General features: G+C 72.2%; 99 protein-coding genes and 1 tRNA gene (1 of these 100 running past the window's edge). 68 read left to right on the top strand and 32 right to left on the bottom strand.

All coding sequences use genetic code 11. The features are described from left to right. Window positions 1-36: 36 nt before the first annotated feature. The 14 genes from ACGFT1_RS22680 to ACGFT1_RS22745 all read left to right on the top strand — a co-directional run bounded on the left by ACGFT1_RS22680 (window position 37) and on the right by ACGFT1_RS22745 (window position 16391). The gene (locus ACGFT1_RS22680) at window positions 37-2001 is read left to right on the top strand and encodes a peptidoglycan D,D-transpeptidase FtsI family protein (RefSeq protein ID WP_373911048.1); all 1965 of its coding nucleotides are present in this window, start codon (window positions 37-39) and stop codon (window positions 1999-2001) included. A 31-nt stretch (window positions 2002-2032) separates the two neighbouring features. Then, window positions 2033-3688: a UDP-N-acetylmuramoyl-L-alanyl-D-glutamate--2,6-diaminopimelate ligase gene (locus ACGFT1_RS22685; protein WP_373910769.1), complete on the top strand. Its 1656-nt coding sequence runs from the start codon at window positions 2033-2035 to the stop codon at window positions 3686-3688. A gap of 4 nt (window positions 3689-3692) precedes the next feature. Continuing rightward, window positions 3693-5099 (top strand): UDP-N-acetylmuramoyl-tripeptide--D-alanyl-D-alanine ligase, encoded by a 1407-nt coding sequence (gene murF, locus ACGFT1_RS22690; protein ID WP_373910770.1) that lies wholly within the window; start codon window positions 3693-3695, stop codon window positions 5097-5099. Beyond that, window positions 5099-6169, top strand: a complete 1071-nt coding sequence (gene mraY / locus ACGFT1_RS22695) for a phospho-N-acetylmuramoyl-pentapeptide-transferase (RefSeq protein ID WP_361985798.1) — start codon at window positions 5099-5101, stop codon at window positions 6167-6169. The genes murF and mraY overlap by 1 nt, the downstream gene beginning before the upstream one ends. Beyond that, on the top strand, window positions 6151-7593 hold the full coding sequence (gene murD / locus ACGFT1_RS22700) for a UDP-N-acetylmuramoyl-L-alanine--D-glutamate ligase (protein ID WP_373910771.1): 1443 nt from the start codon (window positions 6151-6153) through the stop codon (window positions 7591-7593). Before mraY ends, murD begins: the two co-directional genes overlap by 19 nt. 68 nt (window positions 7594-7661) lie before the next feature. Beyond that, a complete protein-coding gene (ftsW, locus tag ACGFT1_RS22705; protein ID WP_356820738.1) occupies window positions 7662-9041 on the top strand; it encodes a putative lipid II flippase FtsW in 1380 nt (459 codons plus the stop codon). A 6-nt stretch (window positions 9042-9047) separates the two neighbouring features. Continuing rightward, on the top strand, window positions 9048-10142 hold the full coding sequence (murG, locus tag ACGFT1_RS22710) for an undecaprenyldiphospho-muramoylpentapeptide beta-N-acetylglucosaminyltransferase (protein ID WP_356820740.1): 1095 nt from the start codon (window positions 9048-9050) through the stop codon (window positions 10140-10142). A gap of 79 nt (window positions 10143-10221) precedes the next feature. Next, the gene (locus ACGFT1_RS22715; protein WP_373910772.1) at window positions 10222-11016 is read left to right on the top strand and encodes a cell division protein FtsQ/DivIB; all 795 of its coding nucleotides are present in this window, start codon (window positions 10222-10224) and stop codon (window positions 11014-11016) included. 280 nt (window positions 11017-11296) lie between these two features. Continuing rightward, window positions 11297-12508 carry a cell division protein FtsZ gene (ftsZ, locus tag ACGFT1_RS22720; RefSeq protein ID WP_356945563.1) on the top strand — a complete coding sequence of 404 codons (1212 nt, stop codon included), beginning with the start codon at window positions 11297-11299 and terminating at the stop codon, window positions 12506-12508. Beyond that, window positions 12505-13233 carry a peptidoglycan editing factor PgeF gene (gene pgeF, locus ACGFT1_RS22725; protein WP_373910773.1) on the top strand — a complete coding sequence of 243 codons (729 nt, stop codon included), beginning with the start codon at window positions 12505-12507 and terminating at the stop codon, window positions 13231-13233. The genes ftsZ and pgeF overlap by 4 nt, the downstream gene beginning before the upstream one ends. Before the next feature lie 6 nt (window positions 13234-13239). Continuing rightward, window positions 13240-13959, top strand: coding sequence for a YggS family pyridoxal phosphate-dependent enzyme (locus ACGFT1_RS22730; protein ID WP_373910774.1), 720 nt, complete (start codon window positions 13240-13242; stop codon window positions 13957-13959). 128 nt (window positions 13960-14087) lie between these two features. Further along, on the top strand, window positions 14088-14729 hold the full coding sequence (locus ACGFT1_RS22735) for a cell division protein SepF (protein ID WP_030642042.1): 642 nt from the start codon (window positions 14088-14090) through the stop codon (window positions 14727-14729). 59 nt (window positions 14730-14788) lie between these two features. After that, window positions 14789-15079 (top strand): YggT family protein, encoded by a 291-nt coding sequence (locus ACGFT1_RS22740; RefSeq protein ID WP_121789244.1) that lies wholly within the window; start codon window positions 14789-14791, stop codon window positions 15077-15079. Window positions 15080-15131: 52 nt separating this feature from the next. Then, entirely contained in the window at window positions 15132-16391 is a 1260-nt protein-coding gene (locus tag ACGFT1_RS22745; protein WP_373910775.1) for a DivIVA domain-containing protein, read from the top strand. A 358-nt stretch (window positions 16392-16749) separates the two neighbouring features. Here the strand turns inward: ACGFT1_RS22745 and ileS are convergent, their stop codons facing one another. Continuing rightward, window positions 16750-19893, bottom strand: coding sequence for an isoleucine--tRNA ligase (gene ileS, locus ACGFT1_RS22750; RefSeq protein WP_373910777.1), 3144 nt, complete (start codon window positions 19891-19893; stop codon window positions 16750-16752). Window positions 19894-20508: 615 nt separating this feature from the next. Here ileS and ACGFT1_RS22755 point away from each other — a divergent pair. The 5 genes from ACGFT1_RS22755 (at window position 20509) to ACGFT1_RS22775 (ending at window position 25516) form a co-directional block, all read left to right on the top strand. Then, window positions 20509-21597 carry a TraR/DksA C4-type zinc finger protein gene (locus tag ACGFT1_RS22755; protein WP_373910778.1) on the top strand — a complete coding sequence of 363 codons (1089 nt, stop codon included), beginning with the start codon at window positions 20509-20511 and terminating at the stop codon, window positions 21595-21597. Between the two features lie 67 nt (window positions 21598-21664). Beyond that, the gene (lspA, locus tag ACGFT1_RS22760) at window positions 21665-22300 is read left to right on the top strand and encodes a signal peptidase II (protein ID WP_373910779.1); all 636 of its coding nucleotides are present in this window, start codon (window positions 21665-21667) and stop codon (window positions 22298-22300) included. Window positions 22301-22390: 90 nt separating this feature from the next. Next, a complete protein-coding gene (locus ACGFT1_RS22765; protein WP_373910780.1) occupies window positions 22391-23335 on the top strand; it encodes an RluA family pseudouridine synthase in 945 nt (314 codons plus the stop codon). Next, window positions 23332-23799 carry a GNAT family N-acetyltransferase gene (locus ACGFT1_RS22770; RefSeq protein WP_373910781.1) on the top strand — a complete coding sequence of 156 codons (468 nt, stop codon included), beginning with the start codon at window positions 23332-23334 and terminating at the stop codon, window positions 23797-23799. The genes ACGFT1_RS22765 and ACGFT1_RS22770 overlap by 4 nt, the downstream gene beginning before the upstream one ends. 127 nt (window positions 23800-23926) lie before the next feature. Further along, window positions 23927-25516 carry a Na+/H+ antiporter gene (locus ACGFT1_RS22775; RefSeq protein ID WP_373910782.1) on the top strand — a complete coding sequence of 530 codons (1590 nt, stop codon included), beginning with the start codon at window positions 23927-23929 and terminating at the stop codon, window positions 25514-25516. A 91-nt stretch (window positions 25517-25607) separates the two neighbouring features. Here ACGFT1_RS22775 and ACGFT1_RS22780 read toward each other — a convergent pair whose 3' ends face one another. Beyond that, entirely contained in the window at window positions 25608-26714 is a 1107-nt protein-coding gene (locus tag ACGFT1_RS22780) for a mechanosensitive ion channel family protein (RefSeq protein WP_373910783.1), read from the bottom strand. A gap of 108 nt (window positions 26715-26822) precedes the next feature. Between ACGFT1_RS22780 and ACGFT1_RS22785 the strand changes: the two genes are divergently transcribed. Next, window positions 26823-27395, top strand: coding sequence for a dienelactone hydrolase family protein (locus ACGFT1_RS22785; protein ID WP_373910784.1), 573 nt, complete (start codon window positions 26823-26825; stop codon window positions 27393-27395). A gap of 8 nt (window positions 27396-27403) precedes the next feature. On the opposite strand, the gene ACGFT1_RS22790 is transcribed toward ACGFT1_RS22785, so the two are convergent. The 4 genes from ACGFT1_RS22790 to ACGFT1_RS22805 form a co-directional block, all read right to left on the bottom strand. Beyond that, complete coding sequence (locus ACGFT1_RS22790) at window positions 27404-29074, bottom strand: alkaline phosphatase (RefSeq protein WP_373910785.1); 1671 nt, start codon at window positions 29072-29074, stop codon at window positions 27404-27406. Between the two features lie 80 nt (window positions 29075-29154). After that, entirely contained in the window at window positions 29155-29967 is an 813-nt protein-coding gene (locus ACGFT1_RS22795; RefSeq protein ID WP_373910786.1) for a thioredoxin domain-containing protein, read from the bottom strand. A 102-nt stretch (window positions 29968-30069) separates the two neighbouring features. Continuing rightward, window positions 30070-30753: a hypothetical protein gene (locus ACGFT1_RS22800; protein WP_373910787.1), complete on the bottom strand. Its 684-nt coding sequence runs from the start codon at window positions 30751-30753 to the stop codon at window positions 30070-30072. 67 nt (window positions 30754-30820) lie between these two features. After that, on the bottom strand, window positions 30821-32146 hold the full coding sequence (locus tag ACGFT1_RS22805; RefSeq protein WP_373910788.1) for a DUF2252 domain-containing protein: 1326 nt from the start codon (window positions 32144-32146) through the stop codon (window positions 30821-30823). Window positions 32147-32383: 237 nt separating this feature from the next. Here ACGFT1_RS22805 and dnaE point away from each other — a divergent pair, with 237 nt between their 5' ends. Further along, the gene (dnaE, locus tag ACGFT1_RS22810; RefSeq protein WP_373910789.1) at window positions 32384-35923 is read left to right on the top strand and encodes a DNA polymerase III subunit alpha; all 3540 of its coding nucleotides are present in this window, start codon (window positions 32384-32386) and stop codon (window positions 35921-35923) included. Between the two features lie 79 nt (window positions 35924-36002). Here the strand turns inward: dnaE and ACGFT1_RS22815 are convergent, their stop codons facing one another. Beyond that, on the bottom strand, window positions 36003-36182 hold the full coding sequence (locus ACGFT1_RS22815) for a hypothetical protein (RefSeq protein WP_361984704.1): 180 nt from the start codon (window positions 36180-36182) through the stop codon (window positions 36003-36005). A gap of 224 nt (window positions 36183-36406) precedes the next feature. Between ACGFT1_RS22815 and ACGFT1_RS22820 the strand changes: the two genes are divergently transcribed. The 4 genes from ACGFT1_RS22820 to ACGFT1_RS22835 all read left to right on the top strand — a co-directional run bounded on the left by ACGFT1_RS22820 (window position 36407) and on the right by ACGFT1_RS22835 (window position 40357). Then, window positions 36407-37630: an NYN domain-containing protein gene (locus tag ACGFT1_RS22820; RefSeq protein ID WP_373910790.1), complete on the top strand. Its 1224-nt coding sequence runs from the start codon at window positions 36407-36409 to the stop codon at window positions 37628-37630. 123 nt (window positions 37631-37753) lie between these two features. After that, window positions 37754-38767: an ABC transporter ATP-binding protein gene (locus ACGFT1_RS22825; protein WP_373910791.1), complete on the top strand. Its 1014-nt coding sequence runs from the start codon at window positions 37754-37756 to the stop codon at window positions 38765-38767. Between the two features lie 65 nt (window positions 38768-38832). After that, window positions 38833-39654 (top strand): ABC transporter permease, encoded by an 822-nt coding sequence (locus tag ACGFT1_RS22830; protein ID WP_373910792.1) that lies wholly within the window; start codon window positions 38833-38835, stop codon window positions 39652-39654. A 34-nt stretch (window positions 39655-39688) separates the two neighbouring features. After that, window positions 39689-40357: an AAA family ATPase gene (locus ACGFT1_RS22835; RefSeq protein ID WP_373910793.1), complete on the top strand. Its 669-nt coding sequence runs from the start codon at window positions 39689-39691 to the stop codon at window positions 40355-40357. 55 nt (window positions 40358-40412) lie between these two features. On the opposite strand, the gene ybaK is transcribed toward ACGFT1_RS22835, so the two are convergent. From ybaK to ACGFT1_RS22855, 4 genes are all read right to left on the bottom strand, one after another. Further along, entirely contained in the window at window positions 40413-40910 is a 498-nt protein-coding gene (ybaK, locus tag ACGFT1_RS22840) for a Cys-tRNA(Pro) deacylase (protein WP_373910794.1), read from the bottom strand. Window positions 40911-40928: 18 nt separating this feature from the next. After that, complete coding sequence (locus ACGFT1_RS22845) at window positions 40929-41669, bottom strand: LON peptidase substrate-binding domain-containing protein (RefSeq protein ID WP_373910795.1); 741 nt, start codon at window positions 41667-41669, stop codon at window positions 40929-40931. An 11-nt stretch (window positions 41670-41680) separates the two neighbouring features. Then, window positions 41681-42733, bottom strand: a complete 1053-nt coding sequence (locus tag ACGFT1_RS22850) for a hypothetical protein (RefSeq protein WP_373910796.1) — start codon at window positions 42731-42733, stop codon at window positions 41681-41683. Window positions 42734-42904: 171 nt separating this feature from the next. Then, the gene (locus tag ACGFT1_RS22855) at window positions 42905-44482 is read right to left on the bottom strand and encodes an oxidoreductase (RefSeq protein ID WP_373910797.1); all 1578 of its coding nucleotides are present in this window, start codon (window positions 44480-44482) and stop codon (window positions 42905-42907) included. Window positions 44483-44692: 210 nt separating this feature from the next. Between ACGFT1_RS22855 and hisD the strand changes: the two genes are divergently transcribed. From hisD to ACGFT1_RS22900, 9 genes are all read left to right on the top strand, one after another. Further along, the gene (gene hisD / locus ACGFT1_RS22860; protein ID WP_373910798.1) at window positions 44693-46018 is read left to right on the top strand and encodes a histidinol dehydrogenase; all 1326 of its coding nucleotides are present in this window, start codon (window positions 44693-44695) and stop codon (window positions 46016-46018) included. Beyond that, window positions 46015-47124 carry a histidinol-phosphate transaminase gene (locus tag ACGFT1_RS22865; RefSeq protein ID WP_373910799.1) on the top strand — a complete coding sequence of 370 codons (1110 nt, stop codon included), beginning with the start codon at window positions 46015-46017 and terminating at the stop codon, window positions 47122-47124. Before hisD ends, ACGFT1_RS22865 begins: the two co-directional genes overlap by 4 nt. Continuing rightward, on the top strand, window positions 47121-47714 hold the full coding sequence (gene hisB, locus ACGFT1_RS22870; protein WP_356820800.1) for an imidazoleglycerol-phosphate dehydratase HisB: 594 nt from the start codon (window positions 47121-47123) through the stop codon (window positions 47712-47714). Before ACGFT1_RS22865 ends, hisB begins: the two co-directional genes overlap by 4 nt. 3 nt (window positions 47715-47717) lie before the next feature. Then, entirely contained in the window at window positions 47718-47882 is a 165-nt protein-coding gene (locus ACGFT1_RS22875; protein ID WP_373910800.1) for a hypothetical protein, read from the top strand. After that, complete coding sequence (gene hisH, locus ACGFT1_RS22880) at window positions 47873-48517, top strand: imidazole glycerol phosphate synthase subunit HisH (RefSeq protein WP_373910801.1); 645 nt, start codon at window positions 47873-47875, stop codon at window positions 48515-48517. The genes ACGFT1_RS22875 and hisH overlap by 10 nt, the downstream gene beginning before the upstream one ends. 3 nt (window positions 48518-48520) lie before the next feature. Continuing rightward, window positions 48521-49246 carry a bifunctional 1-(5-phosphoribosyl)-5-((5-phosphoribosylamino)methylideneamino)imidazole-4-carboxamide isomerase/phosphoribosylanthranilate isomerase PriA gene (gene priA, locus ACGFT1_RS22885; RefSeq protein ID WP_373910802.1) on the top strand — a complete coding sequence of 242 codons (726 nt, stop codon included), beginning with the start codon at window positions 48521-48523 and terminating at the stop codon, window positions 49244-49246. Beyond that, complete coding sequence (locus ACGFT1_RS22890; RefSeq protein WP_373910803.1) at window positions 49243-49653, top strand: RidA family protein; 411 nt, start codon at window positions 49243-49245, stop codon at window positions 49651-49653. Before priA ends, ACGFT1_RS22890 begins: the two co-directional genes overlap by 4 nt. Next, window positions 49650-50405, top strand: a complete 756-nt coding sequence (hisF, locus tag ACGFT1_RS22895; protein ID WP_361984659.1) for an imidazole glycerol phosphate synthase subunit HisF — start codon at window positions 49650-49652, stop codon at window positions 50403-50405. Before ACGFT1_RS22890 ends, hisF begins: the two co-directional genes overlap by 4 nt. A 77-nt stretch (window positions 50406-50482) precedes the next feature. Beyond that, window positions 50483-51070 carry an ArsR/SmtB family transcription factor gene (locus ACGFT1_RS22900; protein WP_373910804.1) on the top strand — a complete coding sequence of 196 codons (588 nt, stop codon included), beginning with the start codon at window positions 50483-50485 and terminating at the stop codon, window positions 51068-51070. A gap of 18 nt (window positions 51071-51088) precedes the next feature. Here the strand turns inward: ACGFT1_RS22900 and ACGFT1_RS22905 are convergent, their stop codons facing one another. Together ACGFT1_RS22905 and ACGFT1_RS22910 are read right to left on the bottom strand one after the other, a co-directional pair. Continuing rightward, the gene (locus ACGFT1_RS22905; protein WP_373910805.1) at window positions 51089-51487 is read right to left on the bottom strand and encodes a VOC family protein; all 399 of its coding nucleotides are present in this window, start codon (window positions 51485-51487) and stop codon (window positions 51089-51091) included. Between the two features lie 13 nt (window positions 51488-51500). Then, window positions 51501-52136, bottom strand: coding sequence for a TIGR03085 family metal-binding protein (locus tag ACGFT1_RS22910; RefSeq protein WP_373910806.1), 636 nt, complete (start codon window positions 52134-52136; stop codon window positions 51501-51503). 138 nt (window positions 52137-52274) lie between these two features. Here ACGFT1_RS22910 and hisI point away from each other — a divergent pair, with 138 nt between their 5' ends. The 11 genes from hisI to lgt all read left to right on the top strand — a co-directional run bounded on the left by hisI (window position 52275) and on the right by lgt (window position 61958). Next, entirely contained in the window at window positions 52275-52676 is a 402-nt protein-coding gene (gene hisI / locus ACGFT1_RS22915) for a phosphoribosyl-AMP cyclohydrolase (protein WP_356820814.1), read from the top strand. An 11-nt stretch (window positions 52677-52687) separates the two neighbouring features. After that, window positions 52688-54166, top strand: coding sequence for an anthranilate synthase component I (locus ACGFT1_RS22920; RefSeq protein ID WP_373910807.1), 1479 nt, complete (start codon window positions 52688-52690; stop codon window positions 54164-54166). A 52-nt stretch (window positions 54167-54218) separates the two neighbouring features. Beyond that, window positions 54219-54857: a TIGR02234 family membrane protein gene (locus ACGFT1_RS22925; RefSeq protein ID WP_373910808.1), complete on the top strand. Its 639-nt coding sequence runs from the start codon at window positions 54219-54221 to the stop codon at window positions 54855-54857. Window positions 54858-55054: 197 nt separating this feature from the next. Beyond that, window positions 55055-55312, top strand: a complete 258-nt coding sequence (locus tag ACGFT1_RS22930) for an HGxxPAAW family protein (protein WP_373910809.1) — start codon at window positions 55055-55057, stop codon at window positions 55310-55312. Between the two features lie 903 nt (window positions 55313-56215). Next, entirely contained in the window at window positions 56216-56680 is a 465-nt protein-coding gene (locus ACGFT1_RS22935; protein WP_373910810.1) for a DUF2752 domain-containing protein, read from the top strand. A 135-nt stretch (window positions 56681-56815) separates the two neighbouring features. Then, window positions 56816-57625 (top strand): indole-3-glycerol phosphate synthase TrpC, encoded by an 810-nt coding sequence (trpC, locus tag ACGFT1_RS22940; RefSeq protein ID WP_373910811.1) that lies wholly within the window; start codon window positions 56816-56818, stop codon window positions 57623-57625. Window positions 57626-57647: 22 nt separating this feature from the next. Then, on the top strand, window positions 57648-57854 hold the full coding sequence (gene trpM, locus ACGFT1_RS22945; RefSeq protein ID WP_373910812.1) for a tryptophan biosynthesis modulator TrpM: 207 nt from the start codon (window positions 57648-57650) through the stop codon (window positions 57852-57854). 70 nt (window positions 57855-57924) lie between these two features. Further along, entirely contained in the window at window positions 57925-59208 is a 1284-nt protein-coding gene (trpB, locus tag ACGFT1_RS22950; protein ID WP_373910813.1) for a tryptophan synthase subunit beta, read from the top strand. Next, window positions 59205-60023 (top strand): tryptophan synthase subunit alpha, encoded by an 819-nt coding sequence (trpA, locus tag ACGFT1_RS22955; RefSeq protein ID WP_373910814.1) that lies wholly within the window; start codon window positions 59205-59207, stop codon window positions 60021-60023. The genes trpB and trpA overlap by 4 nt, the downstream gene beginning before the upstream one ends. A gap of 96 nt (window positions 60024-60119) precedes the next feature. Beyond that, window positions 60120-60893: a DsbA family protein gene (locus tag ACGFT1_RS22960; RefSeq protein WP_373910815.1), complete on the top strand. Its 774-nt coding sequence runs from the start codon at window positions 60120-60122 to the stop codon at window positions 60891-60893. Window positions 60894-60977: 84 nt separating this feature from the next. Continuing rightward, the gene (gene lgt, locus ACGFT1_RS22965) at window positions 60978-61958 is read left to right on the top strand and encodes a prolipoprotein diacylglyceryl transferase (RefSeq protein WP_373910816.1); all 981 of its coding nucleotides are present in this window, start codon (window positions 60978-60980) and stop codon (window positions 61956-61958) included. Window positions 61959-62039: 81 nt separating this feature from the next. On the opposite strand, the gene rbsK is transcribed toward lgt, so the two are convergent. Further along, window positions 62040-62933, bottom strand: coding sequence for a ribokinase (gene rbsK / locus ACGFT1_RS22970; RefSeq protein WP_373910817.1), 894 nt, complete (start codon window positions 62931-62933; stop codon window positions 62040-62042). Between the two features lie 231 nt (window positions 62934-63164). Here rbsK and ACGFT1_RS22975 point away from each other — a divergent pair, with 231 nt between their 5' ends. The 3 genes from ACGFT1_RS22975 to ACGFT1_RS22985 all read left to right on the top strand — a co-directional run bounded on the left by ACGFT1_RS22975 (window position 63165) and on the right by ACGFT1_RS22985 (window position 70413). Continuing rightward, a complete protein-coding gene (locus ACGFT1_RS22975; RefSeq protein ID WP_373910818.1) occupies window positions 63165-63896 on the top strand; it encodes a VIT1/CCC1 transporter family protein in 732 nt (243 codons plus the stop codon). 546 nt (window positions 63897-64442) lie between these two features. Next, window positions 64443-68957, top strand: a complete 4515-nt coding sequence (gltB, locus tag ACGFT1_RS22980) for a glutamate synthase large subunit (RefSeq protein ID WP_373911050.1) — start codon at window positions 64443-64445, stop codon at window positions 68955-68957. Further along, complete coding sequence (locus ACGFT1_RS22985) at window positions 68950-70413, top strand: glutamate synthase subunit beta (RefSeq protein WP_373910819.1); 1464 nt, start codon at window positions 68950-68952, stop codon at window positions 70411-70413. The genes gltB and ACGFT1_RS22985 overlap by 8 nt, the downstream gene beginning before the upstream one ends. A gap of 129 nt (window positions 70414-70542) precedes the next feature. Here the strand turns inward: ACGFT1_RS22985 and ACGFT1_RS22990 are convergent, their stop codons facing one another. Then, window positions 70543-71424, bottom strand: coding sequence for a hypothetical protein (locus tag ACGFT1_RS22990; RefSeq protein WP_373910820.1), 882 nt, complete (start codon window positions 71422-71424; stop codon window positions 70543-70545). Window positions 71425-71554: 130 nt separating this feature from the next. On the opposite strand from ACGFT1_RS22990, the gene ACGFT1_RS22995 reads away from it, so the two are divergent. The 5 genes from ACGFT1_RS22995 to ACGFT1_RS23015 all read left to right on the top strand — a co-directional run bounded on the left by ACGFT1_RS22995 (window position 71555) and on the right by ACGFT1_RS23015 (window position 78534). Continuing rightward, the gene (locus ACGFT1_RS22995) at window positions 71555-71905 is read left to right on the top strand and encodes a chorismate mutase (RefSeq protein ID WP_373910821.1); all 351 of its coding nucleotides are present in this window, start codon (window positions 71555-71557) and stop codon (window positions 71903-71905) included. A 107-nt stretch (window positions 71906-72012) separates the two neighbouring features. Further along, complete coding sequence (gene pepN, locus ACGFT1_RS23000; RefSeq protein ID WP_373910822.1) at window positions 72013-74601, top strand: aminopeptidase N; 2589 nt, start codon at window positions 72013-72015, stop codon at window positions 74599-74601. Window positions 74602-74735: 134 nt separating this feature from the next. Next, a complete protein-coding gene (locus ACGFT1_RS23005; protein WP_373910823.1) occupies window positions 74736-75560 on the top strand; it encodes an NAD(P)H-binding protein in 825 nt (274 codons plus the stop codon). 170 nt (window positions 75561-75730) lie between these two features. After that, window positions 75731-77125, top strand: a complete 1395-nt coding sequence (locus tag ACGFT1_RS23010) for an aspartate aminotransferase family protein (protein WP_373910824.1) — start codon at window positions 75731-75733, stop codon at window positions 77123-77125. Continuing rightward, a complete protein-coding gene (locus ACGFT1_RS23015; protein WP_373910825.1) occupies window positions 77122-78534 on the top strand; it encodes a lysine N(6)-hydroxylase/L-ornithine N(5)-oxygenase family protein in 1413 nt (470 codons plus the stop codon). Before ACGFT1_RS23010 ends, ACGFT1_RS23015 begins: the two co-directional genes overlap by 4 nt. Window positions 78535-78604: 70 nt before the next feature. Here the strand turns inward: ACGFT1_RS23015 and ACGFT1_RS23020 are convergent, their stop codons facing one another. After that, the gene (locus ACGFT1_RS23020) at window positions 78605-80410 is read right to left on the bottom strand and encodes a bifunctional UDP-sugar hydrolase/5'-nucleotidase (protein WP_373910826.1); all 1806 of its coding nucleotides are present in this window, start codon (window positions 80408-80410) and stop codon (window positions 78605-78607) included. 216 nt (window positions 80411-80626) lie between these two features. On the opposite strand from ACGFT1_RS23020, the gene pyk reads away from it, so the two are divergent. After that, window positions 80627-82072 (top strand): pyruvate kinase, encoded by a 1446-nt coding sequence (gene pyk / locus ACGFT1_RS23025; protein WP_373910827.1) that lies wholly within the window; start codon window positions 80627-80629, stop codon window positions 82070-82072. 92 nt (window positions 82073-82164) lie between these two features. Here pyk and ACGFT1_RS23030 read toward each other — a convergent pair. Beyond that, window positions 82165-82239 (bottom strand) — tRNA-Leu (locus tag ACGFT1_RS23030). Window positions 82240-82339: 100 nt separating this feature from the next. Here ACGFT1_RS23030 and ACGFT1_RS23035 point away from each other — a divergent pair. Then, the gene (locus ACGFT1_RS23035; RefSeq protein ID WP_373910828.1) at window positions 82340-82996 is read left to right on the top strand and encodes an ANTAR domain-containing response regulator; all 657 of its coding nucleotides are present in this window, start codon (window positions 82340-82342) and stop codon (window positions 82994-82996) included. Window positions 82997-83202: 206 nt separating this feature from the next. Here ACGFT1_RS23035 and ACGFT1_RS23040 read toward each other — a convergent pair whose 3' ends face one another. The 9 genes from ACGFT1_RS23040 to ACGFT1_RS23080 form a co-directional block, all read right to left on the bottom strand. Then, a complete protein-coding gene (locus ACGFT1_RS23040; protein WP_373910829.1) occupies window positions 83203-83919 on the bottom strand; it encodes an ABC transporter ATP-binding protein in 717 nt (238 codons plus the stop codon). Next, the gene (locus ACGFT1_RS23045) at window positions 83916-84827 is read right to left on the bottom strand and encodes an ABC transporter ATP-binding protein (protein ID WP_373910830.1); all 912 of its coding nucleotides are present in this window, start codon (window positions 84825-84827) and stop codon (window positions 83916-83918) included. Before ACGFT1_RS23045 ends, ACGFT1_RS23040 begins: the two co-directional genes overlap by 4 nt. Before the next feature lie 5 nt (window positions 84828-84832). Beyond that, window positions 84833-86659: a branched-chain amino acid ABC transporter permease gene (locus ACGFT1_RS23050; RefSeq protein ID WP_373910831.1), complete on the bottom strand. Its 1827-nt coding sequence runs from the start codon at window positions 86657-86659 to the stop codon at window positions 84833-84835. Window positions 86660-86664: 5 nt separating this feature from the next. Next, on the bottom strand, window positions 86665-87594 hold the full coding sequence (locus ACGFT1_RS23055) for a branched-chain amino acid ABC transporter permease (protein ID WP_356820861.1): 930 nt from the start codon (window positions 87592-87594) through the stop codon (window positions 86665-86667). A gap of 113 nt (window positions 87595-87707) precedes the next feature. Beyond that, window positions 87708-88946 carry a branched-chain amino acid ABC transporter substrate-binding protein gene (locus tag ACGFT1_RS23060; protein WP_373910832.1) on the bottom strand — a complete coding sequence of 413 codons (1239 nt, stop codon included), beginning with the start codon at window positions 88944-88946 and terminating at the stop codon, window positions 87708-87710. A gap of 289 nt (window positions 88947-89235) precedes the next feature. Next, window positions 89236-89871 (bottom strand): Tat pathway signal sequence domain protein, encoded by a 636-nt coding sequence (locus ACGFT1_RS23065; protein WP_373910833.1) that lies wholly within the window; start codon window positions 89869-89871, stop codon window positions 89236-89238. Next, entirely contained in the window at window positions 89868-90338 is a 471-nt protein-coding gene (locus ACGFT1_RS23070; protein WP_373910834.1) for a hypothetical protein, read from the bottom strand. The genes ACGFT1_RS23065 and ACGFT1_RS23070 overlap by 4 nt, the downstream gene beginning before the upstream one ends. 98 nt (window positions 90339-90436) lie before the next feature. Next, on the bottom strand, window positions 90437-90928 hold the full coding sequence (locus tag ACGFT1_RS23075; protein ID WP_373910835.1) for a PaaI family thioesterase: 492 nt from the start codon (window positions 90926-90928) through the stop codon (window positions 90437-90439). 43 nt (window positions 90929-90971) lie between these two features. Continuing rightward, complete coding sequence (locus ACGFT1_RS23080) at window positions 90972-93284, bottom strand: FdhF/YdeP family oxidoreductase (protein WP_373910836.1); 2313 nt, start codon at window positions 93282-93284, stop codon at window positions 90972-90974. Window positions 93285-93428: 144 nt separating this feature from the next. Between ACGFT1_RS23080 and polA the strand changes: the two genes are divergently transcribed. Beyond that, entirely contained in the window at window positions 93429-96155 is a 2727-nt protein-coding gene (gene polA, locus ACGFT1_RS23085) for a DNA polymerase I (protein ID WP_373910837.1), read from the top strand. A 210-nt stretch (window positions 96156-96365) separates the two neighbouring features. Then, window positions 96366-96746, top strand: coding sequence for a hypothetical protein (locus tag ACGFT1_RS23090; RefSeq protein WP_373910838.1), 381 nt, complete (start codon window positions 96366-96368; stop codon window positions 96744-96746). Here the strand turns inward: ACGFT1_RS23090 and ACGFT1_RS23095 are convergent. After that, window positions 96685-97545 (bottom strand): DUF4184 family protein, encoded by an 861-nt coding sequence (locus tag ACGFT1_RS23095; protein ID WP_373910839.1) that lies wholly within the window; start codon window positions 97543-97545, stop codon window positions 96685-96687. The genes ACGFT1_RS23090 and ACGFT1_RS23095 overlap by 62 nt on opposite strands. 317 nt (window positions 97546-97862) lie before the next feature. Between ACGFT1_RS23095 and ACGFT1_RS23100 the strand changes: the two genes are divergently transcribed. Next, complete coding sequence (locus ACGFT1_RS23100) at window positions 97863-99692, top strand: lytic transglycosylase domain-containing protein (RefSeq protein WP_373910840.1); 1830 nt, start codon at window positions 97863-97865, stop codon at window positions 99690-99692. A 161-nt stretch (window positions 99693-99853) separates the two neighbouring features. Here ACGFT1_RS23100 and hrpB read toward each other — a convergent pair whose 3' ends face one another. Beyond that, complete coding sequence (hrpB, locus tag ACGFT1_RS23105; RefSeq protein WP_373910841.1) at window positions 99854-102382, bottom strand: ATP-dependent helicase HrpB; 2529 nt, start codon at window positions 102380-102382, stop codon at window positions 99854-99856. Window positions 102383-102450: 68 nt separating this feature from the next. Beyond that, a complete protein-coding gene (locus ACGFT1_RS23110) occupies window positions 102451-103332 on the bottom strand; it encodes a class I SAM-dependent methyltransferase (protein ID WP_373910842.1) in 882 nt (293 codons plus the stop codon). 333 nt (window positions 103333-103665) lie between these two features. Here ACGFT1_RS23110 and rpsA point away from each other — a divergent pair, with 333 nt between their 5' ends. Further along, window positions 103666-105171 carry a 30S ribosomal protein S1 gene (rpsA, locus tag ACGFT1_RS23115; protein WP_373910843.1) on the top strand — a complete coding sequence of 502 codons (1506 nt, stop codon included), beginning with the start codon at window positions 103666-103668 and terminating at the stop codon, window positions 105169-105171. A 115-nt stretch (window positions 105172-105286) separates the two neighbouring features. Here rpsA and ACGFT1_RS23120 read toward each other — a convergent pair whose 3' ends face one another. Continuing rightward, window positions 105287-106246, bottom strand: coding sequence for a right-handed parallel beta-helix repeat-containing protein (locus ACGFT1_RS23120; protein ID WP_373910844.1), 960 nt, complete (start codon window positions 106244-106246; stop codon window positions 105287-105289). 192 nt (window positions 106247-106438) lie between these two features. On the opposite strand from ACGFT1_RS23120, the gene ACGFT1_RS23125 reads away from it, so the two are divergent. From ACGFT1_RS23125 to ACGFT1_RS23135, 3 genes are all read left to right on the top strand, one after another. Then, the gene (locus ACGFT1_RS23125) at window positions 106439-107377 is read left to right on the top strand and encodes a PAC2 family protein (protein ID WP_373910845.1); all 939 of its coding nucleotides are present in this window, start codon (window positions 106439-106441) and stop codon (window positions 107375-107377) included. 63 nt (window positions 107378-107440) lie between these two features. Next, window positions 107441-108082 carry a dephospho-CoA kinase gene (gene coaE / locus ACGFT1_RS23130; RefSeq protein WP_373910846.1) on the top strand — a complete coding sequence of 214 codons (642 nt, stop codon included), beginning with the start codon at window positions 107441-107443 and terminating at the stop codon, window positions 108080-108082. A 49-nt stretch (window positions 108083-108131) separates the two neighbouring features. Next, on the top strand, window positions 108132-108512 hold the full coding sequence (locus tag ACGFT1_RS23135) for a tetratricopeptide repeat protein (protein WP_373910847.1): 381 nt from the start codon (window positions 108132-108134) through the stop codon (window positions 108510-108512). Between the two features lie 52 nt (window positions 108513-108564). On the opposite strand, the gene ACGFT1_RS23140 is transcribed toward ACGFT1_RS23135, so the two are convergent. Next, window positions 108565-108891 carry a DUF6343 family protein gene (locus tag ACGFT1_RS23140; RefSeq protein ID WP_373910848.1) on the bottom strand — a complete coding sequence of 109 codons (327 nt, stop codon included), beginning with the start codon at window positions 108889-108891 and terminating at the stop codon, window positions 108565-108567. Window positions 108892-109201: 310 nt separating this feature from the next. Between ACGFT1_RS23140 and ACGFT1_RS23145 the strand changes: the two genes are divergently transcribed. The 4 genes from ACGFT1_RS23145 to ACGFT1_RS23160 all read left to right on the top strand — a co-directional run bounded on the left by ACGFT1_RS23145 (window position 109202) and on the right by ACGFT1_RS23160 (window position 112375). Next, a complete protein-coding gene (locus ACGFT1_RS23145) occupies window positions 109202-110113 on the top strand; it encodes an acyltransferase domain-containing protein (RefSeq protein WP_373910849.1) in 912 nt (303 codons plus the stop codon). A 74-nt stretch (window positions 110114-110187) separates the two neighbouring features. Beyond that, window positions 110188-110868, top strand: coding sequence for a class I SAM-dependent methyltransferase (locus ACGFT1_RS23150; protein ID WP_373910850.1), 681 nt, complete (start codon window positions 110188-110190; stop codon window positions 110866-110868). A 97-nt stretch (window positions 110869-110965) separates the two neighbouring features. Beyond that, window positions 110966-111418 carry a DoxX family protein gene (locus ACGFT1_RS23155; protein WP_373910851.1) on the top strand — a complete coding sequence of 151 codons (453 nt, stop codon included), beginning with the start codon at window positions 110966-110968 and terminating at the stop codon, window positions 111416-111418. 261 nt (window positions 111419-111679) lie between these two features. Continuing rightward, window positions 111680-112375 (top strand): uracil-DNA glycosylase, encoded by a 696-nt coding sequence (locus ACGFT1_RS23160; RefSeq protein ID WP_356820898.1) that lies wholly within the window; start codon window positions 111680-111682, stop codon window positions 112373-112375. A gap of 20 nt (window positions 112376-112395) precedes the next feature. Here ACGFT1_RS23160 and ACGFT1_RS23165 read toward each other — a convergent pair whose 3' ends face one another. Beyond that, window positions 112396-112812 carry a RidA family protein gene (locus ACGFT1_RS23165; protein WP_373910852.1) on the bottom strand — a complete coding sequence of 139 codons (417 nt, stop codon included), beginning with the start codon at window positions 112810-112812 and terminating at the stop codon, window positions 112396-112398. A 285-nt stretch (window positions 112813-113097) separates the two neighbouring features. Here ACGFT1_RS23165 and ACGFT1_RS23170 point away from each other — a divergent pair, with 285 nt between their 5' ends. Both ACGFT1_RS23170 and ACGFT1_RS23175 read left to right on the top strand, forming a co-directional pair. Next, the gene (locus ACGFT1_RS23170) at window positions 113098-114936 is read left to right on the top strand and encodes an FUSC family protein (protein ID WP_373910854.1); all 1839 of its coding nucleotides are present in this window, start codon (window positions 113098-113100) and stop codon (window positions 114934-114936) included. Window positions 114937-115074: 138 nt separating this feature from the next. Beyond that, window positions 115075-115343, top strand: partial view of a DUF899 domain-containing protein gene (locus ACGFT1_RS23175; protein WP_373910856.1) — the 5' end (the start) only. The gene runs 394 nt beyond the window's last position; the window shows 269 of its 663 coding nt (coding positions 1-269); it begins with the start codon at window positions 115075-115077; its stop codon lies off the right edge, out of view.

The raw sequence follows: 115343 nt of genomic DNA on the forward strand, positions 1-115343 counted from the left end.
GCCCGCCCCCACCCCGACCCCCGGCAGGTGACGGAAGTGTCCGACAGGCAACCGCCCCGCCGCCGCGTGCCCGGACCCGCCAAGCCGCCCCGGCCACGGGGCGCCGTCCGGCGGCAGCCCGGGCCCGGCGCCCGCCCGCCCCGCCGCCCCGGCGGAGCCCGGCCCATGCCCCCGCGACCCCTCCGGCTGGGCAGCCCCCGGCCCCGGCTGCGCCTGGTCAGCCTCGGCCTGACCCTGGTCCTGCTCGCCTTCGCCGTACGGCTGCTCCAGGTCCAGGCCGTCGACGCGAGCGCCTACGCGGCCCGGGCCGAGCAGAACCGCTACGTGGTGCACACCCTGGCCGCCGCGCGCGGCGGGATCACCGACCGCAACGGAGTGGCCCTCGCCATCAGCGAGGACGCGTACGACATCACGGCCGACCCGACGATGTTCAGCGCCAAGCAGCTGAAGACGGGCGACGGCCCCGAGCAGGCGGCCGCGCTCCTCGCGCCGATCCTCGGCCAGGACCGGGCGGCGCTCGTCAGGAAGCTGCGGCCCGCCAACAGGAACTCCCGCTACACCCGGCTCGCCGCGCGGCAGACGCCGCAGGTCTGGAAGCAGATCAAGGACCTCAAGGCCGCGCTCGCCAAGAAGGCGGGGACGGACCGGCACGCCGCCAACGTGCTGGCCGGCGTCTTCGCGGACCCCAGCAGCCAGCGCGTGTACCCCAACGGAGACCTGGCCGCCGGGATACTGGGCTGGGTCAACGCCGACGGCCGGGGCGGCGGCGGTATCGAACAGGAACTGGACAAGCAGCTCACCGGCAAGGACGGCAAGGTCCGGTACGCCCAGTCGGGCGGGCGCCAGGTGCCGACCGTGGGGTCGACGCAGACACCGGCCGTGCCCGGGGCCGACGTCGAGCTGACCATCGACCGGGACATCCAGTGGGCCGCGCAGAACGCCATCACCGAGCAGGTGAAGAAGTCCCGGGCGGACCGCGGGTACGTCATCGTCCAGGACACCCGTACCGGCCAGATCCTCGCCATGGCGAACTCGCCCGGCTTCGATCCGAACGACCTGTCGAAGGCCGACGGCGACGCCATGGGCAACGCGGCCCTCCAGGACGCCTACGAGCCCGGTTCCACCGCCAAGGTGATGTCCATGGCGGCCGTGCTGGAGCGGAACGTGGCGACCCCGCTCACCCACGTCGTCGTACCCAACCGGCTGCACCGCGGCGACCGCCTCTTCCAGGACGACATCGACCACGCCACCTGGTACCTCACGCTCAACGGCGTGCTCGCCAAGTCCAGCAACATCGGCACCATCCTGGCCACCGGCGAACTCGGCAGATCGCAGCCCGAGGCCAACCGGATCCTCCACTCCTACCTGCACCGGTTCGGCATCGGCGACCCCACCGGGCTGGACTTCCCCGGCGAGACCCGCGGCATCCTCGCGCCGCCGCAGAAGTGGTCCACCTCGCAGCAGTACACGATCCCTTTCGGCCAGGGCTTCTCCATCAACGCGATGCAGGCCGCCTCCGTGTACTCGACCATCGCCAACGGCGGAGTCCGCGTCGAGCCGAGCCTCGTGCGCGGCACGAAGGGTGCCGACGGGCGCTTCACACCCGCCCGCAAGCCCGCGACGACCCGGGTGGTCAGCGCGAAGACCGCCAAGGCGGTCGCCCAGATGCTGGAGTCGGTCGTGGACGACGAGCAGGGCACCGGCATCAAGGCCCGTATCCCCGGGTACCGGGTCGCGGGCAAGACCGGCACGGCCAACCGCGTGGATCCGGCCACCGGCCGCTACCGCGGCTACACCTCGTCGTTCGCCGGTTTCGCGCCCGCGGACAACCCGCGCGTCACCGTGTACTGCGCCATCCAGAACGCCACCGCCGGCAGCTACTTCGGCGGTCAGATCTGCGGTCCCATCTACAAGCAGGTGATGGAGTTCGCCCTCAAGACCCTCCAGATCCCGCCGACCGGAGCCAGGGCCGCCAACCTGCCCGTCGACTACAAGCCCTGATCGGCACCCCGGAACCACCAGGAACCAGCTCGTGACAACGATCACCCCCGACGACGGGAACCACGGGGCCGAGAACCCCTCACTTCGCTCCGGAGCGGGTGCGCCCGGTACGCTCACCGCCGTGCCACACGCTGATCAGTCCCAAACCACCCAGAAGGGCGCTTCCGTGACATATCCGGGACCGCCGCGACCGGTCGAGGTCTCCGCCACACCCCTCGCGGAACTCGCCGGCCAGCTGGGTGCAGCCGCTCCGGCCGGCTCCGCCGAGGTCACGGGCATCACCCACGACTCCCGTGCCGTCCGCCCCGGCGACCTGTACGCCGCGCTGCCGGGTGCCCGGCTGCACGGCGCCGACTTCGCCGCCCAGGCCGCCGGCCTGGGCGCGGTCGCCGTGCTCACCGACCCGACGGGCGCCGAACGCGCCTCCGCCACCGGACTGCCCGTGCTGGTCGTGGACGACCCGCGCGCGCGGATGGGCGAACTCGCGGCCACCATCTACGGCCGGCCGGGCCGGGACCTGCTCCAGATCGGCATCACCGGCACCTCCGGCAAGACCACCACGGCCTACCTGGTCGAGGGCGGCCTGAAGACCGCGCGCAGCACCGGACTCATCGGCACCGTCGAGATGCGCATCGGCCAGGAGCGCATCAAGTCCGAGCGCACCACCCCCGAGGCCACCGACCTCCAGGCCCTGTTCGCCGTCATGCGCGAACGCGGTGTCGAGGCGGTCGCCATGGAGGTCTCCAGCCACGCCCTGGTCCTCGGCCGGGTCGACGGCTGCGTCTTCGACATCGCCGTCTTCACCAACCTCAGTCCGGAGCACATGGAGTTCCACTCCGGCATGGAGGACTACTTCCAGGCCAAGGCCCAGCTGTTCACGCCGCGGCGCAGCAGGCTCGGTGTCGTCAACACCGACGACGAGTACGGCCGCCGGCTCGCCGCCGAGGCGGGCGTACCGGTCGTCACCTTCTCCGCCGAGGGCCACCCCGACGCCGACTGGCGCGCCCAGGACGTCCAGGTCGGTCCCATGGACTCCACGTTCACCGTCCTCGGCCCGAACGGCGAGCGGGTCCAGGCCAGGTCGCCGCTGCCGGGCCCGTTCAACGTGGCGAACACCCTCGCCGCCGTCGTCGCCCTCGCCGCGGCCGGGCTCGACCCGCAGACGGCCGCCGACGGCATCGCGGCCGTGCCGGGCGTCCCGGGCCGCCTGGAGCGCGTCGACGCCGGGCAGCCGTACCTCGCGGTCGTCGACTACGCCCACAAGACCGACGCGGTCGAGTCCGTGCTCAAGGCGCTGCGCAAGGTCACCAAGGGCCGGCTGCACGTCGTCCTCGGCTGTGGCGGCGACCGCGACCGGACCAAGCGCGCCCCGATGGGCGCCGCCGTGGCCCGGCTCGCCGACACGGCCGTACTGACCTCCGACAACCCCCGCTCCGAGGATCCCCTCGCGATCCTCGCGACCATGCTCCAGGGCGCGGCCTCCGTGCCCGCGCACGAGCGCGGCGAGGTGCTCCTGTTCGAGGACCGGGCCGCCGCCGTCGCCGCCGCCGTGGGCCGCGCCCAGGCCGGCGACACGGTACTGGTCGCGGGCAAGGGCCACGAGCAGGGCCAGGACATCGCCGGCGTGATCCGTCCCTTCGACGACCGCCAGGTGCTTCGCGAAGCTATCCAGCAGACCCAGGGATGAACTTGTGATCGCCCTCTCCCTCGCCGAGATCGCAGCAGTCGTCGGCGGGCAGACGCACGACATACCGGATCCGTCCGCGCAGGTCACGGGACCGGTCGTCCGGGACTCCCGTGAGGTGGTGCCCGGCAGCCTGTTCGCCGCCTTCGTCGGCGAGCGCGTGGACGGCCACGACTACGCGGCACGGGTCGTCCAGGCCGGCGCGGTCGCCGTGCTGGCGTCCCGGCCGGTCGGCGTCCCCGCGATCGTCGTCGACGACGTCCAGACGGCCCTCGGCGCCCTCGCCCGGCACGTAGTACAGCGGCTCGGCGCGACCCTCGTCGCCCTGACCGGCTCGGCCGGCAAGACCAGCACCAAGGACCTCATCGCTCAGGTCCTGCGGCGCAAGGCGCCGACGGTGTTCACCCCCGGCTCGCTCAACAACGAGATCGGGTTGCCGCTGACCGCCCTGACCGCCACCGAGGAGACCCGGTTCCTCGTGCTGGAGATGGGTGCCCGCGGCATCGGGCACATCCGTTACCTCGCGGATCTGACTCCCCCCAGGATCGGCCTGGTGCTCAACGTCGGCACCGCCCACATCGGCGAGTTCGGCGGGCGCGAGCAGATCGCCCAGGCCAAGGGCGAACTCGTGGAGGCCCTTCCCGAGGACGGCGCGGCGATCCTCAACGCCGACGACCCGCTGGTACGGGCCATGGCCTCCCGTACCAAGGCGAAGGTGGTCCTTTTCGGAGAGTCGGCCGAAGCGGACGTACGCGCCGAGAACGTACGACTCACGGACAGCGGACAGCCCGCCTTCAGGCTTCACACACCCTCCGGTGCAAGCGATGTGACGATGCGCCTGTACGGTGAGCATCACGTGTCGAACGCGCTCGCCGCGGCCGCCGTCGCCCATGAGCTGGGCATGTCCGCAGCTGAGATCGCCACCGCGCTCTCCGAGGCGGGCTCCCTCTCCCGCTGGCGCATGGAGGTCACCGAGCGCCCGGACGGCGTGACCATCGTCAACGACGCCTACAACGCCAACCCCGAGTCCATGCGGGCCGCCCTCAGGGCGCTCGCGGCCATGGGCAAGGGGCGCCGCACGTGGGCGGTGCTCGGCAAGATGGCCGAGCTGGGGGACGAGGCGCTCGCCGAGCACGACGCCGTCGGACGGCTCGCCGTCCGGCTCAACGTCAGCAAGCTCGTCGCCGTCGGGGGGATTGAGGCCTCCTGGCTGCAACTGGGCGCATATAACGAGGGTTCGTGGGGTGAGGAGTCGGTGCACGTGTCCGACGCACAGGCGGCGATCGACCTGTTGCGCAGCGAGTTGCGCCCGGGGGACGTCGTACTCGTGAAGGCGTCCCGGTCGGTGGGGCTGGAGAGCGTGGCCCAGGCGCTCACCGAGGCCGGTGCCGAGGGCGGGGTCGATGCCCGATGATGAAGCAGATCCTGTTCTCGGGAGTCATCGGCCTGTTCCTGACCCTGGTCGGCACCCCGCTGCTGATCAAGCTCCTCGCCCGCAAGGGCTACGGCCAGTACATCCGTGACGACGGCCCGCGCGAGCACGCCAGCAAGCGCGGTACGCCGACCATGGGCGGTATCGCCTTCATCCTGGCGACGATCGCCGCGTACTTCCTGAGCAAGCTCATCACCGGCTACCCCCCCACCTACTCCGGTCTGCTGGTCCTCGGCCTGATGGCCGGCATGGGCCTGGTCGGCTTCCTCGACGACTACATCAAGATCGTCAAGCGGCGCTCGCTGGGCCTGCGGGCCAAGGCCAAGATGGCCGGCCAGCTGACCGTCGGCATCGCCTTCGCCGTGCTGTCGCTCCAGTTCTCCGACGCGCGCGGCAACACCCCGGCCTCCACCAAGCTGTCGTTCATCACCGACTTCGGCTGGACGCTCGGCCCGGTGCTGTTCGTCGTCTGGGCGCTGTTCATGATCCTCGCGATGTCGAACGGCGTGAACCTGACCGACGGTCTGGACGGCCTCGCCACCGGCGCCTCCGTCCTCGTCTTCGGCGCCTACACCTTCATCGGCGTCTGGCAGTTCCAGGAGTCCTGCGCCAACGCGGGCACCCTGACCAACCCGGGCGCCTGCTACGAGGTGCGCGACCCGCTCGACCTCGCCGTGATCGCCTCCGCGCTGATGGGTGCCTGCCTGGGCTTCCTGTGGTGGAACACCTCGCCGGCGAAGATCTTCATGGGCGACACCGGTTCGCTCGCGCTCGGCGGCGTCCTCACCGGCCTGGCCATCCTCTCCCGCACGGAGCTGCTGGTGGCCATCATGGGCGGCCTGTTCGTCCTCATCACCATGTCGGTCGTCATCCAGGTCGGCTCCTTCCGGCTCACCGGCAAGCGCGTCTTCCGGATGGCGCCACTCCAGCACCACTTCGAACTCAAGGGCTGGTCCGAGGTACTTGTGGTGGTCCGCTTCTGGATCATCCAGGGCATCTGTGTGATCGTCGGACTGGGCCTCTTCTACGCGGGATGGGCAGCGGACAAGTGACCTCCTCGGCGCCTTCAGAGTCCTTCGAATTCCAGGGCAGGCACGTCACCGTCGCCGGGCTCGGCGTCTCCGGGATCCCGGCGGCGAAGGCGCTGCACGCGCGCGAGGCGGTCGTCACGGTCGTCAACGACGGCGACGACGCGCGCGCGCGTGAACAGGCCGCCCAGCTGGAGGCGCTCGGCATCACCGTGCGCCTCGGCGACGGGGCCACCCTGCCCGAGGGCACCGAGCTGATCGTCACCGCGCCCGGCTGGAAGCCGGACAAGCCGCTGTTCCTCGCGGCCGGTGAGGCGGGTGTGCCCGTCTGGGGCGACGTGGAGCTGGCCTGGCGCCTGCGCGGCCCCGACGCGGCCCCCTGGCTGGCCGTGACGGGCACCAACGGCAAGACCACGACCGTCCAGATGCTCGCCTGCATCCTGACGGCGGCGGGCCTGCGCACGGCCGCCGTCGGCAACATCGGCGTCTCCCTGCTGGACGCGGTCCTCGGCGAGGAGCATTACGACGTCCTCGCCGTGGAGCTCTCCAGCTACCAGCTGCACTGGGCGCCCTCCCTGCGCGCCCACTCGGCGGCCGTCCTCAACCTCGCGCCGGACCACCTGGACTGGCACGGCTCCATGGAGGCGTACGCGCGCGACAAGGGCCGCATCTACGAGGGGAACCGGGTCGCCTGCGTCTACAACGTCGCCGACCGGGCCACCGAGGACCTCGTGCGCGAGGCCGACGTCGAAGAGGGCTGCCGGGCCGTGGGGTTCACCCTGGGCACGCCCGGACCCTCCCAACTCGGCGTGGTGGAAGGCCTCCTGGTCGACCGGGCCTTCGTCGAGAACCGGCAGAAGAACGCGCAGGAGCTGGCCCAGGTCTCCGACGTGAACCCGCCGGCCCCGCACAACATCGCCAACGCCCTTGCCGCGGCGGCCCTCGCGCGTGCCTTCGGCGTGCCCGCCACGGCCGTACGCGACGGCCTGCGGGCCTTCCGGCCCGACGCCCACCGCATCGCGCACGTGGCCGACATCGACGGGGTGGCGTACGTCGACGACTCCAAGGCGACCAATACCCACGCCGCGGAAGCCTCGTTGGCGGCATATGAACCGATCGTATGGATTGCGGGCGGTCTGGCGAAGGGCGCGACGTTCGACGACCTGGTCGCCAAGTCGGCGAAGCGACTGCGCGGAGCCGTCCTGATCGGCGCCGACCGGGCACTGATCCGTGAGGCCCTCGCGCGACACGCCCCGGAAGTACCCGTCGTCGACCTCGACCGGACCGACACTGGGGCGATGCTCGAGGCGGTGACTCAGGCGAAGCGGCTGGCTCGGCCCGGCGACACGGTGCTGCTGGCCCCGGCCTGCGCCTCCATGGACATGTTCACCAACTACAACCAGCGCGGCGACGCGTTCGCGGCGGCGGTCCGCGAACTCGGCGCCTGACCCCGGCCGCCTGCCGGGCGGATCTTGGGAGGGACGCGTGGGACGGTCGACGTTCAGTGGAGGCGCCGATGCCCAGTAGCCGAACCGGCCGGCCGCCCGTGCAGCGGGCCCCCCGGCGCCCGCGTCCCGCCGTTCCCCGGCCCCCGCGCGAGAACCCCGTCCAGCGGTTCTGCACCCGCGCGCGCAGGGCCTGGGACCGGCCGCTGACCGCCTACTACCTGATCGCCGGCGGCAGCGTGCTGATCACCGTGCTCGGTCTGGTGATGGTCTACTCGGCCTCCCAGATCACCGCGTTGCAGCTGTCGCTGCCGGGGTCGTACTTCTTCCGCAAGCAGTTCCTCGCCGCGCTCATCGGCGGCGCACTGCTGTTCGCCGCCTCCCGCATGCCGGTGAAACTGCACCGGGCGCTCGCCTACCCGATCCTCGCCGGCGCCGTCTTCCTGATGGCCCTGGTGCAGGTGCCCGGGATAGGGATGGCGGTCAACGGCAACCAGAACTGGATCTCGCTCGGCGGCTCCTTCCAGATCCAGCCCAGCGAGTTCGGCAAGCTGGCCCTGGTGCTGTGGGGCGCGGACCTGATCGCCCGCAAGCAGGAGCGCAGGCTGCTGACCCAGTGGAAGCACATGCTGGTGCCACTGGTCCCGGTCACGTTCCTGCTGCTCGGGCTGATCATGCTGGGCGGCGACATGGGCACCGCGATCATTCTCACGGCGATCCTGTTCGGCCTGCTGTGGCTCGCGGGTGCGCCGACCCGGCTGTTCGCCGGCGTGCTGTCGGTCGCCGCGCTGATCGGCGTGGTCCTCATCAAGACCAGCCCCAACCGGATGGCCCGCCTCGCCTGCATCGGCGCCACCGAGCCGAAGACCGGGGTCGCCGACTGCTGGCAGGCCGTGCACGGCATCTACGCCCTCGCCTCCGGCGGCTTCTTCGGCTCCGGACTCGGCGCGAGTGTGGAAAAATGGGGCCAACTCCCGGAAGCCCACACGGACTTCATCTTCGCCGTCACCGGCGAGGAACTGGGTCTGGCGGGGACACTGTCGGTGCTCGCCCTGTTCGCGGCTCTAGGCTATGCGGGTATCCGCGTGGCCGGACGCACGGAGGACCCCTTCGTCAGGTATGCCGCGGGAGGTGTGACCACCTGGATCACCGCCCAAGCGGTGATCAACATCGGTGCGGTGCTCGGTCTGCTGCCGATCGCCGGTGTCCCGCTCCCGCTGTTCTCCTACGGAGGGTCCGCCCTGCTGCCGACCATGTTCGCCATCGGGCTGCTGATCGCCTTCGCGCGCGACGAGCCCGCTGCGCGGGCGGCGCTCGCGACGCGGCAACCTCGCTTTGGTAGAAAGCGGGCGGGAGGCTCCGGTGCCGGGCGGGTATCCGGCCGGGGACCACGGAGATGGAACACGATGCGACGGCGTGCCTCGGCGGCGCGTACGTCCGGAGAGCGGTGAATTTCGGTGCATGTCGTACTCGCCGGTGGGGGGACCGCCGGCCACATCGAGCCCGCGCTCGCCCTCGCGGACGCCCTGCGCAGGCAGGACCCGACCGTGGGGATCACGGCCCTGGGCACGGAGCGCGGTCTGGAGACCCGGCTCGTTCCGGAGCGCGGCTACGAGCTGGCGCTGATCCCGGCGGTGCCGCTGCCGCGCAAGCCCACGCCGGAGTTGATCACCGTCCCGGGCCGGCTGCGCGGCACGATCAAGGCGGCCGAGCAGATCCTGGAGCGCACCAAGGCGGACGCCGTGGTGGGTTTCGGCGGCTACGTCGCCCTGCCCGCCTACCTGGCCGCCAAGCGCCTGGGTGTGCCCATCGTGATCCACGAGGCCAATGCCCGCCCGGGCCTGGCCAACAAGATCGGTTCGCGGTACGCGGCCCGGGTCGCCGTCTCGACCCCGGACAGCAAGCTGCGTGACGCCCATTACATCGGCATCCCGCTGCGCCGCTCCATCGCCACCCTGGACCGCGCCGCCGTCCGCCCGGAGGCGCGCGCCCGCTTCGGGCTCGACCCGAACCTGCCCACGCTGCTCGTCTCCGGCGGGTCCCAGGGCGCCCGGCGCCTCAATGAGGTGGTCCAGCAGGTCGCTCCCTGGCTCCAGCAGGCCGGCATCCAGATCCTGCACGCGGTCGGCCCGAAGAACGAACTGCCGCAAGTACACCAGATGCCGGGGATGCCCCCCTACATCCCGGTAAGTTACCTGGACCGGATGGACCTCGCGTACGCGGCGGCCGACATGATGCTCTGCCGTGCGGGCGCGATGACCGTCGCCGAACTCTCCGCCGTCGGACTGCCGGCCGCCTACGTCCCGCTGCCCATCGGCAACGGCGAACAGCGGCTGAACGCCCAGCCGGTGGTCAAGGCCGGTGGCGGCCTCCTCGTCGACGACGCGGAACTGACGCCGGAGTGGGTGCAGCACAACGTCCTGCCCGTGCTCGCCGACCCCCACCGGCTGTACGAGATGTCCCGCTCGGCAAGCGAGTTCGGCCGCCGGGACGCCGACGACCTGCTCGTCGGCCTGGTGTACGAGGCGATCGCCTCGCGCCGTCCGCAGTAAGGCATGGGCGGGTGAGCCGAAGGGGCGCGCACCGGACGGGGTGCCCCGGAGGCGAACCGGGCCAGGAAAGGGAGTGAGCGTGGCCGGACCGACGACCGCCGAGCGCGGTGGACGCCAGCAGGAGTCGTCCGGCCCGCCGTCCGCTTCCCGGATCAGGAGGCGGCGCCTTCTGGTGCTCATCGCCGTCGCGGCCCTCCTGGTGCTTCTCGGGGCCGGTGCCGTCTGGGTGTTGTACGGCTCCGCCTGGCTGCGGGTGGACCACGTCTCGGTGTCCGGGACGCGGGTGCTCACCCCCGCCCAGGTGCGCGAGGCGGCGGCCGTGCCCGTCGGGGAGCCGATGATTTCCGCCGACACGGATGCCGTCGAAGCCCGGCTTCGCCAGAAATTGCCCCGAATTGACACCGTAGATGTGGTTCGTTCCTGGCCGCATGGAATCGGCGTGAAAGTGATCGAGCGCACTCCGGTTCTGCTGGTCCGAAAGGGCGGGGACTTCATCGAAGTCGATGACGAAGGTGTCCGGTTCGCCACGGTTTCGCAGGCCCCGAAAGGCGTTCCCGCGCTGGAGGTGTCCGCCTCCCGCAAGGGGCCCGGCGCCGCGAGCCTCCGGCGCTTCGGCCTGGACCGGCTGGTGCGGGAGGCCGTCCGGGTCGCCGGCGACCTGCCGGAACCCATGCTGAGGGTCACCCGTGCCGTCCAGGTCCGTTCCTACGACGCGATCTCGCTGGAGTGGGGCGACGGACGCACGGTGGCATGGGGCAGCGGCGAGAACGGCAGCGCCAAGGCGCGGGCCCTCACGGCTCTCATGAAAGCAGTTCCCGGCGCACGGCACTTTGATGTCACCGTTCCCACCGCCCCTGCGTCATCGGGGAGTTGACGCACATCAGCGCAGGCCAGCACCCTGGTTGGGCACTGCTATGCCTGATCACATAGGGTGAAAAGAAAAACGGGAGGTTCGGCGTGTTCGTTGAACGGGCGCCACTTGTCGACTTAGTGTCCTGTTCAGAAGACTCCAGGGAACAGACACACTGGTAACCCTAAACTTCAAGGTTAGGGTTCGGGTCGGCGCTACGGACCGTCCCATTCGGCATCCGTCGTCCCGGCGCGGGGCAACCGCACGGCGGCGACAACGTAATTCGAGGCGAGAGGCCTTCGACGTGGCAGCACCGCAGAACTACCTCGCAGTCATCAAGGTCATCGGTGTCGGCGGCGGTGGTGTCAATGCCATCAACCGGATGATCGAGGTCGGTCTCAAGGGCGTCGAGTTCATCGCCATCAACACCGACGCACAGGCGCTGTTGATGAGCGACGCCGACGTCAAGCTCGACGTCGGCCGCGAACTCACCCGCGGACTCGGCGCCGGAGCCAACCCGGCCGTCGGCCGCAAGGCCGCCGAGGACCACCGCGAGGAGATCGAGGAGGTCCTCAAGGGGGCCGACATGGTCTTCGTCACGGCCGGCGAGGGCGGCGGCACCGGCACCGGCGGCGCGCCCGTCGTGGCCAACATCGCGCGCAATCTGGGCGCCCTGACCATCGGCGTGGTCACGCGCCCGTTCACCTTCGAGGGACGGCGCCGCGCGAACCAGGCCGAGGACGGCATCGCGGAACTCCGCGAAGAGGTCGACACCCTCATCGTCATCCCCAACGACCGGTTGCTGTCCATCTCCGACCGCCAGGTCTCGGTCCTGGACGCCTTCAAGTCCGCGGACCAGGTCCTGCTCTCCGGTGTGCAGGGCATCACCGACCTCATCACCACCCCCGGCCTGATCAACCTGGACTTCGCCGACGTCAAGTCGGTCATGTCCGAGGCCGGTTCGGCCCTCATGGGCATCGGCTCGGCCCGCGGCGACGACCGCGCGGTGGCCGCGGCCGAGATGGCGATCTCCTCCCCGCTGCTGGAGGCGTCCATCGACGGCGCCCGCGGCGTGCTGCTCTCCATCTCCGGTGGCTCCGACCTCGGCCTGTTCGAGATCAACGAGGCCGCCCAGCTGGTCAGCGAGGCCGCGCACCCCGAGGCCAACATCATCTTCGGCGCGGTCATCGACGACGCCCTGGGTGACGAGGTCCGGGTCACCGTCATCGCGGCCGGCTTCGACGGCGGCCAGCCGCCGGCCCGCCGGGACAACGTGCTCGGCTCGACCTCCGGGTCGGCGCCCGCCCGCCGCGAGGAGCCCGCGCCCGCGCGGTCGAGCGAGCCCAGCCGCCCCTCCTTCGGTTCGCTGGGCAGCGTGAAGCCGAAGGAGGAGCCGGAGCCGGCGCCCGAGCCGGTGGCCGACATCCCGGTCCCGCCGCCGGTCACGCCGGCGCCGCGACCGGCCTACGTGGACAGCACCGCCGAGGAGCTGGACGTCCCGGACTTCCTCAAGTGATAGGACGGCGCGAGAGCGTGAGCGGCGCGCACTTCGCCTTCACCGACCGGTGGGGCGGGGTGAGCGCCGCTCCGTACGAGGAGCTGAACCTCGGCGGCGCGGTCGGCGACGCCCCGGAGGCCGTGGGGACCAACCGGGAGCTGGCGGCCAAGTCGCTCGGCCTGGATCCCGTTTCGGTGGTCTGGATGCGCCAGGTGCACGGCGCCGACGTCGTCGTGGTGGACGCGCCGTGGGGCGACCGTCCGGTGCCCGAGGCCGACGCGGTCGTCACCGCCCGGCGCGGACTCGCCCTCGCCGTCCTCACCGCCGACTGCGTGCCGGTTCTGCTGGCCGACCCCGTCGCCGGGGTCGCCGCCGCGGCCCACGCGGGCCGGCCAGGCATGGTCCGCGGGGTCGTCCCGGCCGCCGTACGGGCCATGGTCGAACTCGGCGCCGTACCGGACCGGATCGTCGCCCGCACCGGACCGGCCGTCTGCGGCCGGTGCTACGAGGTGCCGGAGGAGATGCGCGCCGAGGTGGCCGCCGCCGAACCGGCGGCGCGCGCCGAGACGAGCTGGGGCACGCCCGCGGTCGACGTGGGCGCCGGCGTGCACGCGCAGCTCGACCGGCTCGGGGTGCGCGACCGGGCGCATTCGCCGGTGTGCACACTGGAGTCGGCGGACCACTTCTCGTACCGCCGCGACCGCACCACGGGGCGGCTCGCCGGCTATGTGTGGCTGGACTGATGGGGCATGACGGACCGTAAGACGGAACTCGCCGCGAACCTGGCGAAGGTGGAGGAGCGCATCGCGACCGCGTGTGCGGCGGCCGGGCGCGGGCGGGAGGAGGTGACCCTCATCGTGGTCACCAAGACCTACCCGGCGAGCGATGTGCGGATCCTGTCCGGGCTCGGCGTGCGCCAAGTCGCCGAGAACCGCGACCAGGACGCGGCCCCGAAGGCCGCCGCGTGCGCGGATCTGCCCCTGACATGGCACTTCGTCGGTCAGTTGCAGACCAACAAAGTCCGTTCCGTGGTCGGTTATGCCGATGTCGTGCAGTCCGTCGACCGTTCCCGGCTCGTCGCCGCGCTGTCGAAGGAAGCGGTACGGGTGGAGCGCGAGGTGGGCTGCCTCCTCCAGGTCGCGCTCGACGCGGGGGCGAGCGGCCGGGGCGAACGAGGTGGCGTGGCGCCGGAGGGAATCGAAGAGTTGGCCGGCCTCGTGGCCGCGGCGCCCGGGCTGCGGCTCGACGGCCTGATGACCGTCGCTCCGCTCACCGGGGAATACGCGGGTCGCGAACAGGCGGCGTTCGGACGGCTCATGGATTTGTCGACCGACCTGCGCCGGACCCATCCGGCTGCAACCATGGTGTCGGCAGGGATGAGTGCGGACCTCGAACAGGCCGTGGCCGCCGGGGCGACACATGTACGCGTCGGCAGTGCGGTACTCGGAGTCCGCCCCAGGCTCGGGTAACGTCGCCAGGAAGTCGGACCACAGCAGAAAATATGGTCAGTACCCGTCAAGGCGGGCACAACGACCACGTGGATCGCGGGCATTTGGCAGTCGTCAGTCGATCCACCACAGAGCGGAGGACTCAGAGCATGGCCGGCGCGATGCGCAAGATGGCGGTCTACCTCGGCCTCGTGGAGGACGATGGGTACGACGGCCGCGGATTCGACCCCGACGACGACTTCGAGCCCGAGCTGGACCCGGAGCCCGAGCGGGACCACCGACGGCACGAACCGTCACATCAGTCGCATGGTGCACACCAGTCCCAAAGGGACGAAGAGGTGCGAATCGTGCAACCGCCCGCGCCGCGCGAGCCGGTGGCCCGTTCGACTTCGCTCGCCGCGGAATCGGGACGCCCGGCGCGGATCGCGCCCGTGGCATCCATCACACAAGAACGTCAGTCCCTGGAGAAGAACGCACCGGTGATCATGCCCAAGGTCGTGTCGGAACGAGAGCCTTACCGGATCACCACGCTTCACCCGCGGACCTACAACGAGGCCCGTACCATCGGGGAACACTTCCGTGAGGGCACCCCGGTGATCATGAATCTGACTGAGATGGATGACACAGACGCCAAGCGACTTGTCGACTTTGCGGCCGGTTTGGTGTTTGGTCTTCACGGCAGCATCGAGCGGGTGACGCAGAAGGTGTTCCTGTTGTCTCCTGCTAACGTCGATGTCACGGCGGAGGACAAGGCCCGCATCGCAGAGGGCGGGTTCTTCAACCAGAGCTGAGACGCACGACCGGACCGCAGTACGGAAAGCACGGAGCAGGGGAGAGGGAACCGCAGGCCATGAGCGTGTTCGCGCAGGTGATCTACATCGCGCTGATGGTGTTCCTCGTCGTGCTCATCTTCCGGCTGGTCATGGATTACGTGTTCCAGTTCGCCCGCTCGTGGCAACCCGGCAAGGCGATGGTGGTCGTACTGGAGGCCACCTACACTGTCACCGATCCACCGTTGAAGCTTCTGCGGCGGTTCATCCCGCCGCTGCGTCTCGGGGGCGTGGCGCTCGACCTGTCCTTCTTCGTACTGATGATCATCGTTTACGTCCTCATCTCCATTGCGCAGCACTTCGTGAGATGAGGGTGGACGATACGGTCTTGCCGACTGCCGATGACTACGTTGAGGTGAAGAGATGCCGTTGACCCCCGAGGACGTGCGGAACAAGCAGTTCACGACCGTCCGCCTCCGAGAAGGCTATGACGAGGACGAGGTCGATGCCTTCCTCGACGAGGTCGAAGCCGAACTGACCCGGCTGCTCCGCGAGAACGAGGACCTGCGCGCCAAACTGGCCGCGGCCACGCGCGCGGCCGCCCAGAACCAGCAGAACATGCGCAAGCCCCCGGAGCAGGACCAGCAGCAGGGGATGCCCCAGCAGGGAATGCCTCAGCAGGGCATGCCCCAGCAGGGGATGCGAGGTCCCGGCGCACCGGTGCCCGCCGGCATATCGGGCCCGCCGCAGCAGCAGATGGGTGGCCCCATGGGTGGTCCGCCCCAGCTGCCGAGCGGTGCCCCGCAGCTGCCCGCCGGCCCCGGCGGTCAGGGTGGCCCGCAGGGTCCCGGCCCGATGGGCCAGGGTCAGATGGGCCAGGGCCAGATGGGGCAGGGCTCCATGGGCCAGGGCCAGATGGGCCAGGGTCAGATGGGGCAGGGTCAGATGGGGCAGGGCTCCATGGGCCAGGGTCAGATGGGCCAGGGTCAGATGGGGCAGGGCCACATGGGCGGTCAGCCGCCCATGCAGCAGCAGATGGGCGGCCCGATGGGCGGTCCCATGGGCGGCCACGGCCAGGGCCCCGGTGGCGACAGCGCCGCCCGTGTCCTCTCGCTGGCCCAGCAGACCGCCGACCAGGCGATCGCCGAGGCCCGTTCCGAGGCCAACAAGATCGTCGGCGAGGCCCGCAGCCGTGCCGAGGGTCTGGAGCGTGACGCCCGTGCCAAGGCCGACGCCCTGGAGCGGGACGCGCAGGAGAAGCACCGCGTCGCCATGGGCTCCCTGGAGTCCGCGCGCGCCACGCTGGAGCGCAAGGTCGAGGACCTGCGCGGCTTCGAACGCGAGTACCGCACGCGGCTGAAGTCGTACCTGGAGTCGCAGCTGCGTCAGCTGGAGACCCAGGCCGACGACTCCCTGGCCCCGCCGCGCACTCCGGCCACCGCGTCCCTGCCGCCGTCGCCGGCGCCCTCCATGGCCCCGGCCGGTGCGAGCGCCCCGTCCTACGGCGGCAACCAGGGGATGGGCGGCAACCCCGGCAACGCCGGCCCGTCCTACGGCGGCCAGCAGCAGATGACCCCGGCCATGACCCAGCCCATGGCCCCGGTCCGCCCGCAGGGTCCGTCCCCGATGGGCCAGGCGCCCTCGCCGATGCGCGGGTTCCTGATCGACGAGGACGACAACTGAGCACCGGGTACTAGTACGACAACGGCGTCGGCAGCGCCCAAGGGGCGGGCCCTTCGGACTTCGGTCCGGGGGCCCGCCCCTTTTACGCGGGTTGCGCGCGCCCGCCGTCGGGGTGCGGGACACGCACGACCGTGACGGTATCCGGGCGGTAGGGCTGATCCGATGTCCCGGCGGACCCACGGCCAGGCGTCCGGGCGGAACCCACCGGCCGGCACCCGGCGTGAACTCCCGACCGGCGTCCGGGCGGTAACCCCTGGTCCGGCGTTCACGGGTGAGGACCCGGTCCGCTGGTCCGGCGTCCACGCGCGAGGGCCCGGTCTCCTCGCCGGAGACCGGGCCCTCGCGCACGCCTGGGCGGTTACGCCCGGCGCAGCCGGAACGTCAGGGACAGGCCCTCGTCGGTGAAGGCGTCGCCGTAGGTGCCGTCCGCCTCGCCCTGGGCGAAGTCCGTCGCGAGGACCTCCTCGGCGATCAGGGCGCTGTGCTCGGACAGCGCGGCGATGACCCGGGGATCGGTCGAGGTCCACCGCAGGGCGATCCGGTCGGCCACGTCCAGGCCGCTGTTCTTGCGGGCCTCCTGGATCATCCGGATCCCGTCACGCGCCAGACCGGCCTGCCGCAGCTCCTCGGTGATCTCCAGGTCGAGGGCGACCGTGGCGCCGGAGTCGGCGGCCACCGACCAGCCTTCGCGCGGGGTCTCCGTGATGATGACCTCGTCGGGGGCCAGGGTGACCGTCTCGCCGTCGACCTCCACGGACGCGGTGCCCTCCCGCAGCGCGAGGGACAGCGCGGCGGCGTCGGCAGCGGCGACCGCCCGGGCCACGTCCTGCACCCGCTTGCCGAACCGCTTGCCCAGCGCCCGGAAGTTGGCCTTGGCGGTCGTGTCGACCAGGCTGCCGCCGACCTCGCTGAGCGATGCCAGCGCCTCGACGTTCAGTTCCTCCGTGATCTGCGCGTGCAGCTCCGGGTCGAGGGACTCGAAGCCGGTGGCCGCGATCAGCGCACGGGACAGCGGCTGGCGCGTCTTGACGCCCGACTCCGCGCGCGTGGCGCGGCCCAGCTCCACCAGCCGGCGGACCAGGACCATCTGCCGCGACAGCGCCGGGTCGATCGCGGACAGGTCCGCCTCGGGCCACGGGGCCAGGTGCACGGACTCGGGCGCGCCCGGCGTGACCGGCGCGACCAGGTCCTGCCACACCCGTTCGGTGATGAACGGCGTGATCGGCGCCATCAGCTTCGTGACCGTCTCCAGGACCTCGTGCAGGGTGCGCAGTGCGGCCTTGTCGCCCTGCCAGAAGCGGCGGCGCGACCGGCGGACGTACCAGTTGGACAGGTCGTCCACGAACGCGGACAGCAGCTTGCCGGCGCGCTGGGTGTCGTACGCCTCCAGCGCCTGGGTCACCTGGTCGGTCAGGGCGTGGAGTTCGGAGAGCAGCCAGCGGTCCAGCACCGGGCGCCCGGCCGGCGCCGGGTCCGCCGCGGAGGGCGCCCAGCCGGACGTGCGGGCGTACAGCGCCTGGAAGGCGACCGTGTTCCAGTACGTCAGCAGGGTCTTGCGGACGACTTCCTGGATGGTGGTGTGGCCGACCCGGCGGGCCGCCCACGGGGAACCGCCGGCCGCCATGAACCAGCGCACCGCGTCCGCGCCGTGCTGGTCCATGAGCGGGATCGGCTGGAGGATGTTGCCCAGGTGCTTGGACATCTTGCGGCCGTCCTCGGCGAGGATGTGGCCCAGGCAGACGACGTTCTCGTACGACGACCTGTCGAAGACGAGGGTGCCGACGGCCATCAGCGTGTAGAACCAGCCGCGGGTCTGGTCGATCGCCTCGGAGATGAACTGGGCCGGGTACCGGCTCTCGAACAGCTCCTTGTTCTTGTACGGATAGCCCCACTGCGCGAACGGCATGGAACCCGAGTCGTACCAGGCGTCGATGACCTCCGGCACGCGCGTGGCCGTCTTCCCGCAGCCGTCGTGGCCGCAGGCGAAGGTGACGTCGTCGATGTACGGCCGGTGCGGGTCCAGGCCCGACTGGTCGGTGCCGGTCAGCTCGGTCAGCTCCGCGCGCGAGCCGACGCAGGTGAGGTGGTCGTCCTCGCAGCGCCAGATCGGCAGCGGCGTGCCCCAGTAGCGGTTGCGGGACAGCGCCCAGTCGATGTTGTTGTTCAGCCAGTCGCCGAAGCGGCCGTGCTTGACCGTGTCCGGGAACCAGTTGGTCTTCTCGTTCTCCTGGATGAGGCGGTCCTTGATCGCCGTCGTGCGGATGTACCAGGAGGGCTGCGCGTAGTACAGGAGCGCGGTGTGGCAGCGCCAGCAGTGCGGGTAGCTGTGCTCGTACGGCAGGTGCCGGAAGAGGAGCCCGCGCTGCGCCAGGTCCTCGGTGAGCTTCTCGTCCGCCTTCTTGAAGAAGACGCCGCCGACGAGCGGGACGTCCTCCTCGAAGGTGCCGTCCGGGCGGACGGGGTTCACGACCGGCAGGCCGTAGGCGCGGCAGACCTTGAGGTCGTCCTCACCGAAGGCGGGGGACTGGTGGACCAGGCCCGTACCGTCCTCGGTCGTCACGTACTCGGCGTTGACCACGTAGTGCGCCGGCTCGGGGAACTCCACCAGCTCGAACGGACGCTGGTAGGTCCAGCGTTCCATCTCGGCACCGGTGAAGGTCTGTCCGGTGGTCTCCCAGCCCTCGCCGAGCGCCTTGGCGAGCAGCGGCTCGGCGACGACGAGCTTCTCCTCGCCGTCCGTCGCGACGACGTAGGTGACCTCCGGGTGCGCGGCGACCGCCGTGTTGGACACCAGGGTCCAGGGGGTCGTCGTCCACACCAGCAGGGCGGCCTCGCCGGCGAGGGGGCCGGAGGTGAGCGGGAAGCGGACGTACACGGAGGGGTCGACGACCGTCTCGTAGCCCTGCGCCAGCTCGTGGTCGGACAGGCCGGTGCCGCAGCGCGGGCACCAGGGGGCGACACGGTGGTCCTGGACCAGCAGCCCCTTGCCGAAGATCTCCTTCAGCGACCACCACACGGATTCCACGTACTCGGGGTCCATGGTCCGGTAGGCGTCGTCCAGGTCGACCCAGTAGCCCATGCGGGTCGTCAGCTCGGCGAAGGCGTCGGTGTGCCGGGTCACCGACTCGCGGCACCTGGCGTTGAACTCGGCGATGCCGTACGCCTCGATGTCCTGCTTGCCGGCGAAGCCCAGCTCCTTCTCGACGGCCAGCTCGACCGGCAGGCCGTGGCAGTCCCAGCCGGCCTTGCGGCCCACGTGGTAGCCGCGCATGGTGCGGAAGCGGGGGAAGACGTCCTTGAAGACGCGGGCCTCGATGTGGTGGGCGCCCGGCATGCCGTTGGCGGTGGGCGGGCCCTCGTAGAACACCCATTCGGGGCGGCCCTCGGACTGCTCCAGGCTCTTGGCGAAGATCTTCTGCTCGTGCCAGAAGTCGAGCACGGCGTGCTCAAGAGCGGGCAGGTCGACCTGTGCGGGCACCTGGCGGTACGTCGGCGCTGTCATCTGCGAGCATCCTCCAACGGACTTGCTGCCTTCCGTCGGAGGGACGAGAGCCTCAGATCCTGATCCACGCCGTGTGCGGCGCGCTCCCGCGGTACCACCCTCCTTGGCCCTCCGCCGCGCCGTACACGCCGGTGAGCCCCCTCATTGGGGTCGCGAAGCCGGGTCTACTCGCCGCCGCCCTGCGGCTGCGGCTTTCTTCCGGCGGCTCCGGGGTGATCTTCGCGTCGCGCTCACCCCCGGGCTCACACCGTCCCCGGGTCGCTCTGGGCTGCGTACGCCGCTACTCGTCCCCATCCACGCTTTTCGCTCCGCCCAGTGTACGGCGCCCCACGGACAACGGCGGACCGGTTTTCGCGCGGTGCGGAGGCAGGTGCGGAGGCAGGCCCGGAGCGGGGCCGCGTAACCCGAATGGCGAGGGGGCGGGGTACGTGTCCGCGCGGGCCGGACCGGGCGGATTACCCGGCGGGGAGCTGGGCACAACGGATGCAGGCCCGTGACTCGGGGGGCGCGGGCGGGCGAATCGGGCGGTGTGCCCCGTTGCCGCGGGACTCGAGTCGATTTATCGTCCCAGCACGATTCGCGAGCAAGATCACAATATGTGAAGGGGCCGCGGCCATGGTGGCGAAGAAGACCGCCGTACAGCAGCCGGCGACCGGGAAGACGGGTGCGGGACCGGCCACCGGCAGGACGGCCGCGGGGAAGCCGGCAGCCGGCCACGCGGCCGTGGGTCAGGAGCGGGAAGAGGGGGCGAAGGCCGAGGAACGGGTGGCGAGGAGTGCGGCCGTGCGGAAGGCGGTCACGAAGAAGGCGGCCGTGCGCAAGACGCCCGTGAGGCAGGCGGCCGCGAAGGAGGCGGCCGTCGAGGACGCGGCCCCGACGGAGCGGGCGGCGCATACGACGGCGGAGCGGGCGGCGGTGAAGCGGGCGCCGGCGCGGAAGACTGCGGCCGGGAAGGCGGCGCACGGCCACGCGGGGGCCGACGGCTCGGTGCGGGACGCGGCGACCGGGAAGCCCGCGGTGACGAAGAAACCGGCGACGCGGACGGCCACCGGCAAGGCGGTTACGGACAAGGCGGCTACGGACACGGCGGCCCCCACGGAGCCGACGGCGAGGAAGGCCGGCGGCGGGCGGGCGGTCCACGAGGCCGTCTCCACGGAGACGGCCCACAAGAGCACGGCCAAGAAGGCGGGTGCGGCGCGGGCCGCGAAGCAGACGGGAGCCACGACAGTGGTTGCGAAGAAGACCCCAGGAACGGTCACGGCGGAACAGGCCCCCCTTCCCAAGGCGCGGGCCGCCGCGGCGGAGCCCGGCGAGCTGGCGGTGCGTACCGGGGAGGACCCCTGGACCCCGGAAGAGGTCACGCAGGCCCGCGCGGAGCTGGACTCCGAGGCGGGACGGCTGCGGGCGGAGATCAGCTCGTCGGAGGCGTCCGTCGCCGGTCTGATGCGGGACTCCGGGGACGGCGCGGGCGACGACGAGGCCGACACCGGCACCAAGAACATCACCCGCGAGCACGAGATGGCGCTGGCCGCCAACGCGCGCGAGATGCTGGACCAGACCGAGCGCGCCCTGGAACGGCTCGACGCGGGCACCTACGGCCTGTGCGAGAACTGCGGCAATCCCATCGGCAAGGCACGCATGCAGGCCTTCCCGCGGGCCACGCTGTGCGTGGAGTGCAAGCAGAAGCAGGAACGCCGCTCCTGAGCGCCAGGGGCCCTGGGGGCGTGCCGTAGTCTCGTCCTCAGTCAGGCACCTAGGTTGAGGGACTCACGTGGCAGAGGCGGAGCGCATCATCGGTACGCCGGACACCCCGGACGACGGCGGCGAGCGGACTGCGGCGGCCGGAGCGCCCGCCGGCCCGGGAGCGTCCGGCCCGGCCGGTGCCGGCGAGGGGTCCGCCCCGGTGGGGCGGCGGACCGGCCGCGGGCGCCGGATCGCCGTGCTGTTCGCGGTGGCCGCGTTCGCGTACGCCCTCGACCTGATCAGCAAGATGCTCGTCGTCGCCCGTCTGGAGGGCCACGCGCCGATCCAGGTCGTCGGGGACTGGCTGGAGCTGCACGCCATCCGTAACCCGGGCGCGGCCTTCGGGTTCGGCGCGGCCTTCACGATCATCTTCACCCTCATCGCCGCCGCCGTGATCCTGGTGATCATCCGTCTCGCCCGCAAGCTCTACAGCTTCCCCTGGGCCATCGCGCTCGGCCTGCTGCTGGGCGGCGCGCTCGGCAACCTCACCGACCGGATCTTCCGGGCGCCGGGGATCTTCGAGGGCGAGGTCGTGGACTTCATCGCGCCCCAGGGCTTCGCGGTGTTCAACCTGGCCGACTCGGCGATCGTGTGCGGCGGCATCCTGATCGTGCTGCTGTCCTTCCGCGGCCTGGACCCGGACGGCACGGTCCACAAGGACTGAGGCCGGCCCCGCCCGCCCGCGGGGCCCGCGGACGGACGGTTTTCCACAGGCCCGTTCGGTGGCCGGGCACCCGTCCGGCATACTCGACGGGTGAGCACCGTTCCCGAGATTCGTACCCTGCCCGTGCCAGACGGCCTGGAGGGCGAGCGCGTCGACGCCGCCATCTCCCGCATGTTCGGCTTCTCCCGCACGAAGGCGGCGGAGCTGGCCGCGGCCGGCAAGGTCCAGGTCGACGGGGCGGTGGTCGGCAAGTCCGAGCGGGTGCACGGCGGCGCCTGGCTCGAAGTCGAGATGCCGCAGGCCGCGGCACCGGTGCGGGTGGTCGCCGAGCCGGTCGAGGGCATGGAGATCGTGCACGACGACGATGACGTGGTCGTGATCGTCAAGCCGGTCGGCGTGGCCGCGCACCCGTCGCCGGGCTGGTCCGGGCCGACCGTCATCGGCGGTCTCGCCGCCGCCGGATACCGGATCTCCACCTCCGGCGCCGCCGAGCGCCAGGGCATCGTGCACCGCCTGGACGTCGGCACCTCCGGCCTGATGGTGGTCGCGAAGTCGGAGCGCGCCTACACGTCGCTCAAGCGCCAGTTCAAGGAGCGCACGGTCGACAAGCGCTACCACACCCTCGTGCAGGGCCACCCGGACCCCACGAGCGGCACGATCGACGCCCCGATCGGCCGTCACCCCAACCACGACTACAAGTGGGCGGTCACCGCGGACGGCAAGCCGTCGGTGACCCACTACGACCTCGTCGAGGCCTTCCGCGCCGCCTCCCTGCTCGACGTGAAGCTGGAGACCGGCCGTACCCACCAGATCCGCGTCCACATGGCCGCGCACCGCCACCCGTGCGTCGGGGACCTCACCTACGGTGCCGACCCGACCCTCGCCAAGCGGCTGGGCCTGACCCGCCAGTGGCTGCACGCGGTCCGGCTCGGCTTCGAGCACCCCGGCGACGGACAGTGGGTGGAGTTCGGGAGCGACTACCCCGAGGACCTGCGACAGGCCCTCGACCAGGTCCGCGAGGAGACGTGGGCGTGAGCCCGCGCCACACCGTCCGGGTCGCGACGGACCTCACCGATCGCGAGGCCTGCTTCGCGGTCCGCAAAGAGGTCTTCGTCGCCGAGCAGGGCGTCGCCGAGGACATCGAGTACGACGCCTGGGACGCCGTGGCCGTGCATGTCCTGGCGGTCCGCGAGGACGGTGTGCCGCTGGGCACCGGGCGGCTGCTGCACGGCGAGGCGGCGGCGGCGAAGACCGGCGGCGACCCGGCGGTCGGCTCCCTGGGGCGGCTCGCCGTCTCCCGGGAGGCACGCGGGCTCGGCGTCGGCGCGGCCCTGGTGCACGCCATCGAGGACATCGCCCGCGCGGCGGGCCTCACCGCGCTCGACCTGCACGCGCAGACCCACGCCCAGGGCTTCTACGAGCGGCTCGGCTACGTGGCGTACGGCCCGGAGTTCCCGAACGCCGGCATACCGCACCGGGCGATGCGCCGCGCCCTCTAGCTCCCGCTCGCCGCGCCCGGTGGCTCCCACCCGCAGCTCCGTCCAGGAGACGTCGGTACGGCCGGTGCGCGGGCGTCGTGGCAGGCTAGAGGTCTGCCGTGTGATCGTCGAGCCCGGAGCGCCGTCCGTGGATCAGTTGGCCCTGTTGTTCGCCCTGCTGCTCGGGGCCCTGGTGAGCGTCCCGCTAGGGGACCGGTCCGGGGTGCCGGCGCCCGTGCTGATGACCCTGTTCGGCGGGGTCCTGGCGGTGGCCGACTTCGTGCCCGACGTGAACATCCCGCCCGATCTGATCCTGCCCGCGCTGCTCCCGCCACTGCTCTACGCCGCCGTGCGCCGGACCTCCTGGCGGCAGTTCGCGGCCAACGTCCGTCCGATCTTCCTGCTGGCCGTCGCCCTGGTGTTCGTGACCACGGTGTGCGTGGCCCTGGTCGCCAGCGCGATCGTGCCCGGGCTGCCGATCGCCGCCGCCGTCGCGCTGGGCGCATTGATCGCACCGCCCGACCCGGTCGCCGCGACCAGTGTCGCCGGACAGCTGGGGCTGCCGCGGCGCCTGGTGTCCATCCTGGAGGGCGAGGGACTCTTCAACGACGTCACGGCCATCGTGCTGTACCACGTGGCGATCGCCGCCGCCCTGAGCGGCTCCTTCTCGCCCTGGCGGGCCGGGCTCGACCTGGTGCTGTCCGCCGTCGTCGCGGTGGCGGTGGGACTGGTGCTGGGCTGGGGCGCGAACAGGCTGATGGACCTGCTGGACGAGCCGACCCTCCAGATCGGCATGACCCTGCTGGTGCCGTACGCCTCCTACGTGCTCGCGGAGAAGCTGCACGGTTCCGGGGTGCTCGCCGTGCTCACCACGGCACTGTTCCTCGCCGAGTACGCCACCGACGCCGACGACGTGATGACCCGGCTGGCCGGGCACACCTTCTGGGACATCATCGACACCCTCGTCACGGGGGTCGCCTTCGGGCTGATCGGCCTGGAGCTGCACAACGCCATCCACACGGGCCGCGGACGCTGGGGCGAGCTGCTGGGCTGGTCGGCCGCCGTGGTGGGCGTGGTGGTCGTCGTACGGCTGCTGTGGCTGCTGCCGGCCACCTGGCTGACCAAGCGGCTGCACGCCCGCCGCCGGGACTACGAGGAGGAGATCCCGGTCAGCTGGCGGGAGACCGTCGTCATGTGGTGGTCCGGGATGCGCGGGGTGGCCTCCGTGGCGCTGGTCCTCGCGATCCCGCTGAAGACCGACGACGGCTCGCCCTTCCCGCAGCGGGACGTGCTCGTGTTCATCGCCTTCGGGGTGATCATCGCGACGCTGGTGGTGCAGGGGATGACGCTGCCGTGGCTGGTGCGGCTGCTGGGCGTGCGGGCCGACTCCGAGCGGGAGGCGGAGTTCGAGAAGGAGCTCGCGGTGCGGGCCGCGAAGGCGGCGAAGCGCAGGCTGCGGGAGATCGAGCAGGTGGAGGACCTGCCCGACGAACTCTCCGAGCAGATGCTGCGCAGGGCTTTCGAGATCGGCATCCGGATCAGTCCGGACATGGGGGAGGACGAGCGCCGGGAGGCGCAGCACCAGCGGGTCAGGCGGCTCAAGCGGGTGCGGCGCATCCAGGGCGAGATGCTCAGTGCGGCGCGGCACGAGGTGCTGGCGGCGCGCAGCGAGCCCGGGTCGGATCCGGAGATCGTGGACCGGGTACTGCGCCACCTCGACGTGCGCAGCCTGCGGTGACCTGTTCCCGTGGCCGCGCCGCCCTAGCCGCCGGAGGACCGGCGCCGGAGGACCGGCGCCCGTAGCCGCCCGCCCGGCCAGCCCCGCCCGGTCAGCCCCGGCCGGTGCGCGGGAACTCGTAGGCCTTGCGCAGCGACGCGCGGTCGGGGGACGGGACGCGGTAGGGCGGGAGCACGGCGTCGGACGTGTTCACCCGGGGCAGCGCGTAGGGATGCTCCTCGGACAGCCAGGAGATCATCTGCTCGCGGACCGCGACCCGCACCGTCCAGATGTCGTCCGCGTCCTTCGCCGTCACCAGCGCCCGCACCTCGACGGTGTTGGGGGTGGTGTCGGTCACCTGGAGGCTCGCGGCGCGGCCGTCCCAGGCCGGGCACGTGCGCAGGATGTCCCGCAGCTTCTCGCGCATCGCCCCGACCGGCGCGCTGTGGTCGAGGTACCAGTAGACGGTCCCGGTCATCTGCGGGGTGCCCCGGGACCAGTTCTCGAAGGGCTTGGAGGTGAAGTACGACACCGGCATGGTGATCCGGCGCTCGTCCCAGGTCCGTACGGTCAGGAAGGTCAGGGTGATCTCGTCGACCATGCCCCACTCGCCGTCCACGACGACCGTGTCGCCGATGCGGACCATGTCGCCGAAGGCGATCTGGAGCCCGGCGAACAGGTTGGACAGGGTGGACTGGGCGGCGACACCGGCGACGATGCCGAGGATGCCGGCGGAGGCCAGCAGCGAGGCGCCGGCCGCGCGCATCGCGGGGAACGTCAGCAGCATCGAGGCGATCGCCATCACGATGACGATCGCGGACACCACCCGCATGATCAGCTCCACCTGGGTGCGGACCCGGCGCACCCGGGCCGCGTCCCGGTGGACGCGCGCGTAGCGGCTGTAGGAGGTCTCGACGACGGCCGCGGCTATCCGGATCACCAGCCAGGCGGCGGATCCGATCAGCACCAGCGTCAGCGCGCGGCCGATGCCGGTGTGGTGCTGCGCGGTCAGTTGCGCCTGGCCGTAGGAGCCTCTGAGCAGTGCGGCGCACAGCACGAGCTGGTAGGGGATGCGGCCGCGCCGCAGCAGTTCCCACAGCGGCGAGTCCGAATTGCGTTCGTCGGCCTTGCGCAGCAGCCGGTCGGTGGCCCAGCCGAGGGCAAGGGTGAGCAGCACCGAGCTGCCCACCACGATCAGGGGGCGGAGCACGTTCTCCATGCCTCCGAACGTAACCGGGGTCGGCGGGTGATGAACATGTGTGTTCCGAGCGTGTGTGGGTATGGCCGCCGATACGGCCGCGAGGGCGGCGGCTGGCACCATGGCCTCATGAACATCATGCTCTTTCACTCGGCCTACGGACTCCGGCCCGCGGTGCGCGAGGCCGCGGACCGGCTGCGCGCGGCGGGACACGAGGTGTGGACGCCGGACCTCTTCGAGGGACACACGTTCGATACCGTCGAGGACGGCATGGAGTTCCAGGAGCGCACCGGCAAGGAGGAACTGCTGAAGCGGGCCGTGCTGGCGGCGGCGCCGTACTCGGACCGGGGGCTGGTGTACGCCGGGTTCTCGCTGGGCGCGTCCATCGCGCAGACCCTCGCCCTCGGCGACGGCAAGGCGCGCGGGCTGCTGCTCCTGCACGGCACCTCCGACATCGCGCCGAACGCGCAGGCGGACGAGTTGCCGGTGCAGCTGCACGTGGCGGAGCCGGACCCGTTCGAGACGGACGACTGGCTGAGCGCCTGGTATCTCCAGCTGGGCCGGGCCGGTGCCGACGTGGAGGTGTACCGGTACGCCGGAGCCGGGCACCTCTACACCGACCCCGGCCTGCCGGACCACGACGCGGAGGCCGCCGAGGCCACCTGGCGGGTGGCACTCGGCTTCCTGGAGTCGCTTCGCTGAGCGAGGGGTCACACCGGGTCGTAGGTCCGCTCGATCTTCTGCGTGCCGCTGCGGGTCCGGTAGGAGCGCGCCCAGGCGGACGTGGCACGCGCGTCGGTGCGGTCGGACAGGACGTAGTAGTCCATCTGCGCGCGGTCGGCGGTGATGTCCAGCACACCGTAGCCGTGGCGGTCGGTGTCCACCCAGTGGACGTGCCGGTTGGCGGCCTTGATGACCGGTGAGGCGACCGCGGAGACCGTGCCCTCGGGCACCTTCACGATGTCGTCCAGGTTGTCGGAGGTGACCGAGGTCACCACGAACTCGGTGGCCGCCGACGCCGACAGCGGGTAGGTGCCCGCGTCCACCGGCACGTCGTTGGCCCAGGCCATGTGGATGTCACCGGTCAGGAAGACGGTGTTGCCGATGGCGTTGGAGCGCAGGTGGGCCAGGAGTTCGCGGCGGTCGTCGGTGTAGCCGTCCCACTGGTCGGTGTTGGTGGCGATGCCCTCCTGCGGCAGCCCGAGCAGCTTGGCGAGCGGCTTGAGCAGGTCGGCGGTGAGGGAGCCGAAGGAGAACGGCGAGATCATCACCGAGTTGCCGACCAGCCGCCACCGGGTGTCGGAGGCCTTCAGCCCGGCCTTCAGCCAGTCGAGTTGGGCGCGTCCGGTGAGCGTGCGGTCCGGGTCGTCCACCGAGCCGCTGGCCGTGGACGCCTGCTGGGAGCGGAAGGAGCGCAGGTCCAGCAGGGACAGGTCGGCGAGCCTGCCGAAGCGCAGCCGCCGGTAGGTGGTGCCGGCGACGGCCGGGCGGACCGGCATCCACTCGAAGTAGGCCTGCTTGGCGGCGGCCTGACGGGCCACCCAGGTGCCCTCGGTGCCCTCGGTGTGGTTGACCGCGCCGCCCGACCAGGCGTTGTCGGCGAACTCGTGGTCGTCCCAGATCGCGATGACGGGCGCCTTCAGGTGCAGGGCCTGGAGGTCGGGGTCGGTCTTGTACTCGGCGTGCCGGATGCGGTAGTCGGCGAGGGTGAGGATCTCGTTGGCCGGGGCGTGCGGGCGGACGACTTTGCCGCGGGCGGCGTACTCACCGGACTTGTACTCGTAGATGTAGTCGCCGAGGTGCAGCCAGGCGTCCAGGTCGTTGCGGGCGGCGAGATGGCGGTAGGCGGCGAAGTAGCCCGCCTCCCAGTTGGCGCAGGAGACCACGCCGAAGCGCAGCCCGGGCACGTCGGCGTCGGCCGCCGGCGCGGTACGGGTGCGCGCCACCGGGGAGTCGGTGCCGCCGGCCGAGAACCGGAACCAGTAGTCGGTGGCCGGTACCAGGCCGCGGATGTCGGCCTTCACGGTGTGGTCGGAGCCGGCGGTCGCGGTGACGGAGCCCTTGGCGACGATGTCCGTCAGCGCCCTGTCCTTGGCGACGACCCAGCTGACCTCGGTGTCCGGGCCGGTCCCGGAGCCCGGTATCGCCTCCGGGACCGGGGTGACGCGGGTCCACAGCAGTACGCCGTCGGGCAGCGGGTCACCGGAGGCGACGCCGTGCAGGAAGGCGGGGGCGTCCGTGGCGGCGCGGGCCGGGAGGGCGGCGGCGAGCGGGCCGGCCAGGACAGCGGTCGCCGCCGCGGCCTTGACGACCGTACGGCGGCGGGGGAACGGTGTGCCGAGGCGCTGAGCGTCCTCGGATGATCTGTATCGACTGGTCACGGACGATCAGGCTACTGATCAGTACGCGCGAGAGTGGGCGAACTCGCGAAAGTTCGCCCACTCTTCGGCCGGGCGTCGGCTCAGCCCTTGAGGGCCGCTCCGAGCGCGGTGTCGAAGTCGGCGACGGTCATGGGGGCGCTCTTGCCGTCGGGACCCGTCAGGGTCTTGCCGTTCATCTTCAGGGTCGGGGTGCCGGAGACGCCGTCCTTGTCGAAGACCTTGGACTCCTCCAGCGCCCACCGGTCGTAGGTGCCGTCCTTCACGTCCTTGCGGAACGCCGCGTTGCCCTTCAGCGCGGGGACGGTGTCGGCGACCTTGATCAGGTAGGCGTCGTCCTTGAACTTGTCCGTGGTCTCCTCGGGGTGCCACTTCTTGGAGTACAACGCGGACTTGTACTCGAGGAAGGCCTCGGGGCTGACGTTCAGCGCCGCGCCCAGGGCGCTGAGCGCGTTCTTGGAGCCTTCGCCGGGCAGGCTCCGGTCGATGAAGGTGGCGCCGACGAACTTGAGCTTGAACTTGCCGGCGTCGAGGTCCTTCTTCACGGTCGGGCCGACCGTCTGCTCGAACGCCGCGCAGACCGGGCAGCGCGGGTCCTCGTACATCACGAGGGTCTTCCCGGCGCTCGCCTTGCCGACGACGACGGTCGTGCCGTCGGCACCCGTGGTGTGGGCCGGCTTGACGAGCTTGTCGTCCTTCGCGGCCTCCCAGTACCCGGGCTTGTTGTTCTGCACGACGGCGTAGCCGATGCCGCCGGCCGCGGCCAGGACGGCCACGACCGAGGCGGCCACGATGGTCTGCCGCCTGGCCTTGTCGCGCTTGGCCTGCCGCTCGCGCTCCTGGCGCAGCCGCTCCCGGGCCGCCGTCTTCGCCGTCTGGCTGTTCCGCTTGCTCATGCTGGTGATCTCCATGGGGGACGCGCACCCGTCGTACGCGGGACGCGGGTGGGGGACCGGTCGTTGTCCGGACGCCGTCGGCCGCGCGGGAGCCGGGGTGGCTCAGGCGAGGGCCGCGGCGGGGGAGCGCGGCGGTCCACGCCGTCCCAGGGAGTGCGTGAGGAGCCGGTCACGGGCCGCGCTGCGGGTCGGCGCCGGGCGGGGCGCCCGGCGGGCCGGCAGCGCCCGTACGGTGACCGCGGCCACCGCCAGCAGCAGCGGCCGGAACGTGGTGCCGGCCACCGCGTACAGCAGCTGGGCCAGGGCCCGCTCGCCCCGGCGCAGCCAGGCGGCGGCCAGCAGGCCCACGCCGATGTGCGCGGCGAGCAGCAGCCAGGCGGCGGCCGGGCCGGCGTGGGCGAGCAGGGCGCCGGCACGGTCGCCGCCGGTCACCCGGACCAGCGGGGTGCCCATCCGGCCCCCGCACAGCACGTCCAGGCCGACCGCGCGCAGCGGGCCCGCGACCGGGCCGCCCGCCCGGCCGTAGCAGGCGTGCTGGCCGGTGGTGAACACCGTGTCGGCGGCCAGCTCCAGCGGGACCAGCAGGGCCGCGATCCGGCCGAAGCCGCGCTCACGGCCCGCCAGCGCGTAGGCGGTGCCGAACACCCCCGCGGCGACCGCGGCCACGCCGGCCGACGGCAGCGGGGCACGGGACAGCAGCACGTGCGACGCGGTGCCGAGCGTCACGACGAAGGCCGTGAACAGCGCCGCGCGCACGGCTCTGAGCTGGGTCCCGGATGTGTCCATAGCGAGAGCAGAGTCTGTCACGTACGCGGGTAAGAGACCCTTAAAGGATGCCTGTGAATCCGCGGCGTCACAGCCCCGGGATCCGGCCGTTGCGGAACAGGTCCACGAAGATCTGGTGATCGGCACGCGCGCGTGCGCCGTAGCTGTGCGCGAAGTCCACCAGCAGGGGCGCGAAGCCCTCCTCGTCGGCCGCGAGCGCCGCGTCGATGGCCCGCTCGGTGGAGAACGGCACCAGGGACTCGCCGGACTGGTCGTCCGCCGCCGCGTGCATGGTGGCGGTGGCCCGGCCCAGGTCGGCGACGACGGCCGCGATCTCCTCGAAGTCGTCGATGTCGCCCCAGTCCAGGTCCACCGCGTACGGCGAGACCTCGGCGACCAGCTGACCCGCGCCGTCCAGCTCGGTCCAGCCCAGCCAGGGGTCGGCGTGTGCCTGGAGGGCGCGCTGGGAGATCACCGTGCGGTGGCCCTCGTGCTGGAAGTACTCCGCGATGGCCGGATCCGTGATGTGCCGGGAGACGGCCGGGGTCTGCGCCTGCTTGATGTAGATCACCACATCGTTCTCCAGGGCGTCGCTGTGGCCCTCCAGGAGGATGTTGTACGACGGCAGCCCCGCCGAGCCGATGCCGATGCCGCGCCGGCCCACGACGTCCTTCACCCGGTAGGAGTCCGGGCGCGCGAGGGAGGAGTCCGGCAGCGTCTCCAGATAGCCGTCGAAGGCCGCCAGGACCTTGTAGCGGGTGGCCGCGTCCAGCTCGATGGAGCCGCCGCCGGGGGCGAAGCGGCGCTCGAAGTCCCGGATCTCGGTCATCGAGTCCAGCAGGCCGAACCGGGTCAGCGAGCGGGCGACACGCAGCGCGTCGAGGAGCGGGCCCTGCGCGGTGTCCAGCGTGAACGGCGGCACCTCGTCCCGCTTCGCCCCCGTGGCCAGGGCGTGGACGCGCTCGCGGTAGGCGTCGGCGTAGACCGTCACCAGCTCGGTGATCTGCTGGTCGCCGAGCGCCTTCGCGTACCCGATGAGCGCGATGGAGGCCGAGAAGCGCTTCAGGTCCCAGGTGAAGGGGCCGACGTAGGCCTCGTCGAAGTCGTTGACGTTGAAGACCAGGCGGCCGTTGGAGTCCATGTACGTGCCGAAGTTCTCCGCGTGCAGGTCGCCGTGGATCCACACGCGCGAGGTGCGGTCGTCCAGGTACGGACCGCCGCGCTTCTCGGCGTCGAGATCATGGTAGAAGAGGGCCGCCGTGCCGCGGTAGAAGGCGAAGGCCGAGGCCGCCATCTTGCGGAACTTCACCCGGAACGCGGCCGGGTCGGCGGCCAGGAGCCGGCCGAAGGCGGTGTCGAAGACGGCGAGGATCTCCTCGCCGCGCTGCTCGTCGTTGAGCTGGGGGACCGACATCGCGGGGTGCCTCCTGGTGCGGGACGGGTGGTGCGTGTAGGGCGGGAACGCGTACGACGGCGCTTCCGCCGTCTCCAACGGGCGACGCCACGCGGGAGTGCCCGGTTCCCCGCACGAAGGTACGCGGACGGGGCCCGCGCGTGTCAGTGCGGGGGCATAGACTTCGACGCTGTCCCCCTGACCGTCCACAGCCCGTGGGACACCCGTCGACGCACGTTTGCCCTGGAGGCTCGAACCGTGTCAAAGCCGCCCTTCACGCACCTGCACGTCCACACCCAGTACTCGCTGCTGGACGGTGCCGCGCGGCTCAAGGACATGTTCCAGGCCTGCAACGAGATGGGCATGACCCATATCGCCATGTCGGACCACGGCAACCTGCACGGGGCGTACGACTTCTTCCATTCCGCGAAGAAGGCCGGAATCACCCCGATCATCGGGATCGAGGCGTATGTCGCCCCCGAGTCCCGGCGCAACAAGCGCAAGATCCAGTGGGGCCAGCCGCACCAGAAGCGCGACGACGTCTCCGGCTCCGGCGGGTACACCCACAAGACGATGTGGGCGGTGAACCGGACCGGTCTGCACAACCTCTTCCGCCTGTCCTCCGACGCGTACGCCGAGGGCTGGCTGACGAAGTGGCCCCGGATGGACAAGGAGACCATCGCCCGGTGGTCCGAGGGCATCGTCGCCTCCACCGGCTGCCCCTCCGGCGAGGTGCAGACCCGGCTGCGCCTCGGCCACTTCGACGAGGCGCTCAAGGCCGCCGCCGACTACCAGGACATCTTCGGCAAGGACCGGTACTTCCTGGAGCTGATGGACCACGGCATCGAGATCGAGCGCCGGGTCCGCGACGGCCTGCTGGAGATCGGCCGGAAGCTCGGCATCCCGCCGCTGGTGACGAACGACTCGCACTACACGTACGCGCACGAGGCCGGCGCCCACGACGCCCTGCTGTGCATCCAGACCGGCAAGAACCTCTCCGACCCCGACCGCTTCAAGTTCGACGGCACCGGCTACTACCTGAAGTCCACGGACGAGATGTACGCCATCGACTCCTCGGACGCCTGGCAGGAGGGCTGCGCCAACACGCTCCTCGTCGCCGAGATGGTCGACACCGCCGGCATGTTCGAGAAGCGCGACCTGATGCCGAAGTTCGACATCCCCGAGGGCTACACCGAGGTCACCTGGTTCAAGGAGGAGGTCCGCCGCGGCATGGAGCGCCGCTTCCCCGGCGGCATCCCCGAGGACCGCCAGAAGCAGGTCGAGTACGAGATGGACGTCATCATCCAGATGGGGTTCCCGGGCTACTTCCTCGTCGTCGCCGACTTCATCATGTGGGCCAAGAACAACGGCATCGCGGTCGGCCCCGGCCGAGGCTCCGCGGCCGGCTCGATCGTCGCGTACGCCATGGGCATCACCGACCTCGACCCGATCCCGCACGGCCTGATCTTCGAGCGGTTCCTCAACCCCGAGCGCGTCTCCATGCCCGACGTCGACATCGACTTCGACGAGCGCAGGCGCGTCGAGGTGATCAGGTACGTGACGGAGAAGTACGGCGCCGACAAGGTCGCCATGATCGGCACGTACGGCAAGATCAAGGCCAAGAACGCGATCAAGGACTCCGCGCGCGTGCTGGGCTACCCGTACGCGATGGGTGACCGGATCACCAAGGCCATGCCCGCCGACGTGCTCGGCAAGGGCATCGACCTCAACGGCATCACCGACCCCGGCCACCCCCGGTACTCGGAGGCCGGCGAGGTCCGCGCGATGTACGAGAACGAGCCGGACGTGAAGAAGGTCATCGACACCGCCAAGGGCGTCGAGGGCCTGGTCCGGCAGATGGGCGTGCACGCCGCCGGCGTGATCATGTCCAGCGAGACCATCACCGAGCACGTGCCCGTCTGGGTGCGGCACACCGACGGCGTGACCATCACGCAGTGGGACTACCCGAGCTGCGAGTCGCTCGGCCTGCTGAAGATGGACTTCCTCGGCCTGCGCAACCTGACGATCATGGACGACGCCGTCAAGATGGTGAAGTCCAACAAGGGCGTCGACATCGATCTGCTGAGCCTCCCGCTCGACGATCCGACGACCTTCGAACTGCTCCAGCGGGGCGACACCCTCGGCGTCTTCCAGTTCGACGGCGGCCCCATGCGCTCGCTGCTGCGCCTGATGAAGCCCGACAACTTCGAAGACATCTCCGCCGTCTCGGCTCTCTACCGTCCCGGCCCGATGGGCATGGACTCGCACACCAACTACGCGCTGCGCAAGAACAAGCTCCAGGAGATCACCCCGATCCACAAGGAGCTGGAGGAGCCCCTCGAAGAGGTCCTGGCCGTCACCTACGGCCTGATCGTCTACCAGGAGCAGGTCCAGAAGGCCGCCCAGATCATCGCCGGCTACTCGCTCGGCGAGGCCGACATCCTGCGCCGCGTGATGGGCAAGAAGAAGCCCGACGAGCTGGCGAAGAACTTCACCATCTTCCAGGCCGGCGCCAAGCGGAACGGCTACAGCGACGAGGCCATCCAGGCCCTGTGGGACGTGCTGGTCCCCTTCGCCGGCTACGCGTTCAACAAGGCGCACTCCGCCGCGTACGGCCTGGTCTCGTACTGGACCGCCTACCTCAAGGCCAACTACCCCGCCGAGTACATGGCCGCCCTGCTGACCTCCGTCAAGGACGACAAGGACAAGTCGGCGGTCTACCTCAACGAGTGCCGCCGCATGGGCATCAAGGTGCTCCCGCCGAACGTCAACGAGTCCGAGTCCAACTTCGCCGCCCAGGGCGACGACGTGATCCTGTTCGGCCTCTCCGCCGTCCGCAACGTCGGCACCAACGTCGTCGAGTCGATCATCAAGTGCCGCAAGGCGAAGGGGAAGTACTCCTCCTTCCCGGACTACCTGGACAAGGTGGACGCGGTGGTCTGCAACAAGCGGACCACGGAGTCGCTGATCAAGGCCGGCGCCTTCGACTCCATGGGGCACACCCGCAAGGGCCTCACGGCGCAGTACGAACCGATGATCGACAACGTGGTCGCGGTCAAGCGCAAGGAGGCCGAGGGGCAGTTCGACCTCTTCGGCGGCATGGGCGAGGAGAGCAGCAGCGAACCCGGCTTCGGGCTGGACGTGGAGTTCTCCGCCGACGAGTGGGACAAGACCTATCTGCTCGCCCAGGAGCGGGAGATGCTCGGCCTCTACGTCTCCGACCACCCGCTGTTCGGCCTGGAGCACGTGCTGGCCGACAAGGCCGACGCGGGGATCGCCCAGCTCACCGGCGGTGAGCACGCGGACGGCGCGGTCGTGACCATCGGCGGGATCATCTCCGGCCTCCAGCGCAAGATGACCAAGCAGGGCAACGCCTGGGCCATCGCCACCGTGGAGGACCTCGCCGGCTCCATCGAGTGCATGTTCTTCCCCGCCTCCTACCAGCTGGTGTCGACGCAACTCGTCGAGGACGCGGTGGTGTTCGTCAAGGGCCGGCTCGACAAGCGCGAGGACGTGCCCCGCCTCGTCGCCATGGAGCTGATGGTCCCGGACCTGTCCAACGCCGGCACCAACGCGCCGGTGATCCTCACCATCCCCTCGGTGAAGGTGACCCCGCCGATGGTCAGCCGGCTCGGCGAGATCCTCAGCCACCACAAGGGCGACAGCGAGGTCCGCATCAAGCTCCAGGGCCCGCGCAAGACCACCGTCCTGCGGCTGGACCGCCACCGGGTCAAGCCCGACCCGGCGCTCTTCGGCGACCTGAAGGTGCTCCTCGGCCCGTCCTGCCTGGCCGGCTGAGGTCCCCCGGCGTCAAGGGGCGCACCCGCGACGGGTGCGCCCCTTTCGTGTACCCGGGCTTCAACTGCCCTTTCGCCCTTTAGTTGTGGCCGAAGCGCTTCTGCTGCTTGCGGGCGACGTCCGCCGGGCTGCCCGGTATGCCCGCCATCGAGGACTCGGGCTCCTCCGCCGGCGGACGGTGCGTGCGCTCGTGGGTCTGCTCGGCCTGCGGGCCACGGTTCTGCGGGCCGGCCTGCTTGCGGTTCTTGTTCTTGGCCATGCTGATCTGCCTCCTGCGAGGGGTCTGGGGCCAGGGACGGGTTCAGACTCACATACGCTGACATCAGGCGCATGTCGGATAATTACCGTGTGTGACAGGGCGGATGGGCGCCCGGGATCCGCAAACGCCACGCCGAAGATCGAGTTCCGGCCGTTAACCCCCGCGCGGTCGGGCAGACTCGAGGGAAGTCCGGAGCAAAGCCTCCCGGGAAGAGGGTGAGTCGCGTGGACCGCTGCATCGTCCTGGTGGACGCCGGGTATCTGCTGGGCGCCGCCGCCAGCCTCCTCGCCGGTGAGCCCTCACGGTCCCGGATCACCGTCGACCACGCCGCCCTGATCCAGGCGCTGCGCGACCGCGCGGAGTTCGACACCGAACGTCCGCTGCTGCGCATCTACTGGTTCGACGGCGCCCCCGACCGCGTCCCCCAGCCGGAGCACCGCCGGCTGCGCGTGATGCCCCGGGTCACCGTCCGGCTCGGCGCCCTCACCCGCAGCGACGGGCGCTGGGCCCAGAAGGGCGTCGACGCGGCCATGCACGCCGAGCTGACCGAGCTGGCCCGCAACCGCGCCTGCTCCGACGTCGTCCTCGTCACCGGCGACGGCGACCTGCTGCCCGGCATGATGGCCGCCAAGGAGCACGGCGTCGCCGTCCACCTCTGGGCCGTCCAGGCCGCCGACGGCGACTACAACCAGTCCGAGGACCTGGTGGCCGAGGCCGACGAGCGGCGCGTGCTGGACCGCGCCTGGATCACCCAGGCCGTCCGCGCCAAGGAGCTGACCGGCGTCTGCGCGCCGCCGCCCGTGCCCCGGCCGGAGATCGCCGCGATCCTCTCCGCGCCGCTGCCCGAGTCGGCGCCGTCCGCGGCCACCGAGCGCTCGGCCGAGCGGAGCGACCGCCCGCCGGCCACCGGCGGGACGGAGAACGGCGCACAGGAGCGGATGTCCGCCGCCAGGACCGTACCGACCCCCAAGGACCTCGCCGCGCTGCGCGCGCCCGGCGCCCAGCCCGCGCAGCAACCGCCGACCGCGACCCTGCGCTGGTCCTCCGACAAGGGGTGGGTCGACCGGCCCGGCGCGGTCACGGAGCCGCCCGAGGTCGCCTCCATGCCGACGCTCGCCCAGCTCACCACGGCCGAGCAGCGCTGGGCCGACCGGGAGGAGGACATCACCACCGTCGGGGGCGACCCGTACGAGGTGGGGCAGGTCTTCGCCCGCCGCTGGATGTCCCGGCTCGGCGGCGAGCAGAGCCATCTTCAGCGGCTGTCGCAGATGTACCCGCGGATCCCGCACCGGATCGACGGGGAGCTGCTGCGCTACGCGGCGCGGTTCGGGCTGCTGGCCCACAAGGACGACCAGATCGACGAGCACGACCGCTACGCCATCCGGGCGGGTTTCTGGCGGGAGGCCGGTGTTCCGGCGGCCACGGAGAGCACGCCCGCGGCCGACTGACGCGACGCGTCCCCGCCGGGGACCGCGGCCGTCCCGCCGACGGCGGCGCGGTCGTGCCGCGGTGACCGGGAGAAGCGGCCCCAAAGGCGAGTAAAGGCCCCCGACCCCGTACCCTCGTCCCTTGTGAGTACGCGCGCGGCACAGGCACTTCGGTACGACGAGGTCGTACGCGTGCGCGGGCTCGGCAAGACCTACCCGGCCGTGAAGGGGCGGCGGGGCGCCCCCGCCACCCCCGAGCTGCGCGCCACCGACGGGGTCGAGCTGGACGTGCGGGGCGGGGAGATCTTCGGGCTGCTCGGACCGAACGGTGCCGGCAAGTCCACGCTCGTACGGCAGCTGACCGGGCTGCTGCGGCCGGACACCGGAAGCGTGGAGATCCTCGGGCACGACATCGTGCGCCATCCCGAGCGGGCCGCGCGGCTCCTCGCGTACCTGGGCCAGGAATCCTCCGCCCTGGACGAGCTGACCGTCTCCCTCGCCGCCGAGACCACCGGGCGCCTGCGCGGCCTGGACGTCCGGCGGGCGCGGGCCGAGCGGGACGCGGTACTGGACGAACTGGGGCTCGCCCCGATCGCCGGGCGGGCGCTGAAGAAGCTGTCCGGCGGCCAGCGGCGGCTCGCCTGCCTCGCCGCCGCCCTCGTCGGGGAACGGCCGCTGCTCGTGCTGGACGAGCCGACCACCGGCATGGACCCGGTGGCCCGGCGCGCGGTGTGGGCGGCCGTGGACCGGCGCCGGGCCGAGCGCGGCACGACCGTGCTGCTGGTCACCCACAACGTCATCGAGGCCGAGACCGTGCTCGACCGGGTCGCCGTGCTCGACCGGGGACGGGTCATCGCCTGCGACAGCCCCGCCGGACTCAAGGCGCGGGTCGCCGGCGAGGTCCGGGTCGAGCTGGTGTGGCGGGAGCGGGCGCCGCTGGAGGTGCCCGAGGTCGCCGTCCTGCGCGAGCGGGCCGTGGAGTCCGGCCGGCGCTGGACGCTCCGGCTCGTGCCCGAGGAGGCCCGCGCCGTCGTCGCCACGGTGACCGGCGGAGCCGCCTTCGCCGCCCTGGACGACTTCACGCTCGCCACGCCCAGCCTGGAGGACGTCTACCTGGCGCTGGGCGGCGCGGCCCGGCAGGGACTGGTGAGGGCATGAGCGGCGCAGGCCGGGCTGTGCGTACGGGTCCGCACGACCGCCGTGGGGAAGGGGAGCAGCTCGCCGTGAGTGTCGTACCCGCCGAGGTGGTGCCGGGCGGCGCCCGGGTTGGACCCGGGACGGCGCCCGGCCCGGCCGAGCTGGGGCCGCCCGCGCGGCTGTGGCCGTCGCTGGCGGCCGTCTACCGGGCGCAGCTGTCCCGGGCCCGGGTGGCGCGGATGCCTCTGCTGTTCGTGGCCACCTTCCAGTCCGTCGGGATCACCGTGATGATGCGGGGGGTCGTCGACAGCGGCGGCGAGGCCCAGTCCGTGGTGGCCGGGTCGTCGGTGCTGGTCGTCGCGTTCGTCGCGCTGAACCTGCTGTCCCAGTACTTCGGGCAGCTGCGGGCCAGCGGCGGACTAGACCACTACGCCACGCTGCCGGTGCCGCCGGCCGCCGTGGTGCTCGGCGCCGCGGCGGCGTACGCCTCCTTCACCGTGCCGGGCACGCTGGTGACCGCCGTCTTCGGGTGCGTGCTGTTCGGACTGCCGCTGTCCAACCTGTGGATCCTGCTGGCCGTCATCCCGCTCGCCGGGGCCGCGCTGGCCGGGCTCGGCGCCGCCTGCGGCCTCCTCGCACCCCGGCCGGAACTGGCCACACTGCTGGGCCAGCTGGGTATGTCGGCGGCGCTGCTGCTGGGCGTGCTGCCGGCCGACCGGATGCCCCAGATCGTACGGCTGGCCCGTGATCTGCTGCCCTCGACCTACGGCGTGGAGGCGTACGCCCGGACGTTCGGGGCGCACCCGGACTGGGCGGTCGTCCTCGTTGACCTGGGCGTGTGCGCGGGTGTCGGAGTGGTCTCGCTGGCCGTGGCGGCCCGGGCGTACCGCAGGGCCGCCGTCCGGTGACGCGCCGCGCGGCGCGACCTGGCACGATGTCAGGGTGACCGCACCGCTGACTCCGCCTCCGCCCCCGCACGACGACTCCCCGCACCAGGTACGGCAGGCCCCGCCGTCCGCCGGGGCGCCGGGCGCGGGTCCGTACGAACAGGACGGCCCCGGGATGAAGACGGAAGTACGGGAGGCCGCCGTGATCACGGTGGCGGTGGCGCTCGGCGGGGTGCTGCTGGGTCTGCTGTGGTGGTGGCTGGCGCCGCACGTGCCGCTGGTCGGGGACGCGATCGGCAAGAGCTGGGTCGTCTACCTCAAGGACACCGAGGGCGAGCAGGCCATCGGAGTGGACGGCACGTTCGCGCTGCTGGGACTCGCCTTCGGGCTGGTCGGCGCGGTGGTCGTCTTCCTGCTGCGGCGGCGCGGAGGCGTGCCGGTCGTGGTGGCACTGGGTGTGGGCGGGCTGCTCGGCTCGCTGCTGGCCTGGCGGCTGGGCGTGTGGCTGGGCCCCGGGTCCGACGTGCTCGCACGCGCGCAGGCCGCGGGCAAGGGGGTGACGTTCCCGGCGCCGCTGAAGCTCGGGGCGAAGGGCGCGCTGCTGGCCTGGCCCCTGGGCGGCGCGCTGGTGCATCTCGCGCTCACGGCGCTCTTCGGCCCGCGGGATCCCGAGCCGGAACTCTTCGGCCCGCAGGACCCCGAGCCGCCGCACCCGCACGCCTGACCGCGACGCTCCGCCCGGTACGCCCCCGGCCCCGGGGCGCGGGGGCCCGTTCCCCTCAGCCCCTGCCGATGGGGGCCAGGACCGCCTCCGTCAGGTCGGCCAGGTCCTGCGGGGCCAGCTCCACCTCCAGGCCGCGGCGGCCCGCCGAGACGCAGATCGTGGGATGGGACCCGGCCGAGTCGTCGAGGACCGTCCGGAGCCTCTTGCGCTGGCCGAGGGGGGAGATGCCGCCGCGGACGTAGCCGGTGGTGCGTTCGGCGAGGGCGGGGTCGGCCATCGTGGCGCGTTTGCCGCCGACCGCCGCCGCGAGGGCCTTCAGGTCCAGGGAGCCCGCCACCGGGACCACGCCGACCACCAGGGAGCCGTCCACGTCGGCGACCAGGGTCTTGAAGACCCGGTCGGGGGAGACGCCCATCGCCTCGGCCGCCTCCTGGCCGTAGGAGGGGTGGGACGCATCGTGCGCGTAGGCGTGGACCGTGAAGTCCACGCCCGCAGCCGTCAGGGCCACCGTCGCGGGTGTGCCCCCGGCCTGCTGCTTCTGCTTCTTCGCCATCGAAAGTGCCGGTCCTCCTCAGTTCAGACTGGTCGGCGCCCGCGTCAGCTCGAACGCCGGCAACGACGGCAGGCTACGGATGATGGACGTCTCCGCGCGAAGGAGTTTCAGCTCGTCCCGGAGCCGGGACGCGGTGTCCGGCGCCTGGAGCAGGCGCTGCTTGGTCGGCGTGTCGTGCACCATCGCCGCCGCCACGAGGTACGACACCACGCTCGGGTCGTCCGGCAGCTCCGCCCCCGAGGACAGGGAGCGCTCGCGGGCGCCCGCCAGGCGCTTCTGGTACTGGCGGAAGGACCGCAGGACGCCCTCCGCCAGCGCCCCGGCCTCGTCGCCGGGCTCCTCCGGCAGCTCCTGGAGTTCCGCGGTGAGGAACGGGCCCGAGGCGTCCACGGACAGCAGGCGGACGCGGGTCGTGCCCGTCGCCAGCACCTCGAACGTGCCGTCGGACCGCTCCCGGACGGTCGCCGCGTCCGCGATACAGCCGACGCTGTGGAAGGCGCGGACGAGGTCGGGGCCGAAACCGGCGGACGGGCCGCGTTCGGGCTCGGCCGTGGGATCCGGCATGCCGGGGGCGCTGGGCGCGACCTCGTGGCCGTCGCGGACGGCCACGACGGCGAACCGGCGCGCTTCGTCCTCGGGGGTCTTCAGCAGCTCGCGCATCATGGCGCGATACCGCTCCTCGAAGACGTTCAGCGGCAGCACGAGCCCGGGGAACAGCACCGAGTTCAGCGGAAAGAGCGGGAGACGGACGGTGGTCACGGCGCCCCAGCCTAGTGGTCGTCGGCGCGGACGTGTCCGCCGTGCTCGCCGAGGGGGTCCCCGGGTGCGGTGATCAGCCCGGCGGGGAGGGGCCGCGGCCCCTGCGTCAGCAGGTGCTCGCGCAGCCGCAGGAAGTGGCCGAGCGGGTCGTCGGAGAACCGCTCCCAGGGGAAGGAGGTGGCGTACGGGCCGATCAGCCGCAGCTGGGTGCGGGCGTCCTCCCGGCGGTCCAGGCGCAGCAGGACGTACAGCAGTTTGTTGCGGACCTCGGCGGGCCACGGATCGGCCTCGGGGAAGTGCCCGGAGAGCCCGATCGCCCGGTCGGCCGCCGCGTCCAGCCGGGCGCGTGGTACCTCGGGGCCGCAGCCGTCGGTCAGGTAGCCGAAGGCCGCGCGGGCGGGCAGGGCCTGCACGAGCGAGTCGGCGGGGGCGTCCTGCGCGGCCCGGTCGGCGAAGTCGAAGCACGCGTGGTGCGAGCCGTGCCAGGAGGCGGCGAGGTAGCGCAGGGCGGCCACGTGACAGCCGTAGTGGTGCGGGGCGCGGCGGACCGCGGCCTCCCACAGCTCCTCGAAGTAGCGGTGACCGGCCCGTGAGCCTCGCGCGTGGTCCAGCGCGATCCGCCAGGGCACCGGGTCGCGGTCGTCGGCGCGGGCGGCGGCGGTGATGTGCGGGCTGACCTCGCGCAGCAGTTCGGCGCGGGCCGGCGAGGGCCAGGCGCGGTCCACCGCCAGCTGGGCGCCGACCAGGAGCGCGCCGGGGTCCTCGGGGGCGGCGGCGCGCCACTCCTCGTACCACTCGGGGCGTGAGCGGGCGAAGGCGGCGAGGCGGCGCGTGTACCGGTCCCGGTTCTCCCACTCGGCGGCGGCGCGGGTGGCGGCCAGCAGGCCGGCCGCGACGGCGTACTCGCCCCGCCCTGCGGCGACCAGCGCGGGCGAGAGACGGTCGTCGGGCGCGTCGAGCACCGTCTCGTCCCCGGCCGGCGGCCGGCCGGACGGGCGCGCGGGGCGTTTGGCCATCCGGGTGGGGCGGATGAACGAGGGCAGCAGAGCCATGGTGCCGACCATTGAAAGTCCGCAGGTCCCGGCGGCGCCAGAGGGTCCGGGCAAGTCGGCGAAAGTTGTACGTCGGCGGGTCAAGGGCCCGTAAAGGATGAATGTTCAAGTTGTGTGCGTCCGGGTCCGGAGGTGAAGGACGGGTGTCGATGCCCCGGGTGCCCGGCGTGTCGCGTCGCGGCCTCAGCTGCGCCGCAGCAGCCGGGTCGCGCCCGCCGCCACCGTCGTCGCCAGGATCCAGCCGAGCAGGATCATCACCGCCGCCAGCCACTGCCAGCCGCCGTGCAGCTGCCACTGGCCGACCTGCCCGAGGTCGATCACCGGCAGCAGCAGGTCCAGCGTGAACAGCGCCGGGCTCCACGCCGGATGGCCGCCGGGGTTCACCGGCGGATGGGCCGCGTGCGCGAACGCCAGTGTGCCCGCCGCCCACAGCACCGTCATCCACACCGCCGCCCGGCCGGGCCGGTAGCCGTAGGCGACCGCCCAGTCCTGGACGTGGCCCCACAGCTTGCCCGCCAGCGGCAGCGTCTCGCGCCGCCGGCGCTGCTTGGCGAGCAGCACCTCGCGCGCGTCCTCGTCCTCCCCGGCCGCGCGCAGCACCGCGGCCAGCCGCTCGTACGGCTCCGGGGCGTACTCGGCGGTGGCCGCCGACACCCAGTCCAGGCGCCGGGTCAGCGGGAACGGGCCCTGCGGCACCAAATTCTCGTAGACGAACCCGCCCATGTGCAGGTTCCCCTCGTCCGGCCAGCTGCTCGCGCGGTCCACCAGGTTCACGATCCGCGCCCCGGACAGCACCACCTTGCCGCGCTCGGGCCGGTCCCCGAGGAAGCGCAGCTCCGGCGTCTGCACCCGGCGCAGCGACAGCTCCTGGTCGTCGGTGAAGGTGAAGCGGGCCCGCTCCAGGTCGACAGCGTCCCCGAACCGCCCGTCGTCCAGCCGCACCCCGCCCCGGCACTCGAAGCGCTGGATGCGCGTCCCGCGCGCGGGTGTCGTGCCGCTCAGCAGCGGGCTGCCGACGCCGGCCGGGGTCAGGTACAGGGTGCGCTCGACCGTCAGCTGGGGGGCGTTCAGGGCCAGCCTGGCGTACGGATTGGCCAGTTTCGCGCCGCGCAGGCTGAGCGACACGCCGACCTTGGCGCCGCGCAGGCTCAGCTCGCCGTGCGACTCCAGCAGCTCGGCCTGGAGGTCCTGGCCGACGGTCATGCCGTCCGCCGCGATCGAGCGGCCGCTGCGGTCCCGGTACACGATCGCCTGGTTGAGCAGCAGGTCGGTGCCGATGTGGGCGTCGGTCAGCCGGACCCCGTTCTGGAAGCGGCAGCGTGGCAGGTGCAGGTCGCCCTCGGTGTGCACCCGGGCCGCCTCCAGGCGCGGCACCGAGCAGTCCACCAGGCGCACGGTCGTGAACCGGGCCTCCGGCAGCCGGACCTCCTCGTCGAACCGGCAGCCGGTCAGTTCCAGGTACGGCGTGACCTGGCCGCCCGCCAGGTCCAGCGTCCCGGTGATCCGTACGCCGGCGAGCTTCAGCGCGGACACCCGGCCGGCGAGCGCCGGCGGGCCGTCCAGCAGCAGCCAGCACACGATGCGGGCCCGCACGGTGCGCTCGGGGCCCCACGGATGACCGCCGTGCGGGTCGTCCACGATGGCGTCTGCGCTGCTCAGGTCGTAGACGCTGCCGTTGCGGAAGGCCTGCCACATGCCGGCCTCGGCCGCCGTCAGGTCGTCCGGCAGGTCCCCGGCGCGGATGCCGGTTTCCTCGGTCACCGTTGTCCTCTCGCGGTCCGGTCCGGGTCCAGTGGTTTCGTACAGCCGTTCATGCCCGGTGAGTGACCCTCGGAACACAGCAGGTGAACGGGATCTTCCGGGTTCCGGCCAGCCTATGTACCAGCCATTGGCCCGCCATTGGCCCGTGTTCTGTATCAGCCATTGATACGCGCGGACGACTCCCGACGCCGGTCTGAGAGAATTGGGACTGTGATCTCCCGAATCGATCTGCGCGGCGACGCCCTTCCCGAGGGCCCCGCCCTGCGCGACCTGCTGCCCCGAGCCGACTTCGACGTCGCGGCCGCCCTGGAGAAGGTGCGTCCCATCTGCGAGGCCGTGCATCATCGTGGCGACGCGGCGCTGATCGACTTCGCCGAGAAGTTCGACGGAGTACGGCTGGAATCCGTCCGTGTCCCGGCCCGGGCGCTCACCGAGGCGCTCGACGGCCTCGACCCGGCCGTGCGCGCCGCTCTGGAGGAGTCCGTCCGCCGCGCCCGCCTGGTCCACCGCGCGCAGCGCCGGACCACGCACACCACCCAGGTGGTGCCCGGTGGCTCGGTGACCGAGAAGTGGGTGCCGGTCGAACGCGTCGGGCTGTACGCGCCCGGCGGCCGGTCCGTCTACCCCTCCTCCGTGATCATGAACGCCGTACCCGCCCAGGAGGCCGGCGTCGGGTCCATCGCGCTCGCCTCCCCGCCGCAGGCGGAGTTCGGCGGCCTCCCGCACCCGACGATCCTCGCCGCCTGCGCCCTGCTCGGCGTGGACGAGGTGTACGCCGCGGGCGGCGCCACCGCCGTCGCGATGTTCGCGTACGGCACCGAGTCCTGCCCGCCCGCCAACATGGTCACCGGCCCCGGCAACATCTGGGTCGCCGCCGCCAAGCGCTACTTCACCGGCAGGATCGGCATCGACGCCGAGGCCGGCCCGACGGAGATCGCGATCCTCGCGGACTCCACCGCCGACCCCGTGCACGTCGCCTCGGACCTGATCAGCCAGGCCGAGCACGACCCGCTCGCGGCGGCCGTCCTCGTCACCGACTCCGCCGAGCTGGCGGACGCGGTGGAGAAGGAGCTGGAGCCGCAGGTCGCGGCCACCAAGCACATCGAGGACCGGATCGTGCCCGCGCTGAAGGGCCGGCAGTCCGCGATCGTCCTCGTCGACGGCGTCGAGGAGGGCCTGCGGGTGGTCGACGCGTACGGCGCCGAGCACCTGGAGATTCAGACGGCCCGGGCCGCCGAGGTGGCCGACCGCGTGAAGAACGCGGGCGCGGTCTTCATCGGCCCCTGGGCCCCCGTCTCGCTCGGCGACTACGCCGCCGGGTCCAACCACGTCCTGCCCACCGGCGGCTGCGCCTGCCACTCCTCGGGCCTGTCCGTCCAGTCGTTCCTGCGCGGCATCCACATCGTGGACTACACCAGGGAGGCGCTCGCCGAGGTCGCCCACCACGTGGTGACGCTGGCGGAGGCGGAGGACCTGCCGGCGCACGGCGCGGCGGTCAAGGCGCGGTTCGGATGGAAGGTTCCGGCGGACAAGTGAGCTTCGGCATCGACGACCTCCCGGTACGGGACGAGCTGCGCGGCAAGTCCCCCTACGGCGCGCCCCAGCTGGACGTGCCGGTACGGCTGAACACCAACGAGAGCCCCTACCCGCTGCCCGGCCCGCTGGTCGAGCGGATCGCGGAACGGGTGCGGGAGGCGGCCCGCGACCTGAACCGCTACCCCGACCGGGACGCGGTCGAGCTGCGCACCGAGCTGGCGAGGTACCTGACGAGGACCGGCGGGCACCCGCTCGGCACCGAGAACGTCTGGGCGGCCAACGGCTCCAACGAGGTCATCCAGCAGCTGCTCCAGGCCTTCGGCGGACCGGGCCGTGCGGCTCTCGGCTTCGAGCCGTCGTACTCGATGCACGCCCTCATCGCGCGCGGCACCAACACCGGCTGGATCCCCGGCCCGCGCAACGAGGACTTCACCCTCGACCCGGCCGCCGCGGAGCGGGCGATCGCCACGCACCGGCCGGACGTCGTCTTCATCACCACCCCCAACAACCCCACCGGCAACGCCGTGCCGGCGTCGACCGTCGTCGCGCTGTACGAGGCGGCCCAGCGGGCGAAGCCGTCGATGGTCGTCGTGGACGAGGCCTACGTCGAGTTCAGCCACGGCGAGTCGCTGCTGCCGCTGCTGGCGGACCGCCCCCACCTGGTCGTCTCCCGCACCATGTCGAAGGCGTTCGGCGCCGCCGGGCTGCGCCTCGGCTACCTCGCCGCGCACCCCGCGGTCGTCGACGCCGTCCAGCTCGTACGCCTGCCCTACCACCTGTCGGCGATCACCCAGGCGACCGCCCTGGCCGCCCTGGAGCACACCGACACGCTGCTGGGCTACGTCGAGCAGCTGAAGGCGGAACGGGACCGGCTGGTCACCGAACTGCGCGCGATGGGCTACGAGGTCACCGAGTCCGACGCGAACTTCGTGCAGTTCGGCCGCTTCGAGAACGCCCACGACGCCTGGCGGCGGATCCTCGACCGGGGTGTCCTGGTCCGGGACAACGGCGTACCGGGACGGCTGCGGGTGTCCGCCGGCACTCCGCGGGAGAACGACGCGTTCCTCGACGCGGTACGGGACTTGAAGAAGGAGTTTGAGGCATGAGCCGCATAGGACGCGTGGAGCGCACCACCAAGGAGACCGCGGTCCTGGTCGAGATCGACCTCGACGGCACGGGACGGACCGACATCGCCACCGGTGTCGGCTTCTACGACCACATGCTCGACCAGCTCGGCCGGCACGGCCTGTTCGACCTGACCGTGAAGACCGACGGCGACCTGCACATCGACTCCCACCACACCATCGAGGACACCGCCCTCGCGCTGGGCGCCGCCTTCAAGCAGGCGCTCGGCGACAAGGTGGGCATCTACCGCTTCGGCAACTGCACGGTCCCGCTGGACGAGTCCCTCGCCCAGGTCACCGTCGACCTGTCCGGCCGCCCGTACCTCGTGCACACCGAGCCCGAGAACATGGCGCCCATGATCGGCGCGTACGACACGACGATGACCCGGCACATCCTGGAGTCGTTCGTCGCCCAGGCGCAGATCGCGCTGCACGTGCACGTGCCGTACGGACGCAACGCGCACCACATCGTGGAGTGCCAGTTCAAGGCGCTCGCCAGGGCGCTCCGCTACGCCAGCGAGCGCGACCCGCGCGCGGCCGGCATCCTCCCCTCCACGAAGGGCGCCCTCTAACCCATGACCGGTCTGTCGACCCTCCTGATCGTCGTCGGCCTCTTCCTGGCCGGCGGGATCATCTCCTTCGTCAAGCAGAAGATGCCCATGAGCCTCATCGTGCTGCTCTCCATCGGGGCGGCCCTGTGCCTCGTCGCGGGCGTCGTGCGGCTGGAGGTGTGGAATTGAGCCCCAAGAAGGTCGTCGTCTTCGACTACGGCTTCGGCAACGTCCGGTCCGCCGAGCGCGCCCTCGCGCGCGTGGGAGCCGACGTCGAGATCACGCGTGACTTCGACCGGGCGATGAACGCCGACGGGCTGCTGGTGCCGGGCGTCGGCGCGTTCGCGGCCTGCATGGAAGGCCTGCGCGCCGCCCGCGGCGACTGGATCGTGGACCGCCGGCTGTCCGGCGGACGCCCCGTCATGGGCATCTGCGTCGGCATGCAGATCCTCTTCGCGCGCGGCATCGAGAACGGGGTCCGGGCCGAGGGCCTGGACGAGTGGCCCGGCACCGTCGAGCCCCTCCAGGCCGACGTGGTGCCCCACATGGGCTGGAACACCGTCGACGCGCCCGCCGGCTCCGAGCTGTTCGCGGGCCTGGACGCCGGTGCCCGCTTCTACTTCGTGCACTCCTACGCCGTCCACGAGTGGACCCTGGAGAGCCACAACCCGGTGATCGAGGCACCCAGGGTCACCTGGTCGACACACGGCAAGCCGTTCGTGGCCGCCGTGGAGAACGGCGCCCTGCGGGCGACCCAGTTCCACCCCGAGAAGTCCGGCGACGCCGGTGCCCAGCTCCTCACCAACTGGATCGGAACCCTGTAGACCATGGCCAAGCTCGAACTCCTCCCCGCCGTCGACGTGCGCGACGGCCAGGCCGTACGCCTCGTCCACGGCGAGTCCGGGACCGAGACGTCCTACGGCTCCCCGCTGGAGGCCGCCCTCGCCTGGCAGCGCTCCGGCGCCGAGTGGCTGCACCTGGTCGACCTGGACGCCGCGTTCGGCACCGGCGACAACCGCGCCCTGGTCGCCGAGGTCACCGGCGCGATGGACGTCAAGGTGGAGCTGTCCGGCGGCATCCGCGACGACGACACCCTCGCCGCCGCCCTCGCCACCGGCTGCACCCGGGTGAACCTCGGCACGGCCGCCCTGGAGACCCCCGAATGGGTCGCCCGGGTCATCGCCGAGCACGGCGACCGGATCGCCGTCGGCCTGGACGTGCGGGGCACGACCCTGCGGGGCCGCGGCTGGACCCGCGACGGCGGCGACCTGTTCGAGACGCTGGAGCGCCTCGACAAGGAGGGCTGCTCCCGTTACGTCGTCACCGACATCGCCAAGGACGGCACCCTCCAGGGCCCCAACCTGGAGCTGCTGAAGGACGTGTGCGCCGCCACCGACCGCCCGGTCGTCGCCTCCGGCGGCGTGTCGTCCCTGGACGACCTGCGTGCCATCGCGGGGCTGGTGCCCCTCGGCGTCGAGGGCGCCATCGTCGGCAAGGCGCTGTACGCGAAGGCGTTCACCCTGGAAGAGGCGCTGGAGGCGGTGGCCCGGTGAGTGACGTACGGCGTGTGACGACGGGCGCGCCCTGGGAGGAGCAGTTCGGCTACGCACGCGCGGTGGCCCTGCCCAACGGCCTGGTTCTGGTCTCGGGCTGCACCTCCATCGTGGACGGCCAGATCGCCGGGGGCGGCCCGTACGAGCAGGCGGTCAACGCCTTCAACGTGGCGCTGACCGCACTGGAGAAGGTAGGGCTCGGCCGGGAAGACGTGGTGCGCACCCGCATGTACCTCACGCACGCCCGGGACGTGGACGAGGTCGGCCGTGCCCACAAGGAGCTGTTCGACAGCGTCCGGCCCGCCGCGTCCATGCTCATCGTCTCGGGCTTCGTCGACCCCAGTCTGGTCGTCGAGGTCGAGGTGGAGGCGTTCCGCTCCGGCGGAGAACCCGGAGTGCCCGCATGACCCTGGCCGTACGAGTCATCCCCTGCCTGGACGTGGACAACGGCCGGGTCGTCAAGGGCGTCAACTTCCAGAACCTGCGCGACGCGGGCGACCCCGTCGAGATGGCCAAGGTGTACGACACCGAGGGCGCCGACGAGCTGACCTTCCTGGACATCACCGCCTCCTCCGGCAACCGGGAGACGACCTACGACGTGGTGCGCCGCACCGCCGAGCAGGTGTTCATCCCGCTGACGGTCGGCGGCGGGGTCCGCACGGCGGAGGACGTGGACAAGCTGCTGCGGGCGGGCGCCGACAAGGTGGGCGTCAACACCGCGGCGATCGCGCGTCCGGAACTGATCCGCGAGATCGCCGAACGGTTCGGGCGCCAGGTGCTGGTCCTCTCGGTGGACGCGCGGCGCACCCCCGGGGGCACCTTCGAGGTGACCACCCACGGCGGCCGGCGCGGCACGGGCATCGACGCCGTGGAGTGGGCGCACCGGGCGGCCGAGCTGGGCGCGGGGGAGATCCTGCTCAACTCCATGGACGCGGACGGCACGAAGGACGGCTACGACCTGGAGATGATCGCGGCGGTCCGCAAGCACGTGACCGTCCCGGTGATCGCGTCCGGCGGCGCCGGCGCCCTGGCCGACTTCCCGCCGGCCGTCGAGGCGGGCGCGGACGCGGTGCTGGCGGCGTCGGTGTTCCACTTCGGCGACCTGCGGATCGGCGAGGTGAAGCAGACCCTCCGGGAGGCGGGGCACCCGGTGCGGTGACATCCCTGCGGTGAACGCGGAAGAGAAGTTGCGCAACATCAATGGTGCAACTTCTCTTTCGTATTCAGGGTGAGGGCATGCCGAGCGAAGAGAACCGCCGCATCACGGACGTGGGCACGCCGAAGGCCCTCGCGCACCCCCTGCGGGCGAACCTGTACCGGCTGCTGTGCGTCGAGCGGGTCGCCACGGCCTCCCAGCTCGCCGAGCAGGTGGACGAGGCCGTCTCCCTGGTCAGCTACCACCTGCGCAAGCTCGCCGGCCACGGGCTGATCGAGGAGGCCGAGCCGCAGACCGGCGACGGCCGGGAACGCTGGTGGCGGCCCGCCTCGGACGGGGTGAGCATCCGGGACGAGGACTTCCGGGACGAGCCCGGCAGGGCCGCGGCGCAGCTGGCGGCCACGCGCCTCTTCCACGACCAGCGCGCCGACCACTACCGCCGGTACCTGGACGAGCGGCCCACCTGGACCCCCGAGTGGAACACCGCGTCCGTCGACGACGAGTCCTGGCTGCGGCTGACCCCGGCGGAGCTCGCCGCGCTGAAGCAGGAGCTGGAGGCGCTGCTACGCCGGTACGACGGGCAGGCCCGCGCCGCCGAGGCCGCGGGCGACACCGAGGGGCGCGAACACGTCGCGCTGTACGCGTACGGCTTCCCGTTCCGCGTCTGATCCCGTCCCGCCGACGCCTCACTCCTTCGGCTGAACCAGCTGCACCAGATTGCCGACGGTGTCGTCGAACACCGCCGCCAGCACCGGCCCCTGGTCCCGCGGCGGATGCGTGAACCGGACCCCGAGCCCGCGCAGCCGCTCGTACTCGGCCCGGAGGTCGTCCACGGAGAAGACGATGCACGGCAGACCCATCTCGTGCAGCGCCCTGCGGTACGGCTCCGCGACCGGCCCCTCGCCGGGCTCCAGCAGCAGCTGGAGGTCCGGCTGGGCCCCCTGGGGCGCTCCGACGGTGACGAACGGCGTGCCGCCGCCGAGGTCCATGTGGAGCCGGGTCTCGAAGCCGAGGACCTCCGTGTAGAAGGCGTGAGCCCGCGCCACGTCGTCCACGTAGACGCCGGTCATCGCCACCTTGATCACGGGGGCGCCCCTCTCAGATGCCCAGCTGCCGGGACTCGTGCAGCGTGGTGATCGCGTCGGCGTCACCCTCCAGGTCCACCCGGGCCGCGCTCTGCCGGCCGAAGGCGAACATCAGCAGCTCCGACGGCTCACCGGTCACCGTCACCACCGGAGTGCCCCGGTGCGCCACCACCGTCTGCCCGTCCGGGCGCCGCAGCACCAGCCCCGTCGGCACGCCGCGCCCCATCAGCCGCGCGGCCCGCTCCAGACGGGACCACAGCGCGTCCTGGAAGACCGCGTCCAGCTCCCGGGGACTCCAGCCCGGCTGGGCACGGCGGACGTCCTCGGTGTGGACGTAGAACTCGATGATGTTGGCGGCCTCGTCGACCTGTTTGAGCTGGAAGGGGGAGAAGCGGGGCGGACCGGTCCGGATCAGCCGGATCAGCTCCTCGTACGGCTTGGCGGCGTACTCGGCCATCACCTTCTCGAGACGCGGGGCGAGCTGCTTGACCAGCGCGCCCCCCGCCGCGTCGGGGCGGCGCTCGCGCACGACCACGTGCGCGGCAAGGTCCCGGGTCCGCCAGCCCTCGCAGAGTGTCTCCGCGGCCGGACCGACGGTTTCCAAGAGGTCGGCGAGCAGAAGCCGTTCACGCTTGGCGAAGGTCGACATACGGCCAGCCTACGGCCCAGCCGGCGGTCCTCCCAGCCGCCACCCGCCACCACCCTCCCCGGAGGACGCCGGCCGGCGCCGTGACCATTCCCCGGACGCCCGGCCGCCCGCCCGGCCCCGCGCGGCACAATGGCACCCATGACCAGTACGACCGGTACGCCCCGGCCCAGCAGCCTCGACCCGGAGATCGCCGCGCGGCTCAAGCGCAGCACCGACGGGCTCGTCCCCGCCATCGCCCAGCAGTACGACACCGGTGAGGTGCTCATGCTCGGCTGGATGGACGACGAGGCACTGCACCGGACGCTGACCACCGGCCGCTGCACCTACTGGTCCCGCAGCCGCGGGGAGTACTGGGTCAAGGGCGACACCTCGGGCCACTTCCAGTGGGTGAGGTCGGTCGCGCTGGACTGCGACGCCGACACGCTGCTGGTCAAGGTGGACCAGGTGGGCGCCGCCTGCCACACCGGCGCGCGCACCTGCTTCGACGCGGACGTCCTCCTCGAAGCCGCCGATTCCGGCCCGACCGCCTCCGCTCAGTAAGGTCAGCGGCCATGGACCTCGAGACCTTCCGCAAGCTGGCCACCGACCGGCGTGTCATCCCGGTCACGCGCAAGCTCCTCGCCGACGGCGACACCCCGGTCGCGCTCTATCGCAAGCTCGCCGCCGAGCGCCCCGGCACCTTCCTGCTGGAGTCGGCGGAGAACGGCCGATCCTGGTCCCGCTACTCCTTCGTCGGGGTCCGCAGCGCCGCCACGCTCACCGCACGCGACGGCCGGGCCCACTGGCTCGGCACCCCGCCGGTCGGCGTCCCCGTCGACGGCGACCCCCTCGCGGCCCTGCGGGCCACCCTGGAGACCCTGCACACCCCGCACCAGGAGGGCATGCCGCCCTTCACCGGCGGCATGGTCGGCTACCTGGGCTACGACATCGTCCGCCGCCTGGAGAAGATCGGGCCCGGCGAACGCGACGACCTGCGGCTGCCCGAGCTGACCATGCTGCTGACCAGCGACCTCGCCGTGATGGACCACTGGGAGGGCTCGGTCCTGCTGATCGCCAACGCGATCAACCACAACGACCTCGACACCGGCGTGGACGAGGCGTACGCGGACGCCGTGGCCCGTCTCGACGCCATGGAGGCCGACCTCACGCGCGCGGTCGCCCAGCCCCCCGCGGTCCTGCCCCCCTCCGAGCTGCCCGACCACACCGCCCTGTGGGGCGGCCCCGACTTCCGGCGGGCCGTCGAGGACATCAAGGAGCGCATCCGCGCGGGCGAGGCCTTCCAGGTCGTGCCCTCCCAGCGCTTCGAGACGCCGTGCACGGCGAGCGCCCTGGACGTCTACCGGGTCCTGCGGGCCACCAACCCCTCGCCGTACATGTACCTCTTCCGCCTCGACGGGTTCGACGTGGTCGGCTCGTCGCCGGAGGCCCTGGTGAAGGTGGAGGACGGACGTGCGATGGTGCACCCCATCGCCGGCACCCGGCACCGCGGGGCCACCCCGCAGGAGGACCAGGCCCTCGCCGAGGAGCTGCTCGCCGACCCCAAGGAGCGCGCCGAGCACCTGATGCTCGTCGACCTCGGCCGCAACGACCTCGGCCGGGTCTGCGAGCCCGGCTCGGTCGAGGTGGTCGACTTCATGTCCGTCGAGCGCTACTCGCACGTGATGCACATCGTCTCGACCGTCACCGGCAAGGTGGCCCCGGGACGCACCGCCTTCGACGTGCTCACCGCCTGCTTCCCGGCGGGCACCCTCTCCGGCGCCCCCAAGCCGCGGGCGATGCAGATCATCGACGAGGTGGAGCCGTCCCGGCGCGGACTGTACGGCGGCTGCGTCGGCTACCTCGACTTCGCCGGCGACTCCGACACCGCGATCGCCATCCGTACGGCCCTGCTCCGCGACGGCACCGCCTACGTCCAGGCCGGCGCCGGGATCGTCGCCGACTCCGACCCGGCCGCCGAGGACCTGGAGTGCCGCAACAAGGCCGCGGCGGTGCTGCGGGCGGTCCACACGGCGAACCGGCTGAGCCGGTAGAACGCCCGTCACAGGAGCCCCGGGTGACGGTTCGCCCGGGGTTCAGGCGATAGTGGAGTACGTGACTGCCGTTCCTCACCCCCGTTCCGAAGCCGCCGCACCCGCCCGGGCCGGCCGGCGCAGCCTCGCCGTGGCCCTCCTGTGCGGTGCGCTCGGCGCGGCCGTGACGCTGCTCGCGACCCGGCAGCGCTGGGCGGAGGGCACCGCGACGGTGGCCGGGGGCGCGTTCCCGCTGACCGCCAGGGGCAGCGACGTCACGGGCGTCCCCGCGGCCCTCGCCATAGTGGGCCTCGCCGCGCTCGTCGCCGTCTTCGCCGTCCGCCGGGCCGGCCGCCTCGCCGTCTCCGGGCTGCTCGCGCTGTCCGGTGCCGGGATCGCCGTCGCCGCCCTCGTGGCCGCCTCCGACAGCTCCGCCCTGGACGAGAAGGCCGCCAGGGCCAGCGGCGACACCTCCGCCACGGTCGGGGCGCTCACCCACACCGCCTGGCCCTACGTCGCCGTCGCCGGCGGCCTGCTGATCCTGCTCGCCGGGCTGCTCGCCCTGCGCTACGGCCGGCTGTGGCCCGCGATGTCCGGCCGCTACGAGCGCGGCACGCCCCGCCCCCGTCGCACGGCCCGGCCCGCCGACCCGGAGCGGCCGGAGGAGATCTGGAAGGCCCTGGACCGGGGTGAGGACCCGACCGGCGCCTGAACCGGAGCCGCGGGGGCGGGCGGACGCGGCCCGGTGTGGTGAAACAGACGCCACCCCCGCGTCCGGCGGCCACACGCGTACGGGACAATGGGCGGTGAGCGTCCGGCTCGGACAGTGACGGGCGGGCTCGGAACCGTACGGACACGACGTACGACGCGTACCACGACGCACACGTACACAGCAACGAGGAGCAAGTCATGGCGGGCAGCAGCCACGGTCACACCCCGGCCGCCTGGACCGGTGTCATCATCGCCTTCATCGGTTTCTGCGTCTCGGGCGCCTTCATGGTGATGGCCCGGCCGGTCGGCTTCTGGGCCGGCATGGTGATCGTGGTGCTCGGTGGCGTCGTCGGCGCCATCATGCGGGCCATGGGTCTCGGCCAGCCGAAGGAGTCGCGCCCCGCCCCGCACACCGCCCCGGCCGCGACCCGCGAGCCGGCCGGCGCCGAGAGCTGACGAGCGCGCGCGACGCTTCCCCGAGGGGCGGCCCGGCACCCGAACAGGGACCCGGGCCGCCCTTCGCCGTCCCCGGCCCCTCCGAGGCCGTCCGGTAGATCCGGCCCCACGGGGCCCGGCCCCGACCCGAGCCTCCCGGGTCCGGCGCTCACCCGTCCCGTGGGAGGGTACGGCCCTCACTGGGGCCTCTCGGGGTCCCGCGCTGCCCGCCCCCTCACGGTTCGGCTTCGCGTGCCCGGGCTTTCCGGGGCCGGCGCCCACCCGCCCTCCGGGGGCCGGTCCGTGTGCGGCCCCTTTGCGGTCGGGCCCCGCGCGCCTCTTCGGGGTTCGGTCCGCGCACCGTCCCTCGGCGGCCGGCTCAGCACGCCGGACCTCCGGGAACCCGTCCGCACGCCGGCCGTCGGGAGGCGGCCCCTGCCGGACGCGCCCGCTGACGGGTCCACCCGCCTGCCCGCGCTGACCTGACCCGGGCGCCTCCACGTATGCCTATCGGGCCACGTCACCCCGCCGGAGTCCGGGCCTCCAGGGACCGGTCCGTATCCGCGCCCACCGGGGTGCGGTCCGCCCGCCGACTCCTCGAGACCGGTCCGCACCGGCCCTCCGGGGGAGCCGTCCCCTCCGGACGCGCCCGCTGACGGGTCGCTCGCGGACCGGTCCCGGACCCCTCCGGGTACGTCCGCCGGTCCGGCGAGGCCAACGGCGCCCCGCCCCGCCTTGTCGGGCGGGCACGCCGGCGCCTGCCGCCACCCCCGCCGGACGGGCACGCGCGCGTGCTGACAGGTCCGCCGCGCGCGAGCTGGCCGGACCGGGCCCGCTCCCGCCCGCACCGTGTGCCGGATGTGCGGCCCCCGGACGGACGCGCTCCGCGCGCGCGTGCCCCCGGCCGCGGGGGAGACTGCCCGGGTGAACGCCGACAGCCGACCGGCCCCGCCGTGGGCGCCGCGGAGCCTTCCGCGCGCCGCCCCGCCCGTGCCACCGCGGCGGCGGCTCGCCGTCGCGGTGGGGCTGCACGCCGCCGTCGGCGGGGCCTTGGCCTACGTGGCCGCCGTCGACCCGAACGAGCCCGGCCACTACCCCGCCTGCCCGCTGTACCGGTTCACCGGTCTGTACTGCCCCGGCTGCGGCGGGCTGCGCGGTGTGCACGCCCTCGTCCACGGCGAGCTGCTCACCGCCCTGCGCGACAACGCGCTGGGGGTGGCCGCCTGCCTGGGTCTCGCCGTGCTGTGGGCCGTCTGGGTGGTCCGCGCGGCGCGCGGCCGGCCGCTCCGGATCGACCCCGGACCGGTACGGCTGTGGGCGCTCGGCGCGTTGCTGCTGGTGTTCACCGTCGTCCGGAACATGCCGTTCGGTGGCTGGCTACACCCTTGATCGAACGGGGAACGTCCAGGTAGTGGGACCGCCCACAACTGGATGCGAAGCCTCGGCCCTCCTGCGGATACCATCGCAGTGACCACGGGTCTACAGAACTCGAAGGAACCACCGTCCTGGAAGGGGGCCGCTCGCGTGAGTGTGCTCGACGAGATCATCGACGGAGTCCGTGCCGACCTCGCGGAGCGGCAGGCACGCGTCAGCCTCGACGAGCTCAAGGAGCGTGCGGCGAAGGCCCCGGCCGCCAAGGACGGGGTGGCCGCGCTCAAGGGCGACGGCGTCAAGGTGATCTGCGAGGTCAAGCGCTCCAGCCCGTCCAAGGGCGCGCTGGCCGCGATCGCCGACCCGGCCGCACTCGCGGCGGACTACGAGGCCGGCGGCGCCGCCGTGATCTCCGTGCTCACCGAACAGCGCCGCTTCGGCGGTTCCCTCGCCGACCTGGAGACCGTCCGCGCGCGCGTGGACATCCCGGTGCTGCGCAAGGACTTCATCGTCACGTCGTACCAGCTGTGGGAGGCCCGCGCGTACGGCGCCGACCTCGCGCTGCTGATCGTGGCCGCGCTGGACCAGCCGGCCCTGGAGTCGCTCATCGAGCGGGCGGTGTCCATCGGCCTGACGCCCATCGTCGAGGTGCACGACGAGGACGAGGTCGAGCGGGCGGTGGACGCGGGCGCCCGGGTCATCGGCGTCAACGCGCGCGACCTGAAGACGCTGGAGATCGACCGCGGCACCTTCGAGCGGATCGCCCCGGAGATCCCGGACAGCGTGGTCAAGGTGGCCGAGTCCGGCGTGCGCGGGCCGCACGACCTGATCGCCTACGCCAACGCCGGCGCCGACGCGGTCCTGGTCGGTGAGTCCCTGGTGACCGGCCGCGACCCGAAGGCGGCGGTGGCCGACCTGGTGGCGGCGGGCGAGCATCCGGCACTGCGGCACGGGCGCGGCTGACCTCCCGCTAGGCTTGGTCTCGATGACTCCCACCGTGACGACCGTGGACCGGTACGCCCGCCTGGCGCGCGGCTGCCGCCCGCGGGGCTGTCGTGCCCCGGCCCGGCGCGTCCACGGCCGCCGCGTGCGGTACGTCATCGGCGACGAACCCGGGCAGGTGAACGGGCGTCGATGGCACCGCGCCCCTCAGGGGCGCGGGGAACTGCGCGACACGCCACAGACCAGCTGAGGCCGACCGACGAGCCCCGCACCCCACGGCGATCAGTGTCTTCTCATCACACTCACCGTGAGGTATCCGCATGCCCAGCCAGTTCTTCATCCCTGACCCCGAGGGGCAGGTCCCCAGCGCGCAAGGCTACTTCGGCGCGTTCGGCGGTACGTTCATCCCGGAGGCCCTCGTCGCCGCCGTGGACGAGGTCGCCGTCGAGTACGACAAGGCGAAGGCGGACCCCGAGTTCGCCCGCGAACTCGACGACCTGCTCGCGCACTACACCGGCCGCCCCAGCGCCCTCACCGAGGTCCCCCGGTTCGCCGGGCACGCCGGCGGAGCCCGGGTGTTCCTCAAACGCGAGGACCTCAACCACACCGGCTCCCACAAGATCAACAACGTGCTCGGCCAGGCCCTGCTGACCCGGCGCATGGGCAAGACCCGGGTCATCGCCGAGACCGGCGCCGGCCAGCACGGTGTCGCGACCGCCACCGCCTGCGCCCTCTTCGGCCTCGACTGCACGATCTACATGGGCGAGATCGACACCGAGCGCCAAGCCCTCAATGTGGCCCGGATGCGCATGCTCGGCGCCGAGGTCGTCGCCGTGAAGTCCGGCAGCCGCACCCTCAAGGACGCCATCAACGAGGCGTTCCGGGACTGGGTGGCCAACGTCGACCACACCCACTACCTGTTCGGCACCGTCGCCGGCCCCCACCCCTTCCCGGCCATGGTGCGCGACTTCCACCGGGTGATCGGTGTGGAGGCCCGCCGCCAGCTGCTGGAGCGTGCCGGGCGCCTCCCGGACGCGGCCGTCGCCTGCGTCGGTGGCGGCTCGAACGCGATCGGCCTCTTCCACGCCTTCATCCCCGACGCGGGCGTCCGCCTGATCGGCTGCGAGCCCGCGGGCCACGGCATCGAGAGCGGCGAGCACGCGGCCACGCTCACCGCCGGCGAGCCCGGCATCCTGCACGGCTCCCGCTCCTACGTCCTCCAGGACGAGGAGGGACAGATCACCGAGCCGTACTCGATCTCGGCCGGCCTGGACTACCCGGGCGTCGGCCCCGAGCACGCCTATCTCAAGAACTCCGGCCGCGGCGAGTACCGCGCGGTCACCGACGACGCCGCCATGCAGGCCCTGCGCCTGCTGTCGCGGACCGAGGGCATCATCCCGGCCATCGAGAGCGCCCACGCCCTCGCCGGCGCCCTGGAGGTCGGCAGGGAGCTGGGTCCCGACGGCCTGATCGTCGTCAACCTCTCCGGCCGCGGCGACAAGGACATGGACACCGCCGCCCGCTACTTCGGGCTGTACGACACCGACGCCGAGGTGGCCGCCGACGAGGCCGACACCGCCGAGATCGAGGGGGACGCCAAGTGAGCGGCACCATCCAGCTGCTGTCGGACACCCTCGCCGCCGCGAAGGCCGAGGGCCGCGCCGCGCTCATCGCCTACCTCCCGGCCGGCTTCCCGACCGTGGACGGCGGCATCGAGGCGGTCAAGGCCGTCCTCGACGGCGGTGCCGACATCGTCGAGGTCGGCCTGCCGCACAGCGATCCGGTCCTGGACGGCCCGGTCATCCAGACCGCCGACGACATCGCCCTGCGCGGCGGGGTGAGGATCGCGGACGTCATGCGCACGGTCGGGGAGGCCCACGCGGCCACCGGCAAGCCCGTGCTGGTCATGACGTACTGGAACCCGATCGACCGGTACGGCGTCGAGCGCTTCACCGCCGAGCTGGCCGAGGCGGGCGGCGCGGGGTGCATCCTGCCCGACCTGCCCGTGCAGGAGTCCGCGCTGTGGCGCGAGCACGCCGAGAAGCACGGCCTGGCCACGGTCTTCGTCGTGGCGCCGAGCAGCAGGGACGAGCGGCTCGCCCGGATCACCGCGGCGGGCAGCGGTTTCGTCTACGCCGCCTCCCTCATGGGGGTCACCGGCACCCGCGCGTCCGTCGGCGCGCAGGCCCACGAGCTGGTCGAGCGCACCCGCGCCACCGGCACCGGCCTGCCCGTCTGCGTGGGGCTCGGAGTCTCCGACGCGGCCCAGGCCGCCGAGGTCGCCGGCTTCGCCGACGGGGTCATCGTCGGCTCCGCGTTCGTGAAGCGGATGCTGGACGCCCCGGACCACGCCGCCGGTCTCGCGGCGGTCCGCGAGCTGGCCGGCGACCTGGCGAAGGGCGTCCGCGGACAGGCGTAACCGCATGTGAGGTCCTTTGCGAGGGCTGCGGTCACTCGAAGGGGTGGACCTCGGGCCGGGGAGGCGCGCTGCGCCTCCCCGGTTCGTTCTGGGGGTGTGAGCGAGAAGAACCGTGACGGAAAGCGCACCGCCCGGGAGCGGCTGGCGGTCGAGCGCGAGAAGCAGAAGGCCGGGGACAAGCGGCGGCGCACGCTGATCGTGGGCGCGAGCGTGGTCTGCGTCCTCGGCCTCGCGGCGGTGATCGGGGTGATCGCCGCCCATGCCGGCAAGGACAAGGGCAGCAGCGCGGGCCCGGTCGTGGCGCCCTCGGGCGCGCAGGGCAAGGACAGCCTCGCGATCCCGGTCGGCAAGGACGGCGCCAGGCCGAGACTCACCGTCTGGGAGGACTTCCGCTGCCCGGCCTGCCGGTCCTTCGAGACGGTGTACCGGCCGACCCTCCACCAGCTGACCGACGCCGGCAGAGTGAGAATCGACTACCACCTCGTCCGGCTCATCGACGGCAACCTCGGCGGCGCCGGCTCCCTGCGGGCCGCCAACGCCGCGGCCTGCGCCCAGGACGCCGGAAAGTTTCGCGAGTACCACGACGTGCTGTACGACAACCAGCCCGAGGAGAGCACCGACACCTTCGCGGACAACGGCACGCTGATCAAGCTGGCCGGCAAGGTGCGGGGCCTGGACACCCCCGCCTTCCGCGCCTGCGTCAAGAACGGCACCCACTCCACCTGGGTGAACAAGTCCCACCAGGCCATGGGCGCCGCCGGCTACACCGGCACGCCGACCGTCCTGCTCGGCGGCAGGAACATCATCGAGGACCGGACGATGACCCCGGCCAGGCTCAAGCAGCTCGTGGAAACGGCCGGCCAGGGGTGAGCGCGTCCCGCACGTCCCCGTTATGGACCCGTAGCCGGGCTGCCTGCCGTCGCCCCGGTCCGGCACGGTAGCGTCGGACCTGCCATGGAACTTGCCTACATTCCCAGCCCGTCGCACGGGGTGCTGTACCTCGGCCCCATCCCGCTGCGCGGCTACGCCTTCTGCATCATCATCGGCGTCTTCGTCGCCGTCTGGCTCGGCAACAAGCGCTGGATCGCCCGGGGCGGGCAGTCCGGCACGGTCGCCGACATCGCCGTCTGGGCCGTCCCGTTCGGCCTGGTCGGCGGCCGGCTCTACCACGTGATCACGGACTACGAGCTGTACTTCAGCAAGGGCCGTGACTGGGTGGACGCCTTCAAGGTGTGGGAGGGCGGCCTGGGCATCTGGGGCGCGATCGCCCTCGGCGCGCTCGGCGCGTGGATCGGCGCACGCCGCCGGGGCGTCCCGATGCCGGCGTACGCCGACGCCGTCGCACCCGGCATCGCGATCGCGCAGGCCATCGGCCGCTGGGGCAACTGGTTCAACCAGGAGCTGTACGGCCGCGAGACGCATGTTCCCTGGGCGCTGCGCATCACCTCCGCCGAGGGCGGCCGGGTGCCGGGCTACTACCACCCGACCTTCCTCTACGAGTCCCTGTGGTGCGTCGGCGTCGCCTTCCTCGTCATCTGGGCCGACCGCCGCTTCAAGCTGGGCCACGGCCGGGCGTTCGCGCTGTACGTCGCCGCGTACTGCGTGGGCCGCGGCTGGATCGAGTACATGCGGGTGGACGACGCCCACCACATCCTGGGCCTGCGCCTCAACGACTGGACGGCGATGGTCGTCTTCCTGCTCGCGGTGGTGTACATCGTCGTGTCGTCGAAGAAGCGCCCGGGCCGGGAGGCCGTCGTGGAGCCGGGTGCCCCCGGCACGCCGGCCGGTGCCGGCACAGCGTCCGAGGGCGGCGAGGAAGCCGGCGGCGGCACGGAGTCCGAGGGCGGTACGGAGGCCGTTGCCGGGGTCGGGGAGAAGGCCGTGGGCTCCGGGCAGACGCGCAAGGACGAGGCGGAGTCGGCCGAGAAGAGCTGACCGCCGGTCGTACGGCAACGAGGGCGTCCGGGACTCTCCGGGCGCCCTCGGCGCGTGCGCGGGCGGCCGGTGCCGCCGTCCTCACGTGCTGTACCGCGCCTGGATCTCCGGCCGGTACGGCATCGACGCCGACGCCCCCGCCCGCTGCACGGAGATCGCCGCCGCGGCAGCCGCCCAGGACAGGGCCTCGCGCACCGGTCTCTCCTCGGCGAGGGCCACGGCGAGCGCGCCGGCGAAGGTGTCGCCCGCGCCGGTGGAGTCGACGGCGCTCACCCGGGGCGCGGGCACCACCAGCGGCTCGGCGCCCCGGGCCCGGTACAGGCAGCCCGTCGCCCCCAGGGTGACGACGACCTGGGGCACCAGGTCCAGCAGGGCGGCCGCCGCCTCGCGCGGGTCGGTGCATCCGGTGAGGGTGATCGCCTCGTACTCGTTCGGCACCAGCAGATCGGTGGCGGCGAGGAGTTCGGGCGGCAGCGGACGGACGGGGGACGGGGTGAGCACCGTACGGACCCCGTGCCGGTGCGCCGCCTGCGCGCCCGCGACGACCGCCGCCGGCGGGATCTCCAGTTGCAGCAGCAGGGCGTCGGCGGAGGCGATCACCCCCTCGTCACCGGGGGAGAGGTGGTCGACGGTGCCGTTGGCGCCGGGGATGACGACGATGGAGTTGCCGCCCTCGTCGTCCACCACGATGTGCGCGGTGCCGGAGGGGCCCTCGACCGTGCGCAGGGAGTCGGTGTCCACCCCGGAGTGTTCGAGGGTGTCGCGCAGCCGCAGTCCGAAGGCGTCGTTGCCGACCGCGCCGATCATCGAGACGGTGGCGCCGGCGCGGGCGGCGGCGATCGCCTGGTTGGCGCCCTTGCCGCCGGGGATCGTACGGAACTCGCGCCCGGTCACGGTCTCCCCGCGCTGCGGGGCCTTGGCGACGTAGGTGACGAGGTCCATGTTCGTGCTGCCGAGGACCGCGATGTGGGTCATGGGCGGATCACCTCCGGGTGCGCTCATCGAGATATTCCAGAGTTTCAGGCGTCATGCCCGAAATCATCCTCCGGAGCGGGCCGGGCGGCGCGGGTGGACACGAGGGAAAACCGCAGGTTAGCCGAGCCTTTCCTTGGTGGCGAGGGCGGAATGGGCGAGGTAGATTCAGAGTTGTCGAAGAATAGATCTCGTCCAAACTGAGCTTTGCCTCAGCTACCCTGGGGGACCCGCATGGCCATCATCGAAACCGAGGCCGCGCTCCACGAGGCGCACCGTGACAACCACACCCACCGCGACGTCAACGGCGGCTGGCTGCGCCCCGCCGTCTTCGGCGCGATGGACGGCCTGGTCTCCAATCTCGCCCTGATGACGGGCGTGGCCGGCGGGTCCGTGGGCCAGCACACCATCGTCATCACCGGGCTCGCGGGGCTCGCCGCCGGCGCCTTCTCCATGGCGGCCGGCGAGTACACCTCGGTCGCCTCCCAGCGTGAACTCGTCGAGGCGGAACTCGACGTCGAACGCCGTGAGCTGCGCAGGCACCCGCAGGACGAGGAGGACGAGCTGGCGGCGCTGTACGTGGCCCGCGGGGTCGAGCCCGAGCTGGCCCGCCAGGTCGCCCGGCAGCTCTCGCAGGACCCCGAGCAGGCCCTGGAGATCCACGCCCGCGAGGAGCTGGGCATAGATCCCGGCGATCTGCCCTCGCCGCTGGTCGCGGCCGTCTCCTCCTTCGGTTCGTTCGCGCTCGGCGCCCTGCTCCCGCTGCTGCCCTATCTGCTCGGCGCGACCGTGCTCTGGCCCGCCGTGCTGCTCGCCCTCGCCGGGCTCTTCGGGTGCGGCGCCGTCGTGGCCAGGGTGACCGCGCGCAGCTGGTGGTTCAGCGGTCTGCGGCAGCTGGCGCTCGGCGGTGCGGCGGCCGGTGTGACGTACGCCCTGGGCACTCTGTTCGGAACGGCCGTAGGATAGCGCGACCGCTACCTATGCGATGGGCCGCATAAGTAGCCGTTACTCGCTGGTTTCGCGCGCATGACCACCGGGCATGAGCCGTAAGCGCTGTGGGCAATGACGCCTGCCGCACCCCTGCGGGGTGGGCGATGACGCTCCCCCCGGCCCCTCCGGCCCGACGGACGCGGATCCGACCGATCCTGTCCGAACGGCCCCCTGCACCTTTCGCCGCCACAGCGCGGCACCCGCCGCCACCGTGCGGCACCCCCGCCGTCACCACACGGCAGTCGCCGCCATCCACGGCACGCGCCGCGTTCGCGCGGCACCTCTGCCGCGACCGCGGCGTCCGCATGTTGGAACGAAGTATCCGGTTCCCGAGAATCGCTCCATCATGTAACCTGCACGAAATTTTGATCTGACGCAGAGGGCCAACGTCGTCCCTCGGCACCTGCCACATGCCATATGACGACGACGGGAGAGCCGATGCGTACGCCGCGCCAGCCGTCCCAGCATTCCGAGAACGGCCAGAACTGGTCGTTCATGGATGCTCGCCCTGCTGCGCAGGGTATGTACGACCCCCGCAACGAACACGACGCCTGTGGTGTCGGTTTCGTCGCCACTCTTACCGGCGAGGCGTCCCACACGCTGGTCGAGCAGGCGCTCACCGTCCTGCGCAACCTGGAGCACCGCGGTGCCACCGGCTCCGAGCCCGACTCGGGCGACGGGGCGGGCATCCTCTCCCAGGTTCCCGACGCCTTCCTCCGCGAGGTGGCCGGTTTCGAGCTTCCCGCGGCCGGCTCCTACGCGGTAGGCATCGCCTTCCTGCCGGAGGACGGGGCCGAGGCCGCCGTCTCGCGGATCGAGACGATCGCCGCCGAGGAAGGCCTGACCGTCCTCGGCTGGCGCGAGGTTCCGGTCGCCCCGGAGCTGCTCGGCGCCACCGCCCGCTCCACCATGCCGGCCTTCCGCCAGATCTTCGTGACCGACCATGCCGGCGAGGGCATCGCGCTGGACCGCAGGGCGTTCGTGCTGCGCAAGCGCGCCGAGCGCGAGGCCGGGGTGTACTTCCCGTCCCTGTCCGCCCGGACGATCGTCTACAAGGGCATGCTGACCACCGGCCAGCTGGAGCCCTTCTTCCCGGACCTGTCCGACCGCCGCTTCGCCTCCGCGATCGCGCTCGTGCACTCCAGGTTCTCCACGAACACCTTCCCGTCGTGGCCGCTGGCGCACCCGTACCGCTTCGTCGCCCACAACGGTGAGATCAACACCGTCAAGGGCAACCGCAACTGGATGCAGGCCCGCGAGTCGCAGCTCGTCTCCGGCCTGTTCGGCTCGGACGAGAAGGCCATCGAGCGGATCTTCCCGGTGTGTACGCCGGACGCCTCCGACTCCGCCTCCTTCGACGAGGTCCTGGAGCTCCTGCACCTGGGCGGCCGCTCGCTGCCGCACTCCGTGCTGATGATGATCCCGGAGGCATGGGAGAACCACGCCTCCATGGACCCGGCCCGCCGTGCCTTCTACCAGTTCCACTCCACGATGATGGAGCCCTGGGACGGCCCGGCCTGCGTCACCTTCACCGACGGCACCCAGGTCGGCGCCGTCCTGGACCGCAACGGCCTGCGCCCCGGCCGCTACTGGGTCACCGACGACGGCCTCGTCGTCCTCGGCTCCGAGGTCGGCGTCCTCGACATCGACCCGGCCAAGGTCGTCCGCAAGGGCCGCCTCCAGCCCGGCCGCATGTTCCTCGTGGACACCGCCGAGCACCGCATCATCGAGGATGACGAGATCAAGGCGGCCCTCGCCACCGAGAAGCCGTACTCCGAGTGGCTGGAGGCCGGCGAGATCGAGCTGGGCGACCTGCCCGAGCGCGAGCACATCATCCACACCCACGCCTCGGTCACCCGCCGCCAGCAGACCTTCGGGTACACCGAGGAGGAGCTGCGCATCATCCTCGCGCCGATGGCCCGCACCGGCACCGAGCCGATCGGCTCCATGGGCACGGACTCGCCCATCGCGGCCCTGTCCGAGCGCCCGCGACTGCTCTTCGACTACTTCACCCAGCTCTTCGCCCAGGTCACCAACCCGCCGCTGGACGCGATCCGCGAGGAGCTGGTCACCTCCCTGCGCTCGTCGCTGGGCCCCGAGGGCAACCTGCTGGAGCCGACGGCCGCCTCGTGCCGCACGGTCACCCTGCCCTTCCCGGTGATCGACAACGACGAGCTGGCCAAGCTCATCCACATCAACGCCGACGGCGACATGCCGGGCTTCAAGGCCGCGACCCTCTCCGGCCTGTACCGGGTCTCCGGCGGGGGCGAGACGCTCGCCGCGCGCATAGAGGAGATCTGCGCCGAGGCCGACGCGGCCATCGGCAACGGCGCCCGCCTCATCGTCCTGTCGGACCGGCACTCCGACGCCGAGCACGCGCCGATCCCGTCGCTGCTGCTCACCTCGGCCGTCCACCACCACCTCATCCGCACCAAGCAGCGCACCCAGGTGGGTCTGCTGGTCGAGGCCGGTGACGTCCGCGAGGTCCACCACATCGCCCTGCTCATCGGCTACGGCGCCGCCGCCGTGAACCCGTACCTGGCGATGGAGTCCGTCGAGGACCTGCTGCGCGCCGGCACCTTCCTCAACGGCCTCGAGCCCGAGCAGGCCATCAAGAACCTGATCTACGCCCTGGGCAAGGGCGTCCTGAAGGTCATGTCCAAGATGGGCATCTCCACCGTCGCCTCCTACCGCGGCGCCCAGGTCTTCGAGGCCGTCGGCCTGGACGAGACCTTCGTGCGGACGTACTTCAACGGCACCGCCACCAAGATCGGCGGCGTCGGCATCGACGTCATCGCCCGGGAGGTCGCCGCCCGCCACGCCAAGGCCTACCCGGCCTCCGGCATCGCTCCCGCGCACCGCGCGCTGGACATCGGCGGCGAGTACCAGTGGCGCCGCGAGGGCGAGCCGCACCTGTTCGACCCGGAGACGGTCTTCCGCCTCCAGCACTCCACGCGCACCGGAAGCTTCGACATCTTCAAGAAGTACACCGACCGCGTGAACGAGCAGTCCGAGCGCCTGATGACGCTGCGCGGCCTGTTCGGCTTCAAGTCGGACCGGGGCCCGATCCCCGTCGAGGAGGTCGAGCCGGTCTCCGAGATCGTCAAGCGGTTCTCGACGGGCGCGATGTCGTACGGCTCCATCTCCAAGGAGGCGCACGAGACCCTCGCCATCGCCATGAACCAGCTGGGCGGCAAGTCCAACACCGGTGAGGGCGGCGAGGACGCCGAGCGCCTGTACGACCCGGCCCGCCGGTCCGCCATCAAGCAGGTCGCCTCCGGCCGGTTCGGCGTCACCAGCGAGTACCTGGTCAACGCGGACGACATCCAGATCAAGATGGCCCAGGGCGCCAAGCCCGGTGAGGGCGGTCAGCTGCCCGGTCACAAGGTGTACCCGTGGGTCGCGAAGACACGTCACTCGACGCCGGGCGTCGGCCTGATCTCCCCGCCGCCGCACCACGACATCTACTCCATCGAGGACCTCGCCCAGCTGATCCACGACCTGAAGAACGCGAACCCGCAGGCGCGGATCCACGTGAAGCTGGTCTCCGAGGTCGGCGTCGGCACGGTCGCGGCGGGTGTGTCCAAGGCGCACGCGGACGTGGTCCTGATCTCCGGTCACGACGGCGGTACCGGCGCGTCCCCGCTGACGTCGCTGAAGCACGCGGGCGGCCCCTGGGAGCTCGGCCTCGCCGAGACCCAGCAGACCCTGCTGCTCAACGGCCTGCGCGACCGGATCGTGGTCCAGACGGACGGCCAGCTGAAGACCGGCCGTGACGTGGTCATCGCCGCGCTGCTCGGCGCCGAGGAGTTCGGTTTCGCGACCGCGCCGCTCGTCGTCTCCGGCTGTGTGATGATGCGCGTCTGCCACCTGGACACCTGCCCGGTCGGCATCGCCACCCAGAACCCGGCGCTGCGCGAGCGCTTCGCCGGCAAGGCCGAACACGTGGTCAACTTCTTCCGGTTCATCGCCGAGGAGGTCCGCGAGCTGCTGGCCGAGCTGGGCTTCCGCTCCATCGAGGAGGCCGTCGGCCACGCCGAGGTGCTGGACGTCGAGCGCGCGGTCGACCACTGGAAGGCGCAGGGCCTGAACCTGGAGCCGCTGTTCCACGTGCCCGACCTGCCCGCAGGCGCCGTCCGCCACCGGCTGATCGCCCAGGACCACGGCCTGGAGAAGGCCCTGGACAACGAGCTGATCAAGCTCGCCGCCGACGCCCTCGCGGCCGGTGACGCCACCGAGGCGCAGCCGGTGCGCGCCCAGGTCGCCATCCGCAACATCAACCGCACGGTCGGCACCATGCTCGGCCACGAGGTGACGAAGAAGTTCGGCGGTGCGGGCCTGCCCGACAACACCATCGACATCACCTTCACCGGCTCCGCCGGCCAGTCCTTCGGCGCGTTCCTGCCGCGCGGCGTCACGCTGCGCCTGGAGGGCGACGCCAACGACTACGTCGGCAAGGGCCTGTCCGGCGGCCGGATCGTCGTCCGCCCGGACCGCGCTGCCGACCACCTCGCCGAGTACTCGACCATCGCGGGCAACACGATCGCCTACGGCGCCACCGGAGGCGAGCTGTTCCTGCGCGGCCGTACCGGTGAGCGGTTCTGCGTCCGCAACTCCGGCGCGACGGTCGTCTCCGAGGGCGTGGGCGACCACGGCTGCGAGTACATGACCGGCGGTCACGCGGTCGTCCTCGGTCCGACCGGCCGCAACTTCGCGGCGGGCATGTCCGGCGGCATCGCGTACGTCATCGACCTCGACCGCGACAACGTCAACGCCGGCAACGCCGGTGCCGTCGAGCCGCTGGACGACACGGACAAGCAGTGGCTGCACGACGTGGTGCGCCGCCACGCCGAGGAGACCGCCTCGACGGTCGCCGCGAAGCTGCTCGCCGACTGGGACACGGCCGTGGAGCGGTTCAGCAGGATCATCCCCAGCACGTACAAGGCAGTGCTCGCCGCCAAGGACGCCGCCGAGCGAGCCGGTCTCCCCGAGACCGAGATCACCGAGAAGATGATGGAGGCGGCGATCAATGGCTGACCCTAAGGGCTTCCTGAACCACGGCCGCGAGGTCGCCAAGACCCGTCCCGTCGGTGAGCGCGTCAAGGACTGGAACGAGGTCTACGTCCCCGGTTCCCTACTGCCGATCATCAGCAAGCAGGCCAGCCGGTGCATGGACTGCGGCATCCCGTTCTGCCACAACGGCTGTCCGCTGGGGAACCTGATCCCCGAGTGGAACGACTACGCCTACCGCGAGGACTGGGCCGCCGCCCAGGAGCGCCTGCACGCGACCAACAACTTCCCGGAGTTCACCGGCCGCCTCTGCCCGGCCCCCTGCGAGTCGGCGTGCGTGCTCGGCATCAACCAGCCGCCGGTCACCATCAAGAACGTCGAGGTCTCGATCATCGACAAGGCGTGGGAGACCGGGGACGTCGCCCCGCAGATCCCCGAGCGCCTGTCCGGCAAGACGGTCGCGGTCATCGGCTCCGGCCCGGCGGGCCTCGCCGCCGCCCAGCAGCTGACCCGGGCCGGCCACACGGTCGCCGTCTACGAGCGCGCGGACCGCGTCGGAGGCCTCCTGCGCTACGGCATCCCCGAGTTCAAGATGGAGAAGCGGCACATCAACCGCCGTATCGAGCAGATGCGCGCGGAGGGCACCCGCTTCCGCACCGGTGTCGAGATCGGCCGCGACATCACCGCCCGCGACCTGAAGAAGCGGTACGACGCGATCGTGATCGCCGCCGGTGCCACGACCGCGCGCGACCTGCCCGCGCCGGGCCGCGAGCTGAAGGGCATCTACCAGGCGATGGAGTACCTGCCCCTGGCCAACAAGGTCCAGGAGGGTGACTACGTCACCACCCCGATCTCGGCCGAGGGCAAGCACGTCGTCGTCATCGGCGGCGGCGACACCGGCGCCGACTGCGTGGGCACCGCCCACCGCCAGGGCGCGGCCTCCGTCACCCAGCTGGAGATCATGCCCCGCCCGAACGACGAGCGGCACCCGGCGGACCAGCCCTGGCCGACCTTCCCGCTCCTCTACAAGGTCACCTCGGCGCACGAGGAGGGCGGCGAGCGGATCTACTCCGCCTCCACCACCCACTTCGAGGGCGACGAGGACGGCAACGTGCAGTGGCTGCACCTCGCCGAGGTCGAGTTCGTCGACGGCCGGCTGACCCAGAAGCCGGGCACCCAGCGCAAGATCCCCGCCCAGCTGGTCACCCTCGCCATGGGCTTCACCGGCACCGACCGGGAGAACGGCCTGGTCGACCAGTTCGGCCTGGAGCTGGACGCACGCGGTAACATCGGCCGCGACGCCGAATTCCAGACCAACGTGCCGGGTGTGTTCGTCGCCGGTGACGCCGGCCGCGGCCAGTCCCTGATCGTGTGGGCGATCGCGGAGGGCCGCTCGGCCGCCCGCGGCGTCGACCGCTACCTGACCGGGGCCAGCGACCTGCCGGCCCCGATCCGCCCGACGGACCGCGCCCTGGCGGTCTGACGGCGGTCACCAAGACGTCCCGTACAAAGGCGTACGGAACACTGACGGCGCCTGCCCGCCTGTCCCCGACCGGACGACTGGGCAGGCGCCGTCGCACGTCCGGAAGCCGGCCCGGCCGTGCCGTCGTACCTACGTGTCGCACTCCAGCACCGTCCGGCACAACCCGCACCGCGCCCGTACCCGTCCCCGTACCGGCACCCTGATCCGCTGGTGGCAGGTCGGGCAGGGAAAGGTCACCTGGAGGCGGCCGAGGCCGTCGGGAGCGAAGGCGTACGGGGCCGCCGGGGGCACGTCCGGGGCGTGCCGGCGGTCGTGCGCGTAGCGGCGGCGGCCCGCCCAGCCGGCCGCGGTCAGCGGCGGCTGCTGCTCGTCGCGGCGGGCCCGGGCCAGCCCCTTGACGTAGGCGGTATGAGCTTGCGGGCTGGTGAACCACACGCACGGGTCCTCGTGGAAGAGCAGGGCCCGCTTGGCCAGGACGTAACCGAACTCCTCCGGAGTGAGATAGCCCAGCTTCTGGGAGGAGACGCCGTCCTCCCGGTAGGCGTCCAGCAGCAGCCAGCCCGCGCCCAGGTAGGTCGTGACGGTGTCCGTCAGGATCTCGTTCTCGGCCGTGGTGGGGAACGCGAGGTCCAGACGGTGCAGGTAGACGTGGGCCACCTCGTGGGCGAGCGCCGCGCCGATGTCCCGGCGATGGGCACGGAACCGGTCGTTCAGCTCGACGAAGTACTCCGGGCCCGACGCCAGTTCGACATCGGCCGCGTGGGTCATCTCCCGGAAGCCGACGATCAGCCGCGCGTCCGGCAGCCGGAAGTGCCGCACGATCTCGCGGGCCACGCGCTGCGCGCCCAGGTGCAGGTCGTCGGTGTCGCAGAAGGCCACGTCGGCGGGGGCCACGCTGGCCGAGAACGTCTGCACGGTGCCGTGGGACAGCCGCCGGTACAGCGCGGTGACCGCGGCCCGGACCGTCTCCAGATGCGGGTAGCCGTGCTCGACCGGTCCGCCGTTCGCCACGTCCGTACCCCCTTCAGACGCCGGAACTCCCCTCCACTGTAGGCGGGTCCCGTGCCCCGGGGACCGCCGGCGATCCAGTCCCCGGACACCTCGTGGGGTCCGGCCGGTCAAGCACATAGGGTGGGCGTCCATGACGACCAGCAATACCGGCACGGATGCCGTGGACCCCGAGGTCCGCCACGAACTGGAGCGGCTGCGCGACAGCATCGACAACATCGACGCGGCCGTCGTCCACATGCTCGCCGAGCGTTTCAAGGCCACACAGCAGGTCGGCAGGCTCAAGGCGGTGCACCAGCTGCCGCCCGCCGACCCGGCCCGCGAGTCCCGGCAGATCGAACGGCTGCGCCGCCTCGCCGAGAACGCCAAGCTCGACCCCGCGTTCGCCGAGAAGTTCCTGAACTTCATCATCGCCGAGGTGATCCGGCACCACGAGCGGATCGCCGAGGACACCCACAACGGGGACGCCGCGGACACCGTCTGACCGGCGGCCCGGCCGGGCGACGGGCCGGCCGGGGGCACACAACGGACATAAGCCGTGTACCGATCCGCCCCTGTGCGCTGCCGGCCCCATCAGGCAGCATGGCCTGCATGTCCGTACTCACGCGCGACGAAGCGCAGCTCCGAGCACAGTTCCTCGACGTCCACCGCTACACGGTCGAACTGGATCTCACCACGGGGGACGAGACCTTCGGCTCCCGTACCGCGATCCGGTTCACCGCCCGGTCCGACGGGGAGACGTTCGTCGAGCTGAAGTCCGCCGAGCTGCGCGGCGTCACCCTGGACGGACGGCCGCTCGACCCCGAGTCGCTGCACGAGGGACGGCTGCCGCTGCGCGACCTCACCGCCGGCGAGCACGAGCTGCGCGTCGACGCGGTCATGCACTACTCCCGCACCGGCGAGGGCATGCACCGCTTCACCGATCCGAGCGACGGCGAGACGTACGTCTACACGCAGCTGTTCATGGACGACATCCAGCGGGTCTTCGCCGCCTTCGACCAGCCCGACCTGAAGGCGGTCTTCGAGATCTCCGTCAGGGCGCCGGAGGGCTGGAGCGTCCTCGCCAACGGCGTCACCGAGCAGCGCGGCGACGGCGTCTGGCAGGCCGCGCCCACCCCGCTGATCTCCACCTACCTCGCCGCCGTCGCCGCCGGCCCCTGGCACTCGCTGCGCACCGAGCACCGCGGACTGCCCTTCGGCATCCACTGCCGCCGCTCGCTCGCACCCCACCTGGACGCCGACGCCGACGAGATCTTCGACATCACGCGCGCGTGCTTCGACCGCTACCACGAGAAGTTCGAGGAGCCGTACCCCTTCGACTCCTACGACCAGGCGTTCGTCCCCGAGTTCAACGCCGGCGCCATGGAGAACCCGGGCCTGGTCACCTTCCGCGACGACTTCGTCTACCGCTCCGCCGTCACCGACACCGAGCGGCAGACCCGCGCCATGGTCATCGCGCACGAGATGGCCCACATGTGGTTCGGCGACCTCGTCACCCTCAAGTGGTGGGACGACATCTGGCTGAACGAGTCCTTCGCCGAGTACATGGGCTACCGGACCACCGCCGAGGCCACCCGGTTCACCGACCCCTGGACCGAGTTCGCCGTCACCCGCAAGTCCTGGGGCTACGACGCCGACCAGCGGCCCACCACCCACCCGGTCGCCCCCGAGAACGTCGACGACACGGCCTCCGCGCTGCTCAACTTCGACGGCATCTCCTACGCCAAGGGCGCCTCCGCGCTGCGCCAGCTGGCCGCCTGGCTCGGCGAGAAGGACTTCCTGGCCGGGATCAACACCCACTTCGCGCGGCACAAGTTCGGCAACGCCACCCTCGCCGACTTCGTCGACTCCCTCGCCTCGGCCACCGACCGCGACGTCCACGCCTGGGCCGACAGCTGGCTGCGCACCGTCGGCGTCGACACCCTCGTGCCCGACGTCACGGCGGACAACGGCACCTGGCACCTCGACGTCCGGCATCTGGGCGGCGCCGGCGCCGCCTCCGGGTCCGGCCCCGCCGGGGACGGCGCCGCCCGCCCGCACCGCGTCACCCTCGGTGTCTACGACCGCGACCTGCACGACGAACGCCGGCTGACCCTGCGCCGGCGGGTGGAAGCCGACCTCCCCGCCGCCGACGGCCTGAGCCTGCGCACCGCCGGCCCGCGCCCCGCGTTCGTCCTCCTCAACGACGGCGACCTCACCTACGCCAAGATCCGCTTCGACGCCGCGTCCGCCGAGACGGTCCGCACCCACCTGTCCGGCCTGCCCGAACCACTCACCCGCGCGGTCGTGTGGAACGCCCTGCGGGACGCCGTCCGGGACGGCGAGCTGCCGGCCGCCGCCTATCTGGAGACGGCCCGCGCCCACCTCCCGCACGAGACCGACCTGGCCGTAGCCCAGGGCGTCCTCGCCTTCGCCTCCGGCCAGATCGCCGACCAGTACCTGGCGCCCGAGGACCGCCCGGCCGCCCTGGCCGGCCTCACGTCCCTCTGCCGCGACCTGCTGCGGCGCACCGAGGACGGCGACCACCCCGGCCTGCGGCTCATCGCCGTACGGCACCTCATCGGCGTGACCGCCCGCCCCGAGACCATCGCCGCCTGGCTCGCCGACGGCACGGTGCCCGGCGGGCCGGAACTCGACCCCGAGCTGCGCTGGCGCGTCCTCGCCCGGCTCGCCGTGCTCGGCGCCACCGACGAGGCCGCCATCGCCGCCGAGCTGGAGCGCGACCCGAGCGCCACCGGCCAGGAGGGCGCCGCCCGCTGCCGTGCCGCGCTGCCCGACCCCGAGGCCAAGCGCGCCGCCTGGGAGGCGATGTTCGCCGGCGACTCGCTGTCCAACTACCTCTTCACGGCCACCGCGCAGGGCTTCTGGCAGCCCGAACAGGCCGAGCTGGTCCGGGAGTACGTGCCGCGGTTCTACGAGGACGCGGTCGCCGTCGCCGCCCGCCGCGGCCCCGCCATCGGCGTGGCCGCCGGCCGCTGGTGCTTCCCGGCCCACGCCGTCGACGCCGGGAACCTGCGGCTCGGGGAGGCCTGTCTGCGCGACGCCGACCTCACCCCGGCCCTGCGCCGCACCCTCGCCGACCGCCTGGACGACCTGTCCCGCGCCCTGCGGGTGCGCGAGGGGCGATCGGCACGGGAGGCCGCGCCGGCCGCGGCGCAGGGAGCGCGGGTGCGGGCGTAGGCCCGAGGCGCGGGACGGGCGGCGTAGGTCCGACGACGTAGGGCACGGCTGGTACCTGGCGACGATGCGGGGGACCGGCCGTCGTCCCTAGGCTCGGCCTCCAGAGACCAGCCCAGGCCCCGAAAGGCGGCATCGTGATCGTAGTGACCGGCGCGACCGGCAACGTAGGCCGTGCCCTCGTCGACCGTCTCCTCGCCGCGGGGCAGCCCGTCCGCGCGCTGACCCGCGACCCGGAGCGGGCCGGGCTGCCCGCACCCGCGGAGGTGGTGGCGTTCCGGCCGGACGAGCCCGCCGCCCTGTTCACCGGGGCGACGAAACTCTTCCTGTACGCGCAGGCCGGCACCGCCCCGCTGCTGGCGGCGGCCCGCGCGCACGGGGTGCGGCACGTCGTCCTGCTCTCCAGCGGCGTCATCCAGGAGGGCGCCGACGAGACCCACCCCATCCACGTCATGCACGCCACCGCCGAGCGGCAGATCCAGGACAGCGGGCTCGCCTGGACGTTCCTGCGCCCCAACGCCTTCGCCACCAACGCGCTCCAGTGGGCACCGCAGATCCGCGCCGGCGACACCGTCCGCGGCGTCTTCGCGGACGGGCTCTCCGCGCCCATCCACGAGGACGACATCGCGGCCGTCGCCGAGCGCGTCCTGCTCGGCGACGGGCACGAGGGCGCCGCGTACCGGCTGACCGGGCCGGCGGCGACCAGCAACGCCGGCCAGGTCGAGGCCATCGGCGCGGCGCTCGGCAGGAAGCTGACCTTCGTGGAGGCGGACCCGGCGGACGCGGGCCCGGAACTCTTCCCGCACGTGCCGCCGCAGATGCTCAAACGCCTGCTGCGCACCTTCGCCGAGACCGTCGGCGTGCCCCCGGAGATCACCGGCACCGTCGAGCAGCTCACCGGCACCCCCGCCCGCCCCTTCGAGGAGTGGGCCCGCGACCACGCCGGGGACTTCCGGGCGTGACCGGCGGGGGCGCCCGCCCCCCTCCCCTCAGGCTCTCCCGGGACGGCAGTACACACTTTCGGGTTCCGTTCACCGGGCTTCCGGGACGCAGGGCACCCTTCCGGTACAAGCTGGAAGCCACCCACAAGCCGGAAGCCCGCTGGACGTTCCCGTGCCCGCCAGGAGAGCCCATGAGCGCAGGACCCTCCCCGCACCTGCCGCCGCTCGCCTCGGGGCCCGGCGGCACCGACGCCCTGCGGCCCCTGCTCACCACCGTGCTGGACGCGCTCGCGGCCGGCGCCGCCCGCCGAGGCGGCCCCCTGCCCGCCGGCGGACCCGACGCCGTCGCCGCGCGCGTCGCCGACGCCCTCGGGGACGTCCTGCCGGACACCGGCGACCCGGACGCCCTGCGCACCCTCGTCCAGGCCCTCGCGGAGGGCGCCGCCGACCCCGCCGACCCGTTGTGCGCCGCCCACCTGCACTGCCCGCCGCTCGCCGTGGCCACCGCCGCCGACCTCGCCGCCGGCGCCCTCAACCCCTCCCTGGACTCCTGGGACCAGGCCCCGGCCGCCTCCGCCATGGAAGCCACGGTCACCCGCACCCTCGCCCGCACGGCCGGCCTCGCCGACGCCCTCGTCACCACCGGCGGCTCCGAGTCGAACATGCTCGCCCTGCTGCTCGCCCGCGAGGCCCACGGCGGCAGCGTCCGGCTGGTCTGCGGAGCGGGCGCCCACCACTCCCTGCCGCGCGCCGCCTGGCTGCTCGGCCTGCCCGACCCGGTCGTCATCCCGGCACCCGACGGCACCCTCGACCCGGCCGCCCTCGACGGAGCCCTCACCGCGCTGTCCGGCCCGCTGCTGGTGGCGGCCACCGCCGGCACCACCGACGCCGGACTGATCGACCCGCTCCCCGAGATCGCCGCCCTGTGCGCCACCCACGGCGTCCGGCTGCACATCGACGCGGCCTACGGCGGGGGCCTCCTCTTCAGCGACCGGCACCGCGGCAAGCTCGCCGGGCTCGACGCGGCCCACACCGTCACCCTCGACCTGCACAAACTCGGCTGGCAGCCGGTCGCCGCCGGCCTCCTCGCCGTCGCCCACCCCCACGAACTGGCCCCCCTCCGGCAGCGCGCCGGCTACCTCAACGCCGACGACGACACCGACGCCGGCTTCCCCGACCTCCTCGGCCGCTCCCTGCGCACCACCCGCCGCCCCGACATCCTGAAGATCGCCGTCACCCTGAGAGCACTGGGCCGCGGGGGCCTCGGCGCCCTGGTCGACCAGGTCTGCGCCCTGGCACGCGAGTTCGCCGCGCTGGTCCGCGAGCACCCCGGTTTCGCGCTGTACGACCGGCCCGACATCAGCACCGTCCTGTTCCGCCCGGCCGAGGCCGACGACACCGCCGTGGCCACCGCGCGCCGCAGGCTGCTGTACGAGGGCCGGGCCGTCCTCGGCCGGGCCCGGCTCGACGGCCGCCTCTGGCTCAAGGCCACCTTCCTCAACCCCCACACCCGGCCGGACGACCTGGCCCGCCTGCTCAGGCTCGTCGAACTCGCCGCACTCGCCGAAGGAAGCACCCCCGGATGACCCACCCCCCACGCCGCGACCCCGCCTCCCCGCGCGACCTGGTCGGCATCGGCATCGGTCCCTGCAACCTCTCCCTGGCCGCGCTCGCCCAGCCGCTCGCCGAACTCGACGCGGTCTTCTACGAACAGCGTCCCGGCTTCGACTGGCACCCCGGGCTGCTCATCGACGGCGCCACCGTCCAGGTACCGTTCCTGGCCGACCTGGTGACCCTCGCCGACCCCACCAGCCCCTGGAGCTTCCTCAACTACCTCAGGAGCCGCGAGCGGCTCTTCCCGTTCTACTTCGCCGAGCGTTTCCACATCCAGCGCACCGAGTACGACGCCTACTGCCGCTGGGTCGCGCGGCAGCTGCCCGGGCTGCACTTCCGCCACCAGGTGGACGCCGTCCGCTGGAACCCCGAACGGGACGTGTTCGAGGTCGACCACACCCAGCTCGACGCCGACGGCGAGGCCGAGGCCCTCGGCCGTACGCACACCCGCAACATCGTCCTCGGCATCGGCACCGCCCCCTACGTGCCCGACCCCCTCAGGCCCCTGGTGGAGACGCCGGGTGTGCCCGTCCTCCACGCCGCCGACTACCTCGACCACCGCGACACCCTGCTCGCCGCCGGGCACGTCACCGTCGTCGGCTCCGGTCAGTCCGGCGCCGAGGTCTTCCTCGACCTGCTGCGCCATCGCCCGGCCGGCCGGGAAGGGCTGCACTGGATCGGCCGCACCGAGGCGTTCGCGCCGATGGAGTACTCCAAGCTGGGTCTGGAGCACTTCACGCCGGACTACACCCGCTACTTCCACGCCCTGGCGGAGCCCGTCCGGGACCGGCTCGTCGCCGCCCAGTGGCAGCTGCACAAGGGCATCGACGCGGGCACCCTCGCCGCCATCCACGACGAGCTGTACCGCCGCTCCCCGGACGGCGGCTGGCCCGACGCGGTCCTCACCCCCGGTGTCCGCGTCCGCACCGCCGGCCGGATCGCCACCACCCAGGTGGAACTCCACCTGGAACACCTCCAGCAGGGCAGCCGGTCCCGTCTCACCACCGACGCCGTCGTCCTCGCCACCGGCTACCGCGAGCGTCCCCTCGACCGCATCCTGGCGGGGCTCGACCCCTACATCCGCCGGGACGGCGGCGGACGCCCGCGGATCGACGAGGAGTTCCGCCTCGTCCTGGACCCCTCGGTCACCGGCTCGGTCCACGTCCAGAACGCCGAGCTGCACACGCACGGCGTCGGCGCACCCGACCTCGGCCTGGCCGCCTGGCGCAGCGCCACCATCCTCAACTCGCTCACCGACAAGGAGGCGTACCCGCTCCCCGCCCGCACGGCCTTCACCAGCTTCGGACTCCGGGACCCCGCGGGCCGGGTCCCCCAGAGCAGACCCGCCGGACGGCTGACCCCCCTGGTCGAGGGCAGGTGACCCGCCGCGAAGGCCTCGACCGCCCGGCGCCGGCACCCGCGCGGGCGGGCACCGGCGCCGTTCACGTCGCTCAGAACACCGGCGTGCCGTTGCGCACCAGCTTCCAGTCCACCGACGCGAAGTCCTTCGGGTCCAGGACACCCTTCGCGGTGACCCACTCCGCGATCCGGGTGCGGATCTCCGTGGACTCCGACCACAGCTCCTTGGCGGCGGCGACGTACGGGAAGGCGCCGCCGCCGTTGGCGCGGTAGTTGTTCACCGCGAGCACGAACTGCCGCGCGTCGTCCAGCGCGGCCCCCTGGAACGTCAGGTTCTTGATCCGCGACCCGGCCGGCTGGGCGATGTCGATGTCGTACGACAGGCCGGAGACGTAGTCGTAGTTGTAGTCCGGGCGGCCACCGGCGTTGGTCAGCTTCTCGACGTCCACCGGTGCGTCGGCGGCCGTCTGGACGTAGTACTCCGCCGAGTACTCCAGGTAGGCGCGCACCTGGGCACCCGTCATCAGCTTGGCCACCAGTGTGTTGTCGTACACGTACAGGCTGGACAGGCCCCGGATGGTGACGTCGCCGGCCGGGATCTCGGAGGTCCTGGAGAACGGCGAGGCCTGGGCGATCACCGGCAGCGAGGCGTAAGGGGTGCCCGCGAGCGCCGCCTTGACCACGTCCTCCTGGACCTTGGTGATCAGGTCGATGATGGGGGCGTCCTTGTAGCGGGCGTCGACCGTGGTCAGGGTCTGCGTCGCCCGTCCCACGACCTGGTTGACGTACGCCACGACCTTCTGGTGTTCGTCGGTGAGCAGCTTGGTGATCCTCGGGTCGTCGGCGACGGAGCTGGAGTCGCGCAGCGAGGCGGAGACCGACTCGACCTCCCAGCGGCCCTTGCCGAACACCAGCTCGATGTCGAAGAGGGTGAGCCGCTCGGCGTAGCACAGGGGCTCGGAGAGGACGACGGTACGGCCCGTCTTCTCGTTGACGACCTTCAGCTCCGGGATCTCCAGGTGCGCGTGGCCGACCAGGATCGCGTCGATGCCGGGCACCTGCCGGGCCACGTCGGCGGCCGCGTTCTCCACGTACGGCACCTGGTCGCCGTACGACGACGTGCCCGACGTACCGGAGTGCGCCGAGACGACGACCACGTCCGCGCCCATCGACCTCAGCTTCGGCACCCACTTGGCGGCCTGCTCCACCAGGCCCGGGAACGCCAGCTTGCCCTGCACGTACGCCTTGTCCCAGATCGCGATGCCCGGGTTGGTCAGACCGAGCACGGCCACCCTGACCGGCCTGGCACCCGGCACGTGGAACGTCTTCATGACGTACGGCGCGAAGGCGGGCCGCAGCGTCTTCGCGTCCACGGCGTTGGCACCGAGCAGCGGGAAGCGCAGCTGCGACTCGAACTTGCGCAGCGTCTCGATGCCGTAGTTGAACTCGTGGTTGCCGAGCGCCGCCGCGTCGTACCCGATCGCGTTCATCGCCCGGGCCATCGGGTGCACCGGGCCGCCCTTGGCGGTGATCGGGTCCACCTTGGCGTAGTAGTAGGTCAGCGGGGTGCCCTGGATGGTGTCACCGGCGTCCAGCAGCAGGGTGTTGCAGCGGCCCTTCTCGGCGCGGACCTGCTCCACCAGGGTGGAGATACGGGCGAGCCCCATGGCGTTGCCCGCCTTGTCGGCGTACTCCGCGTCCTTGAAGTAGTCCCAGTTGAAGACGTGGCCGTGCAGGTCGGTGGTGCCCATGACGGTCAGGGAGTACCGCTTGGCGGGGTGCGGGGGCTTCTTGCCGTCCGCCGCCCGGGCCGCCGGAGCCGCCGCCGCGCCGGCGACCGCCACTCCCGCTCCGGTGACGGCGGACTTCTTGAGGAACTTCCGGCGGTTCAGCGGCATTCTCGGTCTCCTTGGCGCATGGTCGACGACGCGCGTAGATTCTGACCTGAGCATGACCTGTGTCAACAGGTCCGGCAGGTTGCGATCTGATGACCATCGCTCATCGGAGCGCAGTGGCACTCAATTCAACACTTGTCAATATCCCTTCGCCGAAAGTCCGTTGAGTTGTCACGCGGGGCCGATTCTCTACCCGCGGGTAAGGCCTAGGCTCGATGTATGCGCCGAGCAAAGATCGTTTGCACTCTGGGGCCCGCCACCGACTCGTACGACCAGATCAAGGCACTGGTCGAGGCCGGAATGGACATCGCCCGGTTCAACCTCAGCCACGGCACCCACGCCGAGCACGAGGAGCGTTATCAGCGGGTGCGGAAGGCGGCGGACGAGACCGGCCGCAGCGTCGGAACGCTCGCCGACCTTCAGGGTCCGAAGATCCGGCTCGGCCGCTTCGCCGAAGGACCGGTACTGCTTGAACGCGGCGACCTCTTCACCGTCACCGTGGAGGACGGCGTCGAGGGCGACCGCCACCGGTGCGGCACCACCTACGCGGACCTCGCCGCCGACGTCGCCCCCGGTGAGCGCATCCTCGTCGACGACGGCAAGGTCTGCCTGGAGGTCACCGCCGTCGACGGCCCCCAGGTGCACACGCGGGTGGTCGAGGGTGGTGTCGTCTCCGACCACAAGGGGCTGAACCTCCCCGGTGCCGCCGTCTCCGTCCCGGCCCTGTCCGGGAAGGACGAGGACGATCTGCGCTGGGCGCTGCGCACCGGCTTCGACCTGATCGCCCTCTCCTTCGTGCGCAGCGGCCGGGACGCCGAGGACGTCCACCGGATCATGGCCGAGGAGGGCCGCCGCCTGCCCCTGATCGCCAAGATCGAGAAGCCGCAGGCCGTGGAGAACCTCGACGGCATCGTGGCCGCCTTCGACGCGCTGATGGTCGCGCGCGGCGACCTGGGTGTGGAGATGCCGCTGGAGGAGGTGCCGATCGTGCAGAAGCGCGCGGTCAAGCTGGCCAGGCGCAACGCCAAGCCGGTGATCGTCGCCACCCAGATGCTCGACTCGATGATCGACAACGCGCGGCCGACCCGCGCCGAGGCCTCCGACGTGGCCAACGCGGTGCTGGACGGCACGGACGCGGTCATGCTCTCCGGCGAGACCAGCGTCGGCAAGTACCCGGTCGAGACCGTGCGCACCATGGCGAAGATCGTCGAAGCGGCCGAGGAGGACATGCTGGCCAGGGGCCTGCCGCCGCTGACCGAGCAGAACAAGCCGCGCACCCAGGGCGGCGCGGTCGCCCGGGCCGCCGCCGAGATGGGTGACTTCCTCGGCGCGAGGTTCCTGGTGGCGTTCACCCAGTCGGGAGACACCGCACGCCGGCTCTCCCGCTACCGCTCGCCGATCCCGCTGCTCGCCTTCACCCCCGAGCCGGCCACCCGTTCCCAGCTCAGCCTCACCTGGGGCGCGGAGACCTTCCTCGGCCCCCGCGTCGAGTCGACGGACGCCATGGTCGAACAGGTGGACGAGCTGTTGCTGAAGTACGGCCGGTGCGAGAAGGGTGATGTCGTGGTGATCACGGCGGGTTCCCCGCCCGGTGTATCCGGCTCGACCAACCTGGTCCGGGTGCATCACATCGGCGAGGACGACAGCCCGAAGCAGACCCCGTAACAGCCGGGGACGACGAGGGGCCCCTCACCCGAGGGGCCCTCTTCCATGCTGACCTTGGAAACCGAATACTGACCTTGGAAACCAAGGAAAAGTGCCCCGGGTCGGACTCGAACCGACACTGTACGGGTTTTGAATCCGTTGCCTGCTGCCAATTGGGCTACCGGGGCTCGCAGGATCGAAGGTTCCCCCCGACCCTCCGCGCGTCCACCATACCGTAGCTAGGTAGGCTCTTGTCAGCAGCGCCCCTGCCCCTAACGAGGAGCTCCCGTGACCGCCGAGTCGCCCCAGCCCGTAGACGTGCCCGACGACGACAAGTCGCACGTGCCTCCGCTGACGACCCGCGTCGTCATCGCCGAGGACGAGGCCCTGATCCGGCTGGACCTCAAAGAGATGCTCGAGGAGGAGGGGTACACCGTCGTCGGCGAGGCCGGGGACGGTGAGCAGGCCGTCGAGCTGGCCCGTGAGCACAAGCCGGACCTGGTCATCCTGGATGTGAAGATGCCCAAGCTGGACGGCATCTCCGCGGCCGAGAAGATCGCCGAGGAGTCGATCGCGCCGGTCCTGATGCTCACCGCGTTCTCCCAGCGCGACCTCGTCGAGCGCGCCCGCGACGCGGGTGCCATGGCGTACCTGGTGAAGCCGTTCAGCAAGAGCGACGTCGTCCCGGCGATCGAGATGGCCGTCTCCCGGTTCACCGAGCTGAAGCAGCTGGAGCAGGAGGTCGCCGACCTCAGCCAGCGGCTGGAGACCCGCAAGCTGGTCGACCGCGCGAAGTCCATCCTCCAGACGGAGTACGGCCTGACCGAGCCGGCCGCCTTCCGCTGGATCCAGAAGACCTCCATGGACCGGCGCATGTCGATGCAGCAGGTCGCCGAGGCGGTCATCGCGGACAGCGAGGAGAAGAAGTCCGCGAAGACCGACTGACGCCCGCCCCCGCCACCGACGAGTGCCCCGCGCCCGGAAGGGACGCGGGGCACTGTGCCGGCCGGCCACGGGAGCCGGTCCCCGCCGAGTCAGGGTTTGTCGTCCGGATCGGGCCGGGCTCGCGGGCCCGGCACGCGCCTCGCCGCCTTGCGAGGCACGGCACCGGACCCGGCTTGCTGATCCGGCCCGATCCGGACGACAGGACCCTAGTCCTCGCCGAGGTAGGCCTTGCGCACCGACTCGTCGTGCAGCAGGTCCTGGCCCGTGCCGGACAGGGCTATGGTGCCGACCTCCATGACATGACCCTGGTCGGCGAGCGAGAGCGCCGCCTGGGCGTTCTGCTCGACCAGCAGGATCGTCGTGCCCTGGGACTTCAGCTCGGCGATCGTCGCCATGATCTTCTGCATCATGATCGGCGACAGACCCATCGACGGCTCGTCCAGCATCAGCAGCTTCGGCCGGGACATCAGCGCCCTGCCCATCGCCAGCATCTGCTGCTCACCGCCCGAGAGGGTGCCCGCGGCCTGCTTGCGGCGCTCCCCGAGGATGGGGAACAGGTCGTAGGCGCGCTGGATGTCCTTCTCGATGCCCGGCTTGTCGTTGCGCAGGAACGCGCCGAGGCGCAGGTTGTCCTCGATGCTCATGCGCGGGAAGATGTGCCGCCCCTCGGGGGAGTGGGCGAGGCCCAGCGACACCACCTGGTGGGCCGGGACCTTCTTCAGCGACCTGCCGTCGAACCGGATCTGTCCGCCGACCGGCTTCAGCAGGCCGGACAGCGTGCGCAGGGTGGTGGTCTTGCCGGCGCCGTTGGTGCCGATGAGGGTGACCACCTGACCGGCCTCTACCTTGAAGGAGATCCCCTTGACGGCCTCGATCTTGCCGTAGGCGACCCTCAGGTCCTCGACTTCCAGCAGTGCGGTCATCGGTCGTCCTCCTTGCCGGGCGCGGTGTCCGTCGTGGTCCCGGCGTGCGCCTCGGCGGCCTCCACCTCGGCCACCTCCTCGGCGCCGGGCGCGTCCTCGAAGGGCTCGCCCAGATAGGCCGCGATCACGCGCTCGTCGCCCTGGACGGTCGCGCTGTCACCCTCGATCAGTTTCTCGCCCTGCACGAGCACGGCCACGCGGTCGCACAGGTTGAAGATGAACCGCATGTCGTGCTCGATGACGAGAACGGCGATGCCCATGTCCCGGATGGCGAAGACCAGTTCCTCGGTGACCCGGGTCTCCTGCGGGTTCATGCCCGCCGTCGGCTCGTCGAGCAGCAGCAGACCGGGCTCGCTCGCCAGGGCGCGGGCGATCTCCAGCTTGCGCTGCTCGCCGTAGGGCAGGTTGCGGGCGAGGTGCTCGGCCTTGTGGTCCAGGCCCACGAACCGCAGCAGTTCCAGGGCCCGTTCCCGGGAGGCCTTCTCGGCCCGGTGGAAACCGGGGCCGCGCAGCACGGCCGACCAGAAGCCCTCCTTGGTGCGGGTGTGCCGGCCGACGAGCACGTTCTCCAGGACCGTCATGTTGGCGAACAGCCGGATGTTCTGGAACGTCCGCGCGATGCCGGCCGCCGTCACCTTGAAGGACTTGGGCGGCAGAACGGCGCCCTTGTAGCGGACCTCGCCCTCGGTGGGGACGTACAGGCCGGTCAGGCAGTTGAAGAAGGTCGTCTTGCCGGCGCCGTTGGGGCCGATCAGGCCGACGATCTCGCCGGCGTTGACGGTGAGGTCGACGCCGCGCACGGCGGTCAGGCCGCCGAAGCGCATCGTCACGCCGCGGGCGTCGAGGACGGTCTCGCCGGGCCGGGTGGCGCCGGCGGCGGTGTCCTGCGTGGTGGTGTCGGTGGTCATGGTGGTCAGGCCCCCGCCTTCGTCAGGAGGGTGGGTGCTTCCGCCTCTTCGTGGAACTCGAGCTGGCGGCGGCGGTTGGGGATGAGGCCCTCGGGGCGGAACCGCATCAGCAGGACCAGCGCGAGACCGAAGGCGAAGAGCTGGTAGTTCCCGAGGAACTGGAGCTTGTTGGGGATCAGGAAGAGCAGGGCCGCGCCGATCAGCGGACCGCTGATGGTGCCCATGCCGCCGAGGACGACCGCGGCGAGCAGGAACGCGGAGTTGGGCGGGATCGGACCGGCGAACAGGTACTGCTCGGGCGTCACCGTGTAGGTGACGTGCGCCTGGACGGTGCCCGCGAGACCGGCGAGCGAGGCGCCGACGGCGAAGGCGATCAGCTTGACCCGGAAGCCGTTGATGCCCATGGCGAGCGCGGCGGTCTCGTCCTCGCGGATGGCCACCCAGGCACGCCCGATGCGGGAGTTGCCGCTGCGCCGGAAGACCAGCACCACGATCGCGGTGATGATCAGCATCAGGAAGAAGTAGTTGGCGAACCGGCCGATGGTGAAGCCGCCCATGTCGTGCTGGGTGCCGAAGTCGAAGCCGAGGACGTCGAGGTTCGGGATCGACGAGACGCCGTTCGAGCCGTTGGTGAGGTCGGGCCCGGAGGTGCCGTCGAGGTTGTTCGCCGTGATGCGGAAGATCTCACCGAAGCCGAGGGTGACGATGGCGAGGTAGTCGCCGCGCAGCCGCAGCGTCGGGGCGCCGATCAGCACGCCGAAGACGAGCGAGGCGGCGGCGCCGACGAGGACGGCCGCCCAGAAGGGGAAGTGGACGTGGAACGGCGAGCTGGGGGAGCCGGAGACCAGGGCCGCCGCGTAGGCGCCGACGCCGAGGAAGGCGACGTAACCGAGGTCGAGGAGGCCGGCGAGGCCGACGACGATGTTCAGGCCCAGGGCGACGGTGGCGAAGATCAGGATGTAGACGCCGAGGGTCGCGTACTGGTCGTTCGTCTGGGTGAAGGGGAACAGCGCCGCCGCGACGAACGCGCCGCAGGTGGTGATGTTCTGGTGCCGGGAGGTGATCTCCGAGGCCTGCGAGATCAGCCCCGCCTTGTGCAGGGCGGCGAAGCCGAGCCCCGCGGTGATCAGGAAGCCGACGAACAGTTCGTCGTACTCGGTGCCGATGCCGTAGGTGAAGACGGTCAGGCCGAGCCCGAGGATCGCGACGATGATCAGGATCTCGGCGTACGACGGCAGGGTGCCCACGGGCCGCGCGGGACCGGCGGCGAAGACCGCCTTGACCGTCTCCCACTGGTGGGCCAGACGGTGCTTGAACTTCTCGAGGCCGCTGTCGTCGGGGTCGGCCGGTTCCGGCTCGGGCCGCTGGAACGGCAGGGCCAGGGCACCGGCGAAGGCGGCGAGGCTGCCGACGGCGACGAGGAAGCCGCCGGGCTCCAGGTTGACGAGGCCGCCGAGTTCGGTGCTGATCGCGAGAACCGTGTACCAGCTGGTGGCGAAGGCGGCCAAGGTGGCGAAGCGCAGGGCGGCGCCGGACCCGGCGGGCGTCAGCCGGTCCAGGCCGCGGACGCCGTAGGCCGCCAGGGCGAACAGGGTGGCGAGGAGCGCGCCGATGAGGACGAGGACCTGGAGGCCGCCCGGGTAGCCGTAGACGGTGAGGTCACCGGGGAAGTCCGAGGTCCATGTCCAGGCGAGGAAGGTGGAGGCGAGCGTCAGCACGCTGCCGCCGAGGGCGAGGGCGCGGCCGGCCTTCTCCGGCAGGGGCAGCAGCCCGGACGGGGCGGGGGCCGCGGCGGCGCCGGGGGTGTCGGGTGCGGTGGTCTGTGTGGTCATCGGTCTCACGCCCTGTCCGCGACGCGCTCGCCGAGCAGGCCCTGTGGCCTGAACAGCAGTACGAGGATGAGAAGTACGAAGGCCCAGACGTCGGCCCAGGACTGGCTGCCGAACTTGTCCATGCCGGGGATGTCGGCGATGTAGGCGGTGGCCAGGGTCTCGGCCACACCGAGGACCACACCGCCGATCATGGCGCCGTAGATGTTGCCGATGCCGCCGAGAACGGCCGCGGTGAACGCCTTGAGGCCGAGGATGAAGCCCATCCGGAAGTTGATCTCGCCGTACTTCAGGCCGTAGGCGACGGCTCCGACCGCGGCGAACGCGGCGCCCAGGGCGAACGCGATCACGATGATGCGGTCGGTGTTGACGCCCATCAGCTTGGCGGTGTCCGGGTCCTGCGCGGTGGCCTGCATACCGCGGCCGGTGCGGGTCTTCATCACGAAGTAGGCGAGGACGGCCATGCTGAGGGGGGCCGCGACGACCAGGAAGATGTCACCGGTCTGGATGGTGACGCTGCCGATCTCGAAGGGGCCGCCCGGAATCTGCGGGAAGGTGCGCGCGGACTTCGCCTCCGGGTACCAGGCCCACACCGCCTGCTGGAGCGCGAGGGAGAGGCCGATGGCGGTGATGAGCGGGGCGAGCCGTGGGGCGTTGCGGAGAGGACGGTAGGCGAATCGTTCCGCCCCGACCGCGATGGCGACGGCGACGACGACGGCACCGATGATCATGAGTGGCAGCGCGATCCACATGGTGGTGCCGCCGGGAAGCCAGAGCCACACGGTGAGAGCGCCGAACGCTCCCGTCATGAAGATCTCGCCGTGGGCGAAGTTGATGAGCTGGACAATGCCGTAGACCATTGTGTAGCCGATGGCGACCAGCCCGTACATGGATCCTAGTAGCAGGCCGTTGACCAGCTGCTGCGGCAGTTCGTGCACCGCATGTCCTCCGAGCGTTCGGAAAGTTCGACGGATGTGGCCGGATGCGAGTCCGCGCGGGGCGCCCGTGGAACAGCGCCCCGCGCGGCTCTTTGAGGTGGTGCGGGCGGAGGTCAGCCCGTGTAGGTGCCGGACTTGACCGGCGTCCAGGCACCGTTCTTCACGGCGTAGACGGTCAGCTGCTTGTTGGTGGCGTCACCGAACTCGTCGAAGGAGACCTTGCCGGTCACACCGTCGAAGGACACCTCCTGCATGGCCGCGGTGACCTTCGCGCGGGCGTCGGAGGGGAGCTTGCCGCCGTTCGCGTCGACGACCTTCTTCACGGCCTCGATGACCGCCCAGGCGGAGTCGTAGGCGTAACCGCCGTACGCCGAGTACTCCTCCTTGTAGCCGGCGGACTTGTAGTCGCTGACGAACTGCTTGGCGGAGGGCAGGTCCTCGACCGGGGCGCCGACGGAGGTGGCGAGGTCGCCGGTGCTCTCGGCACCCGCCAGCTTCATGAAGGTGTCGTCCTTGATGCCGTCGCCGCCGACGAGCGGGACCTTGGCACCGGCGGCCTTGATCTGCTTGCTCAGCGGGCCGGCCTGCGGGTACTCACCGCCGTAGTAGACGACCTGGGCGCCGGAGTTCTTCACCTTGGTGGCGACCGCGGAGAAGTCCTTGGCGTCGGGGTTGATGTGCTCGGTACCGACCACCTTGCCGCCGAGCTTCTTGAACTCGTCGGTGAAGGTGGCGGCCAGACCCGCGCCGTAGGTCTTCTTGTCGTCGATGACGAAGACCTTCGTCTTCTTGGCGGTGTTGTAGACGTACTGGGCGGCGAACGGGCCCTGGATGGCGTCCGTGGTCGCGGTGCGGAAGTACGCCTTGTACGGGCGGACCTTCTTGGTCTGCCAGTCCGTGCCCTGGGTCAGGGCGGGGCCGGTGTTTGCCGGGGAGACCTGGACCAGTTTGTTGTCGTCGAAGACCTTCTGCATCGACTCGGCGACCGAGGAGTTCAGCGGGCCGACGACACCGAGGACGTCCTGCTCCGACACGAACTTGGAGGCGTTCTGCTGGCCGGCCGACGGCTGGGCCTGGTCGTCGAGGGCCTCGACCTTGAAGGTGACGCCCTTGACGAGGTTCTGCTTGTTGGCGTTCTTGGCGGCGAGGTCCGCCGAGTTCTTGATGCCGAGGCCCATGGCGGACAGGTCGCCGGTCAGCGGGGCGTCGACGCCGATGACGACGGTGCTGCCGCCGTCACCCTTGCCGGAGTCCGAGCCCTTGTCGCCGCTGTCGCGCGAGCCGCAGGCGGTGAGAGTGAGCGCTCCCGCCGCCAGCGCGGCGGTGATGGCGATAAGCGAACCTTGACGCACGATCAGTCCTTTCCCCAGGCACAACCGCCTCCCCATGGAAGCGGCCGAGTCGCGCGCCGCGCTGAAGTGAGATTCCGATGGCGCGGTGACTGGCCGTGACTCTAGGCGTGTGTGGGGAACGTGGAGGAGTGTCTGGCCAATGCTGTGACGCTCTTGTTATGACACGGCGTAATGCAGAGCGGTACGACGTGGGGGGAACGGACGAATTCAGGTGGATTCGCGCTGTCCGCATTCTGAGAACCCGCAGGACCTGCCATGATCCAACCAGGCGTCTCGGGCGTTTTGCTAATTACCGAACTCTGTTGCCGCAGGCTACCTCCACGGCGTGGGAGAGGTGCCGCGCGTAACGGCCGCCGAGGATGAAGCTCTGTACCTGTATTGCGCGCGCATTACGCAGAGTTAGGTCAAGGAAAGGGAGCCCGGCGTGCCAGGGCACTTTTCCGCATTTCGTGACGTGCATGGTGACCGTGACCTCGCGCGCCGCACCCGCGCCGGTCCGCCACGGAGCCGGTGGCCGTGTCGTCAGGGACAGTCCCGCGTACGGCTGGGCCACGCGCGTCACGGTGACCGGCGGCCCCGAGGCCACGCTCAGCAGGACCGTGAAGCTGAAGCTACGCGGCGGGGCGCCCGCCGGAGTGGGCCGGCTCTCCAGGTAGGTGACGTCCACCACCTGGGAGGGATACGGGGCCTCGGGGTGTGGGCGCGGGGGATGCGGGAGCGGCTGCTGCGGCCGGGTGGCGTAGAGCGCGCCGCCGGCACCGAGGAGCGCGGTCGCGGTGGCCAGCGCCAGGGTCGTCCGCCGGTGGCGGGCGTACCGGGCGGCCGCGGCCGCGCGCGTGCGGCCGGCCGGACGGGGGCCTCGCGGGTGCCGGGTGTCCCACGCGTGCGTGCCCTCACCGGGCTCCGGCGGGCCGATGCCGCTCATGTCCAGGGGCCTTCGCCCGGGGGGCCGTGACGGTAGCGCTCGATGCACGCCCGGCGGACGTGACGGTCGATCAACTCGTCGGCCGCCGCGAGCCCTTGGCGCCGCAGGGTGACGCGCGCCGCGGCCACGACGTCCCGCAGGATCTGGTACTGCCCATGGGACAGGCCCATCGACTGGTAGTCGCCGTAGGTGTCGTCGCCGAGCGCCCTGCGTGACCAGTACGCGACGATCCTGGTGCACAGGTCGGTGTCGGAGACGGCAGAGGGCGATGCGGGTGCCGGGGCGGACGCGGGCGCGGGTCCGGCGCCGCCGGAGGGTGGATGTGCCAAGCGGCCGGTGGCGCCCGGGTGCGGGCGCGCGGAACCTTCGGGTCCGCCGCAGCCCGTCGCGCCCAGCGACACCGGCACCGCCAGCAGCCCGCACACCAGGAACCTCACCCCCGGCCGGGGGCCTCCTCGCCGTCCCATGTGCCGAAGCTAAGGGGAGGGACGGCGGGGGGCAACGCCGCGGCGGGCCGGGCTTCGGCCTCCGGCCGCGCGGGGGTGACGCTCCGGCGAGGAAGGGCTCAGCTTCCGGCGGGCCGAGCGGGCGCCGCCTCGCCCGGCCGGGCGTCCCGCAGCAGACAGGTCAGCCGGGCGGTGCAGACCCGCCGGTCCTCGTCGTCGCTGATCACGATCTCGTACGTCGCCGTCGACCGGCCCCGGTGCACCGGCGTGGCCACGCCCGTCACCGAGCCCGAGCGGACCCCCCGGTGGTGCGTGCAGTTGAGGTCCACACCGACCGCGATCTTCGAACTGCCGCCGTGCAGCATCGAGCCGACCGAGCCCAGCGTCTCCGCCAGCACCGCGGAGGCACCGCCGTGCAGCAGGCCGTAGGGCTGGGTGTTGCCCTCCACCGGCATCGTCCCGACGACCCGGTCCGCCGAGGCCTCCACGATCTGCACGCCCATGCGCGTGCCGAGATGACCGGCCGAGAACAGGGCCGGCAGGTCGACACCGAGCGCCGCGTACTCGTCGAGGATCTCCTGCGGGAACTCCACTCGCTGCTGCTCACCCATCGGCCGGCTCCGTTCGTCCACCTGTCTGCTGCTGAGCAAACGCTCAGTCGGCCGCCGATTGTTCCAGACGGCTCCCCGCGTCCCCGGTGTGGGCTTCCAGGCGTACGACGACGGACTTGCTGGCGGGGGTGTTGCTGGTGTCGGCGGTGGCGTCCAGCGGCACCAGCACGTTCGTCTCGGGGTAGTACGCCGCCGCGCACCCGCGCGCCGTCGGATACAGCACCACCCGGAAACCGGGCGCCCGCCGCTCCACCCCGTCCCGCCACTCGCTCACCAGGTCGACGTACGCGCCCTCGGCGACCCCGAGCGCCCGCGCGTCCTCGGGACGCACCAGCACCACCCGGCGCCCGCCCGTGATGCCGCGGTAGCGGTCGTCCAGCCCGTAGATCGTGGTGTTGTACTGGTCGTGCGAGCGCAGCGTCTGCAGCAGCAGCCGGCCCTCTGGCAGCGCGGGGTACTCCACCGGCGCCGCCGTGAAGTTCGCCCGGCCCGTGGCGGTCGGGAAACGGCGCTCGTCGCGCGGGGCGTGCGGCAGCGCGAAACCGCCGGGCCGGGCCACGCGCGCGTTGAAGTCCTCGAAACCGGGGATCACGCGTGCGATACGGTCCCGGATCGCCGTGTAGTCCTTCGCGAACTCCTCCCACGGCACGACGCTGCGCCCGCCGAGGACCCGGCGCGCCAGGCCGCAGACGATGGCCGGCTCGGACCGCAGATGCGGGCTCGCGGGCTTCAGGCGGCCGCGTGAGGCGTGCACCATGCCCATCGAGTCCTCGACGGTCACGAACTGCTCACCGCTGTCTCGCACATCACGCTCGGTGCGGCCCAGGGTGGGCAGGATCAGCGCCCGCGCGCCGGTGACCACGTGCGAGCGGTTCAGCTTCGTGGAGACGTGCACGGTCAACCGGGCGCGCCGCATCGCGGCCTCGGTGACCTCGGTGTCGGGGGAGGCCGAGACGAAGTTGCCGCCCATGGCGAAGAAGACCTTGGCCTCCCCGTCGCGCAACGCGCGGATGGCCCGTACGACGTCGAGACCGTGCTCGCGCGGCGGTGCGAACCCGAACTCCTTCTCCAGGGCGTCCAGGAAGGCCGGGGCGGGGCGCTCGAAGATGCCCATGGTGCGGTCACCCTGGACATTGCTGTGCCCGCGCACCGGGCACACGCCCGCGCCCGGGCGGCCGATGTTGCCGCGCAGCAGCAGGAAGTTGACCACCTCGCGGATGGTCGGGACGGAGTGCTTGTGCTGGGTGAGGCCCATGGCCCAGCACACGATGGTCCGCCGCGAGGCGAGGACCATGCCCAGCGCCTGCTCGATCTCCGCGCGGGTGAGCCCGGTCGCCGCGAGCGTCTCGTCCCAGTCGGCGGCACGCGCGGCCTCGGCGAACTCCTCGAACCCGTGCGTGTGTTCGCGTACGAACTCCTCGTCGACCGCGCCGTCCGTCTCCAGGACCAGCTTGTTGAGGAGCCGGAAGAGCGCCTGGTCACCGCCGATGCGGATCTGGAGGAACAGGTCGGTGAGCGCGGCGCCCTTGAGGAGGCCCTGCGGGGTCTGCGGGTTCTTGAACCGCTCCAGGCCCGCCTCCGGCAGCGGATTGACGCTGATGACGCGCGCGCCGTTCGCCTTCGCCCTCTCCAGCGCGGACAGCATGCGCGGATGGTTCGTGCCCGGGTTCTGGCCCGCGACGATGATCAGGTCGGCCTGGTACAGGTCCTCCAGCAGGACGCTGCCCTTGCCGATGCCGATGGTCTCGTTGAGCGCGGACCCCGACGACTCATGGCACATGTTGGAGCAGTCGGGGAGGTTGTTCGTGCCCAGCTCGCGCGCGAAGAGCTGGTACAGGAACGCCGCCTCGTTGCTGGTGCGGCCCGACGTGTAGAAGACGGCCTCGTCCGGGGAGCCGAGGGCGGCGATCTCCTCGGCGATGATGTCGAAGGCGCGGTCCCAGCCGACCGGCTCGTAGTGCGTGCCGCCCTCGGGGAGGTACACGGGGTGCGTGAGCCGGCCCTGCTGGCCCAGCCAGTAGCCGCTGCGGCCGGCGAGGTCCGCGACCGGGTGCGCCGCGAAGAACTCGGGCGTGACCCGGCGCAGCGTGGCCTCCTCGGCCACGGCCTTCGCGCCGTTCTCGCAGAACTCCGCCGCGTGCCGGTGGTCCGGCTCGGGCCAGGCACAGCCCGGGCAGTCGAAGCCGTCCTTCTGGTTCACCCGCAGCAGCGTCAGCGCGGTGCGCCGCACTCCCATCTGCTGCTGGGCGATCCGCAGGGTGTGCCCGATGGCCGGCAGCCCCGCCGCAGCGTGCTTCGGCTCCCCGACCTGCGGCGCGTCCTGAACCGGATCACCCTTGGGCGGCTTCGTCGCCATCGCACGCTCCCCTTCGACTGCGCGTGACAAGTACGCCGACGATCCTCCCACGGCCCACTGACAGCGCCGCCGGGCGGGCCCGCCGGGGGGCGGGGCCGAGGCGCCCGGTCCGGACTGTCGGTGCGGCGTGGCAGGATCGGGGACGTGGCAGAAACAGCATCGAAGCAGACCGACAGCGCCCCCGGCGGCAAGCGCCCCCGGCTGATGCTCATGGACGGGCATTCGCTGGCCTACCGCGCGTTCTTCGCGCTGCCCGCGGAGAACTTCACCACCGCGACCGGCCAGCCCACGAACGCGATCTACGGCTTCGCGTCGATGCTGGCGAACACCCTGCGTGACGAGGCGCCCACGCACTTCGCGGTGGCCTTCGACGTCTCGCGCAAGACCTGGCGCTCCGAGCGGTTCACCGAGTACAAGGCGAACCGCTCCAAGACCCCGGACGAGTTCAAGGGGCAGGTGGAGCTGATCGGCGAACTGCTCGACGCGATGCACGCGCAGCGCTTCGCCGTCGAGGGCTTCGAGGCGGACGACATCATCGCCACCCTCGCCACCCAGGCCGAGGCCGAGGGCTTCGAGGTGCTGATCGTCACCGGCGACCGCGACTCCTTCCAGCTGGTCACCGAGCACACGACGGTGCTCTACCCCACGAAGGGCGTCTCGGAGCTGACCCGGTTCACCCCGGAGAAGGTCCTCGAGAAGTACGGCTTGACGCCCGCCCAGTACCCCGACTTCGCCGCCCTGCGCGGCGACCCGTCCGACAACCTCCCCGGCATCCCCGGCGTCGGCGAGAAGACCGCCGCGAAGTGGATCAACCAGTTCGGCTCGTTCGCGGAGCTGGTGGAGCGGGCCGACGAGGTCAGGGGCAAGGCCGGCCAGAACCTCCGCGACCACCTGGAATCGGTCAAGCTCAACCGCGTCCTCACCGAACTGGAGCGCCAGGTCGAGCTGCCCAGGGCGGTCACCGAGCTGGAGCGGGCCCCCTACGACCGCAAGGCCGTCGCGATGGTCCTGGACACCCTGGAGATCCGCAACCCGTCCCTGCGTGAGCGTCTCTTCGCCGTCGACCCCGGCACGGAGGAGGCCGAGGCCGCCCCGGTCGCCGGTGACGGCGTCGAGATCGACGGCAGCATCCTGGGCACGGGCGAACTGGCCCCCTGGCTCGACGGGCACGGCGCGGGCACCCTGGGCGTCGCCACCGTCGCCACCTGGGCGCTGGGCGCCGGCTCGGTCGCCGAGGTCGCCCTCGCCACGGCGGGGGGAGCGGCGGTCTGGTTCGACCCGTCCGAGCTCGACGAGGCCGACGAGAACGCGTTCGCGGCCTGGCTGGCCGACGCCGGCCGCCCCAAGGTGTTCCACAACGTCAAGGGCGCCATGCGCGTCTTCGCCGAGCACGGCTGGAGCGTCGAGGGCGTCCACATGGACACCGCGCTCGCCGCGTACCTGGTCAAGCCGGGCCGCCGCTCCTTCGACCTGGACGCGCTGTCCATGGAGTACCTGCACCGCGAGCTGGCCCCCGCCGCCGCGGCCGACGGCCAGCTGGCCTTCGGCGCGGACGACGGCGCCGAGGCCGAGGCCCTGATGATCCAGGCCCGCGCGGTCCTCGACCTCGGTGAGGCCTTCGAGGGCCGCTTGGCGGAGGTGGGCGCCGCCGACCTGCTCCGCGACATGGAGCTGCCCACGTCCGCGCTGCTCGCCCGCATGGAGCGGCACGGCATCGCGGCGGACCGCGCGCACCTCGAGGCCATGGAGCAGATGTTCGCCGGCGCGGTGCAGCAGGCCGTGAAGGAGGCGCACGCGGCGGCCGGCCACGAGTTCAACCTGGGCTCGCCCAAGCAGCTCCAGGAGGTCCTCTTCGGCGAGCTGGCCCTGCCGAGGACGAAGAAGACCAAGACCGGCTACACCACCGACGCCGACGCCCTGGCCTGGCTCGCCACCCAGACCGACAACGAACTGCCGGTGATCATGCTCCGGCACCGGGAGCAGGCCAAGCTCCGCGTCACCGTCGAGGGTCTGATCAAGACCATCGCGGGCGACGGCCGCATCCACACCACCTTCAACCAGACCGTGGCCGCGACCGGCCGGCTCTCCTCCACCGACCCGAACCTCCAGAACATCCCGGTCCGCACCGACGAGGGCCGGGCGATCCGCCGGGGCTTCGTGGTCGGCGAGGGCTTCGAGTCGCTGATGACCGCCGACTACAGCCAGATCGAGCTGCGGGTGATGGCCCACCTCTCCGAGGACGCGGGCCTGATCGAGGCGTTCACCTCCGGCGAGGACCTGCACACCACGGCCGCCTCCCAGGTGTTCGGCGTCGAGCGCGACGCGGTCGACGCGGAGATGCGGCGCAAGATCAAGGCCATGTCGTACGGCCTGGCCTACGGCCTGTCGGCGTTCGGCCTGTCCCAGCAGCTGAACATCGAGGCGGCCGAGGCCCGGGCCCTGATGGACGCCTACTTCGAGCGCTTCGGCGGGGTCCGGGACTATCTGCGCCGGGCGGTCGACGAGGCCCGGGCCACGGGCTACACGGCGACCCTCTTCGGGCGCCGCCGTTACCTCCCCGACCTCAACAGCGACAACCGCCAGCGCCGCGAGGCGGCCGAACGCATGGCCCTCAACGCGCCCATCCAGGGCACCGCGGCGGACATCGTCAAGTTCGCCATGCTGAAGGTGGACAGCGCCCTGCGGGCAGCCGGCCTCACCTCCCGCATGCTCCTCCAGGTCCACGACGAGATCGTCCTGGAGATCGCCCCCGGGGAACGGGCGGCCGCGGAGGAGATCGTCCGCCGCGAGATGGCGAACGCCGTCCACCTGAGAGCGCCGCTGGACGTCTCGGTGGGCGTGGGCCCGGACTGGGAATCGGCAGCCCACTAGCCCACGACCCGCGGGGCCGGGGGCGCCGCGGCCGACGGGCCGCGGCGCCCCCTCCGGCGCATCCCGGTGCCGGAGCCTCGGCACCACCCCCTCCCACCTGCGCGCGGTGCCGGGAACCGTGCGGCGGGGCAGGTGGTTCGCGCAGGGGCCGTCACTCTCGTGGCCCCCGCCAGAACGCCCACCACCCCCCGCAGCCGCAACACTGCGGGCATGGGTATACGCATGCTTCACCGCCGGACGCCCGAGGCAGGGCCCCGGGACCGGGCGGACACCTTCTCGGCGCAGGCCATGCCCCCCTCGCGGGTCCCGCTCCTCGCGGCCGACGCGAGCACCGCCCGCATCCCGGCCGACTTGGCCGTCACCGTCCGCAGGGTCACCAGGAACCTCCGGCGCCGGCTCGCCGGCCGTACGGCCCGCGTTCCCGACGGGCGCCTGTGGGCCGACCTGGTCCGCGGCTACCTCGCCCTCGCGCTCACCCGGATACCGAGGGCACGCCCCCGGCACACCCTCACCGTCTTCGTGGCGTCCCTCACCGAGCGACCGGCCGCTCCCGGCCCGCACCGGCCGCCTCACCACGAGCCCCGGGAGTAGCGGCCGGACGCCGGAACCTGACCCCGACGGCGTACAGCAGCAGCCCCGGCACCACCCCGGCGCCCACCCCGAAGCACAGGGTGGGCACCAGCTCCCACGGCCGCACCACCGCCCCCTGGTGCTCCCACCAGCCCGCCGCCCGCTGCGCCGCCCCGGCCAGCGCGCAGCCGCCGATCACCGCGAGCGCCCACCACCGGTCCCGCACGGACAGCACGGGCACCCCCGCCGGCACCCCGTCCGGCGCCTGCCGCAGCGCGCGGACCACGAACAGGGCGATCGCCACGGCACCCGCCACGGACGACCCGTACTGAAGCCACGTGAACAGCGGCACGCCCGCCGGACGGTCCCGCCCGATGGCCGGGATCAGCCGCGTCCCCCACCGGTCGTGATGCGTGAACGCGTCCCACACCACGTGGGTGAGCGCGCCGAGCACCGCGGAGCCGTACCACCGGCCCGCCGCAATGACGCCCGGGCGCGCGCGTGGCCCACCGAGGCGCAGCAGGGCGGCCGGCCTTCCCTGCCGGGCCACCGGCAGCAGCGCGAGCAGCGGTTCCCGGGCCAGCAGCCACGACCCCGTGAGCCCCCAGGCGATGAGGACGTCGACGGTGACGACACCCGTGAACGAGTGCGTGAGCGATCCGGACTCCATGCCGCCCGGCAGGATCCCGGCCGCGTAGTAGGGCACGTCGGGCGCGAAGGAGCCGGTGACGAGCACCGTGGGCACCAGCCGGCCCCGGCCGCCCCCGTCCCGGCGGACCGCGGGCAGCACGGCTGCCGCGTGGCTGAGTGTGAACGGCAACGCAACCCCCTGGAGCGGTCGCCGGGCCGGGACACGGCACCGGTGATCGAGTCCGCCCAGTATGCGGGACCGCGGTGCGGGCGCCTTCTCGCCGACGACCACCGGCCGGCCGCTGAAATCGGGCCCGAACGGGTGCCCGCTCACAGCAAGTTGTCGTAGGGTCACGTGCGTCACCGTGCCGGACGCGCGGTCGACCGCACAGCGCACACATGGAAATGCGGAACAGGGGCAACCACAGCACCGGGTCAACCGTCACACCAGAGCGAGGCAGTCAGGCGGAGACGGACGCACGGGCGTCCATGGGAGGGGTTCACTTCATGGCGGCGCATTTCGGCAGGCGACTGCGCAAGGGAGCGGCGAGTACCGCCGTGGCCGCGGCGGCGGTCGCGGCTCTCTCCGCGTCCCAGGCTCCGGGAGCGGCCGGCGAGGAGCACGGCAGACAGACGGCAGCCGGTGCCGCCGCACCCGCGCCGGACACCGACGGCAACGCCACCGGCAACTCGCCGTACTACACGGACCTGCCCCCGCTGAACAGCCCCAGCCCGAGCCCCTCGTCGAGCGCCGGTCCCACCGGCCCCGTGAGCAGGGCCGAGGGCGGCATCCCGGCGACGGTCCTGGACGCGTACAAGAAGGCCGAGGCCGATCTGCGCACCACCAAGCCCGGCTGCAACCTGCCCTGGCAACTGCTCGCCGCCATCGGCAATGTGGAGTCGGGGCAGGCCCGCGGCGGCCAGGTCGACGCCGGCGGCACCACGCTGCGCCGGATCCTCGGCCCGCAGCTCGACGGCAACGGCTTCGCGCTCATCGCGGACACCGACGGCGGCGCGTACGACGGCAACAGCGCGTACGACCAGGCCATCGGTCCCATGCAGTTCATCCCGTCCACCTGGGCCTGGGCCGGCCGCGACGGCAACGGCGACGGCAAGAAGGACCCCAACAACGTCTACGACGCGGCGCTCGCCGCGGGCCACTATCTGTGCCGCAACGGCTGGGACCTGTCCCATGAGGCCGACCTGCACCGGGCGATCCTCAGCTACAACAACTCGCAGGACTACCTCAATCTGGTCCTGAACTGGATGGAGTACTACCGCAAGGGCACCCACTCCATCCCCGACGGCACCGGCGGGGTGCCCGAGCACCGCAGCGACACGGATTCCGGACTCCCCATGTCCCCGCTGCCCACGCACCCCCCGACGACCGAGCCCGCACCGAAGCCCCACCGGCCCGGCAAGCCCGACCGGCCCGGCAAGCCCGGCAAGCCCGGCAAGCCCGGCAAGGACGACGGCAACGGTGGCCACGACAACGGCGGCAACGGCGACGCCGGGCACGAGACGCCCGACCCGAAGCCGCCGACGCCGCCCGTCCCGCCCACGCCCCCGCCGTCCAACACCGACCTGGTGGACCACCTGAAGGACGCGGGCACGGGGAAGCTCACCGCGATGGCCGGCGACGCCTTCACCGAGCGGATCAGCGCCCGCGCCGAGACCAAGGTGGGCAAGTCCGTGGCCAAGGTCAGGCTCCGGTTCACCATCACCGGCGGCACCGATGCCACCTTCACCGGTGGCGAGACCGTGGCCACGGTCGCCACCGACGCCAAGGGCGTCGCGCTGGCCCCGGCGCTCCAGGCCGGCGAGAAGACCGGCGACTTCAAGGTCACCGTGTCCGTCGTGGGCCGCCCGGCCAAGGGCGTCGACTACACCGCCACGGTCACCGAGCGCGCCGCCGACACCCTGACCCGCACCGGCGACACCCCGCTGACCTGCGCCCCGGGCGGCGAGTTCGCCGACCAGGTCCAGGTGAAGGCGACGTACCTGGGCACCGTCGCGGACAAGGTCGCGGCCACCGCCACCCTGGTCAAGTCGGCGGCCGACGCCACGGCGAACGACAAGGGCCCCTACTTCAAGGACGCCGACGGCAAACCCGTACGCACCCTCACCACCCTGAAGACGGACGACAAGGGCCTGCTCACCCTGCCGAAGCTGTACGCGGACGACACCGCGGGCACCTTCCTGCTCCGCATCACCACCACCGGCGGCGCGACCCTCACCGTCGAACTGAAGGTCGCCCCCGCCGAGTCCCCGACCGTCCCGACCCCGACCACGCCGACCCCGACCACGCCGTCCCCGACCGGGTCCGCCTCCTCCTGACCCCGGGGCACGACCGGCAGGGCGCCCTCCCCGCTCCGGCGGGGCGGGGAGGGCGCTGCCGTCACTTCACCCACGCCTTGCCCGCGACGCGTGAACTGATGCGCCGTCGGTACCGGTGCGGCGAGCGCCCCTCGAACGGCTCACCCCGCGCTCGCCTGTGGTCAAGCCCGGTCCGCCCGCGCCTTCGTGTGCCGGGTCGCCCGAGCCGTCGCCGGGTCCTCGGGCCACGGATGCCGGGGATAGCGTCCGCGCAGTTCCGCGCGCACGGCCCGGTACCCGTCCCGCCAGAAGGAGGCGAGGTCGGCCGTGACGGCGGCGGGCCGTCCGGCGGGGGAGAGCAGGTGCACGAGCAGCGGCACCCCCGCCACGGCCGGCGTCTCCTGGAGCCCGAACAGCTCCTGGAGCTTCACCGCGAGCACCGGCCGCTCCGGAGTCCCGTAGTCGATCCGGATTCTGGACCCACTCGGCACGGTGATCCGCTCGGGTGCCAGCTCGTCCAGCCGGGCGGCCTCCCCGCCCGCCCAGGGCAGCAGCCGTGCGAGCGCCTGCCCGGCGTCGATCCGTCCGAGATCCGCCCGCCGCCTGGCCCGGCCCAGCTCCGGTTCCAGCCACTCGTCCACGCGCGCGTGCAGCGCCTCGTCCGACACGTCCGGCCACGGCGCCCCGAGGTGCGTCCGCAGGAACGCCAGCCGCTGCCGCAGCAGCTCCGCCCCGGAGGACCAGCGCAGCAGCCCGAACCCCTCCTGACGGAGCCCGTCCAGGAGGGCGGCGCGTACGAGGGCCGGACGCGCGTCCCGCAGGGGCCGTACGGCCAGCTCGATCGCCCCCAGCCGCGCCACGCGCCGGGTCACGACGTCCCCGTCGGCCCAGCGCACCTCCTCCCGCTCCTCCAGGAGCGTCGCCGCGGCGTCCCGTGCCACGTCCTCCGGTACGGCGGCCCCGAGCCGCACACGCGCGTGCCCCGTTCCGGCGGGCCGGCCTGCGACCGCGACCACGATCCAGGGCGCCCCCCGCAGCGCCGATCCCTCACCCAGCTCGACCCGCGTCCCTGAGGCCATGAGGTACGACCCGCCGTCCAGCCTGGCGACACGCTCGGGGAAGGCCAGCGACGCCACGGTCCCGGCGAGACGGTCGTCGCCGAGGCCCGGTCCGACCCGGACGGCGCCGCCCGGGCCCGCCTTCCCGGCGGGCGGAGCGGAGAACTCCGCCGAGACGGCCCGCAGTCGCCGCGCCTCCGCGGCCCACCGCCCCGCGTAGGCGTCACCCCCGTGCCGGGCCCGCCGCAGAGCAGCGGCGAGATCGTCGCCGTACTCCCTCGGCACCTCCTCGGAGAGCAGGGCGACGACCTCCGCGCCCCCGCCCGAGGTGTCCAGCAGCGCCCGTCCCAGCCGCGGATGCACCCCCAGCCGGCCCAGCCGGACACCCAGCTCCGTGGCCCGCCCCGTGGAGTCCACCGCGCCCACGGCCGTCAGCACCTCCCGCGCCGCGGCCATCGCTCCGCCCGGTGGCGGATCCAGCAGCGCCAGCCCGGAGGCGTCCGGATCGCCCCAGCAGGCCGCCTGAAGGGCGAACGCGGTCAGATCGGCCACCTTGATCTCCGGTGCCGGAAAAGCCGGCAGGCGGCCGTCCTCGGCCTCCGTCCAGCACCGGTACACCGCCCCCGGCGCCTCTCGCCCGGCCCGCCCGGCCCGCTGCCGCCCGGCCGCCCGCGACGCCCGCACGGTCGTGAGCCCGCTCAGCCCGCGCGCGTGGTCCACCCGCGGCTCCCGCGCCAGCCCGGAATCCACCACCACCCGCACCCCGGGCACCGTCAGCGACGACTCCGCCACGGACGTCGCCAGCACCACCCGGCGCCGCTCCCCGGGCGCCAGCACCGCGTCCTGCACCGCGGCCGGCGCCCGCCCGTGCACCTGGAGGACGTCCACCGGGCCCAGGCCTCCCAGCTGTCCGGCCACGCGCGCGATCTCGCCGACGCCGGGCAGGAAGCACAGCACGTCCCCCTCCCGCTCGGCCAGCGCCCGCCGCACCACCGCCGCCACGTGGGCCAGCAGCGCGGGATCGACCCGCATCCCGTGCGGTGGCCGTACCGGACGCGCCGGGGGCGCCCACACCACGTCCACGGGGTGCGCCACGCCCGTCGCCTCGACCACCGGCGCCCCGCCGAGCAGCCGCGCCCACCCCCCGGCGTCGGTGGTCGCCGACGCGGCCACCAGCCGGAGGTCCGGCCGCAGCGCCTGCCGCACGTCCCACAGGAACGCGGCCACCGTGTCGGCGTCCAGATGCCGCTCGTGGCACTCGTCGAGGACGACGGCGTCCGTACCGGCCAGCTCCTGGTCGCGCTGGAGCCGCTGCAACAGCACACCGGTCGTCACGACCTCCACGCGCGTGTGCCGCCCCACGGCCCGCTCACCGCGCACCGTGAAGCCGATGCTGCCGCCCGGCTTCTCGCCGAGCAGCCAGGCCATGCGCCGGGCCGCCGCCCGGGCCGCGATCCGCCGCGGCTCGGCCACCACCACCCGCCGCGCGGGACCGCCGCCGACCAGCCCCGCGAGCACCAGCGGCACCAGGGTCGTCTTCCCCGTGCCGGGCGGCGCCACCAGCACGGCGGCACCGCCGCCCTCCAGGGCGTCGGTCAGGGCGGGCAGGGCGGAGCGCACGGGCAGCGCGTCCAGGGCGTCGTCACGGATCACGCCCCCAGTGTCGTACGACAACCAGGACCCTTCCCACGCGCGCGTGCGCGGCGACGAGCGGACGCCGCCTAGGAGATCCGGTCCCGCTCGCACACGAAGACCGCCGTGCCCGGGATCAGGTTCCCGCGCAGCGGCGACCAGCCGCCCCACTCGGAGGTGTTCCAGGCCGGCCACTCCGGCTCCACCAGGTCCACCAGCCGGAAGCCCGACGCCACGATGTCCCGCACCCGGTCGCCGAGCGTCCTGTGGTGCTCCACGTAGACCGCGCGGCCGTCCTCGTCCTGCTCCACGTAGGGCGTGCGGTCGAAGTAGGAGGAGGCCACCGTCAGGCCCTCGGGGCCCGGCTCGTCCGGGAACGCCCAGCGGATCGGATGGGTCACCGAGAACACGAACCGGCCGCCCGGCCGCAGCACCCGGTGCGCCTCGCGCAGCACCAGCCGCGGGTCGGCCACGAACGGCAGCGCCCCGTACGCGGAGCAGACCAGGTCGAAGGACCCGTCCGCGAAAGGCAGCGCGCCGGCGTCGGCGCAGACCAGCGGGAACGACCCGCCGATCCGCAGGGCGTGCTGCAACTGCCGGTGCGAGAGGTCCAGGGCCACCGGGCGGGCACCCTGCGCGGCCAGCCAGCGCGCGCACTGGGCCGCACCCGCGCCGATCTCCAGTACCGCCTGGCCCTTCAGCTCCTCCGGCGGGCCGAGCAGCTCGGCCTCCACCTCGTCCAGGCCCTCCGGGCCCCACACGAAGCGGTCGTCGCCGAGGAAGGTGCCGTGCTCGGTCTGGTAGTCGTCGGCGTTGCGGTCCCACCAGCCGCGGTTGGCCCGCGCGCTTTCCGTGACGTCCGCGTCACGCCGGGTGGCCTCCGGCTCGAACCCCTCGGAGCCCTCCGGTTCGTACGTCTGAGGCTCTTGGATGATCGGCTCCCTCGTCGTACCCTTCCGTCCAACCCGCACAGGGGCCGTACGGCAGGACTTCCACGGGCACGCGCGGCCCGCTGAGACATTTCTTCTGCCGGGTATGCGGTGATCCGCCCCGGGTGTGCGCCTTCGCGCATTGACCCTGCCCGGCTGCCCCCGTATGCTACAAGTTGCGCTGCGGGCCTGCGCTCCTCAGACGTAGCAGGCTGCGCTCGCATCTGTTGTATGTCCCCTCGGTTGTCGAGGCGCCACCGGGCATCCGGTGCTCAAGTGGCGCTTCCTTGGCTGTCCGGCTTCTTCAGAGCGAAACGGGCTCCCGGCGTAAGCAGTACCTACGACTTCAATGTCCGTACCGGAGCCCTTTCCCACATGACGAGCAGCACCGAGACCACCGCCACCACCCCGCAGGTAGCGGTCAACGACATCGGTAACGAGGAAGCTTTCCTCGCCGCGATCGACGAGACGATCAAGTACTTCAACGACGGCGACATCGTCGACGGCGTCATCGTGAAGGTCGACCGGGACGAGGTCCTGCTCGACATCGGTTACAAGACCGAAGGTGTGATCCCGAGCCGCGAGCTCTCGATCAAGCACGACGTCGACCCCAACGAGGTCGTCGCCGTCGGTGACGAGATCGAGGCCCTTGTTCTCCAGAAGGAGGACAAGGAAGGCCGCCTGATCCTCTCGAAGAAGCGCGCCCAGTACGAGCGTGCCTGGGGCACCATCGAGAAGATCAAGGAAGAGGACGGGATCGTCACCGGTACCGTCATCGAGGTCGTCAAGGGTGGTCTCATCCTCGACATCGGCCTCCGCGGCTTCCTTCCGGCCTCGCTGGTCGAGATGCGCCGTGTCCGCGACCTCCAGCCCTACGTGGGCAAGGAGCTCGAGGCCAAGATCATCGAGCTGGACAAGAACCGCAACAACGTGGTCCTGTCCCGCCGTGCCTGGCTCGAGCAGACCCAGTCCGAGGTCCGCCAGACCTTCCTCACGACCCTCCAGAAGGGTCAGGTCCGCTCCGGCGTGGTCTCCTCGATCGTCAACTTCGGTGCCTTCGTGGACCTGGGTGGCGTCGACGGCCTGGTCCACGTGTCCGAGCTGTCCTGGAAGCACATCGACCACCCCTCCGAGGTTGTCGAGGTCGGCCAGGAGGTCACCGTCGAGGTTCTCGACGTGGACATGGACCGCGAGCGCGTCTCCCTGTCGCTGAAGGCGACCCAGGAAGACCCGTGGCAGCAGTTCGCCCGCACCCACCAGATCGGCCAGGTCGTGCCCGGCAAGGTCACGAAGCTGGTTCCGTTCGGTGCGTTCGTCCGCGTGGACGAGGGCATCGAGGGTCTGGTCCACATCTCCGAGCTGGCCGAGCGCCACGTGGAGATCCCGGAGCAGGTCGTCCAGGTCAACGACGAGATCTTCGTCAAGGTCATCGACATCGACCTCGAGCGTCGTCGCATCAGCCTCTCGCTGAAGCAGGCCAACGAGGCCTTCGGCAGCGACCCGGCCTCGGTCGAGTTCGACCCGACCCTGTACGGCATGGCCGCGTCGTACGACGACCAGGGCAACTACATCTACCCCGAGGGCTTCGACCCCGAGACCAACGACTGGCTCGAGGGCTACGAGACCCAGCGGGAGGCGTGGGAGCACCAGTACGCCGAGGCGCAGTCCCGCTTCGAGCAGCACCAGCAGCAGGTCATCAAGTCCCGCGAGGCCGACGAGGCCGCTGCGGCCGAGGGTGGCGAGGCTGCGGCTCCGGCCGCGTCCGCCGGTGGCGGCGGTGGCGGTTCGTACTCCTCCGAGGGTGCGGACACCTCCGGTGCCCTGGCCTCGGACGAGGCGCTGGCCGCACTGCGCGAGAAGCTGGCCGGCGGCCAGAGCTGATCGCTGCCGCTGAGGCTTAGCCGATAGTCGGCTGAGGGGCCGTACCTTTCGAGGTACGGCCCCTCAGGCGTTCCCCGGGGCGCCGGCTGTTCCCGGGCCGCACCTCCGACTGTGCCTACGGCGTCACCTGGACGTTGGTCAGGCCGTTGCCGCCGGTCACCGTGTTGGTGCTGTAGACGGTCGTCCGGCAGGCGGCGCTGTCGCCGGTGACGTCGATCGCCAGCCGCGTCGCGCCGGTCGCGCCGGTCAGCGTCGACCGGTTGCCCCTGAAGACCGTGCCGCAGCCCCAGCCGGACTGCTGCGTGTGGGTCTGGTAGCCGTCGTTGGTGGTGTCGCTGCCCGTGTTGTCCTGCACGAGGACGTCGTTGCCTTTCACGTCGACCCAGGAGTCGTCGTAGTTAGCGCCCGTGAGGCCGCTGCCGTCGAAGGTGTTGCCGATGATCCGGGCACCCGTCGTGCCCTCCTTGATGTCGACGTTCTCGCCGCCCACGTCCGGGCCGATCGTGTTGCCCACGATCTGGATGCGGTCGCTCCGGTCGGTGAGCGTGTTGGCGGTGCCGACGTACACGCCCTCGCCCATGCCCCGGCCGTCGTTCCCGGTGTCGTAGATCCTCGAGTTCCTGATCACGCCGTCCGTGCTGGAGTCGCGGAAGTGCACGCCCTCCATGTCCAGGCCGTGCACCGTGACGCCGTCCACGACGACACCCCTGGCCGCGTCGATCATGATGCCCTTCTGGCCGCCGGTCACGGTCAGGCCGCTGACCGTCCAGTACGAGGCGCCGTTCAGGTACAGGCCGTAGCCGCCGCCCGCCGTCAGGACGGCCCGCGGCGAGCCGGTGAGGGTGATGCGCGCGGAAGCCGTGGCCGGCGTCGACGCCTTGAAGTTGCCGGTGTAGGTGCCGTCCGCCAGATGGATCGTGTCGCCGGGCCGGGCGGCGCCGAGGGCGGTCTTCAGCTGGGCCGCGGTGGTGACCTCGACGGTGGCGGCCGAGGCCGGGCCGGTGGCGGCGAGAAGCAGTCCGCCGGCCGCGAGGGCGGGGACGAGCAGGGAGACGAGCGACGTGCGTGCGCGCATGAGTGCTCCTGTCGAACGTTCGCCTACGTGAACGACGGACTTCATCATGAATCACTGGTCGTCGTGAAGGTACGGACCAGGTGACAGGTCGTCAAGGGGTCGCGTGCGAGATCGCTGATCAGCGGCGTGTCGCGGGAATTCCCCCGCTCCGGGGCGCGTTGTGGGAGGGGAACACGAGGAGGGGCGGTCACAGTGCTTGATCCGCAGGGTTTGTACGCATGGGAGCCGAAGGGCCTGGCCGTGGTCGACATGGCGCTCGCCCAGGAGTCGGCCGGCCTGGTCATGCTCTACCACTTCGACGGATACATCGACGCGGGGGAGACCGGCGACCAGATCGTGGACCGGCTGCTCGACTCGCTGCCCCACCAGGTCGTGGCGCGCTTCGACCACGACCGGCTCGTGGACTACCGCGCCCGCCGGCCCCTGCTGACCTTCAAGCGGGACCGCTGGACCGACTACGACGTCCCGGCCATCGAGGTCCACCTCGTCCAGGACACCACCGGTGCCCCGTTCCTGCTGCTGTCGGGCCCGGAGCCGGACGTGGAGTGGGAACGGTTCGCGGCGGCGGTGCGACAGCTGGTGGAGCGGCTCGGCGTCCGCCTGTCCGTGAACTTCCACGGCATCCCCATGGGCGTCCCGCACACCCGCCCCGTGGGCCTGACCCCGCACGGCAATCGCAACGACCTCGTCCCCGGCCACCGCAGCCCCTTCGAGGAGGCCCAGGTGCCCGGCAGCGCCGAGTCGCTGGTCGAGTACCGCCTCATGGAAGCCGGGCACGACGTCCTGGGTGTCGCCGCGCACGTCCCGCACTACATCGCCCGTTCCCCGTACCCGGACGCGGCCCTCACCGTCCTGGAAGCCATCACGGCCGCCACCGGCCTGGTCCTGCCCGGCGTCGCGCACGCGCTGCGCACGGACGCGCACCGCACACAGACCGAGATCGACCGCCAGATCCAGGAGGGCGACGAGGAGCTGACCGCGCTCGTGCAGGGCCTGGAGCACCAGTACGACGCCGCGGCGGGCGCCGAGAGCCGGGGCAACATGCTCGCCGAGGCCGTGGAGATCCCGTCGGCCGACGAGATCGGTCAGGAATTCGAGCGTTTCCTGGCCGAGCGCGAGGGCGAGAACTGACCCCCGGCCTTAGGCAGGCCGCCGCCGGCTACGCCGGCCACGGCAGGGCCTAAGCTTCCGCTCATGCTGACAGTGGGCCTGACCGGCGGGATCGGCGCCGGCAAGAGCGAGGTGTCGCGGCTGCTCGTGGAGCACGGGGCCGTGCTGATCGACGCGGACCGCATCGCACGCGAGGTCGTGGCGCCCGGCACCCCCGGCCTCGCCGCCGTGGCCGACGCCTTCGGCACCGACATCCTCACCGCCGACGGCAGCCTCGACCGGCCCCGGCTCGGCTCGATCGTCTTCGCCGACCCGGAGAAGCTCGCCGTCCTCAACTCGATCGTGCACCCCCTGGTGGGCGCCCGGTCCCGCGAGCTGGAGAGCGCCGCGGCCGAGGACGCCGTCGTCCTCCACGACGTGCCGCTGCTCACCGAGAACGGCCTGGCGCCGCTCTACGACGTGGTGATCGTCGTCGACGCCGCCCCCGAGACCCAGCTCGACCGGCTGGTCCGACTGCGCGGGATGACCGAAAAGGACGCACGCGCGCGTATGGCCGCGCAGGCGACCCGCGAGCAACGCCGGGCGATCGCCGACATCCTGATCGACAACGACGTACCCCTGGACGCGCTGAGGAAGCGCGTCGCCGAGGTCTGGGACGACCTCGTGAGGCGAGCGCGTCGGGGCGGGGGCCGGACGCCGGGCGAGGGCGGTGCGGCCGCGGAATAGCGGTCCGGCACGGAGCGTTGGAGCGGTGGAGTGAGGGAAGGACTCAGTCGTGCCCGAGACCAGCGGTTCCATCGGACCTACGCCGGAAACCCACGTGATCGACTTCCGTGCCGCCGAGCAACTGCTCAAAGCGCGGGACCCCCTGGGCGCGGTGAAGCTGCTCGACGGAGTCATCGCCGCCCACCCCGAGAACACCGCCGCCCGGCTGCTGCGCGCGCGAGCCTTCTTCGCCGCGGCACAACTGCGACCGGCCGAGCTGGAGTTCACCATCGTGCTGGAACGCGAGCCGGACAACGCCTTCGCGCACTTCGCGCTGGCCCGCACCTACGAGCGCCAGAACCGTCCCGAGCAGGCCAAGCGCCACTTCCGGCTGGCCGCCGCACTCGACCCGAACCCGGACTACCTGAAGGCGGCGCGCTTCGAGGCCTGACGGCGGGCCGGACCGGCGCCTGCTCGGCCGGCCGGTGCGCCCGTGCCGTCGATCACGGGTGCCGGTGCCTGGGCGGCCCGGGGCGGGGCGGCCGGGGGTAGGGAGGCCGTGGGTGGGGCGGTCCCGCTTCCGGCGGCTGGTACGGGGGGATGTCACGGCCCGGCTGGTAGTGCGGGCCCTGGCGCAGATGCCTGAGGATCATGGCCATGTCGACGGCGACCACCAGTGACAGCACGCCGCAGGCCACCGCCCAGCCGGGGCGCCCGGCCAGCGCGAACACCGCCGTGCCGAGGACCGACCACAGCAGCCCCCACACGCTCAGCCAGAACCGCGCCCGCAGGGGGCTGCGCGCGGTTCTCGGTTCACTGCCGGTACGCATCGGACCACCACTCCACTCCTCCTCGCACCGTACTCTTCGATGATGACGCACATCAACGCCCGACGGAGCACGGGGGAGCGGCATCCGGCGCGGTGGGGTGGGCCGGGTGCTCGACAGGCTCTCGACGGGGTGACGGGGAGCGGGAGCCGGCGGGGCGCCACCGGGACAGGGAGGACGGCTCGGCGTGCGGCGGCGCGCGCGGGGCGACCGCCGGGAGGGCGGGAGCCGGCCACCGCCGATCATGCTCGGTGAGACGCGCGCGGCGCCGTCCGCCGGAACCGTCCGCCGGAACCGAAAGGGGGCATCGCACGTGCTGCCGGACGCCGACGACCTGCCCGAACTCCTCCTCGACCTGGCCGTACCGCACGAGGACATCAACGAACTCGTCGCGCGCCGACGAGGGGTGACCGCTGACCCGGGCACGCTCAGACTCCTCACGGACTGCGTCGAGGAACTGCTCCGGGAACCGTGGGACACGGGCCGCACACCCGACCTCGCCGAGCCGTTCGCCGCGGCCCCGGCCGAACTGGCCGACGTCTTCCCCGTGTACGTCTTCCTCGCCGCCCTCCCCCGCACGCGGGCGTATCACCGGGCGCGCGGCATCCCGGCCGAGATCTCCCGGCGCACCCTGGCCGACCTGGGCCGGCACATGGCCGCGTACCGCGGGCGGCACGGCAGGACGGGCGTGCAGTCGCGGCGCTGGCTGGTCCGCCACTTCCGCGGGGAGCTCTACCAGTTGGGCCGGTTGCAGTTCGAGCGGGCGCGACTCGGGGACCGTGACGCCCGGGTGACGGCGGCGGCGGGACTGGACGCGGCACCCGGGACACCCTGCCTGAACCTGCACGTCCCCGACTTCCACGGCCCGCTGACCCCGTCCGCCTGCGACCGCTCCCTGGCCCTCGCCCGCGCGTTCTTCCCCCTGCACTTCCCCGGGGAACGGCCGGGCGCCCTCATGTGCCACTCCTGGCTCCTCGACCCGCAGTTACGGCGTCACCTGCCCGCCGGATCCGGCATCGTCCGCTTCCAGGAACGGTTCCGCATCGCCTGCGACGAGACGGCACCGGCTGACGCCGAGCCGGTCCGGTTCGTCTTCGGGGACCCGGACCTGCCGGTGGCCGGGCTGCCCCGCCGCACGTCCGTGGAGCGGGCGGTCGGCGACCATCTGCGGGCGGGTGGCCACTGGTACATCGGGCACGGATGGTTCCCGTTCCACGCTGAATGACTCGAACGGGTGAATCGGGGGAGGACGGGAACGGGCATGCGCAGGCGGGCCGTTGTGCGGGCATGAGGGTCGACATGCGTGAGGGACACGAGGGTACGGGACCGGGTGCGATCACCCCGGACGGCTGCGCGGTGGAGTTGTACGCCCGGCTGCCGGTGGGCGGCGAGCCGGACGTCATCGCCGCGGCGGTACCGGCGGGGGCGCACATCCTGGAACTCGGCAGCGGCGTGGGCCGGGTGACCCACGCCCTGCTGGAGCGCGGCTTCACGGTCACGGCGGTGGACGAGTCAGCCGACATGCTGGCCCGGGTCCGCGGAGCGCGCACGATATGCGGTCCCATCGAGAGCCTCGACCTGGGTGAGACGTTCGACGTGGTGATGCTCGCGTCGTTCCTGGTGCACGCCGGTGACGAGGAGGTGCGCGGAAACCTGCTGCGCGCCTGCGTCCGGCATGTGGCGGCGGGCGGCTGTGTGCTCATCCAGCGCGAGGGCGAGGACTACCACTCCGATGTGCCCAGGGAACGGGTCGACCCGAGCGGATTCACCGTGCGGATCGTCTCGGCGGAGCCGGTCGGGGACGGGGTGAACTCGGTCCGCTCCGAGTATGTGTTCCCGGACGCGGTCTGGACACAGACGTTCCTGTCCCGGCCCCTGACCAAGGAGCAGTTCGAGTCGGCGCTGGCGGAGGCAGGACTGGAGGTGGACGCGTATCTCACCCCGGACGGTACTTGGGTGAGGGCACTGCCCAGGGCGTGACGCCGGCCGGGGCCGCGGCGATGAGTTTCCGGTGTCCGGCCGGTCTACGTCGGTGAAAGCAACCGGCACCGCTTCGCCGCCTCACCAGGAGACATCCATGTCGGAGACCACCGCCCCCGTCGGCACCACGACGCCCACCAGGGGCCCCGGCTCGCCCGTCACCGGCCGGTCACGTGGGCTCCGGATCGCCCTGCGGACCGTGCAGGTGCTGCTCGCGCTGTTCTACGGCATCGCGAGCGCCCTGCCCAAGCTCATCGCGTACCCGTCGGCCGTCGAGTCCTTCGACGCAATGGGCTGGGGCAGCGGGGCCATGTACACGATCGGCGCCCTCGAACTCGCCGGAGCCATCGCTCTGTTGATACCGGTGCTCCAGTCCGTGGCCGCCCTCGCCCTCGGCGCGCTCATGGTCGGCGCGTTCATCGTCCAGCTCACCGCGTTCGACGGCCAGAACGCGGCGACCCCGCTGATCCTGCTCGTGCCGCTCCTCCTGATCGCCTGGGCACGGCGGCAGCACAACAGGGACCTGCTGAGCCTGCTGCGCCGGCGCTGACAGTCTGGGGCCGTCCTCCGACACCGACGCCGGCGCCGACGCCGACGGGCAGGCCGGGGGCCGGCCGATGTCAGCGGCCCCCCGGCGCAGCCGCCGGGGCAGCGGTGATGGGCGGCCCTCTCCGCGGCGCCGCGCGCGGTCGCGAGACCGGCTGCCGCGGTGGCGCGGGCTGCCCCGGCCTCGCCGGCAGGCGGGTCTGATCAGCGTGTTCGGGCGCCGGATGCCGCGTTCGCCCGAGCACCTCGGGGCACACGGGACGGTATGGACGATAGCAGCGCCCTCGCCCGTCTCGACCGGCGTGTCGCCGACTGCCGTGCCTGCCCCCGGCTGGTCGACTGGCGCGAGGAGGTGGCCCGTACCAAGCGGGCCGCGTTCGCCGACGAGACGTACTGGGGGCGGCCGGTCCCCGGCTTCGGCCCCGCCGACGCCCGGCTGGTGATCATCGGTCTGGCCCCGGCCGCGCACGGCGGCAACCGCACCGGCCGCATGTTCACCGGCGACCGCTCCGGTGACGTGCTCTACCAAGCGATGTACGACGTGGGGCTCGCCTCCCAGCCCACGTCCGTCCGTGCCGACGACGGCCTGGAGCTGTACGGCGTCCGTGTCACCGCGCCCGTGCACTGCGCCCCGCCCGCCAACAAGCCGACCCCGGGTGAACGCGACACCTGCCGGTCCTGGCTGGTCCAGGAGCTGACGTTGCTCCGCCCGACGCTGCGGGCCGCGGTCGTCCTCGGTGCTTTCGGCTGGCAGGCCGCGCTGCCCGCGTTCGCGCAGGCGGGCTGGACCGTGCCCCGCCCCCGGCCGGCCTTCGCCCACGGCACCCGGGTCGCGCTCGACGGCCTCGACCTGTTCGGCTGCTTCCACGTCAGCCAGCGCAACACCTTCACCGGCCGTCTCACCACCGAGATGCTGCGTGAGGTGCTGCGCACGGCGGCGGGAACGGCCGGGCTGCTGTGACGGCTGCCGGCGGATCGCTGTCAGACCCGGTCAGGTGCTTCCGGCACCACAGCCGTGGCCGTGATCTCCACCAGCTGCCCGGTGTATCCGAGGCAGGCGACGCCGAGCAGCGTGGACGAGTGCGGCCCCCGGCTCAGACCGGACGCCTCGACCACCTCCCACACGGCGGACAGGGTCGCGGTCTCGCTGCTGACCACGTACACCTCCGTCGCGAGCACATGTTCCAAGTCGCTGCCGACGGCCTGCAACTGCTCACGCAGGTTGGCGATGACCTGCTCGGCCTGGCGTACGGGGTCCCCCGGGCCCACCAGTTCGCCGTCGGCGGTGAGCGGCACCGCCCCGGCGAGGAACGCGAGCCTGGTGCCGGCCTCCACGACGGAGGTGTGGGAGTAGGTGGGCGGCGGGAACAGAGTGGGGACGGTGACGCGCTGGATCATGGAAGCGACTCCTCGGACCGGTCCACGGGCAACTGCCCGATGATCGTCCCCTTCCGTCCGTGACCGCATCCGAATTAAGCGTCCCGGCGCGGGCGCCGGACCGCCGCCGGATGCCGCGGGAGGGCGGCCGGGATTGCGTTCATAATGAAACCGGCCCGCCCGGCACCTTTCACACGGGCGAAACGTGGGCACACCCTTCGCACCGCGAACAGCCTTTACGGTGGGAATGTCCGCCGGCCGCCGTCGTCCGAGGGCCCACCCCGCCCTCGTACGAACAGGAGCCCCGTGTACCGGCCCGCCACACCCCCCTGGCTCGCCCACGCCTTCCGTGCCCAGCGCGGTCCCGTTCCCTGGAGCGCCGTGACCAGGGGCGCGCTCGCCGCCGGGCCGTTGCTGCTCGCCGGCCTGCTCGGCGGGCGGACGGCCGTCGGGGTGCTCGCCGCCATCGCCGCGATGCTCGCCGGCATCAACGATCGGCCCGGCGGCCGGCGGGTCTCCGTGAAGCGGCTCGGGGTGCCCGCGCTGGCAGGCGCCCTCGGGCTGCTGGTGGGCACGTACGCCGGGCAGGGTCTGACCGCCGTACCGCTGACCCTGGTGCTCACCCTGCTGGGGCTGGTCGCCGGAGCCGTCAGCGCGGCCGGACCCGTCGCCTCCGCCGCCGGGACCCAGCTGCTGGTCGCCGCGGCCGTCGGGGCCGGCATGCCGGCGGCCGAACCCGGTTGGCAGCGCGCCCTGGCCTTCCTCGCCGGGGCCGGCTGGCTGCTCGTGCTGCGGCTGGCCCTGCCCACCCCCGGCTCGCTCCCCGGGGACTTCCGGTTCGACGGGGAGCGGGCGGCGGTCGCCGAGGTGTACGACGCGGTCGCCGCGCTCCTCGACGCCGTGGGCGGTGAGCACGCCACCGCCCGGCGGGCCGCGCTCACCGCCGCCCTCGACCACGCCCAGGACGCCCTCGCCGGACCCCGCCTGCGCCGGTACGCCGGCTCCGCCGCCGAGCGCCGGCTGCACGCCCGGTTCGCGGCGGCGCTGCCGCTCGCCGAGGCCGCCACCGCCCTGTACTGGGCGGGGGAGCCGGTGCCGGCCCGGACGGCGGAGGGCCCGCGGCGGCTCGCCGCGGCGATCCGCACCGGCACCGGGCCCGGCCCGCTGCCCGCGCCGCACCGGTCGGCGGCCGCCCTGCGCGCCCTGGACGACGCCCTCCTGCGTGCGGCGGAGGTCTTCGACCGGGGCGAGGGCGCCCACCGCGGGCCGCCAGGCCGGCGCCGCGGTGCCCGGTGGGCGCTGCGTGCCGCGCTGGGTGCCGGCGGCCGCGAGTACGGGCTGCGCGTCGCCCTCAGTTTCGGCGCCGGCGCCGCCATCGCCCAGGCCCTCCACCACGCCCGCTGGTACGGGCACCACGAACACTGGTACTGGCTGCCCGCCACCGCCGTCTTCCTCGTCAAACCCGATCTCGGCCCGCTCGCCTCCCGGGTGCTGTGCCGGGCCGCCGGCACCGTGCTGGGCGCCCTGGTGTTCGCCGGTTGCGCGGAGCTCCTGCCCCGCCCGGCCGGACTGGTCGCGCTGGTCGCGGTGTGCGGCGCCCTCGTACCGGTCGCCACCCGGCACTTCGCGGCGCTCACCGCCGTCGTCACCGTCCTCGTCCTCGCCCTGGTCATGGCCGGCGGGGAACCGCAGGCCTCCCTCGGCCGGATCGGCGAGACCCTGCTGGCCTGCGTGCTCGTGCTGCTCGTCGGGCACCTGCCGATGCCGGGGCAGCGCGGCGGCGGGGTGAGGTCCCGGCTGGCCGCGGCCGAGAACGCCGCGCACGCCTACCTCCTGCACGTCCTCGGCGAGTCCGGTGACCGCGCCGAGCGGTGGGCGCTGCGCCGGGAGGCCTACCGCACCCTCGCCGAGGCCCGCACCGCCATCGCGCTGGCCGCCGCGGAACTGCCCGCGCTCGCCCGGCACACTGAGGGCACGGACGCCGTCGCCGAGGTGCTGGAACGGCTCGTGGACACGACGACGGCCTGCGCCGTGCAGCTGGACGACACCGGTCGGCTCGGCCCCCGGCACACGCGGCAACTGCGCGAGGCACTGGGAGAGCTGGAGTCGCGCGGGGAGCGGGCGCCGCTGCCCGTGGCGGCGTGACCGGCCCGCGGGGTTCCGGGCGGTACGGATCGCACCGGTGCCTGGACGAGACTGGCCGAAAAACGCTCCGCACCGGACGATGAGTTCCGCTCCCCCCGACGGTCACCACCCCGAACCGACCGTCGGACAGGAGGGCCCATGTCGCTTCCGGAGATCGTCTCGCGTGAGCAGTGGCGCGCGGCGCGCGAGGAGTTGCTGCGCAAGGAGGAGGCGGTCAGCCGGGCCCGTGAGGTCCTCGGCGCCGAGCGGCGGCGGCTGCCCATGACCGAGGTCGACGCGGAGTACGTCTTCGAGGGTGGCGACGGCAAGGCCACTCTCTTCGACCTCTTCCAGGGGCGCGCCCAGCTCGTCGTCCACCACTTCGCGTTCGCGCCGGAGTGGACGAGCGGCTGCCCGTGCTGCGCGGC

This window comes from Streptomyces sp. Y20 (assembly GCF_043195475.1).
GTDB lineage: Bacteria > Actinomycetota > Actinomycetes > Streptomycetales > Streptomycetaceae > Streptomyces.

Coding starts and splice junctions, on each gene's coding strand:
- mraY (WP_361985798.1), top strand. CDS start 5,099: ATGAAGCAGATCCTGTTCTCGGGAGTCATCGGCCTGTTCCTGACCCTG.
- murD (WP_373910771.1), top strand. CDS start 6,151: ATGGGCAGCGGACAAGTGACCTCCTCGGCGCCTTCAGAGTCCTTCGAA.
- ftsW (WP_356820738.1), top strand. CDS start 7,662: ATGCCCAGTAGCCGAACCGGCCGGCCGCCCGTGCAGCGGGCCCCCCGG.
- ACGFT1_RS22730 (WP_373910774.1), top strand. CDS start 13,240: ATGACGGACCGTAAGACGGAACTCGCCGCGAACCTGGCGAAGGTGGAG.
- ACGFT1_RS22735 (WP_030642042.1), top strand. CDS start 14,088: ATGGCCGGCGCGATGCGCAAGATGGCGGTCTACCTCGGCCTCGTGGAG.
- ACGFT1_RS22740 (WP_121789244.1), top strand. CDS start 14,789: ATGAGCGTGTTCGCGCAGGTGATCTACATCGCGCTGATGGTGTTCCTC.
- ACGFT1_RS22745 (WP_373910775.1), top strand. CDS start 15,132: ATGCCGTTGACCCCCGAGGACGTGCGGAACAAGCAGTTCACGACCGTC.
- ileS (WP_373910777.1), bottom strand. CDS start 19,893: ATGACAGCGCCGACGTACCGCCAGGTGCCCGCACAGGTCGACCTGCCC.
- ACGFT1_RS22755 (WP_373910778.1), top strand. CDS start 20,509: ATGGTGGCGAAGAAGACCGCCGTACAGCAGCCGGCGACCGGGAAGACG.
- ACGFT1_RS22780 (WP_373910783.1), bottom strand. CDS start 26,714: ATGGAGAACGTGCTCCGCCCCCTGATCGTGGTGGGCAGCTCGGTGCTG.
- ACGFT1_RS22785 (WP_373910784.1), top strand. CDS start 26,823: ATGAACATCATGCTCTTTCACTCGGCCTACGGACTCCGGCCCGCGGTG.
- ACGFT1_RS22795 (WP_373910786.1), bottom strand. CDS start 29,967: ATGAGCAAGCGGAACAGCCAGACGGCGAAGACGGCGGCCCGGGAGCGG.
- ACGFT1_RS22800 (WP_373910787.1), bottom strand. CDS start 30,753: ATGGACACATCCGGGACCCAGCTCAGAGCCGTGCGCGCGGCGCTGTTC.
- ACGFT1_RS22805 (WP_373910788.1), bottom strand. CDS start 32,146: ATGTCGGTCCCCCAGCTCAACGACGAGCAGCGCGGCGAGGAGATCCTC.
- ACGFT1_RS22815 (WP_361984704.1), bottom strand. CDS start 36,182: ATGGCCAAGAACAAGAACCGCAAGCAGGCCGGCCCGCAGAACCGTGGC.
- ybaK (WP_373910794.1), bottom strand. CDS start 40,910: ATGGCGAAGAAGCAGAAGCAGCAGGCCGGGGGCACACCCGCGACGGTG.
- ACGFT1_RS22850 (WP_373910796.1), bottom strand. CDS start 42,733: ATGGTCGGCACCATGGCTCTGCTGCCCTCGTTCATCCGCCCCACCCGG.
- hisB (WP_356820800.1), top strand. CDS start 47,121: ATGAGCCGCATAGGACGCGTGGAGCGCACCACCAAGGAGACCGCGGTC.
- ACGFT1_RS22875 (WP_373910800.1), top strand. CDS start 47,718: ATGACCGGTCTGTCGACCCTCCTGATCGTCGTCGGCCTCTTCCTGGCC.
- priA (WP_373910802.1), top strand. CDS start 48,521: ATGGCCAAGCTCGAACTCCTCCCCGCCGTCGACGTGCGCGACGGCCAG.
- hisF (WP_361984659.1), top strand. CDS start 49,650: ATGACCCTGGCCGTACGAGTCATCCCCTGCCTGGACGTGGACAACGGC.
- ACGFT1_RS22900 (WP_373910804.1), top strand. CDS start 50,483: ATGCCGAGCGAAGAGAACCGCCGCATCACGGACGTGGGCACGCCGAAG.
- ACGFT1_RS22910 (WP_373910806.1), bottom strand. CDS start 52,136: ATGTCGACCTTCGCCAAGCGTGAACGGCTTCTGCTCGCCGACCTCTTG.
- hisI (WP_356820814.1), top strand. CDS start 52,275: ATGACCAGTACGACCGGTACGCCCCGGCCCAGCAGCCTCGACCCGGAG.
- ACGFT1_RS22920 (WP_373910807.1), top strand. CDS start 52,688: ATGGACCTCGAGACCTTCCGCAAGCTGGCCACCGACCGGCGTGTCATC.
- ACGFT1_RS22930 (WP_373910809.1), top strand. CDS start 55,055: ATGGCGGGCAGCAGCCACGGTCACACCCCGGCCGCCTGGACCGGTGTC.
- trpM (WP_373910812.1), top strand. CDS start 57,648: ATGACTCCCACCGTGACGACCGTGGACCGGTACGCCCGCCTGGCGCGC.
- trpB (WP_373910813.1), top strand. CDS start 57,925: ATGCCCAGCCAGTTCTTCATCCCTGACCCCGAGGGGCAGGTCCCCAGC.
- lgt (WP_373910816.1), top strand. CDS start 60,978: ATGGAACTTGCCTACATTCCCAGCCCGTCGCACGGGGTGCTGTACCTC.
- rbsK (WP_373910817.1), bottom strand. CDS start 62,933: ATGACCCACATCGCGGTCCTCGGCAGCACGAACATGGACCTCGTCACC.
- ACGFT1_RS22975 (WP_373910818.1), top strand. CDS start 63,165: ATGGCCATCATCGAAACCGAGGCCGCGCTCCACGAGGCGCACCGTGAC.
- gltB (WP_373911050.1), top strand. CDS start 64,443: ATGTACGACCCCCGCAACGAACACGACGCCTGTGGTGTCGGTTTCGTC.
- ACGFT1_RS22985 (WP_373910819.1), top strand. CDS start 68,950: ATGGCTGACCCTAAGGGCTTCCTGAACCACGGCCGCGAGGTCGCCAAG.
- ACGFT1_RS22995 (WP_373910821.1), top strand. CDS start 71,555: ATGACGACCAGCAATACCGGCACGGATGCCGTGGACCCCGAGGTCCGC.
- pepN (WP_373910822.1), top strand. CDS start 72,013: ATGTCCGTACTCACGCGCGACGAAGCGCAGCTCCGAGCACAGTTCCTC.
- ACGFT1_RS23010 (WP_373910824.1), top strand. CDS start 75,731: ATGAGCGCAGGACCCTCCCCGCACCTGCCGCCGCTCGCCTCGGGGCCC.
- ACGFT1_RS23015 (WP_373910825.1), top strand. CDS start 77,122: ATGACCCACCCCCCACGCCGCGACCCCGCCTCCCCGCGCGACCTGGTC.
- ACGFT1_RS23020 (WP_373910826.1), bottom strand. CDS start 80,410: ATGCCGCTGAACCGCCGGAAGTTCCTCAAGAAGTCCGCCGTCACCGGA.
- pyk (WP_373910827.1), top strand. CDS start 80,627: ATGCGCCGAGCAAAGATCGTTTGCACTCTGGGGCCCGCCACCGACTCG.
- ACGFT1_RS23040 (WP_373910829.1), bottom strand. CDS start 83,919: ATGACCGCACTGCTGGAAGTCGAGGACCTGAGGGTCGCCTACGGCAAG.
- ACGFT1_RS23045 (WP_373910830.1), bottom strand. CDS start 84,827: ATGACCACCGACACCACCACGCAGGACACCGCCGCCGGCGCCACCCGG.
- ACGFT1_RS23050 (WP_373910831.1), bottom strand. CDS start 86,659: ATGACCACACAGACCACCGCACCCGACACCCCCGGCGCCGCCGCGGCC.
- ACGFT1_RS23065 (WP_373910833.1), bottom strand. CDS start 89,871: ATGAGCGGCATCGGCCCGCCGGAGCCCGGTGAGGGCACGCACGCGTGG.
- ACGFT1_RS23070 (WP_373910834.1), bottom strand. CDS start 90,338: ATGGGACGGCGAGGAGGCCCCCGGCCGGGGGTGAGGTTCCTGGTGTGC.
- ACGFT1_RS23075 (WP_373910835.1), bottom strand. CDS start 90,928: ATGGGTGAGCAGCAGCGAGTGGAGTTCCCGCAGGAGATCCTCGACGAG.
- ACGFT1_RS23080 (WP_373910836.1), bottom strand. CDS start 93,284: ATGGCGACGAAGCCGCCCAAGGGTGATCCGGTTCAGGACGCGCCGCAG.
- ACGFT1_RS23090 (WP_373910838.1), top strand. CDS start 96,366: ATGGGTATACGCATGCTTCACCGCCGGACGCCCGAGGCAGGGCCCCGG.
- ACGFT1_RS23100 (WP_373910840.1), top strand. CDS start 97,863: ATGGCGGCGCATTTCGGCAGGCGACTGCGCAAGGGAGCGGCGAGTACC.
- rpsA (WP_373910843.1), top strand. CDS start 103,666: ATGACGAGCAGCACCGAGACCACCGCCACCACCCCGCAGGTAGCGGTC.
- ACGFT1_RS23120 (WP_373910844.1), bottom strand. CDS start 106,246: ATGCGCGCACGCACGTCGCTCGTCTCCCTGCTCGTCCCCGCCCTCGCG.
- coaE (WP_373910846.1), top strand. CDS start 107,441: ATGCTGACAGTGGGCCTGACCGGCGGGATCGGCGCCGGCAAGAGCGAG.
- ACGFT1_RS23140 (WP_373910848.1), bottom strand. CDS start 108,891: ATGCGTACCGGCAGTGAACCGAGAACCGCGCGCAGCCCCCTGCGGGCG.
- ACGFT1_RS23150 (WP_373910850.1), top strand. CDS start 110,188: ATGCGTGAGGGACACGAGGGTACGGGACCGGGTGCGATCACCCCGGAC.
- ACGFT1_RS23155 (WP_373910851.1), top strand. CDS start 110,966: ATGTCGGAGACCACCGCCCCCGTCGGCACCACGACGCCCACCAGGGGC.
- ACGFT1_RS23160 (WP_356820898.1), top strand. CDS start 111,680: ATGGACGATAGCAGCGCCCTCGCCCGTCTCGACCGGCGTGTCGCCGAC.
- ACGFT1_RS23165 (WP_373910852.1), bottom strand. CDS start 112,812: ATGATCCAGCGCGTCACCGTCCCCACTCTGTTCCCGCCGCCCACCTAC.